The sequence below is a fragment of the Verrucomicrobiia bacterium genome (genome assembly GCA_035574275.1).
Taxonomy (GTDB): Bacteria; Zixibacteria; MSB-5A5; order DSPP01; family DSPP01; genus DSPP01.
In genome coordinates, this window is sequence record DATLYY010000064.1 from 1 (window position 1) to 115,343 (window position 115,343).

The window sequence follows — 115,343 nt, forward strand, 5'->3', positions numbered from 1 at the left end:
AGTCGTAAACACGCAACCCGTCCGCCAGAAGCGCGTCAATGCTTGGAGTCCCTTCACTGAACCCATATCCCCGATAGTCCACCGCCAGCACCTCGGCTTTGAACTGGGTTTGCAGCCAGGAAAGCCGCTCCTTGTTGTCGAAAACCGTCTCGTCGTTGCCGTAAAAATAGATAATAGATTGAGCGGACTGCGGCAAAGTGAAAAGCCACCCCCGCAGCAAAGTCGAATCGCCTGCTATGATTGTCACATTTTCACGGCCCTTAACCCCCCAATCCATCTTTTTTCGTTTCGGGTGAAAAAGGTTGCTCTCGTGAATCACGGCGGTGCAAGAGAGTAAGGCCGCAAAAATCATAACTGAGATTAACATTCCCAATCTTTTTTTTAGCACGGGTCTCCGGGGTTGCACTGAGATTCCGCACTCAAGCGGCCTGGAATTGACTTTTGGACTGTTTGCAGTGTTTTGGCGTTGCGAATGAGGCCGGCATGCTTGGTTCGTTTGACGGCGCTTTTGGAAAAGCGCCGCGAAAATTCGGTTTGAGTCATTTGGGCCACGGTTCCCAAATTTAATTCCGTTTCGGCAAAATAGGGGAGGAAATCTTCTTCGGAAGTGAAGACAGGGATTTTGTTGTAGGGACAGACCTCCTGACAGATGTCGCAGCCGAAGAGCCAGCCGTTCATGTTCTCCGCAATTTCGTCCGTGATTTTTGGGCCGCGATATTCGATGGTCCAGTAGGAAAGACAGCGGTTGGCGTCCAGCAAATACGGCTCCACTATGGCCTGCGTGGGGCAGGCCTCGATACAGCGGGTGCATTTGCCGCACATATCGCGGGCGGGAGCGTCTGGTTCCAATTCCAAATCGGTGAAGAGGGTGGCCAAAAAAAAGTAGGAGCCCAAGGGTTTGGTCAAAATGTTGGTATGTTTTCCCTGCCAGCCGATGCCGGATTTCGCCGCCCAGTATTTGTCCATCGTCGGGCCGGTATCCACCCAGCCCTTCCAAGCCGAACCGGGGAATTCGGATTGCAGTTTAGCAATCAGCTTTTTCAGTTTCTCTTCAATGACGAGATGGTAATCCCGGCCCCAGGCGTAGCGGGAGATTTTGCCTTTGGACTTCCCGTTTGAGTGTTTGTGCGGGGTGTTGTAAACCAGCGCGAGGGAGAGGATGGAACGGACGGCGGGCATCACCAGCTTCGGCTCCAGACGCTTTTCGGCGTTCTCCTCCAGCCAGCGCATATCGGCGTGGTAGTTTTTTGACAGCCATTCGGAAAAGCGGGCTTTGGTTTCGGTGTCAACTTCCGGCGCCGCGATGCCGGTTTTGGCGAAGCCGGATTCCAAGGCGAGCGTTTTCACCCGCGCGGAATTTGCCTTGACATCCGACAGGCCCGGCTCGATTTTCATTAATCCAAATATAACGAGGAAGAGAAAATGCAGATAGACCCGAAGGGGAAAGAGGTGGGGGAGATTTACCGGCTGATGATAAGCGCCATCGTGCCGCGGCCGATTGCGTTTATTTCCACCGTGAGCAAAAGCGGGGTTTTGAACCTGGCGCCGTTTTCCTACTTTATGGGGGTGTGCTCGCGGCCGCCGACGATTGCGGTTTCCATCATCGAGCGGCCTAGTGGGCCGAAGGACACAGCGAACAACATTCAGGATACGGCGCAGTTTACGGTGAACATCGTGACGGAGGAGATTGCGGAGAAGATGAACATCGCATCGGGAGATTATCCGCCGGAGGTGGATGAGTTCAAGATGGCCGGGCTGACGCCGATGCCTTCCACTTTGATAACGCCGCCGCGGGTGGCGGAGTCGCCGATTTCGATGGAGTGCCGGCTGGTGGAGATGTCCAAAGTGGGGGAATCGCCGTATGCTTCGTATCTGACTTTGGGGGAAGTTCTTTTGTTTCACATCCAAGACGAACTGTGGGCGGATGGAGAAGTGGACGTGCGGAAACTTTTGGCCATCGGGCGGATGTCCGGGCCGCGCTACACCAAGACGCGGGATATTTTTGAGATGCCGCGGCCGAGGATAAAACGGGAATGACGTGATTCCGAAGATTGATTACGAATTTGTGGCGCGAGTCCTCGCGGAGGATTTGGGGGAGGGGGATTTAACCGCCAAGGCGCTGGGGATTTCCGGCAAAAAGGCCAAAGCGATTCTCTGGGCGAAAGAACGCGGGGTTTTGGCGGGGCAGAAACTGTTTGAGGCATTTTTTGAGTACTTCGAAAGCGGGTGTAAGATTCGCTGGTATGTCAAAGAAGGGGGACGGGTGGAACGCGGAATGAAAGCGGCGGAGGTGAGCGGGCCGGCCACGGTACTTTTGGCGGCGGAGCGGGCGGCCTTGAATACGCTCTCCCATCTTTCAGGTATCGCCACGTTGACGGCGCAGTTTGTTTATGCGCTGCAGGGGACGGGAGTGAAGATTTTGGATACGCGCAAGACCTTGCCGGGGCTGCGGGAATGGGAGAAGTATTCCGTGCGCATCGGTGGAGGGAAAAATCACCGCTTGGGGCTGTTTGATCAAATTCTGGTGAAGGAAAATCATTTGACGCAAAGCGGTTCGGTTGCCAATGCGGTGAAGAAGGGCTTGGCGTATTTGAAAAAGAATTTTCCCGGCTGGGAGAATGATTTGAAGACCAAGCCGCTTTTTGAAATCGAGGTGAAAAACCAAAGGGAGATGCTGGCGGCGTTGAAGGCGGGAGCAAGGTTTTTGATGCTGGATAATTTTTCTCTTTTGGAAATAGCAGAGGCGGTGAAGAGAGCGCGGGGGTGGGAGAAAAAGCATAAGACAAAAGTTCGGCTGGAAGCGTCCGGCAATATTGAGATGGCCACCGTGAGGCGGGTTGCACATACCGGAGTTGATTACATTTCTGCCGGGGCGTTGACGCATTCGGCTCCCGCGCTCGATTTCAGTTTGAAAATCGTCAAGTGATAAGAAAAGACCAAATCGAGCTGGCCGACCGGTTTTTGTCACTTTTGGGAGACCAGATTGGGGGTGGGGTCGTGCTCGATGACGCTGAAAAACGGCTTGCGGTTTCCACTGCGCAACTTAGACAGCTAATTGAACTGTTGGGAGGGTGGGGATACAAAGTCAAAGAGGCCGATGGGCAACTGCAACTCGTCGAGGTGGGGGATTTTGTCAATGATTTTGCCATCCGGCATTACCTCTCCACCAAAATTTTGGGGCAGAAGATTCACAGTTACCAGTCCATCGGCTCAACCAACAACACAGCTTGGCAATTGGCGGAGCAGGGAGCGCCGGAGGGGACGCTCGTTGTAGCCGACCGGCAGACGGCGGGAAGGGGACGGCTGGGGCGGAGCTGGCATTCGCCGCCGCGGGTGGGGCTTTGGTTTTCGCTCGTTCTGCGGCCGGAGGTTGCCCCTTCGGAAGCGGCAGGGATTTCGCTTTTGACGGCTTTGGCGCTATCGCAGGCGATTCAGAGTCACTGCCGCATCGAGGCGAAAATCAAATGGCCGAACGACTGCCAGATAGCGGGGAAAAAGGTGGCGGGAATTTTGACCGAGCTTTCGTCCGAGCTGGATAGAGTAAATTTTGTCATCGTTGGCGTGGGGTTAAACGTGAACCAAGCCAAAAGCGACTTTCCGTCCGGTTTAAAAGCCAAAGCGACTTCGCTGGCGATTGAAACCAAAGAAAAATGGCTGCGGGCGGAGATTCTGGCCTTGTTTTTGAAGGAATTCGAGCATTTTTATCTGCAATTCAAAAAAGCGGGCATTGGGCCGTTCATCAAGGAGATTGAACGGCGGATGGCGCTTTTGGGGCAGAAGGTGAAGCTGGCGGCTGGCAAGGAGATCATCACCGGCAAGGTGGCCGGGCTGGCGGAGGATGGGGCTTTGCTTTTGGAGACGAAGTCCGGGAGTTACCGGGCGATTTCGGGGGAGGTTTCGGTATCATAGAATTGAATCATTGACGATTGAAAGACCCGCACCACACCGCCCAGATTCTTCGCTTTGCTCAGAATGACAAAAAGAAAAAATTAATCGCTAAGGGTTTTGCGCAGAAACTGGCCGGTGTAGGATTCGCGGACGGCGGCGACTTGTTCCGGCGTGCCGGAGGCCACCACTTTTCCTCCCGCATCCCCGCCTTCCGGGCCCAAGTCGATGATGTAATCGGCGGTTTTGATGACGTCGAGATTATGCTCGATGACCAACACCGTGTTGCCGCGCTCCACGAGGGCGTTCAAGACCCCCAAGAGCATCTTGATATCCTCGAAATGCAGGCCGGTAGTGGGTTCGTCCAGAATGTAAAAAGTATTTCCCGTCGCCGTCTTCGACAACTCCGTTGACAACTTCACCCGCTGGGCTTCGCCGCCGGACAAAGTCGTGGCCTGCTGGCCGAGATGAATGTAGCTTAGGCCGACGTCAGCCAGCGTCTGCAGTTTCTTGCGAATGCGGGGAATGTTTTCGAAAAATTCCAAGGCGTCGGCGACGGTCATATCGAGCACTTCCGCAATCGATTTCCCTTTGTATTTGACTTCGAGGGTCTCGCGGTTGTAGCGGGCGCCCTTGCAAACCTCGCAGGGGACGTACACATCCGGCAGGAAATGCATTTCGATTTTGATGATGCCGTCCCCCTCACAGGCCTCGCAGCGGCCGCCGGCGACGTTGAAGGAAAATCTTCCGGGGGCGTAGCCGCGCATCTTCGCTTCCGGCAATTGAGCGAAAAGGTCGCGGATGTAGGTGAAAACGCCGGTGTAGGTGGCGGGGTTCGAGCGGGGCGTGCGGCCTATGGGGGACTGGTCAATATCGATGACTTTATCGATGCGATTTAGCCCTTCGATTTTTTCGTAGCGCAAAGGAGGCGTTTTTGAGCCGTAGAATTCCTGCGACAAAATCCGGTACAGGGTTTCGTTCACCAGCGTGGATTTCCCGGAGCCGGAGACGCCTGTGACGGCGATGAAAACTCCGAGCGGAAATTTGACTTCGATATTTTTCAGATTGTTGCCGGAAGCGCCGAATAGATAGATGCACTGTCCGTTGCCGTTGCGTCTTCGAGGGGGAATGGGAATAAATCTTTTGCCGGAAAGATACTGCCCGGTTATGGAGCGGCTCGCTTTGGCAATTCCCTCCGGCGTTCCCTGGGCCACCACCTCGCCGCCGTCCTTGCCCGCGCCGGGGCCCAAGTCCACCACCCAGTCGGCCATTTCTATCGTTTCGCGGTCGTGCTCCACCACAATCACGGTGTTGCCGATGTCGCGCAAATCGGTCAGCGTGCGCAAAAGCTTTTTGTTATCCCGCTGGTGCAGACCGATGGAGGGCTCGTCCAGAATGTAGAGGACGCCCATCAGCCGCGAACCGATTTGGGTCGCCAGGCGGATGCGCTGGGCTTCGCCGCCGGAAAGGGAGGAGGCGCTCCGGTCGAGTGTGAGATAATCCAGCCCGACGTTGACCAAAAACGTTAAGCGTTCGCGGATTTCCTTGATGATTTGCCTGGCAATAATCTGTTCTTTTTTGGTCATGGAGAGGTTGTTGAAAAAGGCGGCGACGGCCTTGACGGAAAGGGCGGTTACATCCCGTATGGAGCAGCCCGCAATCTTGACCGAGAGGGCTTCTTTTTTCAAGCGGGTGCCTTCGCATTTGGGGCAGGGACGGACGGTCATAAACTGTTCTATCCAGTTGCGCACCCCTTCCGATTCGGTCTGGCGGTAGCGGCGCTCCAATTGGGGAATTATCCCCTCGAAGTTGGACAGGTATTCCCCCTTGCCGCGCCCTTCGGAATGCTCGTATTGAAACTTCATCTCCTTGGCGCCGGAGCCGTGGAGCAGGACTTTTTGCACTTCCTCCGGCAGTTTGTAAAACGGGGTGTTGGCGTTTAGCCCGTAGTGTTCCAGAACTCCTTTGACCATAAACTGGAACCAGCCCCCCAAATTGATGCCCCACGGGGCAATCGCGCCGGCGTTGATGGAGCGTTTGGGGTCGGGCACCACCAAATCCGGGTCGATTTCCATTTTCGACCCCAGCCCGTCGCATTCCGGGCAGGCGCCGAAGGGGGAGTTGAAGGAAAAGAGACGCGGCGTCGGCTCCTCGTACGAGATGCCGCAATAGACGCAGGCGTAGTTTTGGGAAAAGAGATGGTCTTCCTTGCCAATCTCGTTCACGATGACCACGCCGGAGCCCAATTTCAAGGCCGTTTCCAGCGAATCGGCCAGCCGCTTTTGAATCTTCGATTCCACCATTAGTCGGTCCACTACGATTTCGATGGAGTGCTTTTTCTTTTTGTCGAGCTTGATTTCGTCGGAAATCTCCGTCACTTTCCCATCCACACGGGCGCGGATGAACCCCTTCTTTTTGGCCTCCTCCAGCACTTCGCGATGCTCCCCTTTGCGGCCGGAAACGAGCGGGGCGAGCACCTGAATTTTGGCCCCTTTGGGAAATTCCAGAACCCTATCCACAATCTGGTCGGTGGTCTGCTTGGAGATTTTCCGGCCGCATTTGTAGCAGTGGGGGATGCCGATGCGGGAGAAAAGGAGCCGCAAATAATCGTAAATTTCGGTGACCGTGCCGACCGTGGAGCGGGGGTTTTTGGCCGAGCTTCGCTGCTCAATCGAGATGGCCGGGGAGAGGCCGTCGATTAAATCGACATCCGGCTTTTCCATCAGCCCCAAGAACTGGCGGGCGTAGGCGGAGAGGGATTCCACATAGCGGCGCTGGCCTTCGGCGTAGATGGTGTCGAACGCCAAGCTGGACTTGCCCGACCCGGATAACCCCGTGAACACTACCAGCTTATCGCGAGGGATTTCCAGCGAAATGTTCTTTAAGTTATGCTCTCTGGCGCCCTGAATTCGGATGGTCTCTATCACCGGTATGTGCTCCCCGACCCGTTAACGGGTCTTTAAGGCAAGCCCGTAAAATACCAAAAAGTTGAGGCGGGGGCAATGGGTAATTGGTGGGACGTGGTGGGTATGAAAGCTTGACTTCCAGAGCATCTTCCGCTACCTTTTACCCGAAAGGGCACGGAAAAGAACATCCCGATTATGAAAGTTTACAGCGAAAGGGTTGCAGCTGTTTGGGAGGTTACTCCAGCGACTGAAATCTTATTTTACCACGATTTCTACAAGGGTAAAGTATGGGCAAATATTAGAAAATTCTCGAAAAGCGATAGGTATACGGGCCCCACAAGAGCTGGCATAAAGTTTCCTCCAGAATTTCTTCCGAAGATTATTGAATCCTTAGAGAAAGCAGAAAAGAGAAAAGACTCTCTTGGTGATGAAGAGCTTCTCAGGTTAACTAAAAACAATTTTTCAGATTTAGTCATACAGGCTTCAATTTATAAAGGAACTTTTGGGATTGATATCAGAGAATGGCAAAAAAGTAAGCAGTACACAGGATGGACTAAGAAAGGGATTCGTCTTCCCATAGAGTACACGGCTAAATTTTTGGATTGCCTGAAAAAAATGATCAGAGCGTCAGAAGGGTTATCGGAAACCAGTTTCTCGGATAGCGCTGAACAGGCGGCAAAGGATGTAAACATTTCCGACACTACCGGCATTCCGAAAAAATTTGAAGGTCTATTTGCAACGGAGGAGCAGGATGAAAACGAGACTAATTGATATCACGCCCGACAAAAGTCTTTTACCAAAGATGGGGTTTGCTGGGTACTCCATTCCACAAGCCATAGCCGAATTAGTTGATAATTCAATTGACGCAATGCTCGAAGGGCAAAAATTGAAAATCGCTATACATATTGAAAAAGATTCAATAATCATAGCCGATAACGCATCTGGAATGGACGAAAAACATATTACAAAAGCTTTAGTTCTTGCACACTCCGAAAAGAAGGGAAAACTCGGTGAGTTTGGACTTGGGATGAAAGTTGCATGTCTGAACCTTGGCGATCAATTTTCGGTTACCACAAAGCCTTTTAACGAGGAGCGAGAATTTACGATCGATTATGATTCAACAGATTGGGCTAACAATCCAAAAGATTGGGAAATTCCTCTTAAGGAAACAGAAACAGGGAACGGCGATCATTATACAGTGGTTAAAATTTCAAAATTAAGAAAGTTTCATCCTAACCTTGCAAATTATATCAGATCTGACCTTCAGAGAAGGTTTGCGCCATATATCAATAATCACGATGTGGAGATAATTGTTAACAAGAAAAAGTGCATTCCAGAGAAGGTTGAATTAATTGATGACCAGAAAACTAATTTTGAAATTGAGTTAAAATCCGGGAATATCGTTAGAGGATGGTATGGCCTTTTAAAGCAAGGGTCACAAAAAGGTTGGTACGGGTTTAGTACCTTTCGTCGAGGCAGGATGATAACCGCTTTTGATAAGATTGGTATTGGAGAACATCCCACAATTGCAAGGATAGTAGGTGAAATACATATGGACCACGTTCCTGTTACAACAACAAAGAGAGAGTTTGAAAAAGAATCCCCAGAATACCGTGAGGTAGAGGAAGCTTTAAAGAAAGAATTTAGGGAGATTGTTAAGTTAGCTCGACAAAAAGCTGGAGAAGAGAAAGTTACGAAGGATATCATAGAAGAAATTAATATATGGAAGGAAAATATATCTGAAGCGGTGAATTCCAAGGAATTCCACACTTACACTTCCAAGTTTGAGGGATTAAAAATTCGCCGTGATGAAAAATCTCAAGACATTGAGCAGATTGATGTCGAGCAGCGTAATGAAAAAGAAGACACGTCAACAACGCCAGAGGAAAAACCAAAATCTGAGAAAGACAGAACTCCGACCGAGACTCACAAAAAGAAAAGGCATGTTGTTAGAATTAAAGGCAAGAACGTGGAATTTGAGCATCAGTTTGCCCATCTTGGAGAAGAGGAAAGTTGGAAAAAATGGAAGTATGATCCCGGTAAAGTAATTGAAATTTTCACTAATACAGATTTTCCAGCTTTTCACGCTACTAAGGATAGGGTATTCTATGCTGTTATCCATATTGCAGAGTCCATATCTGAATTGCTGGTACATCAAGCCGAAGAAGACCCATCCAATATAGATGAGATTAAAGAACTTATTTTGAGAATATCTTCAAAGATCAAATATGAATTGAACTGATTTGCCTTTTAGTCACTTAGGCAAACTTAGTAAGTGCCAAACTCCCCGGCCGTTCTTTGACCGGGACAGTTTACTTGGAAGTGTCGGCTTTGGCGGCGGGCCAGAATTCGAGTTTGCCTTCGATGCCCAAAAAGGCGAGCGCCTCGCTCATTGTGCGGAAGACGGCCACGTCCTTGGTGCTGCGGGGTTCCAGCCGCCGGTAGGCCTCGTACAGTTCCCCCAAGGCAAAGGCCAAATCCTGCGTGGCCACAATGGCAAAGCGCGTCCAGGTGGGAGGAGTATCCATAGAAGCGGAAAGCGCGGCCAGTTCCCGCATCCTGTCGGGTGAAGGAGAAACAATCCCCTTCGTTTGGGTCATATCCACGAGTTCGTTGTAACCAACGACATCCGAGCTTGACCAAACCTCCCGCTGGTAATCGAAGAGATCCTCGGCGGAGACCATTCCAACCCCCCGGGCGGCCACCAGCCGGAGGTGATGGAGGATGCGATGCTCAATCGGCATAGAGCATTACCCAGAGATTCATTGCAAAGCGGTTCCGTTAGAACGCAAGCATAACACCCACTTCCGGGGCGAAGTCGGTGGCGTTGGTGGTCAGTCCCCAGCCGTTGTTCAATTTGAGATAGTAGCGGGGGTGGAAGTGCCACTGGGCTTCGGTGATGAAGGTCACCTCGTCCAACTGGTTTCCTTCAATGGCCCCGACGACCCGCCAGCCCGGCGATAAACGCCGCAAGTATTCGAGGGCGTATTCCCCGGCCTCAAATTTCCGCTCGGCGCGGTTGTATTCCGCCGCGGCCCGGAAGGTGATTGTTCCCCAGCCAAATCCCCGGATGAACCCGGCCCCCAGCTTGAACTCCCAGTCGCTCGTGCCTATCAAGTTTCGACTTTTCTGCAAAGGAAAAACCGTTTCGAAGTAGGTGAAAAATTCCGGGCGGCTTTCATTTTCGCGCAAGAAACGCCAGCGGATTTGCCCTTCCACGTCCCCCAGGCCGGATTCCTCCACCTCGGAGGGCATGGCGGAAGTGTCGTTGGCGGATTTGGTGAGCTGGGCGCCGATGACGGCGGCTTCCAACTCCATCACGAGGTCGGGCGTGATGCCGTAGCCGACGAAAAGAAGCCCTTCGGAGGCGCGGTAGCGTCCGCGGTAGTCGGTTCCCAGCCCGTAGCCCAATTCGCTCGGCTTGTACTCGAGGTTTTCATCGGCATAAAACTCGTAGAACGGATAGACGAGCCATTCCCCTTTTTGCAAATAGGTGCCGAACATCGAGGTGGAAACACCGGGACCGCGGTCGCGCAGGTAGGAGGGAAGTTCCTGGGCTTTTAAATCTTGAACGATGAGGAAAAGAACGAAAGCGAGGAAAAGAGCGAAAGCGCTTGCGGTTTTTTTGCCGGTCTGAAGCATGTTAACCTCCTTCTGCACGGTTTATCGTGCGTTTTGGAAAGCTGCTTAAATTCGTTAACTATGCCTTCAGATACTCCTTTCGCTTTTGTTAAAATAACACCCCTTCAAGGCGAGTCAAGAATTTTTAATGCTTTAACCCAGGGCCAAGCTTGCCGGCAGTTGTTTCCAGACCCCCTGCACCAAGAGGAAATCCTTCAAGAACTCGGACAGCTCTTTGACCAGTTTGGGGGGGACTTCGAGTTGAGAAGATTTTTCGAAGTCGGAATGGGCAAGCGTTTGGGCTAAAATCTTCAGTTCAGCGGAGAGTTTTAAATAGCGTTCGCTTTCGCGGGCGTCTTCGGCGCAGACCAGGCCCCCTTTTTCGGGATGGAAGAGATAGGACTTCCTGTTCTCTTTCTTCCCACAACGGAAGCAGGCCTCCAGATTGGGGCGGAAACCGAGGATGGAAGCGCCGTAATAGACGAAAAGCCAGAATAAGAACGGCGATTGAGTTGACGTAGAAGTTTCCAAGCGGTTGAGAAAGCCGGTCAGAAGCTGAAAGTAGGCGGGGTTTTGCTCTTCGCCTTTAATCCATTCATCCGTTATTTCGCAAGCGGCGGCGGCGAAGGGGAAAATTTCGGCTTTGTCCGCCAAGCGCAGGTGGGATTTCAGGAGCGTGGCCTGGGAAAGCAGATGCAATTCGGTCGTCGTCTTGTGATAAAAGACCAGTTCGCTTTCGGAAAAAGTTTCCAAGGCGGAAAGGAATTTGCTTTTGGGGGCGAGGGCGCCTTTGGCCAGCAAATGCACTTTGCCGAACTCGCTGGTGTAGGCGGAGATGATTTTGGAGGAGTCGCCGAAGCGGCGGCCGCCCAGAATGACGGCGTTAGTTTTGCACAGGGGCATAAGCCCCGTCTTCAAACTTCGGGGGGGAGTCCTTGGGGGGGATTATCTTGTACAGAATCTCCCCTTTTTTGGCCAAGCCGAGCTTTTCGCGGGCCACTTTTTCCACCAGTGCCGGGTTTTTGGCGAGCTCCCGCTTGCGCCATTCCAAATCGGCCTGCACCACGGTCAGATAGCGGTTTTCGCGAATCAGATTCTCCCGTTTTTCGTAGAGGGAGAGAATGCGCAGAAAACCGAAGTTGCCGGTGGCGAAAAGGTAAAGGAGAACAATGGAGCCGGCCATCCAGAGAAATAAGCGGAAGGATTTTCTGGAACCCAAGGCGCGGTCGCGAATCCGGCTGACAAAGGAACTTTCCTTTTCGCGCGGCTTATACATTTTTGCTCCGGTAGTTTTCCAGAATCTTGGGCCCGGCCCAGCGGGCTTGTCCTCTCAATTCGTCCTCGATGGCCAAAAGGCGGTTGTACTTCGATACCCGCTCGCCACGGCAGGGGGCGCCGGTTTTGATTTGTCCGGTCTGCCAGGCGACGGCCAAATCGGCGATATAGTTATCGGCCGTTTCGCCGGAGCGGTGGGAAATCACGGAGGCGTAGCCGGCGTCCCGCGCGGCCTGCACGCATTGAAAGGTCTCCGAAAGCGTGCCAATCTGGTTCGGTTTGATTAAAACGGCGTTGGCGACTTTGCGTTGAATTCCCAGTGACAATCGCTTGGGGTTGGTGACGAACAAATCGTCGCCGACGAGCTGCACTTTTTTCCCCAGCCGCTCGGTCAACAAATTCCAGCCGTCCCAGTCATCTTCCGCCATGCCGTCCTCAATGGAGTAAATGGGATAGCTTTTGCACAGGTCCACATAATACGCCACCATCTCCTCCGGGGAAAGCTCTTTTTTCTCCCCTTTCAAAACGTAGCGATTTTTGCCGGCGTCGAAAAACTCGCTGGCGGCGGGGTCCAGAGCGAATAAAACGTCTTCGCCCAGATTGTAACCCGCTTTTTTGACCGCCCCGGAAATCAAGTCCAGTGCCTCGCGGTTGGAGCGCAAATTGGGGGCAAAGCCCCCTTCATCACCCACACCGGTGGAAAGGTTTTTTTCCTTCAGCACGGCCTTCAAGGCCCACAAAATTTCCGAACCCATTCGCAAGGCCTCGCGGAAATTCGGCGTTCCGACGGGGGCGACCATAAACTCCTGCAAGTCGACATTCGAATCGGCGTGGCGGCCGCCGTTCAAAATGTTCATCATCGGCACGGGGAGCAACGAGGCGTAAACGCCGCCCAGATACTGGTAGAGGGGCTGCATCAAACTGCGGGCGGCGAGGCGGGCGCAGGCGATGGAGACGCCCAGAATGGCGTTGGCCCCTAACTTGCCCTTGTTTTCGGTGCCGTCCAGCTCGCAAAGAAAGCCGTCGACGCTCCCCTGATTGAAAATGTCCGGCTGGCTTTTCAGAAAGGCGGGGGCAATCTGACGTTCCACGTTTTCGATGGCTTTTTTGACACCCATGCCGCGGAAGCGTTTGGGATCCTTGTCGCGAAGTTCCAATGCTTCGTGGGTGCCGGTTGAGGCTCCCGAAGGGACGGAGGCGGAGGAGATGACGCCATCAGCGGTGCCGGCAAGAACTTCCAAGGTCGGATTGCCGCGGGAGTCCAGAATTTCCCGCCCCTTCAAAAATGCCAGCTCCACGGGCGCAAAAGTATGCGAAAAAAATTTTTGGGCAAGGGGTTTTTGCATTGGCGACCGGAACAACTCCTGACGCAACACCTGCGGGTTTTTTGTATATTGAGGGCAAATGGCCGTCAAAGAAGACCGGTTTTTGAAAATCCGTGAACAAATGGTAGCCCGGCAAATTGAAGCAAGAGGGGTCAAGGACCAGCGGGTTTTGGCGGCGATGCGGAAAATTCCAAGGCATCTTTTCGTGCCGGAGGAATATGCCGAGGAATCGTACGGCGATGAGCCGCTGCCCATCGGCTTGGAGCAGACCATTTCGCAGCCCTACATCGTGGCGGTGATGACAGAGCTATTAAATCTTTCCCCCAAAGACCGCGTCCTTGAAGTCGGCACCGGCTCCGGATACCAGACGGCGATTCTGGCGGAACTGGCCGGGGAGGTTTATTCGCTCGAGATCGTGCCGGAGCTGGGGAAACGGGCCGCGGAACTGCTCATTTCGCTCGGCTACAAAAACGTCTGGATAAAAATTTCCGACGGATTCAACGGCTGGCCGGAGATGGCGCCGTTTGACGCCATCATTGCCACGGCCTGCGCGGAGGAGCTGCCGCCGCCGCTTTTGGCGCAGTTGAAAACGGGAGGGCGGCTGGTGGCCCCTTTGGGGACGGAACGGGAGCAGTACCTCTACTTGTTCATCCGGACGGAAGAGGGGGTCATTAAAAAACGGGGGGCGCCGGTGCGGTTTGTGCCGTTTACCCGCCACGAGGATTGATCCGTCCCAATTTTCGATTGACAGCCTAAAATTCCCCCCTTTCTTGATAGCAGGGGATGCCTTAAAAAGCGGAGGTTTTGGTTGCGTTTTGAGAGTTATTGGGTTTTTGTTTTTGCCGTCGGCCTGCTCTCTTTCGGAACGGTTTCGGCCCATCACCGGGAGGATACGGTCTGGACCTCCCGATTTGACGGCGGGGGGGATGATTTTCCCAAGGGGTGCGTTTTGGATGCGCAGGACAATCTTCTGGTCACCGGCTACAGCGCGGGTGCGGGCACGGGCACGGGATTCGACTTTCTAACCGTCAAGTACGGCTCGACCGGGAATATCATCTGGAGCCGGCGGTTCAACGGGCCGGGGAACGGGGATGATTTTGCTTCCGGCCTTGCCATCGACACGGCCGGCTATATCTACGTAGCCGGGCAAAGCTATACCGGCTCGGCAACGGGGCTTGACATCTCGCTTTTGAAATACTCGCCTGCCGGGCAGATTCTGTGGCAGCGGACTTACGGTGCTCCCGGGAACGGACCGGAAGAAGCCCGGGGGGTTGCCTTGGACTTAAGCGGCAACATTTACATCACCGGAACGAGCCAGAACGATTTCGTCACGCTTAAATTTTTGCCCAATGGGGACACGGCTTGGGTGCGACGTTTCGGCGACACTGGAATTGATGGATCTGTGGGGTTGGCCGTTGATGGTTCCGGAAACGTCTATGTCGGGGGTACTGTAAATTACGGCGGTTCCACGGCTGATTTTGCCGTCATAAAATATTCGCCTAACGGGGATCCGCTCTGGAATCAAAACTACGACGGGCCGGATGGTCTGGCGGATGAGGCCACGGCGCTGGTCGTCGACCGGCAGAATCGGGCGCTAATTTCCGGCTCAAGCATGGGGAACGGGTCGGGGATGGATTTTGCGCTGGCGGTTTTTGATTCTGCCGGCAATTTTTTGTGGGACTTTCGTTACAACGGGCCGGGGAATTCAACCGATTTGGTCCTTTCTTTGGCGGTGGACGATTCCGGCTTTGCCCAGTTGGCCGGGCAGAGCATGGGGGCGGGTTCGGGACCCGACTTCGCCGCGATGCGGCTGACTCCAAACGGAGACACTGTCTGGTGCCAAAGATACAACGGGCCGGCCAACTCCGCCGATGCCGCTTATGCCGCGGCCATTGACAAGGCCGGACGAATCTACGGGGGAGGGCCGAGCGTGCAGGATGGAACGGATTTTGATTTTATCGCGTTCAGGCACCACCCGGACGGGCGGGAGCTCTGGAACGAACATTACGGCGGATCGGCGGGGGGGAACGATATCATCCGCACCGTGGAGGCGGACGACTCTGGATACGTTTTTGCCGTGGGGGAAAGTTTTGGCACGGGCGGCAACTACGATTATATCGCGGTCAAATTCGCCCCCTGTCTTTCGATGCAGGGGGATATGAACGAGGACGGGGTTTATACGCCGTCCGATGTCGTTTTGCACCTGCAGCGGGTGTTTTTGGGGTTCGGCGGTTCGACCGTATGCATGGCGGATTTGAACTGCGACGGGAGCTTGACTCCGGCGGATGTTGTCGGGCTTTTGCGGACGGTTTTCCAAGGACTGCCCACCCCTTGTTTGAAGTAATCCGGAACATTCGGGAACCGGCGATTGTTAATGGGTACGGCTTGCGTTTTTCGGCCCGTTTGACTATTCTAACCATTCTGAAGGGAGTTATTACAATGAAAGAAAAGATACATCCGGCCTATTACGACACAACCATCACCTGCGCCTGCGGGAACGTCATCCAGACCCGCTCGACCGTGCGAAACATCCATGTTGAAATCTGCTCAAACTGCCACCCGTTTTTTACCGGCAAGCAAAAGCTGATTGACACGGCGGGGCGGGTGGAAAAATTCCGCCAGCGCTACGAGAAGAAAGTCGAAAATAAGCCGAAAGCGTCCGAGCGGGCCGCCTCTTAGATTCTGCACGCCTCCGCCGGTTTCGGTTTGAAGTTTCCCAATATGCCTCTCTGCTTTTGCGCCTCCTCCAACCCGGAAAAAAACGTGGGGGGACAGGCGGTCATCGAAGGAGTGATGATCCGCTCCTGGGCCAAGGTGGCCACCGCCGTACGGCGGCCGGACGGACAGATTGTTTCCACCGACCGGGAATTTCTGCCCATCGTCAAGCGAATCAAGTGGCTGAACATCCCCATCGTGCGGGGGGTCATCGGGCTTTTTGAGATGCTTTACATCGGCTCCAAAAGCTTGAATTTCTCCGCGGAAGTGGCGATTGCCGCAGAGGAGGAGCAAAAGAGAAAGGAAAAACCGGAGCAAGAACCAAAGCCGGCCAAGAAGCAGTCCGACTGGATGCTCGGTTTGACCACTGTAATGGCTTTGGGGTTGGGGGTTCTGCTTTTCTTTTTCGTTCCGATCTGGCTTTCCAACCTGTTTGGCATCCAGCGCAACGCGGTGGCTTTCAATTTTCTGGCGGGAGGCTTTCGCGTGGCCATCTTTCTGGCCTATCTATTCGTGCTTTCGCGTTTCAAGGATTTTCAGCGGATTTTCCAGTACCACGGCGCGGAGCATATGACCATTTACGCCTTTGAAGCAGGGGATCCTTTGGATGTTTCTGCCATCCGCAAATACCCGACCATGCACCCCCGCTGCGGGACTTCTTTTCTCATTCTGGTGGCGCTTTTGGCCATCTTCATCTACTCCGTTTCGGACGCAGTTTATCTTCTGGTCAGCGGAATCCCCCCCAATGTCTTGGAGCGGTTCGGCTATCATCTTTTGCTTTTGCCTTTGGTGGCCGGCGGAAGCTACGAAGTTTTGAAGTGGTCGGCCAAAATCCGGGAAAACTGGCTGGGGCGGGCGGTGGTGGCCCCCGGCATCTGGCTGCAGAAAATCACCACCCAGCCCCCCTCCGACGACCAGATTGAAGTGGCGATTGCCGCACTCAGGGGGGCTTTGCCGGAAGCCGTTCCGGCGGCCGCCTCTTAGCTTCTTTCACCCTTTCGGCGTTTTTGCTTAATGACTTTCTATTTTGTTGGCGAATTCATATTTTGAGGATATATGCTGGAGCTTTTGGAAAAAGTTGAAAATAAATATAAAGAGCTGACCGAGCTTTTGTCCGACCCGGCAGTTCTGGCCGAGCCCCCCCGGCTGCAGAAAATCGCCCGGGAGCGGGCCGGGCTGGAGGAGACCGTGCAGGCGGCCGCCCGATACCGACAGGTGTTGTCCCAAATCGAGGAGGATGAAAAGCTGAAGGGGGCCGCCGATCGGGAGCTGGCAGAGATGGCCAAGGCGGAGCTGGAGGAGCTGAAACCGGAAAAGGAGCGGCTGGAGGAGGAATTGAAGCTGCTTTTGGCCCCGCGCGACCCGAACGACACGAAAAACGTAATCGTGGAAATCCGGGCCGGCACCGGCGGGGAGGAAGCAGCCCTGTTTGCCTCCGAGCTGTATCGGATGTATCTGCGTTTTGCCGAGCGGCAAAAGTGGAAAGTGGAGCTTCTGTCCTCCCATCCGACCGGTCTGGGCGGCTTCAAGGAGGTGGTATTTCTCATCGAAGGAAACGGGGCGTTCGGTAAGTTAAAACATGAGTCCGGCGTGCACCGGGTCCAGCGCGTTCCGGCGACGGAGGCCTCCGGCCGGATTCACACTTCGGCCGCTTCCGTCGCGGTTTTGCCGGAGGCGGAGGATGTGGATATCCAAATCAATCCGGCCGATTTGCGCATCGATGTCTTCCGGGCGGGGGGGCCGGGGGGACAAGGAGTGAACACCACGGACTCGGCCGTGCGGATCACGCACATCCCGACCGGTTTGGTGGTAAGCTGCCAGGATGAGCGCTCGCAGATTAAGAACCGGGCCAAGGCGATGAAAGTGCTCCAGGCACGGCTATTGGACCGGGCCCAGAGCGAGCAAAAGGAAAAAATCGACACGGCCCGGCGCTCGATGGTCGGCTCCGGCGACCGCTCGGAAAAAATCCGCACCTACAACTTTCCCCAAAACCGGGTGACGGACCACCGCATCGGGTTGACGCTTCATTCCCTCGACCGGATTTTGGAGGGGGAGATCGGCGCCATCGTGGAGGCGCTGCGGAACAAGGAACAGGAAGAGCGGCTGAAGAATACGAATGTTTGACGGGAAAAGGTACGCCCGCGAGAAAACTTTTGCAATTACCTACGCGCAGCTTTTGAAGGAGACATCCGCCGAGCTGGAACGGTTCGGAGTTTCCAACTTTGAACAGGAGGCGTGGTGGATTCTGACCTCCTCCACCGGCCGGGAAAGCCCCCAATTGGCGGCGGAACTGGCCCAGCCGGTCCCCGCCGCGGTGGAAGAGAAAGTTGCGCAAGTCGTCCGTGAGCGCCGGTGCGGAAAGCCCTTGGTTTACGTCACCGGCGAGACGGAGTTTTACGGCTTACGTTTAAAAATAAACCCGGCGGTTTTGATTCCCCGGCCGGAAACGGAAGTTTTGGTAGCGGAAATCTTGAAAGCCCTTGACTCTACCGCCGGCCGCAATCATTCTTTTTCGATTCTTGACATCGGCACCGGTTCGGGCTGCATCCCCTTGGCTTTGCTTTCCCAATTGCCGAATTCCTTTGCCGTGGCGACCGATATATCCAAAAACGCCCTGTTTTTGGCGTCGAAGAATGCGCATCTGCTCGGCTTGTCAGGAAGAGTACAATTTATTTTGGGGAACGTTTTGGAGCCGATTAGAACGGAGGAAAAATTTGACGTGATTGTTTCCAATCCCCCGTACATCGACCCCTCCGAAATGGAGTCTTTGGATGACTCCGTCCGCCGTTTTGAACCGAACCTTGCCATCGAGAGCCATAAAGGAGGGACCTGGTTTCATCGTGAAATTGCCCGGCTTGGGGCGCCCCGGCTGCGGCCGGGGGGAATTCTGGCGTTTGAGGTGGGGAACCGCCAGGCCGAAATGGTGGCGCGTTTCATCAAAAAAACCGGTTTTTATGCAAAACCGCAGATTTTTTCCGACCTGTTCGGATACGAGCGGGTGGTTCTGGCGCGGAAGATTTGACTTTTGCTCTGTTTCGGTTTAAAAATTAAAAGGAAAGGGATGAAGTTTTTCGGGAACCCAATGGTTTGGCGGAAGCGTCTGGCCCTGCTTTGGGCCGGCGTTGCGGTTTTTCTTCTTTCCGGATGCGCTTCGCAAAAGGGAAAGGTAAGCGTGGAAAAACCCTCCAACGTCAAAATCGTCTTCAGCCAGGAGGCGTACGAGCATTACGTCAACGGGGATTTGTACCGCCATTCGGGGGATTTCCGCCGGGCTGCGGAAGAGTTTCGCCGGGCGCTGGAATTCGACCCGGAGTCGTACGAAATCCGGCTGGCTTTGGCGCAAAGCTACTATTCGCTCGGGGATTATGTTTCGGCCCGGCGGGAGGGGGAGAAGCTGACCATCAAGACTTTGGAGCGGGAGCAGCTTTTGGCGGACTGCGCGCGCAACGCCAACGACTGGGGGGAGGCCAAGAAGCGCTACTTGTCGGTTTTGAGCCTCGATTCCGGGAACACCTCGGCTTGGTGGTACGTGGCGCGCATTTCGGAACAGATGAAGGATTCCGCCACGGCGATTCGCGCCCAGCGGCGGCTGTCCCAGCTTTCCCCCTCCTATTCCAACTACTACCAGCTCGTGCAGATGCTCTGGGGGGCCGGGCGACACGCCGAGGCGGCGCGCGAGGCGGAGAGTTTTCTGGAGTCCGATTCCAGCGACCTGCGGGCCTATTTGCTTTTGGGGGAGAGTTTGGAGCGGGCTGGTGAGGCCATGCGGGCGGCGGAAGTTTATCATCGGCTTTTGGATCGGGACTCCACCGAGCGGGGGGTGGCGCTGCATTTGGGAGATTTGTATTTCGAAATGGAGGCGTATGCCTCGGCGGAGTCCGTTTTGGTGCGGCTGGCGAACGATTCGGCCGACTACGTGCCGCTTTTTTACCTGGCGCGCATCGCCTATCTGCAAAAAAATTATTCCCGGGCCGAGAGCCTGTACCAAAAGGTCATCCAGCGGGCGGATACGATACCGCAGGGGTTCACGGGGCTGGCTTTGACCTATCTTGCCTGGGAAAAACCGGAAAAGACCCTGGAGACCGCCCGGCGGGGGCTTGAAAAGTTCCCCAAAAGCCCGGATCTGCGCTTTTGGCGGGGGCAGGCGTTCGCGGCGCAAAAGGAAAACGATTCGGCCCGCGCAATTTTCGGCGGCCTGGTTGCCGAGGAACCGGGAAACGTCAATTTCCTTTTCGCCTACGCGGCGGCCCTGGAGCGTTCCAACCGGGTCGACTCCTCCGTTGCGGTTTTCCGGAAGGTGTTGACCTTGGAGCCGGAGCATGCCCAGGCGTTGAATTACCTGGGATACACCTGGGCCGACCGGAACGAAAATCTGGAGGAGGCCAAGAAAATGATTGAGCGCGCGCTCAAAGCCGAGCCGGAGAACGGGGCTTTTTTGGACAGCTATGGCTGGGTGCTTTTCCGGATGGGTAAACTGAAAGAGGCGGAGCAATACATCAAGAAAGCTCTGGATAAAAACGAAAAGGACGCGGTCATCTTCGAGCATCTCGGGGATATTTACTGGGCGCAGGGGAGAAAGGAGGCGGCCCGGGAGCAGTACCGCAGGGCCTCGGAGATGGACCCGAAAAACGAGGCTTTGAAGGAAAAGCTTTCCCGTTGAGAGGACTTCTCCTTTTTTTTCTTCTGTTTTTAAGCTGCGCCAAGTTCGGCGCCCCGCCCGGCGGGCCGGAGGATAAGGCGCCGCCGGAGGTGGTCTCCGCTTCCCCCCCGTCCGGCTCCATCCGGGTGGACAGCGGCGCTTTCCTGGAGTTCGTTTTTTCGGAAAAGGTGGCGCGGGCCACGCTCGCCGCCAACGTATTCATCTCGCCGGAGTTGCCCGACTCCTTCCGCGACGAGCTGAAGGGAAAAACCTACCGCGTCCATCCGAACCGGTATTTGAAGAAGGGGGTCACCTACGTGGTGACCTTGGGAACCGGCATCCGGGATTTGCGCGGCAATCCGCTGGCGCAGGCCCAAAGCTTCGCTTTTTCCACCGGAGAAACGATTGACTCCGGCGAAATTGGCGGCCAGGTTTTCGACCAGGGGGCGCCGGTTTTTCAAGCGTCCGTTAAAATCTACCGCCTCAGCGACACGGCCGCCGCCGCGGACTGGCAAAAGCCGGATTATCAGACCTCCAGCGGCAAGGAGGGGCTTTTCAAGTTTTCTTTTTTGCCGGCCGGACGCTACCGAATCCTGGCCTCTTTGGGGCAGAAAACCGGGTTGTATCACCGGGATGTTCGGACTTCCAAAGTGGGGGAGGGGGCTTTCCCGGTCCAAATTTCCCTTGCGCCGTTGGATACATCCGCTTTGGAACTCTTGGATGCCCGCTTCAACGCCGACCGGCTTCTGGCTTTGACTTTCAACCGCCCGCTTGATTTTTCAGATACGCCGGCGGCCGGATTTTCAGTCATCACTCGTTCGCCGGTTGAACGGATTCCGCTCCGTCCGGTCTTTTTGAACCCCAACCAGAAGGAGCGGCTGTTTGTTGCCGGGGATTTTCCATCCGCGGAACGGGAGGCGGTCGTCCGTTTTCCGGCACTGGCGGCCCGCTATGGAAGGGGAGGCGCCGACAGTGCGGTGTTTCTAATCGGCGCCAAGCAGGATGGGGTTCCGCCTAAACTTGTTTTTTCCGAACCGCCCAACCGGCGGGAGCGAATAGGTTTTTCAGACACGCTCAAATTTTATTTTTCCGAGCCGGTTCGGCACAATTTTGAGGTGAACGCGCCCGGATTGTTCGATTCTTCAGGAACCCCCGTGCCGATGGCGTGGTCCCAGCCGCAGGCAAACGCGTATTCCTTTGCACCCCAGCGGGAATTGCGCCCTGGAGAATGGTACCGCTTCAGCTTCCCCGCCGGAGCCGTGAAAGATGGTGCCGGGAATCTTTCCACCGATTCGGCCTCACTTTTCTTTCGCACCTATTTTCCGGATTCGCTTGGAACGGTGAGCGGAGGGATTATTGGAAAGGCGGCGGGACGGATTTATCTGGAATTTCGCGAAGTGCGCTCGGGTTGGAGCAGGACGGAGGCGGTCGAGGATTCCTCTTTTTCGATACCGATGTTGTCCGGGAAATACTTTCTTTCCGGCTTTGTGGATGAAAACGGCGACCGCAAACGGGAGAGTGGGTCGCTGGCCCCCTTCCGGTTCCCCGAACCGGCCTTCTTTTATCAGGACACGGTTTTCGTCCGGGCGCGGTTTGAAACCGAAGGGATTGAGATTAATATTCCTTGATTATTTGCAGGGGCGTATGGCCATACGACCCTGCGGGGGGTTATGCTTTCCCCTTCAACCGTTCCAGCCGCACTTTGGCGTCGGCGATTTCCGGCGAATTGAAGTCCGCATCCTTCCAGATTTCCAGAAACGTTTCGTATTCCTTGCGAGCCCGTTCCTTGTCCCCTTTTTGCTCGTAGGCCACCCCCAGCCAATAATGAGCTTTAACCGAAGTTACCGACCAATGTCCCGTAACTGGAAGAAAATTAAAGTTTAGGTTGTCTGTGGAAATAAACGTCCACCAAGTCATTCGTTCAAATTCGGCAATTGCTTCCCGGAGACGACCGGTTTTCAACAGACACACAGCATAAGGGTATTGGGGGGCTCCCATTGGGAAAAGGGGTTTTAGGGCTTTCTGGAACTGCTCCACCGCAAGTGCATATTTCCCTTCCTCAAACGCCAAAACCCCCGAAAGATAATCATAACTCGGCTGCCAACGCCGCTGGTTTTTGGGGAGGTCCTTTTTGAGATCTTCCATAATCTTGTAGGCCGCCTTGGAGTCACCATTTTTTACATAGGCCAAAGCCAAAACATCTCTCCAATGCATAAAGCCGGTCGGATTTTCCTCTTTCCGCTCCGCCGCACGCTTTTTGGCATATTTCAACATGGCCGCATAATCTCCCGTTTCAGCCGCCAAGGTGGCCAGGGCATAATGCGTCTCGTTGGCGGGCTCCGGAAGTTTCTGCGCCTGGAAGGAGGATAATAGTTCCAAAAGCTGCTTCTGCGCTTGTTTGAGCTGTCCGCGATGGACGGTGATAAGCACAAAGTCCCCCTCCGCCCAGGCCTTTTGGGCCTTGTCCGGTGTGGAGCTAAACTGCTGAAAATATTTTTCCGCCTCGGCATAGTTTCCCTGCCGAACGGCGTCAAACCCCAGCTTTTCGATCGTGACAAAATCGGTGCGGAAGGAAACGGCCTTCCGATACCAGTATAAGGCGGAGTCGATTTCGCCAAAAACAAAGTGAATTTCCCCTTTGCTGTCGTACGGGTTCGGTTCCCCCGGGGCTATTCGCAAATACCGGCCGACCGCCTCCATCGCTTCCGTTCGCTTGCCCAACCCGGCATATAGATAAGCCAAGGAGTTCCATAGAGCTTTATCCAGGGAATCGTTTTTCAATCCCGCCCGGTAAATTTGCTCGGCCTTTTCAAAGTCAAACAATCTTTGGTACATGCCGCCCGCTTCTTGATAAATATCCTGTTCGTGGGGATATTTTTGCAAAAGCTCTTCCAGTATTTTCGTCCTTTTGGCAAAGTTGTTCTCGACATCCGAGGCATAGGCCGCTTCGATTTGCAAACGCTCTTTTTCCGTGACGTTTTTTCTCAACTGCCAGGCTTTCTGCAGGGCCTTCCTTAGACCGACATTGTCACCAAAGCTGCCCCGGGATTGAGCCAGTCCAAAATAAGCCATAGCAAAATTGCTGTCTAACTCTATGGCCCGTTTGATAGCGGCATCGGCCTCGGAATAATAAAATTTCTTGGCAAGTTCTGTTGCTTCGAGATAGGAACGGTACGCTTCCGGCGAGCTGGTGGTCACTTCCGCTACTGATTTGGTTTCCGCCGCGGGCGCCGGAGAAACATTCAGCCCGCTTCGGACCAGCGCGGCTAAGCTGTCCACCATCGGGAACATCTGGGCCGTTGAAAATCCCGTTATTCTTTGGGAATTCAATATCTTACCCGATTTTACGTCAATCAGACGGGAAGTCACTGCCAATTGGGGCTCTTTTTGCAATATGCTCCCCAGCAACATCGTTTTGACTCCCGCCCGCTGGGCGATTTGGGTCGCCAGCGACGGGGTTATCCGTTCCTCCCTTGCGTTTCCCAGTTCCGTTTGAATGTCATACAGCCGCTCCCGGCTGATGACTTCCAGCCCGGGTACTTGCGAAAGCGACGTAATTAGTAAATTGACCAGCATCTCGCCGGTATGATCCTTATCCTCCGGGTCGGGGATGTTTTCAAAATACATCACGGCCAAGGAATTCTGCGAACCGCCAGCTTCCGTTTGCTGGCGGGAGACTTCGACCTTGAACGGATTAAAAATGAAAAACAGGAGAGCCAAAAGGGCTGCGGCCGAAGTGGGAACTAAAATCTTAAGAATGTTTTTCTTTGGTTTATGAATGGCCTCCGGATGGGGCACCACCGGTGCTTTGGCATATTCCAGGGCTTTCCGCTCCCGCCGCAAGTCGGCGGCCATGTCGTCGATATGCTGGTAACGCTCGCTTCTGTCTTTGGCCAGCGCTTTGGAGACGACGCGCTGCAGCTCGGGCGTCGCCTTGTCGTTAAAACGGGCCAGGGGCGGTGGTTCTTCGTTCAGAATCGAGTAGGCCAGGCCCCCCGCATGTTCCCCCCGGAAAGGGAGCTTGCCGGTCAAAAGTTCGTACAAAACCACACCAAAGGAAAAGATGTCCGAGCGGTGATCCACATCCTCACCGGCGGCTTGTTCCGGCGACATGTAGGCCGCCGTCCCAACCGTGGAGCCAGCTTGTGTCAGCTGTCCGGCTCCTTTGAATTTGGCCAGCCCGAAGTCCATTATTTTTATTTGGTTTTTAGGGGTCAAAAGTATGTTGTCCGATTTGATGTCCCGGTGGACAACCCCTTTTTCCGCCGCCGCCGTCAGCCCCTCGCACACCTGAACGGCAATGTCCAAAACTTTTTTAATGGGCAACGTCTCGGACTTGACCAGCTCCTTGAGCGATTTCCCTTCCACCAGCTCCATCGCCAAGAAAATCTGATCGTAGTATTCATCTATTTCAAAAACGGTGGCGATGTTGGGATGATTCAAAGCGGAGGCGGTCCGGGCTTCCCGCAGGAAGCGTTCCTTTTCCAGTGGGTCGGTGGCCAGATGGGGGGGCAAAAACTTCAGGGCCACGTCTCGATCCAGCTTGGTGTCGTGGGCGCGGTAAACGATGCCCATCCCGCCTTCGCCCAATTTTTCAACAATTTTATAGTGGGAAATGGTTTGTCCAATCATTTTCGCACCCAATTATGCTTTTTTTACGCCAAAAGTAAAGCCAGGATTCACTTTTTTTCGAGTTCAAAAAAAGCAGCCCCTACTTTTTCTTGCCTTCGGTGGCCCCCCGGCGTATCTTGGGCCGCGAGCGGGGAGGAGCAGCGTGAGCTAAATGCCGGTATGGTTTAGGGAAATACTCATCGGTCTTCTCATTCTCGGGTCCGCCTTTGTTGTGGGGGCGGCCGCGAACTTTTTTTTGCGTTTGCTCCGCACCCAAATTTTTCTGAAACGGGGCAAAACACTGGCGGACGAGCTGCTTTTCGCCGCCCGCTGGCCGGTTTTTCACCTGATTGTCGCCACCGGGCTGGTCGTGATTTTCAGCCGGCTGAAAGCCAATTATCCCAACCAGGTCGCGAGCTGGATTTTCAACGGTTTGGATGCCTTTGTATTCATCGCTGCCGTGGCCCTCTTCGTCTATTTGCTCTATCGTCTTTCGGCCGCCGGGCTCGTCTGGTATTCCCAACTTTTGGCCGACCGAAGCCAAACGCGCGTAGACACCCAGTTCATCGTTTTGATTAACCGGCTGTTGAAAGGGGTCATTTTCTTTCTGGCCGTGCTCGTAATTTTGGATCATTTCAAAATCGACATCAAAGGGCTTTTGGCGGTGGCCGGCATTTCGTCTCTGGCTTTCGCCCTGGCCGCGCAGGATACGCTTTCCAACATGATTTCCGGCTTCATTCTGATGGCCGACCGGCCCTTCCGGGTCGGGGACCGGGTGGCTTTGGCCACCGGAGAGGCGGGCGTGGCGGTGGAGATTGGGCTGCGTTCCAGCCGGTTTTTGACGGACGACGGCTCGATCCTGGTGGTGCCGAACGTGGAGCTGGTGCGCACGCGCCTCACCAACCACTCGTTTCCCGACGCCCGCGTGCGGGTGGCTTTGAAATTCGTTTTATCCCACGACTCGCCGGTGGAGCGGGCCAAGGGAATCTTTGAGCGGGCGCTTTCGGCCACGCCGGGGATTTTGAAGGAGCCGGAGCCGGCCCTCCTGCTTTCCGACTTGACCGAAACCGGTCTGGAATTTTCGCTTTTTTTCTGGGTTCCCAGTCTGGAGCAGAAAGGGAGGGCCGCCGAGGGAGTGCGGCTGCGTGCGTTTCAACTATTGAAGGAATCCAAGATTCGTTTTGCCCAACGGGAGGTTTGGCTTAAAGACAACGGGAGGCCATGAAAAAGGGGTTTTGGGGTTTTTGGTTTGTGCTCTTTGGCGGGTGGCTTCCGCTGGCCGCCGAGGTTGCCGTATTGCCTGCCAGCGGCGTTGTTGACCGCGCCGAGGTGCATCGGATTTTGGTTTCCAACACCCCTTTCCCGGCGGCGGGGAAAGTGGTTTTCGAATTTCCCGATGCGTTCACGCTGACGACGCTACGCTCGGTGAAAGCGCGGACACCCGACGGCTCCCCCGCTGCTTTTAAGCTTGAAGGATTAAAGGTCGCCGGAGGAAAAGTCGAAGCGGATTTCAAAAACAGCGTTTCTCTTTCGACTTCAAGTTTCGTATTCGAACTGAACAAACTGCAAAACCCCCGCCGGGCGAAGCGTTTTATCGCCACAGTTATTGTTCTAAATGAAAATGGTGATACCGTCATCAAAACGTCTGCTCCATTTTCCGTTGTGCCTGACAAGCTGGAAAAACTTTTGATCATCAGCCCGCCTGACAGTACCGTTCGTGCGGGTCAGTTGATGGAACTATACGCGCGAGCCGAAGACCGTTTCGGCAATGCGGTTGAAGGAGCGCCGGTAGAATGGAAAATTGCACGCGGCTCGGAAGGCGGCGGCACGTTCCTCGACAACCGTTTCTTCGCCGCGCGGGCCGGAGAGATTGTAGTTGCGGCATCCAGCGGCGGTCTGGCCAGCCAGCCCCTGCGGCTCAACATCGTTGCCGGTTCACTGGACACTTTTGAAATAATCGGAACCCCGGAATCCACGGTGGCCGGTGTACCCTTTCCGGGGTCGGCCGGGGATAGTATTGTGGTCACGGCCAAAGACCAGTTCGGCAACAGCGTGACCGATTTTTCCGGCACGGTTTCGTTCTCTTCCGACGACCCGCTGGCGGTTCTGCCCGCGCCATACACTTTCACCGTCGGCAGCGGGCAGGATAACGGGCGGCACGCTTTTCCCGGAAGCCAGTTTGTTTTGAAAAGAGCGGGGGAAATGAAAATTTCCGTTTCATCCGGCGGCAAAGCCGGAAGTTCGCTGCCGATTCAAGTGGCGGCGAACTATCTGGCGGATTTCTTTTTTTTCGCCCCGCCGGAGGCAATCGCCGGAAAGGCGTTTGATGTCACCGTGGCCGGGGGCATAGACCTTTACGGCAATCCGGCTTCCGGAACGGTCAACATGATTCCCGTTCTGGGGGGCGGCGCTTCCCCCAGCGGGGCGGTGCCGGCTTTCAGTTCGGTGACGGTGGTTTCAGGCACGGGCCGGTCGCAGCAGACGCTGGTTGCCACCACGCCCACCGTTTTGCGCGGATCGAACGGCATTTTCACCTCTTTCAGCGACACGATTCAGGTTCGGCCTGCGGTGTTGGGAGGTTTTTCGCTTTTGCTTTTGCCGGATACTTTGAGCGCCGGCGATTCGGTTGCCACTTTTTCGGTGGAAGCGAAAGACCGTTTCGGCAATTTGAAAACCGATTTTACCGGCGGCGGGTATTTTGCCAGTTCCGATGCGAGGGCCATCCTGCAATATTCCGCCGGCAATCCCTACTCGTTTACTTCCGCCGATGCCGGGCGGCATACCTTCCCCGGCTCTTTTGTGCGGTTTTTAAACAAGGGGACGCAGAGTTTGACTTTCGGCGACGATTCGCTCCGTTCCCCCGCTGTTTTCTTTTCGATTCTGCCCGGCGCCGCGGCCAGTTTTTCGGTTTCCGCTCCTTCAAATGTTACAGCGGGCGCGCCGTTTAACGTTTCGGTGCAAGACGCCGTGGACGGTTTTGGTAACAGCGTTTCTTTATCCGTGCAGGTCGGCTTAAAATCCGGCAGCGGGACTTCCCCCTCTGGTGACGGCCCCGTGCTTCCGACGATTGCCGTCGCCGATGGATTTGGGCAGGGGCAGGCGGTTTTGCCCAAGGCGGAGAAGGCGGTATTGGAAGGGGTTGCCGGGGCGCTGCGATTTTCCACCGATACTACAGCTGTTGCTGCGGCTGGCTTGGAGAAATTTGAATGGAACTTGGGTTCTCCACAGACCTCCGGCGTACCATTTTCCGCACCCGCCACGCTTTCCGCCAAAGACCGGTTCGGAAATCTGAAAGACAATTTTGACGCCTCGGCCGACAGCGTGGTGCTCGGTTCCCAGCCCTCGGGCAATTGGGAGAAAAACATTTTGAAAAGTCAGGCCGACTTTGTTTTGGGCGTCGCCAATCTTTCAGCGCTGGGCGTCCGTTTCTTCGGCCCGGCCAATACGTATGTTTTTTCGGCGACCAGCGGCAGCGGAAAGACGGGAAGTTCTTCGCCTGTCGAGGTTCGTTCGGTTTTCGTCGATTCCTTCTCGCTTGTTCCCTCCAACATCATTCGTGGCCAGAATTTTTCCGTGGGTTTTCGAATTACCAATCAATCCCCCGCCCCGTTTGTTTTGGAAGGGGTCACCCTGCGAGCGGGGGGAGAGATGTTGATACTTTCTCTGCCCGCCCTGCCGGACAGTTTGGCCCCCTCCGGAAAAAGCGGTTATTCCGCCACAAGCTTGATTCCGGGGGATTTTCCAGTGGGGAAATTCGGGGTGCAACTGGAACTGTCGGGGCGTTTCGGCGCCAATTTCACCACCATTCGGACGCCCGTTTTGGATTCGCTGGCAGTTGTCGATTCGCTTTTTTTGCGCCCGTCGGCCGAAGGGTTGAATTTTGAGCGGGTCTCCAAGAGCCGGTTGTATCCTTTCGCCGTAAAGCTGGTCAACCAGTCCAATTTTGACGTGGTTTTGGATCCGGCCACGCGGCTCGTTTTCAGCCGCGGCGCCACATCCCGATCGTTTTTCATTGCGAACACGACTCTTTTGCCGCGAAGCGGGGAGGGGATTGTAAACTTCCGGTCGGACAGTTTTCCTTTGGAAAGCGTTTCCGGCGCGTACGCCGGTTCACTTATTCTGTTTGGACGGCGGGACGGCATCAGCCACACCGATTCATTTACTCTCGGCGATTCCATCCTCCTAGAAGATCCTTCCCGGATTTACTATGTTGCCGGTTCCCTTTCACCCACCGCGGCGCTTCTCGAAACTCCTCTGAATTTCCATTTGCGACTGGGGAACGACGGCCAGGCGGTTTTAAAAGCGGATACCCTTTCGCAACTTGTTTTAGTTCACGGCAGTGACTCCATTTTCGGATACCTCCAGCCGACCGTGCCGATTGCCCCCGGGCCGCCGAGCGAACTCAACTTCCGGGTTACCCGGCTCCCCACTCCCCCGCCGAAGGGAATTTTCAACTGGAAACCATCTGTTAAACTTTCCGGGACTGAAAACGGACTGGCGGTCGACTCTCTTTTGGCCCTGCCGGATTCCGTCACCCTTTACCCGCAGCCCGCTTTGATACTGGATTCGCTTTGGGCCGTGACCTCCTCCCGCAACCGGGTCAACAGCGACCGGACTTTTCCCATCCGGGTACGGTTGTCCAACCCTTCGGCGGAAACGCTTTCGGCAACCTGGCTTTACCTAAAAGAGGGGAATACGCAGGTGGCTTCGCTCGTCGTTCCCGTTCTGGCGCCACAGGAGACGGCGGAGAGAAACCTTGTCGTCCCGGCCGATTCCAACAAACTGGGGACGTTTACCTACGAGATGGAGGTTCTTCCCGGATACGGCACCGTTTCTGCCGCCCCCGCCGAGTTGACGGTGAAAATGAATCAAGTCACCATTCAGCGTCAGCGGAAGGCGGTTCTGGAACTTTCACCGGAGGTTGCCGCCCCTCCCTCCGCCCGCGGGGGAATTCTGCCCGCCGGTCAGACGATGACTTTGGCCGTGGCGCTCGGCAATTTGGGAGAAGCGCCGGTCGGCACGGGGCAGGTACGAATCAAAGTTGCCCCACCCATTTTGACGTTCATTTCCGATTCGAGTGCTGCAATTTCTGCCACCCAGCCGGCTGTCTTCCAGCTTTTGGCGCAGGAGACCATCGATTCCGGCCGGATTGTGGCGTACTGGCATCAAATTCCGAACGATTCCAACACCGCCTCCCCAGCGGAAGTTTTTTCCGACTCGGTTGAACTTTTCTTCCGAATCATTCCCGCCCGGATTGCCCTTTTGATTTCGGCCGTGGAAAAACCCTCGCCGCTTTTGTACGCCGGTGAGCCGGCCACCCCCTTCGAGCTTGGCTTTTCCAATCCGGACGCATCCGGCAGCCATCATTTTCTGGTGAAAAAAGTTTCGATAAGGATAGGCGGGCTGCGCATGGCGGCGGAGCTTTCCGCCTTCCAGTCCGCCGTTCTTTCGGGCGGCGGCAGTTCCTCTCCCGCAACCATTGAAGATGGCCGCTTGTCGTTCGAATTTACTCCGCCGGTGCTGATCGGCCCGGAGGAGACCCGGACTCTTGCACTGACCGTCCGGCCGGAAATGCAGATTTCCCAGTCACTCCGGTTCTACTCCAGCGCAACGCTGATTGAAGCGTTAGATTCCGTTTCGGGGGCTCCTCCCGTGCCGGCTTTGCTTTTAAATCCAAACGGCCAGCCGTTCGACTACACCTCCTCGGTTTTCACCACGGCCTCCGGCGCGGGGCTGGCCGCTTCGCTTGTCACTTATCCCAACCCGTTTTCGCCGCCGGCCGAAAAAATTCAAATTTCCTACCGGCTTTCCGCCGCCTCCGAGGTGGATTTGAAAATTTACACGCTGGCAGGCGAACTGGTGATGCAAAAAGCGTACGCCAGCAGTGCAGGGGTCAACCAAATTGAATGGGACGGTTGCAACGGAAAAGGGGAGATGGTCAAAAACGGGGTGTACCTTGCCGTTATCCGCTCAACGGCCACGGGGGAAACGGTCAAACAGAAACTGGCGGTGGTGAAATGAAAAGAATCGGGCCGGTCTTCCTGCTTGCCGTTCTTTTGCTACGTTCAATCGCTTTTGGCCTGGAAGGGAGTTCCGGCACTTCTTCTCTTTTCCTGCTTGGAGCCGGGACGCGGGCGGTGGGGATGGGGGGGAGCTTTGTTTCCATCGCGGACGACGCTTCGGCCGTTTTCTGGAACCCGGCGGGTTTGGCGCGGCTGCCTTTCAGCGAACTCGATTTCTCCCACGTCACGCTGCCGGAAGGGAGCGAGTTTGACTTTGCCGGACTCGCTTATCCCACCGTTGGGCATGGTTCTTTTGCTCTGGGGTTTTTGCGGGTCGGGACGGACGGCATTTTCTCCCGCGATTCCCGGGCCGCCGAGTTGGGTTCCACCTCCTTTTCCGAAACGGAAATTCTGTTGGCATACGGCTATCCTTTGTTTAAGTTTCTATCCGTGGGAGGAACTTTTAAAGCGTACAACCAGTCGCTGGCCGGCTATTCGGCCAACGCGGCCGGCGCGGATTTCGGCCTTCTTATCGAGCCGTACGAAAATCTCTTTTTGGGCCTGAACGCCCAGGATGCCGTCTCCTCCGATTTGAAATTGAACAGCAGCAAGGAATCGATCCCCAGAAATTTCAAAGCGGGGGCGTCGTATCTTCTGCCGCTCGGCCAAAGTTTCTGGGGGGTGCGGACGGCGGTGGATGCCGAGAAATCGGAAAACGCGCCGGTGGCCTGGCATGCCGGCGCGGAGGTGTCGTATCGAAGCTCTGTTTTTGTCCGAGGCGGCTATGACCGAGAGAGGGTAACTTTTGGCTTCGGGCTGGCTTTCCAAAGACTCGGCTTGGATTACGCCTTCAAGCCGCAGCCGGAGGGGTTTTCCGCCAGCCACCGCTTCGGTTTTTCGTTCCGCTTCGGCCCGTCCGTCCAAGAGCGGAAACAAGGCGGTTTGGAAAGGCGGCAACGAGTGGAGCGGGAAAATTTCCTGCGGGCCAATCGCGACCGCCTGGAGGCCTACCGCTCGCAGGCGGAAAGTTTCGGCACTTCCGGTCAAAATGATTCAGCTTTGGCCTACGTGCGGTTGGCTTTGGGAATCGACCCGGAAAATGAGATTTTAATGAAGGAGGCCGTCCGGCTGGAAAATCTGGTGCGGACGGAAAAGGAGACAAAAGAAGAAGAGGCGTTGACTCTCCGGCTGCAGCAGGAAGGGCTGGAGTCCGCCCAGCGGGAGTATTCGGCCGGAAACTTCAAAAAAGCGCTGGGACATTTGGAAGAGCGGGCAGGGTTGGGGGACGGGGAGTTCGCAGCACTGGCGGGACGGATTCGGGCCAGTTTGGACTCGGCCAAAGGCAGTTTGGATTCCGCCGGCTGGCGGGCCTTCCGCGAGAAACGATTCGAGGCAGCGTTGGCCGCCTGGGAGAAGATGGCCGCTTTGGATCCGGCGGATACTTTGGCCTCCGGGCGGTTCCGTCTTGTGGCGGAAGAAATAAAAATTTCCGATTTGCTTAAAAAGGGGATCGCCGATTTTGAAGCAGGGCGGCTTTTTTCCGCCCAGCAAAACTTCGAAGAGATATTGAAACTGCGCCCGGGGGAGCCGACCGCCTCTGCGTACCTGCAAAAAATACGCTCTACGGCTGCGCGCCCCACGACGCTGGAGGATTTGCAAAAAGACCCGGAGGCCTGGCGGCTCTACAACGAAGGGCTTTCGGCCTATACGGCGCGCGATTATCAAAAAGCGCTCGAAATCTGGCAGGGGCTTCTTTTGCGCTATCCCAACAACGAGGCGCTTTTGCGCAACGTGGCGGATGCCCGGAAACGGCTGCAATGAGCCGGGCGTTAAAAGAGAGCACCGCTTTTTTCCAAGCCAAGCCGGAAGCGCTGGAGGAACTGCACCGGTTTTTGATTTCGGCCTTGTGGGAGCTTTCGCTTTCCACCAAGGACCAAAGCGCCTTTTGGCTGGCGGTGGAGGAGGCAGCCACCAACGTCATCCGCCACGCCTATTTGTACGCCGAAGGGCCCCTGCGACTCACCGTCCGCACGGCCAGGGATTACGTGGAGTTTTCCCTTTACGACCGTGGCCGGCGGCTGGAAATCAAGGAGGGGGAAAAATTGGATTTGTCCCGTTTGGTTGAGACCGGCCGCAAAGGGGGACTGGGGCTATATCTCATTGAAAAAATCATGGACGAGGTGGGGTATTTGTCGCGCGGGGAGGAGAACGAATTCCGGATGCGCAAGTACCTCAAAAATTCCCCCCTCCCCCAGCTCGTCCGCTTTTCCTTGCGCACCAAAGTGGCCCTCTTCGGAACCATTATTCTCGGCGGGCTGGTCGCAGGCAGTTTTTTTGCCGCCCAGCGAAAAATCACAGAAACCGTGACCGCCAATTTTGAGCAAAAACTTCTGGATCTGGCCGGCGGGCTGGCTTCCGCCGCTACAGACGGGCTTTTCAACCAGAACGACTTGATGCTTTCCAGTTTGGCTTCCAAAACCCGGGAGGACCATCCGGAACTCGCGTCGCTTGTGATCGTGGATAAAGAAAACAAGATATGGGCAGACGCCTTTGGTCCGTGGCAGCTGCTTTCGGTCTACCAACCCCCATCCGGCGTTTCGGCGGAGCCGGCCGGCATTCCCCAGCGCTTCGAGGTTGCGGAAAACAGGGGGGGGTCGAAAACCGGCCATCCGGCGGATGTTCGATATTACCTGGCGCAGGAAATTTATTCCGGTGCCAAACCGCTCGGGCGTGTGCATCTTTCCGTCTCCACGGCCGGTCTGGAGGCGGAACTGGCGCAGGCCCGCTCCTTTCTTGTCCAAATCTGCCTTTCCGTTTTTTTATTCGGCACCCTGGCAATCTGGCTGCTGTCCGCCTATCTTTCCCGCCCCTTCCGGCGGCTGGCAGAGGGGCTGCGCCGGGTTAAGGAGGGGGAAGCGGGTGTACCCGTCACCGGCCGGGATGAATTCGGCCAAATTGCCCGCAGCGTTAACGAAATCACGGCGCATTTCAAAAAATCGCAGAAAGAGCTTTTGGAACAGGAGAAAATGCGCCGGGAAATGGAGCTGGCCCAGGAAGTACAGCACGCACTTTTGCCGGCGGAGTTCCCGAAAATCGAAGGAATGGAAGTGGCTGCCTGGTACCAGTCGGCCCGGGAAGTCGGGGGGGATTTTTTCGACTTCTTTCCGGCCGGACGGGGGCTTTTGGGGATCGCCGTGGCGGACGTTTCCGGCAAGGGGGTGCCGGGGGCTTTGGGGATGGCGATGGTGCGAACGGCCTTGCGGTTGGAAGCCAAAGGGGCCTCCTCTCCGGCCGAGATTCTGTGCCGCGTCAACCGGCTGGCCGCCGAAGGGATTGCCCGGAACATGTTCGTAACCGTTTTCTTGGTGCTTTTGGATGTCAAAATGAGAAAGCTTTACTACTCGTCGGCCGGACACTTGCCGATGCTTTTGTACCGGGCGGCGGAAGGGAAGGTTTTGCGTTTCAATCCCGGCGGGCTGCCGGTGGGGTTGACTCTGCCGGAGGGAGCGAGTTTCGAAGAGCGAATCAAAGTGGAGGAACTGACCTTGGGCAAAGGGGATTTCTTTTTGCTTTATACCGACGGCATTGTTGAAGCGGCCAACGACCGCGGGGAACGATTTGGCACGGATCGTCTCGCCGGTTTGGTCGGGAACTGCGTCGAGCTTTCGGCCGAAGGACTCGTGGATAGATTGAAAACCGAACTGGCCGGCTTTGTCGGTCCGGCTGGTTGGGGGGACGACGTTACCGCATTGGTGGTGAAAGATAAGGCCCCGGCCGCCGAGAATAGTAAAGAAGGTTTGGCAAAAGGAGTCGACGGCGTGAAGGTCGCAAGCAAGAGACCCTGGGCGGAGGCCGCCGGGCTGGAATATACCATCGAAGGGCCGAAAGGGAATGCCGGAAATTAAAATCTCGCTCGAGGCGGCCAACGGCGGAGGGCTTTCCATCCTGCGAGTGGACGGGGTGGTGGATACGATGACCGCCTCCGAACTGGAAAAGGTGATGAACTCCCTTCTTTCACAAAAACAGTACCGCATCGTGGTGGATTTGGGGGGGGTGGATTACATCTCCTCGGCCGGCTGGGGGATTTTCGTCTCCAACATCCGGGAGGTGCGCGCCAACCGGGGGGACATCAAGCTGGCGCGGATGATGCCATCCGTATACGAGGTGTTCGAGCTTCTGGAATTTGATTCCATTCTGCGGGCTTTTGACTCCATCGACCGGGCGCGGGAGGATTTCGGCACGGAGTTGCCGGCCGGCAGCTTCAAGGCCGCGCCAGCACCCCCCCTCGTTTCCCCGGGGGGGATTGCGGTTCCCCCTCCGATTAAAGCGGAAGGTTTGGAGGAGACGCTTCTGCGGTTGGTGGCGGACGATCCGTTTTATTCCATCGGGGAGCTGAAATCGGAGCTGGTGCGGCGCGGCTATGCCATCGGTTTTTGGGGGCTGGTCCGGCTGCTTTGGAGAAAGAAGCTTTTTTCAACCAAAAGCCGCTACCGCTACGCCCGCTCGGCCGCCCGGCGGGGCTTGCGAATCCCATAGCTTCCCCTTTTTCCATTCTCAAGAAGCGCTCCGGGCGCGCCGATACCCTCTACGGGGGGAATTTTTACGGAGCGCGCCGAAACAACCGAGAAAATCGCCGGAAGGCCGGTTTTTTCCGACCTGGTTTTGCGGGATGATTTTTCCTTTGACGGGGCCACCTACCGGGTGGAGACCGCCTATGACGAGTTGGAGGGGGCCTGGGTGGTCAACTTTTTCCGCAACAACCGGCTGGTGTCGGCCCGGTTGTACCGTTCCGAGGGAGCCGAGAATGAGCGACTGGAGGCAGGCCGGGCCCACAGTTCGGAGGTCTCGGTACTGCTCTTGGCCCTGCAGCTGCGCACCAAGCTTTCCGGGGCCAAGGATCCCCAGGCGCGGATGAAGCTGGGATATTTTTTCTTCGTCTATCAGTTCTATACCGAGGCGGAACTGGAGCTCAAGGCGGCGTTGGCCGCCTTTCCCGACTTTGCCGAGGCGCTTTTTTACCTGGGAAGCGTTTGCCATCGGCAGGGGAAGTTCAACCAGGCGGCGGCCTGCTTCGAGAAGGCGGCCGCCCTCGACTCCCGCTACGCCGATTACTCCAACGCGCTGGGGCAGGTGTACCTCGAAGAGGGACGGATCGAAGAGGCGGAAAAAGCGCTTTTGGCGGCCCTTGAAACCAATCCCAAATATCTGGATGCCCGCCTGAACTTGGCTCAATTGTACTTGGACCGGGCCGGGCGGCAGGGGGAAAGTTATCTGGGACGGGCCGAAGAGCTTTTGAAAGAGGCGTTTACCCTCCTGGACCCGAAGTCCCCTTTTCCCCCCATCAATCCGACCATTCATTACGATTCCCTCTGCCGCATTTTTTTGGACTTGAAGGCGAAGTGCGGCTCGCAGGTGGACAAGTCCAACCTCAAGGCCTGGTGTTACCTCTACAATCTGGCCTTCCGCAGCGGGCCGGAGTTGCTTTCCCGCATCCAACTGGAGCGCTACATCGAGCGGCTATATCTGGAAAACCGGTTCGGTTTCTCGGATTTGTCCAATTTTTTGGGAATCGCCTACCTGTTTTACGCCCGGTTTTTCCTGGCCGCCGCGGAGGAGGACTGCGGGGAGGAGAAGGAAAGCCTGCAACTGGTGAAAAAAATATCCGGCAAGCAAACTGTACTTTTGGGGGGGCTGGAGTTTTGACGGACGGCAGGGAGTTTGTAGTCGAAAAAATCAACCGCTCGGAGGCGGCCGAAAAGCCCGAGGTGGCCGCGCTTCTGGGGCTTTGGAATTTCTGGAGAAAGCGGTATCCGGCGGCCTTTTTTAATTTCTCCATAGCCGTCCCAATCGATTACCGGTTCGGTTTTCTGGCCGTGGCCGCATGGCGGGCCGAATGGGGGGCCAAGCCGCTGCCGGATGACTTTGAAGCAAAGGCCCCTCTGGCTTCCAGCTGTTTTTGGGCTTGGGCCGGCAAAGGGGAGGAGGGGCTGGCAGCCTTGAAAAAAACGGGGGCGGCCGCCAGCCGCGAACAGTCGTTTTTGGAGGTTTATTTAAAACTCCTGACACTCCCCCCCGGGCCGTCCAACCGACCGGCCGAATTCCGGGTGCGGCTCGAAGAGGCGGTGCGGGCCGAGTACGGGGTCAGTTCCGACATGACCCGTCATCTTCTGGCGCTCTACGACTCCGGAGATCTGGCCGGCACGGCGACGGGGCTTCGGCCCGTTTTGGAGCAATTTTTAAACGTCCCCCCTTTCAGTTCCGTGGATTTTCTCTGGCTTTTGTTTTTGTCCGGCGTGGGGAACCTGGATTTCGGCTCCCTCTCCACCGCCCTTGCGGAAATAGAAGGGTATCCTTCCGGCGTCCCTTCCCATTGGAAGGAGCGGAAGCGGGCGGCTGGCCAACTTTTGCTTTATTTCTTTCTTGTGCGGGCCGGGCTGGAAAGTTTTGAAAAATCGTTGAGGATCAACCCCAACTTTGCCAAAGCGGCCAAAAACGCCCAGCTGGTGAAAAGGGAAAAACCGGAACTGGTGGAGCTGATCAAGCAGTTCCCCTTTTTTTAGATTAAAGTCCCCATTACCCAGCAGGTTCCGTTATAATGGTTTTAAAACCACCCGCCCCGTCCCCTGCATAACCGGCCGGTTTTGCCGAAATAAGATAAAGGGGGACCGGCGCCCGAGGGGTGCTGGGTTTCCTGAAAAACCATGTACACGCCGACCGGCAAGCTGGGAAAAGTGGTCTGGGAGGATAAGGAATTCCAGATTCAAACCGAATTTCTGCACACCCCCCGGCCGCACATCGTCACCACCGTTTTTATGGGGGGAGAGGTGGTCCACAAAGCGGACCAACCTTGGATTGGGGGGGTGGAAACCGACGAGGACAAGCGAGCCTTGGACCGGCAGCTCGTCCTCCAGCATCGGGAGACCACGGAATATCTCGAAGCCAAAATCCGCCGGAAGGCGGAGACCAAGAAAATTTTTGAACTTGAAGATTTGCAGAGGCTGGCCGCCCATCCCGCCGCGGTCGGTTACATCACGGCCAACCCGGAGGGGGTTTTGCAAATGGAGGCCGAGCTTTCCGAGGAGTTGAAGGAAAGCGCCTTCCTTTTTTCCGAACTGGTGGTTTTGCTCGCCTTTCTGGAAAAAAACACCAAGCTGGGGCGCTTTCGCAAAGGGGAGGGGATTTTGGGAGCGGGGGAACTTTTTCTGGGGCAGGTGCCGGAGCTTTTTGTCGGCCTGGCTGTGAAGGGGGAGGCGGCTTCCTTAAAAGATGAGTTTGAAAAACTTCTGCCGCTCGGAATGTAGGGATGAACAAGGTTCTGGAGGATTTGAAGGCGGTGCCGGGGGTTTCCGGCGTTTTGCTTTTGAACAAAACGGAGGAGACCACCTACCAGCTTCTGCCCGCCAGTTTTTCCATCGAGACCATCAAATCGATTGCCATCCGGCTTTTGCAGGTCAGCTACTACTTGAAGCCGGAGGCCCGCTTTAATTTTTCGTTTTCTTCCGGCACGGCTATTTTGCAGAATCTGGAAAAGGCGGCCCTTTTGGTTTTCACCAAGGGGCCCATCGACGAGGCGATTTTTGATTTGGTGATGAAGAACTCCATCCGTGCCCTGGAGCGCTGGATGGAACGGTACGAGACCGTGCGGGAAAAGCTCTCCGGGGAGGCCCTGCTTTCCGAGGAGGAGGCATTGAATCTGTTCTTGCACACGGCCAATTTGATTTCCGGCCACTTCAAGCAATCCCTGGGGGCCTACCAAGTGACCCAGAACTGGCGCAAATCCCGCGAGGAGCTGGCGGGGGATTTTCCGTTTCATCACCGTCTTTTTGTGGAGACGGGGGGGAATCTTTCCTTCAAGCCGGCGGAGGAAAAGATTTCCGTGCCGAGTTTGACCGAGTTTTTCGCACGGCTTGTCCACCAATTCATCAAGGGGGCGGTGGTGGACGGAAGCCGGGAGACGTCGGTTGAAAACCTGACGGCCGAGTTGCGACCCTCGCTGGAAAAAACCAGCTTTTATCGATCGCTGGCGCTTTTGGAAAGGCGTTAAACGCTCCGAAATCCATTAAAGCCGAGTTGCCCGGAGCGGGGGCTCCGGGCCACCCCCTGTAAGAAGCTTTCCTCTCTTGGAGGGAGGATTAAGGCGGGGTTGTTCCGATTTAAAGATCAAGGGTTAGCACCAAATAAAAACCCCGCCGTCTTTTGGACAGCGGGGTGAAAAGAGGAAAGATTCTATTGGAAAAAAACCTCTCCAAATAGAACGTTAAAGGCGTTTTAAAGCCGCCGTTGGTATTTTGCTGTCGCTACCCAATATCTTCTTGTAGAACAAGAACTTACTGGGGTCTCGGCGTACGCTCAACCGTCGGGAGCAGCCTTCATCAGTGAATTGTAAGAGGTTTTTCACTATTCTCTCCTCTCGCCATTAAGTATAGGGGGGTGGGGGAGCCAAAGCAAGGGAAATTATTGGCAAGTTTTTCGCCCGGGGCGGCTTTGACAGCACCACAGGCCGCCTCTATATTCGCCTGCGCCATGATTCAAAATTCCACCCCGAAAAAAATCATCCCCGCACCGTGCAAAAAATTGAGATTCATGCGACAGGGGACCCCGGAATCATCCAGGAGGACAAACCGATCTTTTACAAATCTCTCGAAAAGGAAGCCAGATGCCTGAATACCGAATAGAAAAGGATTCACTCGGAGAATTGAAAGTTCCCGCCAACGCCTACTACGGCATTTTTACCGAGCGGGCGCGAAAGAACTTCAAACTGACCGGAGAAACGACCCATCCGGTCCTTATCAAATCCTACGCCATCATCAAACAGGCGGCGGCGGAGGCGAATCTCAAATTAGGACTTCTCCAACCGAAGATAGCCAAGGCCATCATTCAAGCCGCCAAGGAAGTACAGAACGGAAAGTTCAACAACCAGTTTTTAATCGATATGATTCAAGCGGGGGCGGGCACCCCGCACCATATGAACACGAACGAGGTCATCGCCAACCGGGCTATCGAGATTTTGGGCGGAAAAAAGGGAGACTATTCGCTGGTCAATCCCAACGACCATGTCAATTTGGGGCAATCCTCCAACGACGTGACGCCGACCGCCGTGCGCATTGCCTGCCGGATTATGCTGGCCGATTTCATCAAGGAATTGAAACTGCTGGAAGATGCTTTTGACCTCAAGGCCAAACAGTTTGCCAACATCGTCAAGGTGGGACGCACCCACCTGCAGGATGCCGTTCCCATCCGGCTGGGACAGGAGTTCGGCGCGTTTGCCGAAACGGTGCACCGCGGGCGGATGCTCATCGAACTGGCGGCCGACGGGCTTTTGGAACTGGGGTTGGGGGGCACGGCCATCGGCACGGGCATCAACTCGGACAAACGCTATCCCGACTTGGCGGCGAAAAACATCGCCCGCATCACCGGTTTTAATTTTTACGCCTCGAAAAATCTGGTTTACATGTGCCAATCGGTGTCCGCCTTCGGAATTCTGGCGGCACGGATGAAGCTGCATGCTTTGGAGATGATAAAGGTTGCCAACGATTTGATGTACATGTCCGGCGGGCCAAAGGCGGGGCTGAAGGAAATCGACTTAATCGACGTGGAACCGGGGAGCTCCATTATGCCGGGGAAAATCAACCCTTCCATCGTAGAGCCGTACAAAATGGTCTGTTTGCAGCTTTCCGGCCTTTCGGACGTGGTTTTGTCCACCGTCTCGGAGGGAAATTTTCAACTCAACGTCTGGACCCCTTTGATTGCCTACGATTTCATCAAAGGGATCCCGCTTTTGACTAATGGCACCAAAATGTTCCGCACCTTATGCGTATCCGGCATCAAGGCGAACAAAAAGCGGATTGCCGAACTTTTGGATAACTCGCTGGTCACCGCCACGGCTCTGACCCCCTACATCGGCTACTTGAGCACGGCCCTCTTGGTCAAAGAGTCCTTGGCCACCGACAAGCCGCTCAAGGTTCTGGCGTTGGAGAAGGGGCTTTTGGAGAAATCGGAATTGGACAAAATCCTTCGCCCCGCCGCACTGACCGAGCCGGTGCCGGCTGACAAACAACTGCAGAAAAAAATTCAGGAGCGGCTGAAGAGGAAGAAGTAATATATTGGTTCCGTGAAGGTCGCGTATCCAAAAAAAGTTTCGCTCGTTGCCGGCCCTACGCCGATTGAGCCGTTCAAGCCGCCGCCCGGCTGGCCAGCGGGTTTGAAAATTCTCCTTAAACGGGATGATTTGACTTCTCTTCTCTTATCCGGCAACAAGGCGCGAAAGCTGGAATTCATCGCCACCGAGGTCATCAAAAAGAAAGCCGATACGCTCATCACCTGCGGCGGCATCCAGTCCAACCATGCCCGGGCCACGGCCGTTCTGGCCGCGCAGATGGGCCTGAAGTCCCATCTTATTCTGAGAGGGAAACCGGATACGGAGGCGCAGGGGAATCTTTTTCTGGATAAGTTAGTAGGTGCGGAAATCAAGCACATCACCCCGGCGGAATACGAATACGTGGACCGTTTAATGGAGGAGGAAGCGGAAAAACTTCGAGAAGCCGGCCGAAATCCGTACATCATTCCCGAAGGGGCTTCCAGCGAGCTGGGGGTTTGGGGTTACATCAAGGCCACCCTCGAAATTCTGTCCCAGTTGAAAAAATCGAAAATCAAGGTGGACCGGGTGGTTTGCGCCATCGGCTCCGGCGGGACGTACGCCGGGCTTTTTTTGGGCTCCAAGGCGTTCGGTTGGAAGGTGAAAATCACGGGCCTCAACGTCTGCTACACGGCAGACTATTTCAAAAACCGCATCGGGAACTTGATTTCCGCTTTTTTGCGGAAGTATCGCTGGAAGCTGAAGGTCAATCTGGACGAGTTGGACATCATCGACGGTTACGTCGGGGACGGCTATGCCCGTTCCCGCCCGGTAGAACGGGAGCTGATTTCCGCCGTGGCCAAAAGCTCCGGCATCGTTCTGGACCCGGTTTACACCGGCAAGGGAATGCTGGGACTTCTCGAGGAAACGCGGAAGGGGACCTTTGGCCCGAAAGAACGGATTTTGTTCCTGCATTCCGGAGGAATCTACGGCCTTTTTCCGATTGCCCATCTTTTTTATCCGCCGGTTGCGGAGAGGAAAACCAAACCGGAAAGGGAAGAACTCGAAAAACTGGATTTGTTTTCCGGCAAGCCGTAAGCCCGGATGGAAACACTTGTGAAAACCCTCTCCCCCGAACTGGTTTCACGCTTGAAATCAGCCAAGCGGGTGGTGGCGCTGACTGGCGCGGGGATTTCCGCCGGGTCCGGTCTGCCGACCTTTCGCGGCGACGGAGGATTGTGGAAAAAATACAAGGCGGAGGATTTGGCCTCCATTGACGGTTTTTTGCATCGGCCGCAGGTGGTGTGGGAGTGGTATGAATACCGCCGCTCGATTTACGCCAACGCCCAACCCAATCCCGGACACATGGCTTTGGTCGAGCTGGAAAAGTTTTATACAGAGTTTACGCTGATTACCCAGAACACAGATGGGCTACATTTTGCCGCCGGCAGCGAAAATATTCTTGAACTGCATGGCAACATTCGCCGTAACCGGTGCCATTCCTGCGGCAAGCTTTATCCCGAAAAAGTTGAGTCCAACGGTCAGGTTCCCCCGCGTTGCGGCTGCGGAGGAATGCTGCGGCCGGACGTGGTCTGGTTCGGCGAGGCGCTTTCATCCTCCGTCTTGGATTCCGCGCTGCAGGCGGCCTGCAAGGCCGAGCTGTTTTTTTCTATCGGAACGTCCGCCTTGGTCCAGCCGGCCGCCTCGCTCCCCTTGGCCGCCAGGCGAAACGGGGCAATTCTGGTTGAAATCAATCTTGAACCGACGCCGCTCACACCGGAGGCGGATTTCTTTCTTTCCGGAAAGGCCTCGGAGTGGCTTGTCATGATAAAGGAGGAATTGCTGTGAACAAACCGACGGTTTTGGAAGGGGTGCAGCTTCCCAACGTGGAGGCGGACGTTCCCGAAAAATTGGGGTGCTTCGTTGAAAAAGTGAGAGCCGCCTACGCCGAGCGGCTTCTCGGAATCATGGTTTACGGTTCGACGGCGCGGGGGGCCTATGTTCCCAAGCGTTCGAACGTAAATTTGCTGGTCGCTCTGGACGGAGTGGGGCCGGAGGAGCTTGCGGATTACCGTAAAATCCGCTCGGAGGTGGAGAAGCCGCCCTTGGCCACCCCTCTTTTTCTGGACCCGACCTACGTCCGCTTTTCCACCGACACCTTCCCCTTGGAATTCTTGGACATCCGCTCCTTCCACATCCTTTTGCACGGGCACAACATTCTCGAAGGAACAACCGTCGACCCCAAGCATTTGCGGCTGGAACTGGAGCGGGAAATCAAGGGAAAACTGCTTTTGGCCCGGCAGGCCTATCTGGAGTCGGACGGGGACGAGGCGCGGCTTTTGTCCATTCTCTCCCGATCGTTCAACTCGCTCCGGGTCATCTTTTTCGGTATCGTCTATCTGCGAGAAAAACGGGTCGTGCGGGACGTACGGGAACTGGTGGAACGGGTATGCGAGCATTTTGGTCTGGACCCCACCGTGCTTCTGGAAATCGGACGGGCGCGGGCCGGGGAAATAAAGGTGTCTAAGACCGACATGGAGAAGCTTTTCTTCGACTATCTGGAGGAACTGGCGCGAATGGCGGAAAAGGTGGACACGATATAAAAAGGGGTTGGAAAGCGTCTTTTCGGGTGTATATTACATAGAGACAAAGCCCGGTCGCGGGCGCATGACAATACTCTGAACGAAAGGAGAAAAACCGGGGAAAATTTGCGAATGAATGGTTGACCGTTTAAAAAAGAAATCGATACATAAAGGCCTTTTGGCAAAACTTGGTGTTTTTCTGTTTTTGGGCCTTTTTGTTTTCTCCGGCTGTGTCTATTTCAACACGTTCTACTTGGCCAAGAAAAGCTATTCCAAGGCAGAGAAAGCGCAAAAAAAATCGGGCCGCGAAACGGCAGACGGGGCCACCTCCGCCGACTATCAGGCCGCCATCAAGTGGGCCTCCAAGGTTTTGACCTTCCACCCCAAGTCCGGCTGGGTGGATGACGCGCTTTTTCTAATCGGCCGTTCCTACTACAACATGGGGGAGCATTTCAAAGCCCAGGGGAAGTTTGAGGAGCTTCTGGCCGGGTTTCCCAATTCCAAATTCACCCCGGAGGCAAAAGTGTATCTGGCCCGTTCGATTTTGAAGTCCGGCCGGCCGGAGGCGGCGCGGGATTTGGCCAACCGTTCCATCGACGAGGTCAAATCAAAAGACATAAAAGGGGAACTGGCACTGGTAGCCGCCGAAAGCTATTTTGCGCTTGGGGATTATCCCTCCGCCGCTTCCGCCTACGAAAAAGTTTTAGGTTTTCCCATCAAAAAGGAAAGCAAGGCCTACCTGTATTCCCGTCAGGGGGCCGCTTTTTTCCAGCAGGAAAAGTACGTGGAGGCCTACGGCGCCTATTCCAAAGTTCCGGAAAATTCCCCGTCCGCCGAACTTTCCTACAACGCTGCCCTGGCCGCCGCGGATTGCGCCTATAAAATCGGCCGCACGCGGGAGGCGATTTCGCTCCTTAACAAACTCTCCAAAGATCCCCGCTATCACAGCAATTTAGGGGAGTTGAAACTCAAGATGGCCCAGGGGTACGTGGTTTTGGATTCTGTTTCGGAGGCTTTGAACATATTGCGCTGGACGACTGACTTTTTCAAGGGGCAACGGGTCTCCGCCCAAGCGTATTTGGAGATGGGGAAAATTCATCAAGAAAAGCTGGGGGATTTATCCAAAGCCAAGGAAAATTACGAGCAAGTTTCCAAGGAAAGCCCCACGCCCAACATTCTTCAGGAGGCGTTGTCCCGTTCGCAGGAAATTGCCCGCTTTGAAAGCTTCCAGAAGGAACTGGCCTTGGTTCCGGACTCCTCTTTGGATTCAGCAAGGCCGGATACGGCCAAACAATACGCATCCTTATCCGATTCCACCAAACCGGTCCCTTCTCCGGCCGCCGCCGATTCCAACCGTCTGGCCAATTCCTGGTATCTGTTGGCGGAGGTGTACCGGCTTTCGCTAAAAAAACCGGATTCAGCCCTGTGGGCTTACCGGACCATTTTCGAAAAGTTTTCGCGGACGCCTACAGCACCCAAGGCACTATTGGCGTACGGCTTTTTGAGGCAGGATGGTTTCGGAGATACGGTTTCGGCCCATTCGGTCTATCGAAAACTTTTGAGCAATTATCCTTACTCCGATTATGCCAAAGAGGCGCTTTCGCGGTTGGGGCTTTTGGGCTCACCGGCCGATACGGGTTATCCGGAGGCGGTCTACCGCCGGGCGGAACGATTGTGGGAAAACGGCCAGATGGACAGCGCCAAGGATGTTTTCTCCTCCATTCCAAACCGGTTTCCCCAATCGGCGTACGCTCCCAAAGCGCTTTTGAGTCTGGCGTTACTTTCGGAAGCGAGCCGGTCCTCGGAAGCCGATTCGGGGGCGATTTTTGCGTACCAGGAAGTTCTTCAAAAATATCCGGATACGGAATATGCCCAACGGGCGAAGGAGAAAGTCGGGCTGGCTCGTCCGGAAGTCTTGCGGCCCGATACGGCAGCCGCCGTTCCCCCGCCCAGCCCGGCCCCGAGCGACACAACCCGCCGGTCCGATACAACGGAAGTGAATTTTTCGCCCGAAGATTCGCTGAAGATGGGGTTCCGCCAGCATCCCTTGGCGCCGCCGGTGAAAAAGGACGGCGGATTCGTATATCCAATATCGGAAATCGATGCCAACATCCGCACGCGCCTGGTATTCCGGGTGCTTTTAGACTTTGAAGGCAAGGTGCGCCGGGCGGAGCTGCAGAACCCGACCCGCCGGGATGCCATCGACCGGGAAGCGATTCGCGCCGTGGAGCAGACCGAGTTCGACATGGTGCGGATACCACCCAACCAGTATAACGCCTATTTTATTTACGAACTGCGCATTGCCCCCCGCATTTCCGATCCGAACGCCCCTCCGGCCTTCCGCTAGCTTGGGTACCTTCGAAAACCAATCTTTCTTGACCGCAGGACGGATTTTATTTAGTATGAAAAAATGGAGAAAGACGGTTCTTCCAGACCGGCTGACACCGTTCCGCTTCAAGGACAGAGACCATCGTTCGGGGAGGCGACCGAACATTGCCAGCGGAATTTCTGGCTGGGGGTGACCAACGGCGTCATCTTCAACGCCTCCAGCGCCTTTTTAAACGCCAACACCATCCTGCCGCTTTTTGTTTCGCGACTTACCGAATCCCGTTTTCTGGTCGGAACCGCCTCGGCTTTGCACGAGGTGGGCTGGTTCGTGCCGCAGCTTTTCGTGGCGGCGGCGACCGCCCACCGGGAGCGCCAGAAACCGTTCTACATCCGCGCCGCCTTTTTCCGCTTGGCGGTTTTCACGGCTCTTTTGGCCTCCTTCTTTTTCTCTTCCTATCAAAAACCGGAGCAGGTCTTGTTTTTTTTCTTTCTTTTTTACGGCCTCTATTCCATCGGCGGCGGTTTTGCCGGAGTGGCCTTTATGGAAATCGTTTCGAAAACGGTGCCACCGGAACGGCGCGGTAGCTTCTGGGGACTGCGGATGTCGGTCGGCGGCCTTTTGGCCGCCGCCTTCGGGCGACTGGTGGCCGAAATTCTGGACAACAATCCCTTTCCCCGCAATTACGAAATTCTCTTTTTGTTCGCTTTTTTTTTCATTTTTGCGGGGCTTTTTTCATTTGTCTGGGTCAAAGAGCCGGTTTTGCCAAACCTTCTTCCAAAAGTGCCCTACCGGCAGCGGCTGCAAGAGGCGTTTTCGCTTTTAAAAACGGATCCTCATTTTTTCCGGCTGTACTGCACGCGGCTGCTCATCGGCACCTATACGGTCGCGGCGCCGTTTTACGTTCTGTTCGGCCGCTTTGAGCTTGGATTCCCGGTGGGCTTTGCCGGGCTTTTTGTTTCGGCGGAGGTTTTGGGACTGGCGGTTTCCAACCTGTGGTGGAGCGCCTTTTCCAACCGCGGAAAAGACGGGCTGGTTTTGGTCGGTTCGGCGGGGTTGGCGGTTTTTGCGCCGGTTTGGGCGCTTGCTTCCGGCTGGTTCGGTTTCGGGCCGTATCTTTTTGCCCTCATTTTCTTTGCCCTCGGGGCCACCAATTCAGGGCTGGCGGTCGGATATTTGAATCACCTTTTAAAAATCGCCCCCGAAAGTTCCCGCACGCTCTACATTGGACTTTTGCACACGCTTTTGTTCCCCATTCTGTTTTTTCCGGGTTTGGGGGGGGTGATTTTGCAAAACCTTTCATATCTCGCCCTCTTTTCCTTCGCATTTGCAGTGGCCCTGGCCGGTGCCTTTTTGGCCTGGCGGATTTTTCAATTACAGCGGAAGGTGTCGGCTAAAACGTAAGGGGTTATGCTGCAGTTGGGCAAGAAAAGTAAAACGATTTACTCGCCGCGGATTAAGTCGGCGTAACTTTCGCGCCGGCGGATGACTCGAAAGGCCGTACCGTCTACCAGCACCTCGGGAGGCCGGGGGCGGGAATTGTAGTTGGAGGCCATGCACATTCCGTAGGCGCCGGCGCTCATTACGGCCAGCAAGTCGTCCCGTTCGGGTAACACCATCCGGCGGTTGTCGGCCAAAACGTCACTGGATTCGCAAAGCGGGCCGACTATTGAAACGAGCGTATTTTTTCCAAAGCGGCGGAGGACCGGAAGGACTTCGTGGTGCGCTTCGTACAGGGCCGGACGCAGGAGGTCGTTCGAGCCGGCATCGACGATAACCCAGGTTTTCCCGGCCGTTTTCTTCCGGTAGAGGACGCGGTTCAAAAGCAGGCCGGAATTTCCCATTAAAATCCGTCCCGGCTCCAGCAGGATCGTGGCGCCCGTTTTTTGGGCGGTTTCGCGAACCATCCGGGCGTAATCAGTTATAGAAGGCGGTTTTTCATTTCTATAAGTGATGCCCAGTCCACCACCGACGTCGATATAGCGCAGATCAAAACCCCGAGCACGGAGATTCTGATACAAATCCGCCATCTGGCGAAAAGCGGTTTTGATCGGCCCCGGTTCGGTTATTTGCGAGCCGATGTGGCAATCAATGCCGCAGGGAATGAGGCCGCTCATCCGGCGGCTTTTCTCAAAAAGAGCATCGGCTTCGTGAAACGGGACGCCGAACTTGTGCTTTTTCATTCCGGTGGCGATATGGCGGTGGGTTTTGGCGTCCACGTCCGGATTGACCCGCAAGGCGAAGGGTGCCTGTCTTCCCAACCGCTTTGCCACGCGGTCGAGCGCTTCCAGTTCTTCGCCGCTTTCGACGTTGAAAAGCAAGATGCCTGCTTTCAAGGCCTGGGCCATTTCTGCTTCGGTCTTTCCCACGCCGGAGAAGACAACTTTATTTACTTGTCCGCCTGCTTTTTGCACCCGGAACAGCTCGCCGCCGGAGACAATGTCAAAACCGGAGTTTAGGCGGGCCAGTGTTCGCAGCAACGCAAGGTTGGAATTGGCTTTTACCGAGTAGCAGATAAGATGCGGTACTTCGCGAAGCGAATGAGTCAGATTCCGGAAGTTTTCCATCAGGGCCGTGGCAGAATAGACGTAGCACGGCGTTCCGACTTTCCGCGCGAGCTTTTCGAGCGGGACTTTTTCGGCCTGCAGACGGCCGTTTTTGTACGCGAACGGATTCATAAGTGCACCCGCTTTTTTAGAGCAGGAACGGGGTCAAGTTATTAGTGAAATTTGCGAAGTCAAACGTTGGGGCGGGTGAATCCCTCCATTTCTTCCCGGAACGGAAGGGGAACAAATGTGGAAATTGACAGGATTATGAACGGTTCGATTTTGAGACAGCGGGGGTGTTGGAGAGCGGGATGCAATCACCCGCGCAGGACGGGCAGGATTTGCCTTTTTTGCGCAATTTTTTATGGAGCAGAAAGCCCGCCGCCGCGGCGAAGAGGGTAACAATAATTCCATCCTGTACGACTATGGGGACTTCGAGGGGGAACATCACGTGCTCCTAAAAGAAAGTTTGTCCGAGCCAGCGGGTCAGAAGCGCGCCACCGTAGGCCAGTATAGTCATGTAAGCGAAGGCGAAAGCGGGCCAGCGCCAACTGTTTGTTTCCCGTTTCATTACGGCAATCGTGGAAACACACTGCAAGGCGAAGGCGTAGAAAACCAAAAGAGTCAGCGCCACCAAGGGGGTCCAGACCGGAGCGCCGGTTTGGGGATTGACGTCTCCCTTCAGCTCTTCCGTCAAACTCTTGTCATCCGCCGATGAACCGACGCCGTACACCACGCCCATCGTGGAAACGAAAACCTCCCGGGCGGCAAAGGAGCCCAGAATGCCGACGCCGATTTTCCAGTCAAAACCCAACGGTTCCAGCACCGGCTCGAAGAGCCGTCCCATCATACCGGCAAAGGAGTGACGCAGCCGTTCGGCGGACACTTTCTGCTCCAGTTTCTCAAGAGCCGCAACCCGTTCAGGGCCATCCAGTTGACTGGTGACAGAAGCGCGTTCGGCGTTGAACTGGTTTTCGTTATTGCTCCAGCGCGGGTAGCTGGAAAGCCCCCAGAGGAGTATGGAAACGGCGAAAATAATCGTTCCGGCTGAAACCAGAAAAAGTTTGGCGCGTTCAATAAGAGTCAGCGCCAGGTTTTTCAATCGAGGCAGCCGGTAGGGGGGGAGTTCAAGCAGAAGCGGAGGCGTAGGTCCTCGTAAAATTGTTTTGCGGAAAAGAAAAGCCACGCCGGCGGCGGCGAAGATGCCAAGCAGATAGAGCCCCAAAAGAGAGGTGCCCTGCAGGTCAAAAGGTCCCCAAACTTTCACGTTTGGCACAAAAGAGGCAATCAAAAGCGTATAAACCACCAGCCGTGCGGAACAGGTCATCAGCGGCGCAACCAAAATAGTTGCGAGCCGGTCGCGGCGGTTGGGAATCGTGCGGGTGGCCATAATCCCCGGAATGGCGCAGGCAAAGGAGGAAAGCAGGGGAATAAAGCTGCGGCCGGAAAGGCCGACTTTGGACATCAGCCGGTCGAGTAGAAAGGCGGCACGGGCCATATAACCGGAGTCCTCCAGAAGCGTCAAGAAAAAGAAAAGCAGAAGAATCTGCGGCAGAAAGGTGACAACCGCACCGACACCGGCGAAGATGCCGTCGTTAATCAAACTCTGCAGGGGGCCAGGGGCGAGAATCTTGTTGGTCAAGGAAGGAAACAGCCAGCCGGTGACTGACTCGATGGCGTTCATTGCCGGCTCGGCCCATTTGAAGATGGATTGGAAAACCAAAGTCAAGGTCGCCAGAAGAATCAGGGGGCCCAAAACCGGATGAAGCAAGAATTTGTCGATTGTATGCGTCCATCCGGATTTCGAATTTGGGTTCTTCTCCACCACTTCGCGACTTATTTCCTGTTGCCATTTAAAGCGGGCTTCGGCAATGAAGCGGCGGACGGTTTCCTCGTTCACCCCGAGTTCGCCGCGAACGGTGGCGGCGACTTTTTCCAGCTTTTCCGTGCAAACCGGGGTATGCTGGCCGGCGACGCACAGCAGGGTCTGCAGCTCGGTGGCATCGGCCTCTGGTGCGTAGGCCTTCAGCCGGTTTTCAAGCGCAGGCGGAAGTTGGTATTTGCGGGATGGTACCGTCCAGCTTTTAGCCAGCGTCCTTTCCATCGCCTCGCCTAATTTTCTTAATCCGATACCCTTCGCCGCCACCACTTCCACGACCGGAACGCCGAGGTGGGCGGAGAGTTTTTGAACGTTAACCGAAAGTCCCAGCCGTTCGGCCTCGTCGGTCATCGTCAAGGCCACCACCACCGGACGGCCGAGTTCGATAATCTGCCCGACCAGATAAAGATGGCGGGAAAGATTGGTGACATCCACCACGCAGAGCGCCCCGTCAGGCGGGTTATCGCCGTTGCCGGAAAGTAGGTCACGCACCAAGGCCTCATCCGGGGAGCGGGAAATCAACGAATAGGAGCCGGGGAGATCGATGACTTCGAAAACCGCACTTCCGGTTTCCCAAAGGCCGGTTTTTTTTTCCACCGTGACGCCGGGGTAGTTGGCGACCTTCTGGTGCAGGCCGGTCAACGCATTAAAAAGGGTGGTTTTGCCGCTGTTCGGATTTCCGACCAGGGCAATACGGAAGGTTCTCTTTTGAGTTGGAAATTCAGTTGCCATTTGCTTAAGGGGCGTATCCCCAATACGCCCTTTACCGTCAGCTGCCGGTTTCCACCAAAACCGCTTCCGCCTCGCTTTTGCGGAGGGAAAGCAGAAAGCCGTCCACTTCAATTTGAATCGGGTCCCCCAGCGGGGCGGAACGGAGAAAACGCACGCGGGCACCCGTCACCAATCCGATTTCAAGGATGTGCAAGGCCAACGGTTCTCCAGCACACACCCCCACCACCCGGCCGGACTGACCCGGTTCCAAGTCGGCCAAAGTTTTAATTCCGATAGAAGCTTTCGAATTGGCCGCGGGAAAAAGAAAGGAAAACATATTAATGGATATCCGTTTTTTTGATTTTGGACGCCTCCAAAAGCGGGGAGGCGGCCTGCCAATTTTTGACCGTGCCGCTTACGATGAGGGTACTGCCGTCTTCGTAACCTTCAATGTCTCCGCCCGCGAGTTCGAAAAGCTGGCCGGTTTGGGCTATTTTCAAATAGGCGTGGTTGTTTTCGGTCACCTTGATGCCGGAGATGGAAAGCTGGATTTTTTCGACTGTGAAGCGGTGGGAGGCGGTGGCCTCCAGACTTTTGGCAATCCGTGCGATGGGGAGCGGGGCGGCCTCATCAAACGTGGCGTTCAAGGTCATTCCATTCAGTTTAATTCTCGAGGCGTTGATTTCTCCCTGCACCACCTGGCGCATCGCCGTGCGGCAACCCTCGCAGGAGGCGCAGCCCTCCAGTTTCAGCGACAACAAGGCAAAGGGGGCAACCGGTTTTTGGGTTTCGCCGATTGTCTGGGTGGCGAAAGCGGTGATTAAAAGGGTTGCGAACAAGGTCTTTTTCATCATTCTTCCGTAATTTAGAACATAAAGCCGGCGCCGAGATTCAGCCGCTCCACTGTGTCGTCCGTGCCATCCTTCCAGAATTCCCCGTCTGCTTTCAAGACAACGGAAGATAATGGATAAAAAGCCAGTCCGGTAGTCCAAATCCGGCGGAAGGCCCGCCGGACCGCGGCATATCCCGTCGGCACTTCATGGTTGGTGTTGAAGCGCTCAAAACGGGCAAAGAGGGCCAAATCGGCCGGACTGCCTTCCGGAAAGAGCAGTTTTTTTAAGCGGTAGGCCGTTTCAACGTACCCTCCCTGCATCGCACTGCCGACCGTCTGGCCAGCAGCCGCGCTTACCTGTTCGGCGCCGTTTATCTCCGTGCGCATCAACGTGCCGGAGAACTCGAGCTCTTCGTGGCGAAACTTGATGTCCCCTTCCCAGATTTTCACCAGCACGTAACCCAACGCCGGGTTCGATTGGTCCGCGCCGCCGATATAGCCGGAGGTGGCAATGGTGAGGTATTTATTGGGGGAAACTTCGACCCGCCCCACACCAGCCCAGTCCTCTATTTTTGATTTCACGCTTTTGCTCCGGCCACTGCGCAGCCCGTTTAGCGTATTGAACTTGGAGGCGTCCAGCCCGGCCGTGGCATAAGCCCGGAAGGCCACTTTCCCCTGCATCAAGCGCCCAATCAAGCCGGCGCCGTTTTCCTGCCAGGTGGTGGGAATCATGCTCGTTTCCGTATAGGGCCGCTCGACGGAGTAAAAGAGGGGGGGTTCGTGGAATTCATTCAACTGTCCCACCGGCATCAGAACCGAACCGACCCGGGCGGAGACAGTTTTGGTCAAATCAAATTCGAGAAAGCCATATTCAAATTCCGGTTCGTTGAAGGCATGCTCGAAATCCAGTTCCATATCCATGCGAATCCGGTCGGAAAACTCGTAGGCCAGGCCGATGACCCAGCGGTGAATGTCGATTTCATCCCCGGCGGATTGTGACATGGCGCCGGCTTTGGGATGGTTAAAGTGCAGTTCGCCATAGCCGTGCAGACGCCAAGGGGGCGTTTGAGCTTCCTCCTCCTGAGCATACGCAGGGAGGGCCAAAAAAGAACTGAAAACCAGCGCAACGGCGTATTTATATCGAAAAGAAACCATTCAAACTATTCTGGTGAAGTTTATAGTCCAGCCAGCCCCTTGATTGCCAAATAGGGAAGAATGATGTAAAGAATGGAGTCGCGCACGGCGTAGAAGGCGATAATCACCACCAGCCAGCGCCAGCCCTTTTTCTTGAAATGGGCGATTGTTTCTTTGCGCCCAAGCTTTCCTTCCGGCAACAGCCCCCAGCGAACCAGAAATCTCTTCAAGTCGCCAGAACCTCGAAAATTTCCACTTTGGAGGTCAGAATCGATTTCCCGTTTTCCGTAAACTCCTTGACCCGCTGGTGGCCCTCCCGGTATTCGGAACTCCCGACCCAGGCCTCAAAATCCTCTTTTTTTTCCCAGTGGGTCATCACCAAATAGGCATCCCCTTCCAGCGGTTTCAAAATTTCGGCCTTGATAAAGCCCGGTCGGCGGTCCACCGCTTTTTTGCGGGTTTTGAAAACCTCCTCAAAGCGTCCCCGCCATTTTTCGGGAACGGTCATTCGGTTTATCATTACAAACATTTCTTTATCTACCTCCCCTGCTGTATTGTTATTTGTTTCACAAGAAACAAGCCCAAGTCGCATACGGGTGGGAAATAAAGGATAAGCAAAATTCCTTGTCAAGATAAATGTTAAATTGCAAGCCATTGTTATTCAGTGGCTTACATTGATTATGACAAATAGCATATTATTTGGCGACTGAATTAGTCGGTAATTTAATAATGACTACGACTATTTTAGTCGGTATTTTTGGTATCGATTTTTCTGATCTTAACGAATCTTAATCAAGTTTTGGTACTTTTTCCAAATCGGCAACCAATCCTCCTTGAAAACTGCAATCAGGATTTCATCGTGATATTTTCCGTTGCGGAAAATCTGTTTTTTGCGGACGCCCTCGACTTTGTAGCCGCATTTCAGGTTGTATTGCAAACTACGTTTGTTGAAAGCGTACACGGACGAATTAATTTTCCGGAGGTTCAAGGTGTTAAAGGCGTAGTTCAACAAGGTCATTTTGGCGTCCGTGCCGTACCCTTTTCCCCAGTATTTCTTTTCTCCAATCAAAGCGCCGGTCGAAGCCGTCCGGTCTTTGGCATTGATGTGAACGAGCGCCATATTGCCAATCAGCTTTCCGTCCAGGGTTTCTATCCCCAGAATGATTTCGTTTGGATTGTTGGCCATCCGGTCAAACCATTCCTCCTCCTTTTTTTCAGTAACGGGAAAATAAACGAGCAGATACTGGTTCACCTCCGGGTCGTTTATCCAGCGCAGGCAAAGTTCGAAATCGGTTGCCTTCCGCAAGGGGCGGAGGATGGTCTTTTTCCCCTTCAAGAACACAAGTTTTGGTCTGTTGGTGGTTTTCCGCATTTGATTTCCAATTAGAGCCAAAGCATAAAAAGAAGCAAGAGGTCCGATTTCCCCTCTTTTCTTATTGCCAGCCAGAGTTGAAGCCGTTAATTTGACCGTTCGATGCCTTCCTTTGCCGTGGCCGCCAACGAGCGGCTGAAAAAGATGGTTTTTGAGGCGCAGGGGATAACCGCCTTCGCCGGAAAGGTTCTTTCCAAGCTGTTTACGCCCCCTTTTTACTGGCGGGATTTGTACGAACAGATTCATTTTCTGGGGATCGGGTCGGTCTATCTTTGCATTTTCACCGGTGTTTTTGCCGGGCAGGCAATGGCTCTGCAATTTTCCAAGGAGATGGCGGAATTCGGGGCCAAGGATTACATGGGACGGATCGTCACTTTGGCCAACGTGCGGGCCTTGGGGCCGGTTTTGACCGGGCTGATGGTGGCGGCAAGGGTTTCCTCCGGCATCGCCGCCGAAATCGGTGCGATGAAGGCCTCCAACCAGCTGGATGCTTTGGTCTCCTTCGGCACCGATCCCGTCAAGAAGCTGGCCGTGCCGCGGCTTTGGGCCCTTTTTTTGATGATGCCGATTCTGACTATTCTTACCGACACCATCGCCATAATCGGCGGCTGGATTGTTTCCCATTTCATCGTGCATGTTTCCGATGCTTTGTACTGGACGAACGTGAAGCAGAAGCTGACCTACGGCAATCTATTGGTGGGAATGACCAAGCCGTTCGTTTTCGGCATCATCATCGCCATCGTCGGCTGCTATAAAGGTTTTTCGTCCGAAGGGGGAACGCGGGGGGTCGGGCAGGCCACGCGCGAGGCCGTAGTGATTTCCTCGATTACGATTCTGGTGGCGGAGTTTATGATGACCAAAGGGCTTTTCGCCATTTTGGGTTGGTGATGAGGGCTGGCCGCAAAGCATAGGGTGCAACCGAGAGAAGTCGATATTTATAATGCAGGCCCGGTCTTCGTTCCGGACGGGCACAGGAGAAAATGATCACGCTGAAAAATATCAATTTGTCGTTGGGGGGGCGGCTCATCCTGAAGAACATCAATTTTTCCGTGGCGAAAGGGGAAACGAAGGTTATTTTAGGCCCTTCCGGCTCCGGAAAGTCCTCGATTCTAAAGATTATACTGGGGCTCTGGCGGCCGGATTCGGGACGGGTAGTCATCGACGGCAAGGAGATGTCCGGCGCGACAAACGAAGAATGGGACGAAGCGCGGTACCATATTGGAATGATTTTTCAGGAAGGGGCGCTTTTCGATTCGCTTACCGTGGGGGAAAACGTCGGCTATTGGCTTTTTGAGCACACCAAAATGTCGGAAGAGGAGATTGAAGTGCGGGTGCGGCGGGCCTTGAGCGAGGTCGGTCTCGACCCGGAAATCATCGACCGGATGCCGGACGAGCTTTCGGGCGGAATGCGTCGGCGGGTGGCCATCGCAAGAGCTTTGGCTTCGCTCGAACCGAAAATTATGCTTTACGATGAACCGACCACCGGGCTGGACCCTTTGGCTGTTGATACCATTTTGGACCAGATCAATTCCCTACAGCAGCGCAAGGAGGTCACCTCGCTGGTGGTTACGCATGACATCTCGGATGCTTTGAAGGTATCCGACCGTTTTATAATGATTGCCGACGGTGAGTTGATTTTTGAAGGAAACTCAAAGGAGTTACGGGATTCCGACCATCCCTTCGTTGCCGGCTTTCTGGCGCCATTCAAAAACACACTTTCGCGTGCTTTGGCCTCCTTTGGGGTGGAGAACGGATGAAGCGGACTGGAGATATTCGCTGGGGGAGTTTGAAGCTTGGAATCGTGGCGCTTGTCGCCATCGGGCTTCTGCTTTGGGCTTCGCTGATGGGCGGGGGAAGCTCGCTTCTGCGCCCCAAGAACACCGTCAAAACCTGGTTTCCCGCCCTGTCCGGTTTGGTTGTCGGCTCGCCGGTCTGGATAAACGGGGTGGAGGTGGGGCAGGTCTCCGATATCGGGCTGGATAAACTGGTTTCCGAGGGGAGAATCGAGGTCTCAATGGCGATAAACCGAAAATACTGGAATTTGCTGCGGCAGGACAGCAAGGCCCGGCTGGGAACGGTCGGTCTCCTGGGAGATAAGTACGTGGAAATTATCGCCGGCACAGCCGGTTCGCCGGAGCTGAAATCAGAGGATTTCATTTTGGGGGAGCGTCCCGTCGATTTGGCCTCCACCCTTTCCTCCACACCGGAGCTTTTGAAAAACGCCGACCGGCTTTTGGTTCGCTTGACCGCCATCGCGGATCAGATTGACGCCGGGCGGGGAAGCGTCGGAAAACTTTTCCGGGACGACCGGTTTTATGTGGAAAGCCGGGATGCGATGGCGCGAGTGAAGGAGCTTTCCGGCAGCTTGAACGAAACGCAGAAAAAAGTGGGAGACCGGCTGGTCTCCCTGGCGGCCAACTTGGACAGTCTGGCTTCAGCCATGAAGGGGACGGTGGAAAAGATGGATACTTTCTTTACCCGCGTGGAAGAAGGGGAGGGGAGCTTGGGGCTTTTGACGTCAGATGACAAGCTTTACCGCGAGGCGCAAGAGACCCTGACTGAAATGAAGCGGCTTTTGGCGGACATCCAAAAAAATCCGAAAAAGTACGTCAAACTAAGTATATTCTGACCGGTTATGCTGGGACTGGTTAAAACCAAACCGAACGGCTCCAAACCCTGGCCGAAGGGACTGCGGTTGGAGGAGCGTCCTTCCCCCAATTTGCTGGAACCAGACGAAGTCAAAATCGAGGTTCTGGCGGCGGGCATCTGCGGCACCGACGTCGGGATTTATAACAACAAGGACTCCATTCGCACGGAGATGCGCCGGGCTTTTGTAGATCCGGTCATCGTCGGCCATGAATTCGCCGGGCGAGTGGTGGACGCGGGATCCAAAGCCATCGAGTTTCTTTTGGCCTTCCCAGAGTTTAGGAATTTTACGTCAGACAAGATTCTTTCTAAACTGACTTCCGATTATTTTGCCTCGGCGGAGATGCACATCCCCTGCAACCGTTGCCGGACCTGCCGGATGGGGCAACAGCACGCTTGTCCGAATACAATCATCAAGGGGATTCACCAAAACGGGGCGTTCACCAACTTTTTAACCGTACCGGTGGCCAATTTGCAGCTTTTTTCCAAAAAGGAGATTCCGATTGAAATCATCGCCTTTATGGATGCTTTGGGGAACGCCGTGCATACGGCCCAGGAAGAACCGCTGATGGGGAAAAGTGTGGCCGTTTTGGGCTGCGGAGTACAAGGACTGATGGCCACGGCCGTGGCGCGGCACTCCGGCGCTTCCACCATTTTCGTTACGGACGTTTCCAACCCGGAGAAGGGGTTGACTCCGGAAAAAGTGGAGAAGCGGCGGTTTGCCATGGCGCGTAAGTTCGGCGCCAATTTTACGTTTGATTTGGGACTGAAAGACGGACGCAAGGAAATGCTGGGAACCGTAATGCAGGAAACGGGAAGGGACGGCGTCGATCTGGTTTTTGAAATGTCCGGCAGCTATAAGGCGTATGCGGATGCCTTCGATTTGGTGCGGGCTGGCGGCACCGTGCTCCTTTTGGGGATTCCGGAAGGGGAGGTCAATTTGAACTTTTCCGACCGGGTGATTTTCCGCGGCGTTGTGGTCAAGGGAATCATCGGACGTAGGATGTTTGAGTCCTGGGAGACGATGAAGGATTTGCTTAAAACCGGGCTGGCGGACTTGTTCGTGAAATCCGGTTTCGTTTCCCATCAATTGCCCCTCTCCCGTTTTGAAGAAGGGTTTGCGGCGATGCGCTCGGGGGAGGCGTTTAAAGTTTTACTCCTGCCAGAAAAATAAAACACCACCAGGCCGGGTTTGAAACCCTTCTCTATAAAAAACATAGAAGTGATATCCCAATTAGACAAAATCGAAAAAGCCCTGGCGGATCTGCAGGCGGCCAAGACCTTCAAGTACGAAACGATTTTGGAAAGCGCACAGGGAGCCAGGGTCAAAGTGAGGGGGCGGGACATCATTATGCTGGCTTCCAACAATTATCTTGGTTTGGCTTCTCATCCGAAGATCCGAGAGGCCGCCATCCGCGGCATTCAGGAATACGGGTTTGGGATGTCTTCGGTCCGCTTCATCTGCGGCACGCAGGTTCTGCATCGCAAGCTGGAGGAAAAAATTGCCGCCTTTTGCGGGACGGAAGATGCCATTCTTTATTTGTCCTGCTTTTCGGCCAACGAGGGATTTTTTGCCGGGCTTTTTTCCGATAAATTGGGCTACGACGCCTACAAAGACGTCATTTACTCCGACCGGTTGAACCACGCTTCCATCATTGACGGCAACCGGCTGACCAAGCCAGAGACCACCGACCGGAAGATTTACGCCCACGGAGACGCCGAAGATTTGGCGCGCCAGTTGGAAGCGGACAAAAACCAGCCGTACCGCTTTCGCGTGGTGGCCACGGACGGTGTTTTCAGCATGGAAGGGGATTTGGCCCCTCTCCCGCGGCTGGTGGAGCTTTGCAACAAGTATCAAGCCATCTTGATGGTGGATGATTCCCACGCCATGGGGGTCATCGGCAAAACGGGCAAAGGGACGGCGGAGGAATTGGGTGTCTGGGGAAAAGTAGACGTTTTAACCGGCACGTTGGGCAAGGCCTTGGGCGGCGCGGCGGGCGGCTTTATCGCCTCTAAAAAATCATTGATTGAGTTTTTGCGCCAGAGTTCCCGCCCCTACATTTTCTCCAATTCGCTGCCGCCGCCGATACTGGCGGCCTCGCTGGAGGCATTTAACATTTTAGAATCCGATTATTCCCTCGTGGAAAAACTGCACGCCAACACGGCTTATTTCCGCCGGGAAATCGTCAATCTGGGGTTCAAAATCATTCCCGGCACTCATCCCATCGTCCCCGTGATGTTAGGGGAAGCGGCCCTGGCGCAGGATGCCTCCGCCGAGCTATTGAAGGAAGGAGTGTACGTCAAGGGTCTTTGGTATCCGGTCGTGCCGAAAGGAGAAGCGCGTTTGCGGGTGCAAATCTCCGCCGCCCTCGACAAGCAGGATTTGGACGAGGCGTTGGCGGCGTTTAAAACGGTGGGGAAGCGGCTGAAAATTATCTGAACTTTACAAGTTAGAGCAACCGGATTTGAAAAGCCGCCTCCGGGCGGCTTTTTGCTGGCTTATGGTCACCCGGGACTTGATTTATATCATGTTTTTGCCCAGATTTTCCTGACCTTAATCATACCTACAAACAGCGTCAGTGGACATATTGAGTACGCTGATGGCGGCCCGACGGAAAGGGCCGACAGCACGGAAAACTTAGGGAAAGGTTGGATGGCCATGCGCGCACAGAACAAGATTTTGGGGACGGTTTTGTTTTTGCTTTTGAGCGTTTGCCCGGTTTGGGCCCAGGAAGAAGCGTCCGAACCGGCGCAGAAGGATACCCTCGGCGGTGACGGGCTGCCGGTTTATCAAATGGACGAGCTGATTGTCACCGCCAACCGCTATGAGCGGGCGGCGTTTGAAGTGCCGTATTCCGTTTCGGTTTTCTCGGAACAGAAAGTTTGGAGTTCCGGGGCTTTCACCTTGAGCGGCGCGATGAAGGGACTTTCGGGCGTGGATATCTCTGATGCGGGGCCGTTCCGTGCCCGCCCGGTCGTGCGGGGGCTGGCGGGGAGCCGGGTTTTGGTTTTGGTGGACGGTCAGCGGCTGAACGACACACGGGAAAACACCTTTTCCGGCGCGGAGCTGTCTTTGGTGTCACCCGCTACCGTGCAGCAAGTGGAGGTTCTGCGCGGATCGAACTCGGTTTTGTTCGGCTCCAACGCCATGGGGGGGGTGGTCAACATCCTGACCAAAAAGCCGGCAATTCCGGTCGGAACGTGGAAACTTTCCGGCGATTTCTCCAGCCGCTACAGCACGAACGACCAGCAGCGCGCAGGCCGGCTGGGTTTGAATTTGGCCAACCACCGCTGGCGCGTGAAGGCGGGGGCGGATTACCGCCGGGCCAACAACTACCACGGGCCGGGGAGCGGCGTTTTTGACTGGGGACGGGAGGTGGCGAATTCCAATTTAAAACGGGCGGTCGGGCTGGATTTGGCCGGCGATTATCAACTGGCGGAAAAACATACCCTCTCCCTTGCCGCGCAAAGCTCGCTCAACTCCGGCATTGGGTTCCCGGAAACCCCCAATCCGACGTTTCCGGTGGGAATCTTTTTCCCCTACCACGACCGTTCCAAAATCGCCTTGAGCTACGAGGGAAAACAATTGACCTCCAAGATTGCGAGCTTCAAGGCGAGCGTGTACGGCCAGAAAAACAAAAAGGATTTGCGGACGGTCTTTTCGGCCGCCTTTCCGAACACGCCGTTTCCCGGCTCGACTTTGCGCATCAACGATACCAGCCACACCTACACCACGGTTTTGACGGCCGGAACGAATTTGCAACAGGTATTAAGCTTATCGGGGAATCAGACCTTGACCTACGGGCTGGATTATTACCGGGAGATGATCGACGGGTTCACCCGCACCTTTTCCCATTCCTCCTCGCTGGTCTTCCAGAGCGATAAAATCACCCAGAGCGCGGCGGTGCCGGAAAATCATATGGATGCTTTGGGGCTTTTTGCCCAAAACGACATTCGTCCTTTCCGGCGGCTCTCCTTCCAATTGGGAACGCGCTTTGACTGGTACCGGCAGGCGGCGGAGAAAACGGAGGGGTACAACGACGTGCGCACCGGGCAGCCGTTGGAGCCGAAATCGGACATTTTGACCGCCCTTTCCGGCTCGGCGGGGTTTCAATATCAGTTGCTCGAGGGACTTCGCTTAGGCGGTAACGTCGGCAGCGGGTTTAGAGTTCCCAATCTGGTGGAGAAATTTTTCTCCGGCACGCAGGATCAGCAAATCATCACCCCCAATCTTGATTTGGCGGCGGAGAAAAACGTTTCGGTGGATGCCGGCGTGAAATTCCGCTTCGCCCGCTTTTCGGGCGGAGTCACCGCCTTTTTGAACCAGCTGCGGGACTACATCGAGCTGCGGGCCACCGGCGATTCGGTCACGGTTTCCGGCCGGCGGCAGGCGGTCTGGAACTACGAGAACACAAGCCGGGTGCGCTTTGCCGGCATCGAAGGGGAATTCGAAGCCCATCTGCCGCAGGGGTTCACCAGCTTTTTGAACAGCTCCTACCAGAGCGGCGACAATCTCTCCGCCCACCGCGCCATTTACGTGGCGCCGGCCAAAATCGTGATTGGCCTGGGGTGGAAAGAGGGGCGCGGGCGCTTTGATGCGGAACTTTCCAACCGTTACGTGTTCGAGCAGAACCGGATTGATCCGGATCCCTCGTCCACCTTGCAATTGCCGACGCCGGCCTTCAACGTGGTGAACTTCCGCGCCGGCTACCACTGGCGGGTCTGGACGCTTACGGCCAACATCAACAATTTGACCAACCAGACCTACCGGGAGCCGTTGAACGCCGCCTCGCCGTACAACCCGATTCTGGAGCCGGGGCGGAATTTCATCCTCGGGCTCTCGACCAAGTTTTAGTGCGGAACGAGTGGAGGAAGCGATGAACGTGGTGTTGTATTTACCGATTCTGACCACCCTTTTTGCGGCCTACTTTTCCCACCGGATTTTTAGGCATTACCGGGAGCGGAGAAGCGGGCCGCATCTTTTGTGGTGGACCTTCGGCGTGGCGGCCTACGGCCTGGGAACGCTTCTTGAAAGTTTGGTCACCCTTTTCGGCTGGCAGCCGGTTCTGTTTCGGATGTGGTACATCTCCGGCGCGCTTTTGGGAGGGGTGCCCCTGGCGCAGGGGACGGTGTATTTGCTCTTGAAGCGCAAGACCGCCAATATTCTTTCCTCCGTTCTGGTTCCTTATCTCGTTTTTGCGGCCGCCTGCGTGCTTTTGGCGCCTTTGAAGGAAGAACCATATGGCAGCCGGATTTTGACCGGCCGTATCATCGGTTCGCCAGATGGAAGCTGGACGTGGGTCCGGCTTTTGAGCCCTCTCATCAACACCTACGCCGTGATTTTTCTTGTCGGCGGTGCCTTTCTGTCCGCTTACCGTTACAGCAAAAGTCCCGAGACCCGCCACCGTTTTTATGGCAATCTCCTGATCGCCGTCGGTGCCATCCTGCCCGGCATCGGCGGAAGTTTTTCCCGGATGGGTTACACCGAGGTGCTCTATGTCACCGAGTTTATCGGCCTGCTTCTGATTTACCGCGGATACCGGCTGTGCGTGCGGGTGCCAGCGGAAGCACAAACCCGCTCTCTCCATCCGGCTGTCTCCGCCAGCCGTCCGGCTTCGTAAATTTGCGAGCTTTTTCCGGAGGGCGCCCTTTCTTTTCTTGACAAAAGTTTTGTTTTGGATAAGTTAGCCCATTCGCATCGTTTGCAGCGGTATTCCAAGCGAAGCCAAAAGCCATTATGCGCAAAGAAAACGGCAAGAATTTCTTTTTCACTTCCGAATCGGTCACAGAAGGACACCCGGACAAGGTGTGCGACCAGATTTCAGACGCCATTCTGGACGAAATTTTAAAGCGGGATAAACGGGCGCGGGTGGCCTGCGAGACCTTCATCACCGTGGGGCTGGTCATTGTCGGCGGAGAAATCACCACCCATACCTACATAGATATTCCCCGGCTGGTGCGGGATTTGATCCGGGATATCGGGTACATACACTCCAAGTACGGGTTTAACTACACCACCTGCGCCATTTTGAACGCAATCGGGCGACAGTCACCAGACATATCGCAGGGGGTGGACATCGGCGGCGCGGGGGATCAAGGGATGATGATCGGCTATGCCTGCCGCGATACCGAGGAATTGATGCCGTTGCCGATTCAGCTTTCCCACGAACTGACCCAAAGACTTTCGGCCGTCCGTAAGAAGAAGATTTTGCCCTATCTGGGGCCGGACGGGAAATCGCAGGTGACTATCGAGTACCGGGACGGCGCGCCGTACCGCGTGGACACGGTGGTCATCTCTTCACAGCATACCGAGGAGATTCTGGATAAAAGCGGGAGGAAAATCACTAACAAAGCCAAGGAAGAAATTATAGAAAAGGTCGTTCTTCCCGTTATTTCGAAAAGGTATTTGGACTCCAAAACCCGCTATCTGGTCAATCCCACCGGCAAGTTCGTGGTCGGCGGGCCGCAGTCAGACACCGGAATGACCGGGCGTAAAATCATCGTGGACACCTACGGCGGCTGGGCGGCGCATGGGGGGGGTGCTTTTTCCGGCAAGGATCCCACAAAAGTCGATCGGTCGGCCTGTTACCAGGCGCGGCACATCGCCAAAAACATCGTGGCCTCCGGCCTAGCGGACGAATGCACGGTGCAACTGGCGTATGCCATCGGGGTGGCGGAGCCGGTTTCCGTAATGATTGAAACCAACGGCACGGGACGGGTGCCAGATATCCGGTTGACCCAGCTCGTGCGCAAGCTTTTTCCGCTCAAACCGCGGGGAATTATCGATTATCTGAAGCTCTTGCGGCCGATTTATTTAAAAACGGCCGCCTATGGCCATTTCGGTCGGAACGAAGTGGAGTTCACTTGGGAGAAAACAAACCGCGCAAGCGAGCTTGCACGGCTGGCATAATCGCCACCTTATTTGGAGAATAAATGGCAAAAGAATATGATGTAAAAGATAAGAAGTTGGCCGCTTTGGGCCGGAAGCGAATCGAATGGGCGGCCCGCAACATGCCGGTTTTGGCAGACATTCAAAAACGCTTCGCCAAGGAAAAACCGTTGGCCGGGGTGCGTATTGCCGCCTGCTTGCACGTTACCACGGAGACGGCCAATTTGATGCTGGCTTTGAAAGCGGGGGGGGCGCAGGTGCGGCTGTGCGCCTCCAATCCCCTCTCCACGCAGGATGACGTGGCGGCTTCATTGGTTTTCGACTATCACGTTCCTACTTACGCCGTCAAAGGAGAGAATAAAAAACGATACTATGACCACATCGAGTCGGCTCTAAACATCAAACCGGTGGTGACGATGGATGACGGGGCGGATTTGGTTTCGCTTCTGCATTCTTCCCGTAAAAAGGATGCCGACCGGGTCATCGGCGGCACGGAGGAGACCACCACCGGCGTCATCCGTTTGCGGGCAATGGAAGAGAAGGGGAATTTGCTTTTCCCGGTCATTTCGGTCAACGACTCCAAAACCAAGCATTTGTTCGACAACCGATACGGTACTGGGCAATCCACCATCGACGGGATTCTGAGGGCCACCAATCATTTGATGGCCGGCTCGAAGGTGGTGGTCTTCGGTTACGGGTTCTGCGGCCGGGGGGTGGCGATGCGGGCCAAGGGAATGGGGGCGGTGGTGTTTGTTTGCGAGGTGGATCCGCTGCGGGCGATGGAGGCGGCGATGGATGGATTCGAGGTCGTATCCTCGTATGAAGCGGCCCGCAAGGGGGACGTTTTCATCACGGTCACTGGCAATTTGAACGTCTTGCGCCGGGAGCATTTTGCCGCGATGAAGGACGGCGCCGTTTTGGCCAACTCGGGACATTTCAACGCCGAAATCGACATTCCGGCTTTGGGGAAACTGGCCAAAAAGCGCCGGGAGGTGCGCCCGTTCGTCGAAGAGTTCACGTTGCCCGGCGGCAAACGGGTTTATCTATTGGGGGAGGGGCGACTTATCAATTTGGCCGCGGCCGAGGGGCACCCTGCAATGGTGATGGATATGTCCTTTGCCAATCAATCGCTGGGAGTGGAATACCTGGTCACCTCCGGCGGGGAATTGGAACGGCGGGTCTATCCAGTACCCGAACCGATTGACCGGGAAATCGCCCGACTGAAGCTGAAGTCGATGGGGGTTCGAATCGATACGCTTACCTCCGAGCAGAAAAAGTATCTCGCTTCCTGGGAGCTTGGGACTTAGTTTCAGATTTTGCCCGCTCTGCTCTTCGTTTTTTTCTGATGTCAAAAAGCTGACACTTTGTGTCAGAATTTAGACATTGACCGCTTGGAACTTTTTTCCTTCCATTGTCGTTTTCCTTGCTGAACGGGAAAAGTACAGTTGTGCAGCTTTCTCCCGATTTTTACTTCTAAGCTCTCCCGGCGGACCGTCGAAGGAGGCGTCGAGCCGGCCGCGAGGCCGGGCGCGCCAGTCCCCGGGGGAGCTTTTTTAGCTTGACAAGTTTAATTAATGCGGATTAATTCTTTCCATTAAGTGGAATTAATTGCAAGAAACAGAAGGATGGAAGGGTGTTCGGAAAACGCTTTGGGTTTTTGACCGGGCTTTTATACGGCTTTCTTTTGGCCTGCGGGGGGGCTTCCATTTTGGGCGGACTTTCCGGCTGTCAAAAACTTCTCACGGAAGCCCCCAAGCCGGAGGAGAGCCTGGACGCCCCCATCGACGGGCTCACCCCGGAGCAGGCCAAGATTTTCGCCCGGGGGGATGAGGCGTTTGGGGAGGTGTTCACCTTTGAGACCGGGCTGGGGCCGCTTTTCAACAACACCGCTTGCGAGCGCTGCCACGTCGGCGACGGCCGGGGGCACCCTTCCGTCAATCTGAAGCGCTTCGGCAAGAACTTGGGGGGCGGGCAGTTTGACGTTTTGGCCCAGTACGGCGGGCCGCAGCTTCAAGAAAGGAGCCTACCGGGGTATCCGGCGGAAAAAATTCCGCCCGAAGCGAACGCCGTTTCCGAACGAGGGGGGCCCTTGGTGGTGGGGCTGGGTTTGATTGAAGCGATACCGGACGCCACCATTCTGGCCAACGTCGATTCGCTGGATGCCGACGGGGACGGGATTTCCGGGCGGCCGCAATTTCTCGACCCGCCGGAGTTTTTGAACCTGCCACCGGGGCCGTACAACGGGAAATATCTGGGTCGTTTTGGGCGCAAGGCCGGGGCCATCAATTTGCTGCAGCAGACCGTCAACGCCTACCATCAGGACATCGGCATCACCTCCGATTTCCGCCCGGAGGAGAATTTCAACCCGCTGGCGGGCGGCACGGGGGGCGATCCAGTGCCAGACCCGGAACTTACGGCGGGCACCATCAACGACGTCGTGTTTTATTTGCAAACCCTGCGACCCCCTTTGCGACGCAATCCCGCCGACCCTCCGGTGAAACGGGGGGATTCCCTTTTTTCCGCCATCCTCTGCGGCCGTTGCCATACTCCGGCCCTCGTCACCGGGCCGCATCCAATTGCCGCTTTGAGCAACAAGACAGCCAATCTGTATTCCGATTTGCTTCTGCACGATATGGGGCCGGACTTGGCGGATAATTTTATCGAAGGGGAGGCCTCCGGCACCGAATGGCGCACCACGCCGCTCTGGGGGCTCGGCATCCTCGAGACGGTTTTAGGAGGGAAGCCGTTTTTTTTGCACGACGGGCGGACTTCCGATTTGCGGGATGTCATCAGCTTTCACAAAGGGGAGGCGGATTCGAGCCGAAAACTTTTTTTTCAGCTTTCGCCCGCCGACCAGGAGGCGCTTTTGAAATTCCTGAAATCGCTATGATGACCCGGAAAGAGTTTTTGCAGAGCGCCGCGACCGCTTTGGCTGCCGCCAGCATTTTTCCAATGTCCGCCTTGCTTGCGGGATGCGCCGTTAATTCACAAACCCTGCGGGTTTCCACAAAAGAAAATCGAGTCCGGTTGACACTTTCCGAACTGCCGAAACTTTCCGAGCCCGGGGGATACATCAAGCTATATCCCCTCGGCTTTGCCCATCCGATAGTTCTTTTTCAGGATGGAACGGGTGAGCTTTTTGCGGTTTCCACCACCTGCACGCATGCCGGATGCGAAGTGCGCAAAACCAAATCCAAATTCGAATGTCCCTGCCACGGCTCGCAGTACGATTTGAGCGGAAAAGTAATTCGCGGGCCGGCGCCGGCGGCCTTGACCCGTTTTCCGGTGAAAAAAGAGGGGGGGGTTATGGAAATCATTTTGAAGGAAGGATGATGAAAGTTTTGGCTGCGATTGGCATCCTTGGGCTTGCGTTCACTTTTCCCGTTTTCTCTCAAGATGTGCCGGATACGGCTCAAAAGCCGTTCGTCAAAGGGGGGATTTATGACAAACCATATCTGATACGCCCTTCTGGCCGGCTGGCGGTCGGCGGATATGCCGAAATGCTCGTCCGTTCCGATTATGAAGCGGGTATCCACGAAGGATACTCCTTCGAGGCGCGGCGTTTCAACATCTTTCTTTTCTCCTCAGTTTCCGATTTGATAAAGCTTACCTCTGAGCTGGAGTTCGAGCACGGCACGGAGGAAATCAAGCTGGAGATGGCGCTTGTAGATTTGCAGTTTCGGGAGGAGTTCAATCTTCGCGGAGGAATCTTGCTTTCTCCCGTGGGCAAGTTCAATCTGGCCCACGACAGCCCGAGAAACGAGTTTGTTGACCGGCCTTTAGTTTCCACCCGCGTTATTCCGGCCACCCTGTCGGAAGCAGGGCTGGGGTTCTACGGCTCTTTTTATCCCTCTGGTGAAAACCGGGTAACCTATGAAAGCTATCTGGTCAACGGGCTGACGGACGGTATTTTGTTGGCCGGAGATGGAACATCCCTTCCGGATGGCCGCCCGGAAGCGTTTGAAGAGGACAACAACGGCAGCCCGGCTTTTGTGGGACGGCTGGCCTTCAGTCCGCACTTCGGCGGCGAGTTGGGGTTTTCGATTCACTCCGGCCGCTATAACACCTACAAACTTGAGGGCGTGGAGGTGGACGAACCGCGCACAGCCACGCTTCTGGCCCTCGATGCCGAATACGAAATCGGCCGTTTATCCCTGCAGGGGGAACTGGCACGGGTTTCGATTGCAATACCGCCTTCCCTGGTCGGGCTTTTTGCCGAAAAGCAGTGGGGGTTTTATGGGCAGGCGCTATACAATCTTTTTGATGGTATTCTACCGATGTTCCCGCAATCGGTTCTGGCCGTCGGGAGCCGGTACGACTACATCGATTTCGATGCGGACATCGAAGGGGCGGATTTGCACCGGGTAACTTTGGGTGTCAATCTGCGCCCTGTGCCGGAAACAGTTTTACGATTTAATTACCTGCACAACTGGGAATTCGACCGCATCAACAACGAAACCCGTTCGGCGGCCCTGCAGTTCGGGATTGCCACTTATTTTTAATTACTCCCTTTGGAACCAGCTCCGCCATAGTTTCTGTGTCCTGGCAGGCTTGAGGTGTTTGATTTCGGTTCAGCATGGATTTCTGCATCCGCAGGTCGAGTTTTCCGTATAAGAGAGAAGGTGGGTGGTTCCCCGCCGGCATCACCGATTGGCGCTACCAAGCGCGGCCGGGCAGTTCCCCAAACTCGAGCGTCTGCCCGGTGGAGGGAGGATGCCGGCTTTTATTTTATCCGTTTTCTCGGAGCTGGGGCTCCGGGCTACCCATAAAAGTGGCACTGAAGTGCCGCCTACGATGAGCGCCGGTAAGTAAGGGCGTATGGCAATACGCCCTACAAATCCTTTATCAAGTCCTTCAAAATCGAGCGATGGCAAGTGGCTTCATCCCGGCAGGCGCAGAGGAGGGTGACTGTTTTTGTTTTGGCCAACATTCCGATTTCTGTCAAAAGCTCTTTTTGTCGGATCATCCCTTTTTTATACTCTTTTTTGAGGGCCGGCCATTCGATTTTGCCGGCTTTGTACTTCCGAATTAACTCAATCGGAGTGCCCAAAGATTTCTCCCAGCGGTCAAAACCTCCCTTTTTAAAACCGCGGGGCCAGAGCGTCATCACCAGAATCCGAACACCGTCCGATTTTTCAACCGGGTCGTAAATCGATTTGGTCAAAAGCGGCATCGCTACAATTCTCTTTCCAGACGCGAATATAAGCAAAAACCGGCATTCGAATCGGATGGAACAATTGGGCAATAATTGACAACCATCTGCCGATAAACTACCTTGAGGGGAAATGACAAGAGTTTTAATAGACGGAAAATACGAACTTATCCGCAAGCTTAAAGAAGGCGGCTTCGGCATCGTTTATTATGGCTGGGATTTGACTTTGGACAAACCGGTCGCCATCAAGGAAATCGCCCCATCTTTGGTCGGCGACCAGCAGTATATGGACATGTTCACCGACGAAGCGATGAACACCGCCAAACTGGCCCACTCCAACATTATCCAAGTCTTGGACTTGCGCAAAACGGACGAGGGGCGGGTCTTTTTGATCATGGAATACATCGAGGGAATCGATTTGCGTTCGGCTCTCGAACGCTGCGAACGGGACCAGGTCTTTTTCCCGCGGGATTTGGGGGTGCATATCATTGCCGAGGTGTGCAAGGCATTGGATTACGCCCACCAGGCCAAGGACCGCCGCACGGGGCATCCCTTGAACATCATCCACCGGGACATTTCCCCCTCCAACGTCATGATGTCGGTCTCCGGCGACGTTAAGCTCATCGACTTCGGCATCGCCAAGGCCCGCCAGCGGGTGGCCAAGGAGACCCGCACCGGAATCTTGAAAGGGAAAGTCAACTACATGTCCCCGGAGCAACTCGAAGGAAAGAAAATCGACGCCCGTTCGGACCTCTTCAGCCTGGGGATTGCACTCTATGAGGTTTTGACCACCCGCCAGCTCTTTTCAGGAGAATCCGACTATTCCGTGATGAAAAATATTGTCTCCGCCCGCGTGGATACCGAACCGCTGCTGGAAAAGAACGTCCCGGTCCCCTTGCAACGGGTGGTCATGAAGGCATTGAAAAAGGACCCCCTGGAGCGTTACCAGTCGGCCGGAGAGATGTACGTCGACTTGTACAACTACCAGCGCACCTCCCCGTTGGAATCGCCGCAGGCGGAGCTTGGCCGCTTCGTCAATTCCCTTTTGATGCTGCGCCCGGAGGAGCGGCCCCCCAAGGAAGACACCACGGATACGCTCAAGCGGATTGCCGACAAATCCAAGGAGATTATCGCCACTAAAGAAGTTCAATTCCACGGCGTGAAAGATGTAGAGGAGGTGTCGGTCAAGGACGTGGTGCAGGCGGCCGCAAGCGTTGATCCGGCTGCCTCGGCCATTGAAGTCAAGACCCAAGCCAAAAAACCTCCGGCGGAGGCGCCAACGATGCTCAAAGCCGCACCGGTTCCCCGTCCCATGAAGAAACCCCCGGAGGTGGCCGGGAAAAAGAAAAGCCCGATTCTTCCCATCGGCATCGCCGCCGGCGTCCTTCTGGCCGCGGCGGCGCTTTGGTTTATCCTGTTTGCCAAAGCGACCGTCACTTTGACCACAATCCCCCCCGAAGCGGCGGTACTTATCAACGGCGAAAAGCAGGAGGGGGTGACGCCCCTGGAGTTGAAAGATCTGCCGGAAGGGGAACACGACTTGGTTTTCCGCAAACCAGGCTTGCCGGATTTGATGGCCCATCTTTCCTATCCCAAGAAAGAGAAAAAGAGTCTTTCCTACGCGTTTGAAGCCCCCGTTCAGTTGGCTTCCGTGCCGTCGGGGGCGGCGGTGATGGTTAATGGCTCCGAATTGGGCAAAACCCCCATGACTGTTCGCTGGAAACTCTCCGAACCGTTCGATTTGAAACTGAAAGAACCAAACGGCGGGGAACTCTCCGGCTTCAAGCTGGACCCCCTGCGGGAGACGGCGGAGATGACGGATGCTCGGCTGTGGCGTTTTACTCCCGGGCGAACCCCCTCCTTAAATTTCAGCATCACGGGCTACTTCCGGAAAGAAATTGAATTTCGCAGCAACCCCTCCGGCGCCTCTGTCTTTTTGGGGAAAGATACTGCGCCGGTCGGCAACACGGCCCAGAACCCGAAAATTTTGCTGGACTACGGCAGGCAAAGGATACGATTTGCCCTTTCCGGGCATCAGTCGAAAGAAGTTACGTTGGACGTGGGGGCGGCCACGGAGGCGATTTATGCAGCGGAATTGATGCCGACCGGCACGACTCCCTTGGCGGAGAAGCCGCCGGATGCCAAGCCGGCCGGCAAGGGAGGTACGCGTTCAATTGCGCCGCCGGGCGAAAAGCCGGAGACCAAAGCGCTCGACTCCCGCACCCGCATTGTTGTCAAGGATGAGCGGGCCAACAGCCTCTCCGGCGTGCCCGTGACCATCCGCAGCCGTCGGACAAGGGAGATCGTGGCGCAGGGGAAAACGGACGGGAATGGAACTTTCGCTGCGGATCTATCCGGGGGGATGTATCGAGTCACGGTTTCACCCCCCGGCTTTGAGCCGTTTTCCGAGGAATTTGCCGTGGTTGCCGGACAGGGAAAAATGCTGCCCTGCACCCTGCGCCGAAACACCAGTTCCAGCCGGTAGGGGCGCATGCCCAAAATTGTCCTAAAAAAAGATTCCGAAATCATTCAGATTTTTCGTCTGGAGGCGAAAAACCTGCGGGTCGGCTCCGACCGGCTGGCGGACGTAAAAATCGACGACTGGACGGTGGGAAAAGAAGAAGCGGTCATCTGGCCGAAGGGACAGCAGTTTTTCATCAAACCGGTGGGGGCCTTTCCGCAGCTATTCGTCAACGGCGCGGAAGTTTCCGCCGAACAGGTCTTGAAAGACGGGGATGAAATAAAAATCGGCCCGTACGTTCTGGTGTTCAGTCGGTTGCCGGAGGAGATGGAAGGATTGGCACTGGAGCCGCCGCCGGTCGTTTCGACTCCTTTCGTGCCACCCCTGCCTGAAGCGGAGCCGTTGGTTTCCCCTCCAGTCCCTCCGCAGCGGGAGCCGGAACCGCCAACTCCCCACCCTATCCCGCCCGTGCGGGAGCCGGAACGGGAGGTCCCCACCAGCAAGATTCCGCAGGTCAAACATCCGGCGCCCCCTCCTCCCCTGGTAACCGCTTCCCACGATACAGCCTCCGAAAAAACAATGATAGCCGCAATGCCGGGCCGAACCAAAGCAAGCGACGCTTTTGAAATGTCCGGGCGGGTGGACGAATACTATCTTTTGGCGGTCTGGGGGCCATTGGCCGGCCGCCGCTTCCAATTGAAATCCGGGGAGACCAAAATCGGGCGGGATAAAGAGGCGAACGAAATCGTTGTCCGCGAAGATGAACAAGGGGAGCTGGATACTTCCATCTCCCGCCGCCATGCCTCTTTTTTCTGGTCGAACATTTTTGCCCCTGGCGGAGGGGGGATCAATTTTTCCATCATCGACGTCGGCTCCAAGTTGGGGGTGATGGTGAACGGAAAAAAAATCAAGCCGGAGAAGGGATTCCCGCTCCAAGTGGGGGATGAAATCGGCATTTTGAGCGAGAAAGCGCCGACCATCTTCCGGCTGGCTTCCGGCGACCGGCTCGATTTTGCCCCACCGCGGATGGGGAAAGAGCCGAAAAATCAGTTTTTCGAGCAAAAAATTATCTGGATTATTGGCGGAATTATAATTTTATTCTTGGTTTTGGGTTGGATCGTACTTAAGTAAAGATAGCGAGGAGCGCGTTTGAAATTGGATGTTTATGCCCTCTCCGACGTGGGGCGGAAAAGAGAGCAGAACGAAGACAGCTTTATGACCCTTCCGGAACGGGGAGTGGTGGCGGTCTGCGACGGGATGGGGGGGCACAAGGCGGGGGAGGTGGCCAGCCGGGCGGCCGTGGATGCTTTGGAAAAGATTATGGTCGTCGAGCCGCCGGGGGCGGATTACCTGCCGGACAATCTTGGAAAAGAGCTTTCCCCCACCGTCCGAAACCTGATACGGGGAGTCCGGCTGGCCAACCGGCGGATTTTCCGGGCCTCCGCGCAGGCGGTCAAGATGCGCGGGATGGGGACCACTGTCGTGGCGGGGGTCTTCACCCCCGGGCAGTTCGCCATCTGCCACGTGGGGGATTCCCGCTGCTATCTTTTGCGCGATTCAGTCATCCGCCGGCTGACCGTGGATCATTCCTGGATGGAGGAGCTCATCGCCTCCGGTGAGTTGAAAGCCGAGGAAGCGCAGAACTTTCCCGACCGCAACTTCATCACCCGCGCCTTGGGCATCCGTCCGGCGGTGAAGGTGGACGTCAGTTTGGAACCGGTCAAAACGGGGGATGTTTATTTATTCTGCTCGGACGGTCTTTCCGGCATGATTACGGACGACGAAATTTTGGAAATTTTGCTCGCCAATTCTTCCCTGGAAAAAGCGGCGGCTGCCCTGATTGAACGGGCCAACGCCAATGGCGGGGACGACAACGTAACCGTGGTTTTGGTGCGGGTGATTGAAGCCGACGGTGAAAACAACTCCAAGCCGCCGGTTTTTGTCACCGTCCCGGAGGAATCCGAGGCGGAGGCGGTAGCGACCGACCAGCTGCTTTTGAAAATGTTCGGCAAGGATGACTTGATTCTGGACGATAAAGAACCGACCCGCGAAATGAAGGACAAAAAGAAAAAGAAGTGGCTGATTTTTTAAGATTCTTTCATTAGGAATCGTAGGGGCTCAAGGTACTGAGTCCCTATTCTTTATCCGGCCACTTCTGCCTTTCCGGTTTTTTCGGGTACACCATCACCGATTTTGAGCGTATCAAGACCACCAACCCCGGTTTGGCCTTGCGGGGTTTTTGGACGTAGCGCACCTCGGCGAAGTCCACGTTGACCTTGGTCGAATGGCGGGCTTTGGAAAAGTAAGCCGCCGCCGCGGCGGCTTCCAAGATTGCCTCTTTTGAAAACGGCCGTTTTTCGGCCACCAGAATCACATGCGAGCCGGGGGATTGGGAGGCGTGCAGAAACAAATCGTTCTTACCTGCTTCGCGCAAGGTCAGCCGGTCGTTTTCCTCCGAATTGCGTCCGACCCGGAATTTAAAACCGTCTTTCGTCCAAAACGTCCAGCCGATTTGCGGTTTTTCCTTGGCTTTTTGTCTTTTGGCTACAGCCGGAGGTGGGTACAGAGTTTCCAGTTCCTGTGCCAAGAGCCACTTTTCTTCCGCCATTCCTTTCACGGCAATCCGCTTCAGCAGTTTGTCGACTTTTTCTAATTCCGCTTCGGTCTCTTTGATTCGCTCAGGTAAAAGTTTCAAGGCCCGCGCCGCCTTTTGAAATTTGGAGAAATAGACCGCGGCATTCTGCCTGGCCGTTTTGGCCGGGTCAAGCGGAATGCGGATTTCAACCGCCGGATTTTCGTACCAGTTTTCAGTAATCAGCTCGGATGCACGCGGGCGGATTCTATCCTTGGCCGATAGAATCAAGTCCCCCATCTGTCGCAGGCGTTCGGGATTCTCGTAGCTTTTCAATTCGGCTTCGATTTTCTCCTTGCGCTTTTCCAAATCCTCTTTTTCGGCTTCCAGTTTCTTTTCATATTTTTTCAATTTATTCCAGACGGCGGCATAGGAAAACGAATCAAGAAACGAGGCGAACTGCTTTTGGTTTTCCACTTTGACGGATGAAAGCGGAAACGGTGAAATGCCTTTCAGTTTTTCTTTTTCGAAATAGAGGGTTGGCGCAAAATTCTCTGCTTCAAACAGCAACCGGACGGCTGCCCGCAGAGCTGTCTTTAGTTCAGCGGACAGTGAACCAAAATTGGTTTGTCCATCGATTTGGGCGCGTTGCAGGAGCTCCAAAGCCAGAAAGGAAGGAATTCGAAGGGCTTTGCGCAACGCTTCGTCCAGCGATGTTTCCGGATTATCGTTCAGGAATTTTTCCGCACTGGAAAGCGATAGTTCAAACCCGTTTTCCTTTCTGGGAGAATGTTCAACGGAGATTGGCCAGCTTTTCGTTGGTTTTTCATCGGTGGCCGGTTGATAAAACTCCATACGAGTATCTTTGCCGAAAAGAATAAAGCGAAGCGAAAAATCATCGCTAGGCGACGTATCAGAACAGGTGAACAAGATTTCGACTATCGAGTTACTGCCTTGCTGGCGGACATTCTTGAGGTAGGCGCCGCCCAACTCGGTGTCAAAACTTTCCCATCCAAAACGGGTTTTCGCCTCCGCAGCCGGTGCAAAAAAGAAGAGCTGACAACCGGATTGAAAAGAGAAAAACAGGTGGAATTTTTTCTTTTCGAGGGCCTGACGGGCGTCAAAAAACGTCAGCCAAGCGGTTTTCCGGCTCTCCGAAGCGCGGACGGACTCCAGGCGCGCTTTTTTGATTTTTTGCTCCAATTCGCGCGCGGCCCAGCCGGTCAAGAGCGGATACAGCAGCATGCCGCAATTTATCCTCCATCCAATCCGGGGTCAAATTCCCCGTGTAAAAGCCCGACCGGAAAGTTTTTGTTTTGACAAAGCGGTTTGGATTTGTAACTTCTTTTTTCTTATGCAGAGCATGACCGGCTTCGGCCGGGCAGAAGTGGAGAGGGACGGACACCGCGTATCGGCGGAAATTTCCTCTTTAAACAGCCGTTTTCTGGAACTCACTTTTCGGCTGCCGCGATTCTTGTACGGGCTAGAGTTCACCCTGCGGGAGTATTTGACTTCCAAGCTAGAACGGGGGAAGGTGAACGTCAGTGTCCGTTGGGAAGAAAAAGACCGCCCGGCCTGGGCCTTCGATCCGTCCCAAGTTAAGGCCTTTCTGGACTGGCTAAAGACGGCCAAAAAGAGATTCAAGCTGAAGGGGGATCTCGAGGTGGAGGATTTGCTCTATTTGCCGTGGTGGGTGAAGGAGGATTTGGGGGAAGCGCCGGAAGGGGCTTTGGAACTCGTGCAAGAGGCCTTGACCAAGGCGATTGACGAATTGAATCGCGCTCGCAGGGAGGAAGGACGGCGCTTGGCGGAGGATTTCAAAAGCCGCTTGAATTTGATTAGCCGAGAAGTGGCGGAAATCGAAAAGGAAATTCCAGCCCACAAGGAGACCTACCGCCAGCGGCTGGAGACGCGCATCAAGGAACTTTTGGGGGAAGGAAAGTACGACCCCGTTCGGATGGAGCAGGAGGTGGCTATGATGGCGGAGCGTTCGGATGTTACCGAGGAAATTGTCCGCCTGAAAAGCCATATCGAGGGGTTTGACGCCGCGGTATCGGCCAACGGGCCGGTCGGCAAACGGCTGGGTTTTTTTCTGCAGGAAATGGGGCGGGAGGTGAACACGCTCGGTTCCAAGGCACTGGCGGCCACCGTCGCCCGGCGAGTAATCGCCGTCAAAGAGGAACTGGAAAAACTGCGCGAGCAGGTTCAAAACGTGGAGTAAGTTTGCCCAAACCGCTGTATATCGTCGTCTCGGCTCCGTCCGGTGCCGGAAAGACGACGTTGGTCAAAGAAATTCTAAAAAAGCACCCGCAGTTCGGATTTTCCACCTCCGTGACGACGCGACCGCCACGCTCGGGGGAAAAAAACGGTCGGGAATATCACTTCATTTCGGAAAAGGAATTTTTGCGGCTGCGAAAAACAGGAAAGCTTCTGGAATGGGCCAAAATCCATGGCTATTACTATGGCACGCCCGCGGCCCCCTTGAAATCGAAAAAAAACTGGAAGGTGGTTCTTCTCGACGTCAACCGGCAGGGGGCGCGGGCGATAAAAAAGGTTTTCCCGGAAGCGGTTTTGGTTTTTATATTCCCCCCCGGTTGGAAAGCGCTAAAAACCCGGCTGTCCGGCCGGGGGACCGAATCGAAAGCGGAACTGCGAAAACGGCTGATCGAGGCCAAACGGGAAATCGCGGCCGCCCGGCGGTACGATTATTGGATTGTGAACCAAACGGTCACGGAGAGCGTAAAACGGTTGGAAGCAATACTTACTGCGGAACTTTCCCGCCCGCTGCGGATGCCCGATGGGAACAAAAAGTAGAAATGCAGGGTTGCAACCAGAACTGGAGTTTACCCGGCTTCTGTCGATTAAAACAAAGGAGAGTAGATGAACTTCAACAACTTGGAGAAAGTGGTTCAAACATCCGGTACGCGATACGAAGCGGTCATCCGCGCGGCGAAAACAGCCCGCTGGCTGAATCGCACGCGCAAGAAATATGAAGAAGGGGTTGTACCGATGGAAGAGGAGCTTCCCTCCCATCGGGTGGCCGAAGCGGCTCTGGAAGAGCTCGTTTCCGGCAAGATAGAATTTGAGCGGCAGTAATATTTTTCGGGGGTTTACGTTTAATTTATGGCCAAAAACTTAGTCATCGTCGAGTCGCCCACCAAGACCAAGACCTTGAAAAAGATTTTGGGGCGTGACTTTTCCGTTTTGGCGACCAAAGGGCACATCATGGATTTGCCCAAAAGCCGGCTGGGAGTGGATGTGGAAAACGAATTCGAGCCGGAATACGAAGTTGTCGCCAAGCGGAAGGAAGTCATCAGTGAACTGAAAAAAGCGGCAAAAGAAGCAGACAAAATCTATCTCGCGCCGGACCCGGACCGGGAGGGGGAGGCGATCGCCCATCATGTGGCCCAACAACTGAAGCTCAAAAAGCCGTTGCGGGCCTCATTTAACGAAATCACCAAGGAAGCGGTCAAGCGGGGGATTGCCGAGGCGGGGAAAATCGACGTTCACAAGGTGGAGGCCCAGCAGGCCCGCCGGATTTTGGATCGTCTCGTCGGTTATCAAATCAGCCCCCTTTTGTGGAAGACCGTGCACCGCGGGCTTTCCGCCGGGCGGGTACAGTCGGTTGCCCTGCGGCTTGTTTGCGAGCGGGAAGAGGAAATTGAAAAGTTCGTCCCAAAGGAATACTGGTCCGTCAAAGCGTTTTTTGAAACCACCAAGAAGGATGTTTTCGCCGCCAAACTGGTCAAAATCAAAGGGGAAAACTTTGAGCTCGGCAGCAAGGCGGCAACCGATAAGATTTTATCCGACATTGAAAAGCAAAAATACGCCGTCTCCGACCAGAAAATTGAAGAGCGGCAGAAAAACCCGTACCCCCCCTATATCACCAGCACCCTGCAGCAGGATGCCAGCCGGCGGCTCGGCTTTTCCACCAGCAAGACGATGACTTTGGCCCAACGGTTGTATGAAGGGGCGGAAATCGGCGGCGAGACAATCGGTCTCATCACCTATATGCGCACCGACTCCGTGCGGGTGGCCAACGAGGCCCGGGAGGGGGCCGCTCAATTCATCCAAAGGCAGTACGGCAAGGAGTATTTGCCGGAGGAGCCGCGCTTTTACAAGTCCAAAAAAGGGGCGCAGGACGCCCACGAGGCGATTCGCCCGACCTACTTTGATTATCCGCCGTCCGCGGTGAAAAAGTACCTCGACAAAGATTTATTCCGCCTGTACGAGCTTATCTGGAACCGGTTTTTGGCTTCGCAGATGGCTTCCGCTGTTTACGATGCCCTCACAGTGGAAGTCGCCGGCGGCGACTATCTATTTCGGGCCACGTCACAGAATCTTAAGTTCCCCGGCTTTCTGGCGGTATACGAGGAGTTGAAGGACGAGAACGGTGAGGATGACGAGCAGTTTGAAATTCCGGTATTGAAAGTCGGCGCGCCGCTTTCCTTGAACAAACTGGAGCCGGCCCAGCATTTCACCAAACCGCCGGCCCGGTTTACGGAGGCGGCTTTGGTGCGGGAGTTGGAAACGCGCGGCATCGGCCGGCCTTCCACATACGCGTCCATTATCACCACCATCAAGACCCGGCATTACGTCGAAGTCAAAGAGCGGCGGCTTACCCCCACTGATTTGGGAAAAACCGTGAACCGGATTCTGGTGGCGGAGTTTCCCGACATTTTTGATTACGAATTCACCCGCGAAATGGAGGAGGAGCTGGATTCGGTGGAGGATGGAAAGGATGACTGGGTGAAGGTTTTGAAGGATTTCTACGAGCCGTTTGAAGAGGACCTGGCGGCGGCCAGGAAAAAGGAGAAGGAGATTCGCAAATCAACCCAGGAGAAGTCGGATGAGGTGTGCGAAAAATGTGGCCGGCCGATGGTCGTGCGTTGGGGACGGCACGGGAAGTTTTTGGCCTGCTCCGGTTATCCGGAGTGCAAATCGACGAAACCACTGGAGGGTTCGGAAGAGGCCCAAGAAGTCACCGAAAAGTGCGACAAGTGCGGCTCGCCGATGGTCGTCAAGCGGGGCCGCTACGGCACCTTTCTTGCTTGCTCGGCCTATCCCGACTGCAAAAACACCAAAGCACTGGTCAAGTCAACCGGGGTGAAATGTCCCGAAAAATGTGGCGGCGAGCTGGTGGAGCGCCGCAGCAAAAGCCGGCGGATTTTCTATTCCTGCTCCAAATATCCGAAATGCAAGTTTGCCACTTGGGATCGCCCCATGCCGACCGCCTGCCCGAAAGGGGACTCGAATTATATGCTGGCAAAGGTAACCAAGGCCAAAGGGGAATATTTGCTCTGCCCGGTTTGCAAGACCGAAGTTGCCCCGACTCCGGCGGCCGCGCCGGTGGCGTAGCATGCCCGCCGAATCGATTGGCTCGGTTCTGGGGGAATTTTTAACTCACTTAAAAAAGAGAAACGTTTCTTCCAATACGTTGAACGCCTATCAGAAGGATTTGACACTCTTTTTTGAATCGCTCGGTTACAAAAACTTTGGGGCGGAATTTGCGCCTGATAAAATTGGTCCGGACAGTTTTCGCATATACTTCGCCCGACTGGGGGCTGTAGCCGGGCAATCCAGCCGGACCCTTTCCCGACGGGCCTCCACCCTAAGGCAGTTTTTCAAGTTTCTCTATCGCACGGAACGGGGCGCGGAGGATTTGTCTCTTTGTATCTCCTCCCCCAAATTCCTCCGAAGGCCGCCCAAAAGCTTGAACGAGCGGCAGGTGGAAAAACTTTTTGACGACGCTCTTGTTCCCGGTGATACCGCCTTTGAAAAGGCCCGAAACCGGGCCATTCTGGAGCTTTTTTATTCCTCTGGGTTGAGGCTGGGGGAACTTTCGACCTTGAAACGGGAGGATGTTGATTTGGAACGGCGCTGGGTACAGGTTTTGGGCAAAGGAGGAAAAGTCCGCGGCGTGCCTTTGACGGACAAGGCGGCCAGTGCGGTGGGGGAATATCTTACTGTTTGCGAGAAGTTGAAAGTTAAATCAAAAGGTAATTTTGAATCTCTTTTCTGCAAAGAAGATGGGACGGTCTTCTCCCGCCGCAGCATTGCCCGGATGGCCAAAAAAGCGCTTCTGTCCGTGGACGGTCGACCGGATATTTCTCCTCACTCCCTCCGCCATACTTTCGCCACCCATTTATACCGAAGAGGAATCGATTTGCGTTCGCTACAGGAGCTTTTAGGGCATTCCAAAATCTCCACCACCCAGATTTACACGGCTGTTGACCCGGATTGGCTGAAGGAGCAGCATAAAAAGTTTTCCCGCCGGTAATATTTATAGTCGTTTCTCCAATTGATGGATGTAGAGGCGGTCGGCTGGTCGTCCTTACCGTTTACCTCAAAAGCATTATATTGCTCGACAGGAGGTTAAATGATGTTTCGCGCAACAACTATTGTGGGTGTCATAAAGGATGGCAAGGCGGCCTTAGGCGGGGATGGCCAGGTCACGTTCGATGACACCATTGTCAAGCACAACGCCAAAAAACTGCGGCGGCTGGCCGGAGGGGAAATTTTGGCCGGTTTTGCCGGCTCTTCGGCGGATGCCTTTACTTTGTTCGAACGCTTCGAGGCGAAAATCGAGGAATTTAAGGGAAACCTTTCCCGTGCGGCCGTCGAGTTGGCCAAAGATTGGCGCATCGACCGCTACCTGCGCCGGTTGGAGGCCCTTTTGGCTGTATTGGATTCCAAGCAGGCCCTAATCATCTCCGGCAACGGGGACGTCATCGAGCCGGACGACAAAATCGTATCCATCGGTTCCGGCGGGCCGTACGCCCTTTCGGCGGCGCGGGCTTTGGCCGCTCACTCCAAGCTTCCGGCCAAGGAAATCGTCCGCCGCTCGCTGGAAATCGCCTCCGAAATTTGCATTTACACCAACGACAAAATCACGGTTGAAGAATTATGAAAGAATTGACACCAAGAGAAATCGTCAAAGAACTGGATAAATACATCGTCGGACAGGAGAAAGCCAAACGGGCGGTCGCGATTGCGCTGCGCAACCGCTGGCGGCGACAGCAGCTTTCCGAGGAATTACGGGAAGAGGTGATGCCGAACAACATCATAATGATAGGTCCAACCGGCGTGGGGAAGACCGAAATTGCCCGGCGGCTGGCCTTTCTCGCCAACGCCCCCTTCATCAAAGTGGAGGCCTCCAAGTTCACCGAAGTCGGCTACGTGGGGCGGGACGTGGAGTCGATCGTGCGGGATTTGGCGGATTTGGCCGTGGCGCAGGTGCGCAAGGAGATGTCGCATCGTGTGCAGGAAAAGGCCGCTCGCCAGGCGGAAGAACGGATTTTGGACATACTATTGCCTGCCCGCCCGTCGGCCGTCCCCGGTACGCCGGAAGAGGGGGGCAACGGAGATTCGACCCGTGAAAAGCTGCGCGTGCAACTGCGGGAAGGGAGGCTGGCCAAGCGGCCGGTGGAGGTGGAACTTCCCGTGCAGGCGTTCCCGATGGTGGAGGTATTCACCCCGATGGGAATGGAGGAACTGGGGACCAATTTCCAGGAAATGCTTTCCGGGATGATGCCGAAGAAGACCAAAAAACGGAAGATGAACGTGGAGGAAGCCCAGCGGGTTTTAACGCAAGAAGAGGCCGGAAAATTAGTCGATATGGACGAGGTTATCGGAGAAGCCATCGACCGAGTTGAAAACTCCGGCATAGTTTTTCTGGACGAAATCGACAAAATCGCCGGGGAGAAGGCCAAGACCGGGCCGGACGTTTCGCGCGAGGGGGTGCAGCGGGATCTTTTGCCGATTGTGGAGGGCTCCAACGTGACGACCAAATACGGAATGGTGAAAACCGACCATATTCTCTTCATCGCCGCCGGGGCGTTTCACACCGCCAAGCCCTCCGATTTGATACCGGAACTGCAGGGGCGTTTTCCCATCCGCGTGGAGCTGGACAGTTTGACCACCGAGGATTTTGTTAGGATTTTGACCGAACCGAAAAACGCCTTGGTCAAGCAGTACACGGAGCTTTTGGCCACGGAGGGGATTGAAGTCAGTTTCAGCGACGACGCCGTCTCGGCCATCGCCCAAACGGCTTCCACGGTCAACGAACGGACCGAAAACATCGGCGCCCGGCGGCTGCATACGGTGATGACGGCACTTTTGGACGAATACCTGTTCCGGGCACCCGACCCCAAGCTGAAAAAGCTCAAAATCACCGCCGAAGTGGTGGAGAAAACGCTGAAGCATGTAGTGGAAGACGAGGATTTGAGCCGCTACATTCTATAACATAAAAAAAGAGGACATCCAATACTTATGAAAAAGGATTTTTTGCAGGTACACGATTTTTCGGCCAAAGAAATTCAGGCGGTCTTGCAAACCGCCTCTGCCTTCAAAAAAGGGAAGCTCAAAGCTAAACCGCTGGCTGGCAAAACAGCCGCCCTGATTTTTCACAAAACCTCCTTGCGCACGCGGGTCTCCTTTGAAGTCGGCATTTCCCGTCTTGGGGGGAATTCCATATACTTGCGGCAGGAGGAAATCGATTTGGGAAAGCGGGAATCGGTGGCTGATGTGGCACGGGTGCTCTCTCGCTATGTCGGTTTAATCGTCATCCGCACCTATTCGCAGGCCGACGTGGCGGAACTGGCCCGCTGGGCCTCCTGTCCGGTCATCAACGCCTTGACTGACTTGTCCCATCCCTGCCAGATTTTGGGGGATTTGCTGACCGTTTACGAAAAGCTGAAGAAAAAGGAGAAATTCTCCATCGCCTATCTGGGGGATGGCAACAACATCACCAATTCCTGGCTGGAGCTGGCCACCCAGATTCCAATCGATTTGCGCATCGGCACTTCGGAGGCTACCTGGCCGGATCGATCACTGATCGAACAGGCGAAGAAAGCCGGAAAAAGCAAAATCACCATCACCTCCAACCCGGATGAAGCAGTTTCCGGCGCCGAAGTGATATACACAGATGTTTGGGCTTCGATGGGGCAGAAACACTTGGCCGATGAAAAAAGGCGGCAACTGGCCGGTTTCCAGGTCAATTCCGCCCTTTTGAAAAAGGCCGCGCCGCGGGCCGTTGTTTTGCACTGCCTGCCTGCCAACCGCGGAGAGGAAATCACGGACGAAGTGATGGATGGGCCCCAGTCGGCGGTTTTTGACCAAGCCGAGAACCGGCTTTGGATTCAAATGGGAATCATCAATTTGCTTCTTAAATCCACAAAGAAGAGAAAATAATTTTTTTAAAGGAGTAGCATAGGTCTTCAGACCTCCAGGGGAGTTTCGCTTAAGTGAAACTCCCTTTATGTTTTGAGGTCAGAAACTTGTGGAAATCTGGGTGGCGACGATATCGTCGTTGAACTGCGGCTGGCCGGGAAAGCGGGTTAACTGCCCCACCAGTTTGATGGTGACGTTCCGGTCGAAGCGGTACCCTAGCCCGGTCTCGATCCGGTACAGCGGATAATCCCAAACGGACCGGCCGCCGGAAGGGTCGTTGATTTTTGAAAACTCCATCCAGTCGTAACGGGCCGCGAAGTAAAACTGGGTGGCGAACTTATACGTCCCTTCCACATACCACGTGTAGGCGTCCAACGGCTCCGGCAGGTAGGGGTGTGTCCAGCGGTTGATCATCCCCTCGCCAAAAGCAACCAGTTTTCCTCGTTCAAAGCTTAGGTCCCAACCAAGAAGCCTTTGACAGTATTTGTTTAAGTCGGCGCCTGCGGGAAGTTTGGATTGGTGATCGCGGGTGAGATAAGGCCCATAGGCGAAAGAGCTTCCCAAATTGAGCCCCAGAAAGGGGGAATAGCCGAAACGGCCGGAAAATTGCGGGAGGCCGCGGCGGCGCTCTATAGTGGGATAAGTGAGCGAGCCGGAGAGGGCGGAGGCCATGTATTCGATGGTGCCGTTCCCCCCAAAAAACAAAATTCCTGTGTTCCAGCAGGCGTCGTAGACAAACGGCAGCCCGAAGACAAACCCGCTGTTGTTGGGAACGTTCCCCAAACCACGGTTGGCGAGCAGTTGGCCCACGTCCGTTTGCAAAGGGGATTCGGTTACAGCCGTATGGTAATTGTACCCCAGCGGAACCCCGATCAACGAGTTTTTGTCCGAGTAGGTCCGCGGGCCCCAGGTGCCGAATGGATTGCGAATCATCCCCGCTTCCGCGTTCAGCCAGCGGTTTTGGGATTTGAAGCGGACGTAGGCACCGCTTATGCGGGGTGAGCGGGCGTTATCGGAAAGTAACTGGCTGAAGACCTCGAAGTTGTCGGAAACCTTCTTATCCAAAAAGAGCCGCATCCTGAGGGCATGGAAGTTGGAATTGCCGAACATGGTGGTGTTGACATGGTCCTTGGCGCTTGTATTACGGCCCACCAAGTCGACCAATAGATGCGCTTCGAGGGGATTTTCCGCTTTTACCCCGGCACTCCATGCAACGAGGAGGATGAGCAAAAGGCCTGTTTTTAACGACTGATTCATATAACACTTATATCACAATTTTGCTCGTTTCCGGGAAAACCATTGTTTCCAAGGCCACCCGTTCCCCCCCCGGCAGGCGGATGGTGAAAGTGGTACCCTTTCCCGGTTCGGAATCGCACTGAATGGTTCCCCCGTGTTCCTCGACGATTTTTTTGCTCAAAGCCAGTCCCAGCCCTGTGCCGCCGGGTTTGCCGAAGGTGGCAAAGGGCTGAAACAATCGATCGGCCAGTTCGGCGGGAACTCCGGGGCCGTTGTCGGACACTTGGATGACCCCCTCCACTCGGTCCAGATAGGCCCTTACTTTGATTTCCCCTCCCCCTGCCATGGCCTCCCTGGCGTTGCGGATCAGGTTCATGAAAACCCGCAAAATCTTTTCCTTGTCGGCCCAGAGCTGAAACGGTTTTTTCAGTTCCACGTCAATCCGCACCGGAGTGTTTTTACAAAGTTCTTCCGCCTGAAAGTTGATTTCGGTCAGCAAGTCTTCAATATCCAAAACCACGCGGCGGGTGCGGGTCTCTCCCTTGGCAAAGTCCAAAAGCTCCTGGGTCATATTGGCCATCCGGTCCACCTGCTGGATGATTATTCCGCTGTGGCGCTCCCTTTTTTCCGGGTTTTCGTCGGGCAGGGCCAACAGTTCGGCCGAACCCTGGATAACCTGCATCGGGCCGCGGAAGTCGTGGATGATGGTGGCAGCCATCCGTCCGAGAATCCCCAACCGCTCCTCCCGCATCGCCTGGGCATGGGCCTCCTTCAGCTCCGCGAGCCGGTTTTTCAGCGAGATGCGCATCTGGTTGAAGGCCTCCGAAAGCCGGCCGATTTCGTCACGGCTGAAAGGGGGAAGGGTAAAATCCAGATTGCCGGAGCTTATCTGGTGTGCGCCGGCCACCAGTTTTTCCAGCCGGCGGCTGATTTTTACTGAAAGAAGATACGATCCTAGGATGGTTACCAGGGTGCCAAGCAGCACGGGCAGAAAAAAGGAACGGAAAATCTGGTTCATCAAGGGGGCGATGACTTTATCCTCGGATTTAAGCAGGTAATACCAGATTGGTGTTTCGGAGGCAAAATCCTCTTCCAGGTTGCGGTGCAAAACGAGGTAACTTTCATCTCCGATAGAAAGCTCGTGCACCCCTTCAAAGTCGCTTACGGCACTCGTGTGGCGGGCCAGCTCCGCCGTGCGAGCGGCCGTCAAAGTTGTCGCTATCGGTTTTTGGTTTATAAAAAAGCAAACTTCCGAATGAGTAATTTCTTTAATCAGGAGCGCCAGGGCCGAATCGATGGCGTAACCGAGCAAGAGCTGTCCGATTTCGCCGTGGCCGGGAGCGCGCAGGGGGGTTCGTACCATTTGAAAGACCCCTCCGGTCAACGGCAAAAGGCCGTCTTTGTCTTCGTAATCAAATTTTCTTAAAATTTCCAAGTCCTTTTCTTTGGGTGTATGGGTGGAAGGGGTTACGACCGAGGCCAAAATCCTGGATTTTGAATCGGTGACCACCAGCAAGTCGGCGTTGACGATGGCTTGAAACCGCACCGCTTCGGCTTGGGCGGTGGGAGGATCCCCTTCCGCAATGGCGGCAAAAAAGCGGGGATCATTGGCGATCACCTGGGTCTCCGCCTCGAGGTAGCGCCGGCGCTGCTCCAGAAATTTTTTTGAAACCGGAAAGCTGGTGGTCAGTTCCTCTTCCAGATAACCGGTCAGCTCTTTTTTGGCTGATTTATAGATGGTCAAGAGGGAGAACAGAACCAAAATCAGAATGACGCCCAGAGCGGAGAGGAACAACTGCCGCTGCAGACGACTGGCCCAAAACCTCATTGGTCCTTTCGGAAGTCGACGGAAGCGGTGTCGTCTCTTGGGATGGTCACCGTACGGGAGCCCCACTCGCCGGTTTTGTGCCAGACCTTCAACAAGTACTCCCCTTCCGGCACGTTTTCAATACGGAAGCGTCCCTCCCCATCGGGATAGGTGAAATAGGGATTTTCCAGCACCAGGATTACGCAGTTCATATCGGAGTGGATTTCGCAAAAGACCCGCACCGGCCCCGGTTTATCGAAGGTGACAGCCCGGGATTTCCCCGTAGGATAACGGCCGAGATCGAACTTTTTGGTTTTGGAATAGGAGAAAGCATTGTGAAAGAACGGGTCAAAGTTGGGAAAATCGACCGTCGTTCCCACCACCACCGGCAGGACCTCCGGAATAAACCGACGGTTGATTTGAACCACTCTCGGGCGAACGGAGGGGGGAGGAGGTTTTTGGGGAGGTTGCGCGTCCGCCGGCACGAGATAAACGACCGTGGCCGGCGGTTTGTAAAAAGTGTCCGGCATTACGGGTTTGGAATTAGTGGGGTAGCGCTCCACGCTTTGGAGCGTCACCGGTGGGGGAAAAACCGGAAGCCACCCCTCGACCGTCCCGGCCAAAAGCAGGGAGTGCGGCAGCAAAGAAACAGCGAAAATCAAACCGAACAGACGCATACTTCCCCTCCTTATAAGGCAAACCCCTCCTTAATCTTATCGGCGTCCGGGCAAGGGGCTGAAGTCAGCAAAAAGGCCTCCGTTGCCGGAGGCCTTTTCTATTGAGGGCGGCGACTATCTTCTATTTTTGGGGCGTGGAAAGGGCGGAACTGGTTTGGTCAAAAGCGAGCTTGTCAAGATAGGTCATGGAAGCTTCAATTGCTTCGGCATCCTTCACTTCGATGATTTTGAATATCTCGTCGGTTTGCAGGACCTCGCCGAAACGTGTCCAAGGGATGCTGCCCGAGCCGACCGGCAGGTGATCAGTAATTCCATTGCGGTCGTGCAGGTGCACCACGCCCACGCGGGGGAGATGGGTGAAAAAAAAGTTCAAGGTCCCCTGCACTTTTTCCGGTGTTTCCGCAAAAGAGTGGCCGATGTCCCAAGTCAGATTCAAGTTGGTCTGTTCCAAAAGGGAGGCGATGATTTCCTCGAAAAACCCCTCGAAGTGGTTGGTGTTTTCAAACCCCAATTCAAGCTTTCCATCGGAAAATTCCAAAAGCCGCAGGGCTGAGTCGCGGAAATTTTCCGCCAGCGGCTTGAAGGTCGGGTGCTGCATAATTTTGATCCGTCCGGAGCCGGTCGCCACCAGACCGACTTTGCCGGTATGCAGGGTGAAATAAACGGCCCCCAGTTCCTCTCCGAAAGCCAGCATCTCCTTTATCCGCTCAACCCCCGCCAGGCGGATGTTCTTGTGACGGGAAAGCAGATTGATGTCGTCCGGGGCATGCAGGAGCAGTTGAATATTCGATTTTTCGGCCGCTTTTCGTATGGCCGTTCTTTTGCCGGCGTCAAAATGCTCTGGAAAGTATTCGGGCCGATTCAGATTGATTTCAACTGCTTCCAGCTTCCATTTCGCCGCTTTGGCAACCGCCTCCTCGATAGGCGTGTTTCGGCGATTGGCGGAAAAACCGAGCTTCCTCAAGTTTTCCGCTCTTTCTGCCGGGCGGCCGGGAAAAGGACATTGTTCAAAATCAGCCGGTAGCCGGGGGAGTTTTTGTGCAACGACAAATCGGTCGGCGGGTCGCCAATCTGGTGCTCGTAATCCTCCGGGTCGTGGCCGGCCAGAAAGGTCCAGGTTCCCTGCCCGAAGTTGCCGTGGATGTAGCGCACTTCGTCCACGCCCGGAATCTCCCCCAGAATGGTCACGTGCTTTTTCAAGAGGGAACGGCGAAGGGCGGTGGTGAGCCCCATAAAGCCGGCCACGGCGGCGTTGTGGTTCTGCACCAGCATCGTCGGCACGGGGTCCAGCTTGGCGGAAAACTCGAAGAGAGTGAAGAAGTCGGCTTTCGGGCTAGCCACCCAGCGGCTGCGGTCATAGGTGACGTCGATGTCCGAGCGGCGGTGCTCAAACGGCTCCGGAAAAACGGTGAAATTGGTGAAAGCCCAAGTTTTGTTGAAGTTTAATTCGCTGTTGTAACCGGCGTCCGGCGGGTCGCCGTCGAAGACGGCGTCGCAGATGTCCACCGAATCGGCGGCGAAGGCGATGTCTATGGTCTCTGTGGCAGAGCACATTGCAAAAAGCATCCCCCCGCCCGCTACGTAATCCTTGATTGCGCGGGCCACCCCTTTTTTCAATTCGGAGACCTTGGCAAATCCCAGCTGGTGGGCCATCGTCTGGTTGGCGGCGACTTCCTGCCGGTACCAGTCGGCGTTGCGGTACATCGCATAAAATTTGCCGTACTGGCCGGAAAAATCCTCGTGGTGGAGGTGAATCCAGTCGTATTTGGCCAGCTCCCCGGCCATCACTTCGGCGTCCCACAGGGTGCCGTACGGAATTTCGGCGTAGGTCAGAGCCAAAGTCACGGCGTCGTCCCAGGGTTCCTTGTTGGGGGGGGTGTAAATGGCGATTTTGGGAGTCTTTTCCAGAAGAATGACTTCCATGTTGTTGTCCTCAATCGTCTGGTAAATCTGGGCCGCGTCGCCGGTTGAGATAAGGTCGTAAGCCACCCCCTTCAAACGGCAGAGCTTTTCCAGCTCCGGCGCGGGGTCGGTCATAAAGGAGCCCCCGCGGTAATTCAACAACCACTCCACGTTCTGGCCGCGGCCCAAGACCCAATAAGCCACGCCGTAGGCCTTTAAATGGTCGGTTTGCTTGCCGTCCATATAAATCAGAAGTTTATCGGCTTGGGCTGTTGCCGTCGAGAAGCAGAGTATCAAAAAAATGATTAACTTTTTCACTCTATGAATTATACGCAAAAAACCGGCCTAAAACTCAATCCCGGTAGGCCTCGGCCAGAATGGAAAGGGTATGCCGCACCGGCAGGCGGGTTCCCTGGGCTATCTGGATGTTGCAGGTGCCGCAGGAAGTGGCGACAGCGGCCACTCCGGTGCGCTTGATTTCCTCGAACAATTTGTTGCCGATTTTCATCGACAAGTCAAAGTTTTCGGTTTTGAAGCCGAAGGTGCCAGCCATTCCGCAGCAGGAATCGGCAATTTCCTCGACTTTAACGCCCGGAATAAATCGCAGCAGTTCAATCGGTTCCCGTTCCACCCCCAGCGCCTTGGAATGGCAGGGGTTGTGCCAGACCAGGTGCAAATCGACCGGTTTGAAATTCCGGTTCAGTTCCTTGCGCTGATGCAAATCCCAAAGGTATTGATGAATTTCCTTGGCGGCCTGACTGACCAGATGGGCGTCCTCTGTATTCAAAAGCCGGGGGTAATCCTCACAAATCGCCAAGGCGCAGGAGGGGGCAGAAGCGACAATTTCGTATCCTTGTTTTACCAGCGGCGCCAGGACTTCCACGTTAAAGCGGGCATTTTTTTGGGCGTCCTTTTCGCTGCCGACCGTTATCATTGCAATACCGCAACATTTCTGCTCCGGCACGAAAACCTCGATGTCGTTTTTTTCCAGCACCTTGAGCGTGGCCTGCGCTTCACCGTTCACGTCGTTAAAGCGGGCAAAGCAGCCGGCAAAATAGGCAACCTTGCGCTGGGATGTATGGCCGGTTTTTTGTTTCACCGGGAATGGTTTGACCGCCGGGGCAAATTCCCGGTCGCGATGAATTCCCAAAATACGCTCCAAAAATACGCGGTTGAGACGGAGCGAAAGAGCCCAGTTGGTCACCTTCGGCAACAATGCAGCAAGCTGGGAACTGGTGTCGGAATGGGACAGCACCTTGTTGCGCAGGGTCTGGCCATGTTTTTCGGCGTAGGCTGTGCGGGCCAGAATCGCCAAATCGGGTACGTTCACAGCCGTCGGGCATTCGGAAAGGCAGAGCCGGCAGTTGAAGCACAAATCGGCCACGCTTTTGAGGCGCACGTCAAAAAGCAGTCCGGCCGGAAGTTCGCCGGTGATGATCCCCATCAACAAATTCGGTTTGGCGCGGGCCGTAGCGGGCTCGATTTCGGTCTCCGCCGCCACCGGGCAGTAATTGCGACAGGCACCGCAGCCGTGGCATTTTTCAATTTCTATTCTCCAGCGGGATTGGTCGAAAACCGTGCCGGTTTGGACAAATTTCTTAGGAAAACGAAGAATATTGACCGGGATGTGGTTGTGGTCGGTTACAATTTTGCCGGGATTCAGAATGTTTTCGGGGTCCCAGATTTTTTTCAACCGTTCGAACAGGGGATAGGTTTTCGGATACTGCCGTTTCAAATAGGGGGCGCGCATCACCCCATCGCCATGCTCGGCGGAGATGGTGCCGCCCAGTTTTAGTGTCAAATCGAACGCTTCATCCGAGATTTCCACCAGTCGATTTTCGAATCCTGACTCGTGTGGATCCATCAGGGGGGTGATATGCACGTTGCCGTTGCCGGCGTGGCCGAAGATGACCATCTCCATGCCGCGCTTGCCCATAATGTGCTTCAGTCCGTTGATGTAGCGCCCCAAGTTCTGCGGCGGAACGGCGGAATCGTCGATGAAGTTCATCGGCTTTTTGACCGGGCTGGCCTTGTACACAATCGGCAGGGCGGCCTTGCGGGTTTCCCAAAGGGCCTGCTGTTCCTTTGGAAGAAAGGCGGCTCGGGTGCCAAGGGCAAAGGGGGTCGCACTTTGCTCGCCGACGGAGATTTTCTCCTTCACCTCCTCCGGCGACTGGCCTTCAAATTCAAGCAAAATCACCGCCGCCGATTTTTCCGGCAGAAACGGACGCAACTCGCGCCGCCCTTTGCGCACGTAGGCCACAAAGGTTTCGTCCACCAGCTCTAAAGCGGATGGTTTCAGTTTCAGCAGTTCCACCACCGCCTGCGAGGCCTTTTCCCAGTCATCGAAATACAAAAGCGTTACAGCGCGGTGGGGCGGCTTGGGCAAAAGCCGGAAGGTGGCTTCGGTCACAATTCCGAGCGTCCCCTCCGAACCGACTAAAAGCTGGGTGAAATCGATGCCACCGCTTTTCAATGCTCCGTCCAGGTTGTATCCCGCTGAGTTCTTATTGACTTTAATGGTTGAATCGAGAATGGTTTGACGATTGGCGAGCAGCAAGCCCTCGGTTTGTTTCAGGATGCTTGCAAGCTCAAGAGAATGGGCCGAATTATTCTTCAGTTTGCCGGTCTCGACCAATGAACCGTCCGAAAAAACCGCCTCCAAAGAATCGACAAAGTCGCGGGTCGTGCCGTAAAGGACGGTATGCGCGCCGGCCGAGTTGTTGGCAATCATCCCCCCCACCGTGCAGTAGGCACCGCTGGAGGGGTCGGGCGGCAGGAAGAGGTTGTATTGGGCCGCGGCCTGATTCAGCTTGGTGTAAATCAGCCCCGGCTGGACGCGGATGGTTTTTTCTTCCGGATTGATGCTCACCACCTTGTTCATATGGCGGGAGAAATCGACCACGATGCCGCTCCCCAGCGCCTGGCCGGACAAGCTGGAGCCGCCGCCGCGCGGGGTCAGCGAAATCTGATGAGCGCGGGCATACTTGACCAGTGCCTCGATGTCCCGTTTGTTTTTCGGGCAGACCGCCCCGAGCGGGCGGACTTTGAAAATGCATGCGGCGGTGGCGTACTCCTGACGTGAAAGCTCGTCAAAGAGCACATCCCCTTCGATTATCTTGCCCAAATCCTTCGCTATTTTGCTGTCGCCGGTCACCCGTTCCATACCCGATAAGAAAGGAGTTGAAATGCCTTCCGACAAGGCATATTATCCGGCCAATCAAAGACAGGATGTCGCCTCATCTTTCTATTCTTAGTATCGGAGAAATCCGTCGGGGTAGTTACGGAAAAAGTTCCGCAATTATCCGATCTGAAACATAAAACCCCAATGGGGTAAGCCGCAGCTGGCCGTTTTCCTTGTGGGCGAAGCGTTGGGCCGCCAGCCGGTTCAGCAATGTTTGTTTTTCCTTTTCAAGGTCATATCCGAATTCATTTTTAAGATCGTTTAGGCGGATTCCACCCTTTTGCCGCAAACCCAAAAGCAGCACCTCGTCGACGGCCTTCTTTTGGTCGATGGTTTCCTCGAATTCAAGAGGCAATTCTCCCGCATCCAGCCGGCGCTGGTAGATAGGCAAACTGCGGACGTTAGCCCAGCGCTGGTTCTTAAAGAAAGAATGGGCGGAAGGGCCAAGGCCTAAATAGTTCTTCCTTCGCCAATAGTTTAGGTTGTGCCGGGATTGGAATCCGGGGCGGGCAAAATTGGAAATCTCATACTGTTCGTAACCGTTTTGTTCCAAGAATTCAATGCCCGTCAAATACATTTCCTGACAAAGCTCGTCCGGTGGCAGCACGAGCTTTCCCCCCTGCTGCAGTTTATAGAAGACGGTTCGTTCCTCGATGGTTAAACTGTAAGTCGAAACATGCGCGGGCTGCCATTTGGCCGCCTTTTCCAAGGTTTGCCGCCAGCCCTCAATCGTCTGGCCGGGAACGCCGAAAATCAAGTCGATATTAAAATTCTCAAAACCGGACTTTCTAACATTTTGAGCTGATTCTTCCGCTTGTTTGGGGAAGTGTTCTCTTCCGAGCAGTTTTAGCTCGGCATCGTTCAAGCTTTGCATGCCGATGGAAAGACGGTTTATGCCAAGCCGTCTAAACTCTTTGGGTTTATTTCCCAAAAGTTCGTTTGGATTGGCTTCGAGCGAGATTTCGGCGTCATCCGAAACGTCGAAGCGACTTTCTATCAGCTTTAAAAGCCCGGCCAACTGTTCCGTTTCCAGAAGGGAAGGGGTGCCGCCGCCAAAGTAAATCGTTCCCAGTTTTTGGCTGAAAAGTTCCGGTTTTTTCTCGGAAAGCAGCTTCAACTCTTTTTCGTAATAGGGCAGAAAAGCGGCCCGTTTTGCCTCCGACTCCCGCAGGACGTAGAAATCACAATACGGGCAGATTTTAGAGCAGAAAGGAAAATGAATGTAAAGACCCAATGGCATAAGGGAAAGTAAAGAAGAATTAAGCTAAAGGGAAAGCAGTTCCAAACCGAAATTCAATTCGATAACCTGCTTGGCTTTCAATTGCAGGGGATATCCAAACAAAAGCTTGGAACCCTGATAGGTCTTTTCCGCCCCCCCCTCCGAGAGCGAAACCGTGAAAATGGGGTGGCGCTCAAAACTGACCGGCTGCTCAAACTGGAACCGAGCCGCCAGTTTGCGCCATTCATCCACCATTTCAACAGTGGTTACATTGCCAAGTTGTTCTTCGGTCTCCAGCGTGGGTCGCGAGGGTTTTTGCCCATTAATTTTGAAATACCGGTCGGCGGCGCTGGGCGCCTCAAAATTAAAGTTGAACTCGCTTGCGAACTTTAACTCCCGCTTTTGCGCCCCCGTATTCTCCAAACGATATTCAAAGCGCAGCCGAGGCCGACTTGCTCCAAGGGATATTCGCTTTTCTATATAAAGACCGGCCGGTTCGGCTCCCTTGAGCAAAACAGCGGTGGAGGTTTCCCGCTTTTCAAGTTTGCGCTCGTACGAGAGATGAAACGGGTGACCATCGATATGCTCGCGAAAGCTCCAATTGGGGTAAATCGCTTCCCCCTCGCACGGGAGGTATTTTTCCAGATCCTTATCCTTCGTTTTTACGTGTGTGTGGATGGTGGCCAGTTCGGGCGAGGTGGAACCGGAAAGCCCCAACTTTTTATGGTACGCCTCTGGATAGGGGGTGAACGTGTTCTGCAGATTAAAACGCTTGGGTTTAAAGTCGAGTTCAATGATACAACCGTCTTGATGAGGGTCCACTACACAAAAAATCGCCGGTGTTTCAATAATAATTTCTTTCTGGCCGTCGGCATCGAAGTCAGCTTCTTCCACGGCAACCACTGGTTTTTTGTTCTCCAAATCGTACAGAATGTTTTGGGCCCCAATCAGGGCTTCGTAGTTCGCCGCCCGCAGATGGGTCAAATACGCCCCGCCGAAGACCCCGTGCCAATAAGGGCAGTTGCACTGGCCCTTGAATAACAGGTTTTCGGCCTCTTTAAATTCCTTCTTGGGAACTTTCGGTTTACTCCTTAATTTGTTCAACCCGCGGCTTACAAAAAGCATCTTCTTATGCATCTGGTTTGCTTCCGGATATTTTGCCAAGAAATTTCGCCAGAAGCCGCCCCGGAAAAAGGGGGCGGCCTTTTCCCAGTGGCCGGTCAGCTTGATTTGCTCCCTGACCGCTTCGTACTCCAGCTGCAGCCGGGGCGGTAGCGCCCATTCCAGCATCTCCTCGTATGCGGCAGTCGGCAGATAAATACGCTCGACGGTCTTTTGTGCTGTTAGTGCTTCGCTGAAAAATTTGATTTCCAGCGAATTGGTATGGGACGTGACTTCCGCCAGAAACCGCTCCAGCCAGCCATTCGTGTAGCAATGTTCAAACGTTTTCGGCCAGACGCCAAATTTTTCACCGTCGTCGGCATAGACCCAGTTTTTTGGGTTTTCCGGCTGGGTAAAAAGCCGATGGGTCACCTCCTCGACCGGGGCGAAGGGAATTTTGTAGCGCAGTTCCTTCAGAATCGGGAAAACGTAGATTGAACGACCTTCGTCTTCGGTCAAAAGCGGGCCGGCAGTTAAGGGGCCGTCGTACCCGGCATATTTAAAAAGGGTATCATCCAGCATTGTGTATTCAATGCCCGCCTCGGCCAATGTCTTGGGCTGATTCGGTTCCCAAACCCGCTCCGTTGTCCAAAGCCCCTTGGGCCGGACGCCAAAGCGCTTTTCGAGATAGTCCGACATCTTCAAAATCTGCCCGAGCCGGTCGGTTTCAGGAATGGAAGGGAGAATCGGTTCGTAAAAACCGCCCCCCAAAAGCTCCAGTTGTTTCTGGTGCAGCAGTTCCTCTATGAGGTTGAAGAATTCCGGCTTTCGCTTTTCGGCCCACTCGTACAAAATACCCGAGTTGTGCAAGGCAAACTTGAATGTCGGGAATTTTTTAACCAGCCGCAAAAAGGGGAGATAGGCCTTTTCAAACGCATCCTCAATGACCGGGTCGAAATTTCCAACCGGTTGGTGGTTGTGGACGGCGAAGTAAAACGAGTGGGGCATTAAAACACTTTAATCGTCAAATAACGCCGGGGGTTGCGCCGGACATCGAGAATCAGCGAATCCAAATCCCGGGTGGTTTTGCGCATCTGGTCGTACAGCGTGCGGTCGTACACCAGTTTGCCCAAGGTTCCTTCCTGCTTTTCTATCTGTTCGGAAATGCGCCGGAAGGAAAGCCGGAGCGAATCGAGCCCCTCCACCAGCGGGGTGATCTTCTGCGAGGCGGTGTGCAGGTTGTCAAGGGTGGAGTCGAACGACTCGGCATTTTTGGCTATTGTGGTTTTTAACTGGCTGGCGGCGCGGGAAAGGTCATCAAACGCGTTGTTAACCTTCCCTTCATTCTTGGCCAACATTCGATTCAGCCGTTTACTCGTTTCCTCCGCCTGTTCCACGATGGAGGTAAGTTTTCCCAAATATCCCGGCGAGGCGATGGAGCCGCGCAACGCCTCCACCAACTGTTTCACCTCGTCCATCATCCGTCCCATCATTCCCATCACTTCCGGAATGCCGGTGTCGTAAAAGCCGCGGGGGTAAGGGGTCAACGGCAGAAGGGTGTCCGATTTCCCCGTTTCCACCGCAACGAACCGCTCCCCCATCAGTCCGATGTTCATCACCGTAAAACGGGCATCTTTTTTCAGAATCACGTCGTTTTCCAAGGTGAAATGCACAAGTACATCCCCCCGGTAGAGCTCAATTTTCCGAACCTTTCCCTTCAGAACGCCGGAGACGGAGACCGGGTCCCCCGTAGAGAGGGAGCCGACGTTCGGAAACACCACGGCCATGAAATAGGTCTTCTGGCCGAAGCGGGTTCCCCGTATCCAGATGATTCCGTAAATCAACAAGGTGATGGCGGCCAGGATGACCAGCCCCACCTTCCATTCCGCTGTTTTTGGGCTCATATCCCCCTTATGGTATCGACACTAAAAGGGTTACTCGTAATCGCTTTCGAGGTAGCGTGTGGTCATTTTGCGGCGGTGGATTTCCTCCGACAGCCTTTGGGCGAACCCCTCCGCCGTATTCTCGCCATACACTTTCAGCATGTGGTTCATGGCGATCACTTCGGAAATCACGGTAATATTTTTTCCGGGGGAGAGGGGAATGGTGACCACCGGAATTTCCACCCCCAGAATGGTGGTGTGTTTTTCCTCCAGGCCTAGCCGTTCGTATTGCTCCTCCTCCGACCAGATGGTCAACCGGACCTCCACTTCAATCCGTTTCTGCAACCGGATGGAGCGGATGCCAAAGAGTTTTTCGATATCGATGATTCCAATACCCCGCACTTCCATGTGGTGGCCCAACAGCTCAAACCCCGTTCCGACAATGACTTCCGGTGCTTTTTTGATGATGCGCACCATATCGTCGGCCACCAAGCGGTGTCCCCGCTCCACCAAATCAAGCGCGGTTTCGCTTTTCCCCACGCCGGATTTTCCCGTGTACAAAAGTCCCACCCCATAGACGTCCACCAGCGATCCGTGCACAGTGGTGGTGGGGGCAAATGCGTGGTCCAGAAAGACGGAGAGCCGGCTTTCCAACTCGGTGGTGGTCAGCTTGGAACTCAAAAGCGCCGTGTCGGTCTTTTGGGCCGCCTCCAAAAGTTCCGGCGGAGGGGACAATCCCTTGGAAATGATGACCACCGGCAAGTTGAAGGAAAAAAGGCGCATGCAGGCCTCGCGCCTTTTATCCGGCGGCTGGCTGGTCAAAAAGGCGATTTCCGTTTCTCCCAGAATCTGCGTTCGTTTGGAGGCAAACCGTTCGGTAAAACCGGCCAAAGCCAGGCTGGGACGGTGAATCTCGTTGTTTAAAATCGGACGGGAAAGGCCGGAATTACCGGTCAAAACTGACAGTTCGAGATACTCCTTTTTTTCACTGTAAAGGGTCTCGACCGTCAAAGAGTTCATTCTTCCTCTTCCTCCGTGTCGGCCGCCCTGCCCGCCTCCGTTTTTAACTGGTTTAGTTTCTTCTGATCTTTGATTTTCAGCTTTTCCTTGTGCCGTTTCAGTTGTTTTTCCATCTTCTCGGCCACTTTTTCAATCGAGGCCTGCATGTCGTTGGTGGCCACTTTGGCGGTGATGAGCGTGCCGTACACCTTCAAGGTCCCCTCGGCCACTTGCTGGTAGCGATCCTTGGTCAAAATCAAGTGACAATCGACGATATTTTCAAAATAGCGCTCCAGCTTGGCAAAGTTTTTTTCGGCGAATTCCTTCAAATTCCCATTCAGGTCGAAATGGCGCGCGGTTATTCTAAGCTGCATGGTTTTTTCCTTTCATTCGTAGTCCGGCATCCGGTCGAACAGATGCCGGGTGGTGATAAATCGCAGGGTGCCGGTTTTGGAACGCATGACCAGGGAATGCGTTTCCGCCCCTCCGGGAAAGAAATGCACCCCTTTCAGCAAATCCCCGTCCGTCACCCCCGTGCAGGCGAACATGATATTGTCCCCCCGGGCCAGTTCCTCGCAGGTGTAAATTTTGTTCACGTTTTTTACCCCCATTTTTTTAGCCCGCTTGATTTCCTCCTCGTTTCTGAAAACCAATCGGCCCTGAAACCCCCCTCCCAAACAGCGCAAAGCCGCCGCCGCCAAAACCCCTTCCGGCGCCCCCCCGGTTCCCAGAAGCACGTCCACCCCGGAGTCCGGCAGGGCGGTGGCAATGGCGGCGGAAACGTCCCCATCCGGAATCAAATGAATCCGGCAGCCCAGTTTGCGCACCCGCCGCACCAGTTCCTCGTGGCGCTGGCGGTCCAGGACCACCACGGTCAGGTTTTCCACCGGCAGTTTTTTGGCGTCGGCAATGTTTTTTAAGTTTTCCTCCACCGATTTGGACAAATCGATCGCTTCCTCCGCTTCTTTGCCTACCGCAATTTTTTCCATATAGGTGTCCGGGGCGTGCAGGAAATGCCCGTGCTCGGCCGCCGCCACGACCGATAGGGCATTGGAACGGCCAAAGGCCACCGAATTGGTGCATTCCAAAGGATCCAAGGCGATATCCACTTTGGGCGGTTTTCCGTTCCCCAGTTTTTCCCCTATGTAAAGCATCGGGGCTTCATCCCGCTCCCCTTCACCGATAACCACAACCCCGGAGAACTGTATGGCGGAGAAGGCCTTACGCATCGCTTCCACGGCCGCATCATCGGCCTGATGGGCATCCCCTTTCCCCATCCACCCGGCGGAAGCCAAAGCCGCTGCCTCCGTCACCCGCACCAACTCCAGCCCTAAATTGCGGTCCATACGTCCCTATTCACCGATAACGACAAACGATTCGGTTTTACGGAAAAATTTCTGTGGCGACATCAGAACTAAAATACGGGATTTTAATCGGGAAGCAATAGACAAAAAGCTACTTAGTAGAGGGGCTTTTCACTGCCGCCAATAAACTGCCGAAGGCGGGATTCGAACCCGCACGCCTCACGGCGCCACCCCCTCAAGATGGTGTGTCTGCCAGTTCCACCACTTCGGCAAAATCCTTTCAGCGCCCCTCAAATGTAAACAAATTTTAAAGAAAAGAGCAACCCTTATGGAATTTCCCTCCCCTTGAGGGGAGGAATTAAAACCTCGCTTTAACCGGAGCCGAAGGGGAGGTCAACGACCGCCCTGCAGATGAATTACTTCGGAGTCGCGGACTTTTGCTCGGTCGGTTTCTGGCTGCCCGGGGCGTTCGGGTCGAAAACGTTCGGCTCGGCCGGCTGGCCCGCCGCCGGCTGGGCATCCGGTCCCTGCTGGACGTTCACCGGTGCTTGCTGTTGGGGCATCGGAATCGTTCCGGCCGCCTTCTGCACGGCGCTTTCGGCACTGGAACTGGGTTTGATCATGGTCAAACCAACGGAAGTCAAGGCAAAAACCAGAGCCAAAATGGCCGTGGCCCGGGCCAAAAAGGTGGCCGCCCCCCGCCCGCCGAATACGGTGGAGGAAAAAGTCCCGCCTCCAAAAGCCCCCGCCAGCCCCTCCCCTTTGGCGGACTGCATCAAAACCGAAATAATCAAACAAACCGCCACGATAATATGCAAGATAATCAACAGCGTGTACACAAAACCTCCTTAACTCACTTTGCCTTTTTAACTATCGTCACAAACTCGGCGGCCTTCAAACTCGCTCCGCCGACCAAAGCCCCGTCAATCTCCTCCTCGGCAAAAAGCCCGTCGGCAACCTCGGCCTTTACCGAGCCGCCATATAATATATGCAATTTTTGGGCTGTGGGAGTACCGACATGGGCGGAAAGTTTCTCGCGCAAAAAGCGGTGCGCCTCCGCGGCCTGCTGGGGGGTGGCATTCACCCCCGTGCCGATGGCCCAGACCGGCTCGTAGGCGATAATTAAATTTTTCTCCTTAAAATTGAGCCCATCCAGCCCTCCCGTTAATTGCCGTTGCAGAACCTCAAAAGTCCGGCCGCCTTCCCGTTCGGCCAGCGTTTCACCCAGGCAGAAAATTGGGATAAGCCCAAGTTCCAGGGCTTTTTTCAGCTTCCGATTTATGATTTGGTCCGTTTCGCTAAAATGTTGGCGCCGCTCGCTGTGGCCGATAATAACTACTGAACAACCTGAACCAAGAAGCATGGAGCCGGAAATCTCGCCGGTAAAAGGGCCTTCGCTTTCAAAATGCATATTTTGAGCTCCGAGACGAATCGTGGTCCCTTTAATCGCTTCCCAAACGGCCGCAAGGGAGGTGAAGGGGGGGCAGAGAACGACTTCGACCGGTGGAAATTCGGGCGCATAGCGTGCAATGGCAGAAGCAAGGTCGCGGGCCAAGCTTGGAGTCGTGTTCATTTTCCAATTGCCGGCGACAAGACGGGGACGAATCATTCTTTGCGAGAGTTGAAAATTTTAAACCCTAAGCGTCCGACAGGGCAGCCACGCCGGGCAGGATCTTCCCTTCAAGGAATTCGAGAGAAGCCCCGCCGCCGGTGGAGATGTGGGACATTTTGTCTGAAAGTCCAAATTTAACACAGGCGGCGGCGGAATCCCCTCCGCCGACCACCGTGATGGCACCCCGGGCGCTGATTTCGGCCAGTTTTTTGCCGATTTTTCTGGTTCCGGCGTCGAAGGGGGGGACCTCAAAAACCCCCATCGGGCCGTTCCAGAGCACCGTTTTGGCCTTGTCCAGCACCGCACAAAATTTTTCAGCCGCTTTGGGGCCGATGTCCAGCCCCTTCAAGCCGTCCGGGATTTCGTCGGAGGGATAGATTTGCACGGTGATGTCCGGTTTCACTTCCGGCGCCACCATCGAATCCTCCGGCAAAACGATTTTGTCCTTCCCCTTCTGCAAAAGCATCCGCGCAAGCTCAAAACGCTCCGGCTCCAAAATCGAATTGCCGACTTTCTTCCCCTCCGCGGCCATGAACGTGTAGGCCATTCCGCCGCCAATCAAGAGTTTATCGACTTTGGGAAGGAGGTTTTCGATTACGGCAATTTTGTCGGAAACCTTGGCGCCCCCGAGTATGGCGACAAACGGCCGCTCCGGTTCGGAAAGAAGTTGACCGAGGAATTTAAGCTCTTTCTGCATCAGGTATCCGGCCGCCCGTTTCTCGAAATAGCGGGTCACCCCTTCGGTGGAGGCATGGGCCCGGTGGGCGGTGCCGAAGGCGTCGTTGACGTAGATTTCCCCCAGCCGGGCCAGCTTTTTGGCGAATTCGGGGTCATTTTTTTCCTCTTCAGGATGAAAACGGAGATTTTCCAGAAGCAAAACTTCGCCTGCTTTCAGGCCGTTGGCCTTGGCTTCCGCTTCCGTCCCGATGCAGTCGGGGGCGAATTCCACCGGCCGGCCCAAAAAATCGGAAAGCTTTTTGCGCACAGGGGCCAGCGAAAACTCCGGCGCCGGCCCTTTTTTGGGGCGGCCCAAATGGGACATCAAAATCAATTTTGCGCCGTCGTGAATGAGTTTTTGAATGGTGGGGAGGGATTCCCTGATGCGGGTGGCGTCGGTCACCTCACCCTTGTCAACCGGCACGTTGAAGTCCACTCGGACCAAAACCCGCTTTCCATTGACCTGGAGCCGGTCAATAGTCAGCTTGTTTGTGACGGCGGTTTCAGTCGGCAAAGTTTTTTCCCATCAACTCAAGTGTTTCCACCATCCGGCAGGAGAAGCCCCATTCGTTGTCGTACCAGGCCAGTACTTTCACCAGATTTTTGCCGATAACCGCCGTGGACAGGGAATCGAATATGGCGGAATGCGGGTTACCAACCACGTCGGCGGAGACAATCGGGTCGGTCTGGTATTCGAGGATGTTTTTCAATTCCCCGTCGGCCGCTTTTTTCATCGCCGCATTCACCGCTTCGGCCGAGGTTTCCTTTTCCAAAACGCAGGTCAAATCCAGAAGCGATCCATCCGCCACCGGCACCCGCACGGCAATGCCGTCCAGCTTCCCCTTCAAGCCGGGCAAAACCTCCGAGATGGCTTTGGCCGCGCCGGTCGTGGTCGGAATGAGGGAGAGGGAGGCGGCCCGCGCCCGGCGCAAATCCTTGTGGGGCTGGTCCTGTGTTCTTTGGTCGTTGGTAAAGGCGTGCACCGTGTTCATGAACCCCTTCACGATGCCGAAGTTATCATCCAATACCTTGGCCACCGGGGCGAGACAATTCGTGGTGCAGGAGCCGATGGAGACGAGATTATGCCTGACCGGGTCGTAGTTTTTCTGATTCACCCCCAGAACCAAAGTCACGTCGGGCCCCTTGGCCGGGGCGGAGATTAAAACCTTTCTGGCCCCGGCCGTTAAATGTTGCGCGGCTCCCTCCCGGTCGGTGAATTTACCGGAGGCCTCCACGGTGATGTCGATTCCCAGTTTTTTCCAGGGAAGGTTTTTGGGATCCTTTTCGGAAAAAACCTCAATTTTTTTGCCGTTAATGATGATGGTGCTCCCTTCCGCTTTGACCGGCGATTCCAAGGGGCCGTGAATGGAGTCGTACTTCAACAGATGGGCCAGCGTCTTGGCGTCTGTGATGTCATTGACAGCGACAAAATCAAGATTACGGTTCTCCAATCCGGCCCGCAGGACCAGCCGGCCGATTCTTCCAAAACCGTTGATGGCGATTTTCATTCTTCCTCCAATATTATTTGTAATTGATGCTGACGCCGGCCAAAATCTTGTATCCAGAATGGTTGGAAATGCCGGCCACGGGACCGGAAAAGCGCAGCTGGTGATAGCCAAACTCAGCCAGCAAATTTACCTTCGAAACGATTCTCCGCTTCAGCCCGGCCGCCCCGAAGAACCCCGCCGTTACCCGGGTTTTGGAGTCCAGAATCGGATTCCCCGAAACGTCGATGCCGGTCACGTTGCCTGAATTGGAATTGCCGATGGCCACCGTTCCCCCTCCCCGCAGGTAGGGCTGGATGCCGGTCGGGACGGGGATGGGGTAAAAAGTCAGGCCCAAGCTTACCGGCAGCACGTTGGCACTGCCTGCAAAACGGCTGCCCGAGGCGGACTGGTAACGAATGGTTCCGCGGAAAAGCGTTCCCAGACTTATATCCAAAGAAAGAAAGCGGTTTAATTGGTTTTCCAAGGTCGCCTCGCTGTAAAAAAAGTTTTTTTGGCGGTTTTGGGTAAAACTGGGGTCAGTCGTAAAATCCGGCTTGGTCAAATGCCAGAGCCCCAGCCGGATGGCCAGATTGGAGGCCTTGACGGCGGCCGTTGCAATCAGCGTGAAAAAAAGAGCGAAAAAAAGGATTCGAACGCGTTTATCCAAAGAACACCTCGGCGGTTTTATAATACTCTTCCGGTACGGTTTTCAGCTGTTTGGCGGCCTCCTCCAGCGGCACGGCGACGATTTCGGTTCCTTTCAGGGCGGCCATATACCCGAATTTTTTCCACTTAATCATTTCTACCGCAAAAACGCCGAAACGGCTGGCCAAGATCCGGTCAAACGCAGAGGGGGACCCCCCCCGCTGGATGTATCCCAAAGTCACCGGCCGGGCCTCAAATTCGGTCAGCTCCTCGATTTTTCGGGCCAAAACCTCGCCAATCCCCCCCAGCCGGGGATGTCCGGCGGCGTCCGTTCCGGGCTGCCAAATATAGTCCCCCGGTTTGTCCTTTTCCAAGGAGATCTTGGCCCCCTCCGCCACCACCACAATCGAAAAATATTTTCCCCGGGCAAAGCGGGCTTCGATCACTTGGCAGATTTCCTTGACCCCCGTGGGGTGCTCCGGAATGATGATCAAATCGGCCCCGGAAGCGAGCCCCGCCGCCCAGGCAATCCAGCCGGTGTAGTGCCCCATCACCTCCACCACCAAAACCCGGTTGTGGCTTTCCGCCGTGGAGTGCAGCTTGTCAATGACCTCCATCGCCGTGTTGACCGCGGTGTCAAAGCCGAAGGTCATATCGGTGCCCCAGATGTCGTTGTCAATCGTTTTCGGAACCCCTACGAGGGGGATGCCCATATCAAAGAACTTTTTGGACAGCTTCATCGTCCCCTCGCCGCCAATGGCCACTAGGGCGTCAAGCCTGTTTTTTTTGACGTTGGCGAGTACTTCATCGGCGCCGTTGGGGATTTTAAAGGGGTTGTCGCGGGAGGTGCGCAAAACCGTCCCCCCCCGGCGCAGGATTCCGGAGACCGATTCCAGCCGCAAGGGTTCGAACCAGCCATCCCCCATCAACCCGCGCCATCCCTCGACGATGCCCCAAATGTCCCAGTTCTCCCGCAACCCCTTGCGGGTGACCGCGCGGATGACGGCGTTCAGGCCGGGGCAGTCCCCGCCTCCGGTCAGGACCCCGATGCGCATGGTTTGTCCAATCCTTCCTTCACCGCTCTGAAAATACACTTCGGCGGGCGATGTGCAAGTTAGCGAGGAAAAAAATCAAGTGGGCGGGCGAAAAACGGTTTCCTTCACCCAAATCGCTTTTCACTGGAGGGACCCGATAGCTGTCCGCAGGCGTTTCAGGTTTTTCGCCAACCTGTGCTTCGATTGAAGCCCACACAAACATTCCAGATAAACCCTTGTTATTTCGCGGATGCTTTTTTCGTTTGCCAGAAGGTAGGATTTTGCAATGGTCGCTCTTTGATGGCGGGTCAAGTGCCGGTAGGCCCATTTAGAGCCGTACACCTGTTCGCCTTTGAGGGTCGCAGCGGCAAAGAAGACCAGCTTTCGCATTTCCTCGAGCAGCGACTGCGCCTGGAAAACATCGCTCCTTTTGACCGCCTTTAGGGCATCGTGTAAATAGAAAGGATACCAATTCAGATGACGGCCGAGCTGCCGTTCGATGTCTCTGGATCGATTTCTCAGGCGGCTTTTTGCCAACACTCGTTTGAGCTTTCCGTTTCGATCGAAGAGAATCTTATAATCCGAGTCGGGCATCTGCTCCGAGACGAAGCGCAACTGGCTGAAGATGAAATCGATCTCAAGCCCAATGGGAGGAAACCGATTTTTGCTGTAAAGCGCAGCGGTCATTTTGCAATGTTCCCAGCCCCGGTCAAGAGAGGCAACGGGTGTCCCCACAGCGGCCATCAGACGGCGTCTTAAGCCATAGACGTTGAAAAATGCTTTGGCGCTGTTCTCTGTAGCGATGCCGAAGTCGATGTCGGAATAGCGATCCCGGTTCCGGTTCGCCAGCGACCCGCCGAGAAAGACACCTTCCACGTCCGGAACGGTTTTGAAGGCACAGACGAGCGCCTCTAAGACCTTTTGCCGCTGCACAGATTGTGGCGTCAAGGCCATCTGGTTTAATCTTGAAGCAGAACTTGCAATTGGGGCCAATTTTTGACTTGTCGGACATTTGGGTCGGAAGCGTACGCCCCGATGCGGCAGAACCAAAGGGGAGTCAAACCGGCTTTCTGTGCCCCGGTGACGTCCGCCTGCCAACTGTCCCCCAAATGAAAGCTCCGCTCGGGTGTTATACCCAGTGCCTCTAACGTCTTTTCGAATATGGCCAAATCCGGTTTGCGCCGGCCGAATTCGTCGGAGAATGAAAAGGTGTCGAAGAGCTCGAAAACGCCATGCTTTTGCAAAAGCCGCCGCAGGTAAACGCCGGAGGTGCGGCCGGTGTTGGAAATCAGGCCCAGCTTCCAGCCCCTTTGTTTCAGTTCTAACAACACGTCCCGAGTGCCGGGCATCGGAAAAGGGGAATGCACCAGAATTGGCTCTAAATAAGCGGTCAAAAGCTCGGGTTCGGGCAAATTGTTGGGAGTCTTGTCCTCAAACAGGAGATTCAGATACAGCCTCAACTGTTCGGATGGGACAATTTCCTGTCCGGTTTGCCAGGTTTGTTCCAGCCATTGCCAAGTGGTCTCATAAGCGGCGCGCATCCGCTCCCGTGATTTCTGATAATCGAAGCCGGCGGCCGCTTGCAGTATTTTTCCGATTTCAAGAAGGCGTAAATCCCGGCGGGCGTCGTCCACTTCCGGCACATCATAGATCAGTGTGTCCCATAGATCTACGGTTAGGGCCCGGTTCATACAGCTTTCAGTATCACCAGTGAGACGTCGTCCCCCAGTTCCCGTCCGTCGCAAAAACTCCGGAGGCCAGAGAGGATTCGCTCACCTAACTCCTTGGTGGGAAGCTGCCGGTTCGATTCCACAATCTCCGACAGCCGTTCGGTACCGAATTGTTCCTCCGAATGGTTCTCCGCTTCGGTGACCCCGTCCGTGTACAGAACCACCGGGGCGTTTTTTTGCAGGGAGAGTTCCCCCGCTTCATAGCGAACCTCCGGCATAATCCCCAAAAGAAGCCCTCCTTCCGTCAGCTCCTTCGGTTTGCCGCCGGGGGGAAAATAGAGCGGGGGATTGTGGCCGGCATTCACATAGGTCAAACACCGGTTGTTGGTGTCAAAAAACCCCAAAAAGAAGGTGACGAAATGCTGGGGTTCGGTGTTTTCCTGCACCAGCCGGTTCAGCCGCTGCATAATCTCGACCGGCGAGAACTTCTGCTCGACCAGGGTGGTCAGCGAAGATTGCACCGTGGCCATCAAAAGGGAAGCGGGCACCCCCTTGCCGGCCACGTCCCCCACGGCCAGAGCCACTTGCCCTCCCCGCGCCGGGAGTACGGTAAAAAGATCGCCGGAAACCTGTTTGGAAGGCAAATAGGTGGTGGCGACATCCACGCCGGAGATCTCCGGCAGCCGGCAGCAGGCCACCAGCCGCTCCTGAATCTGCCGCGCGACGTCCAGCTCCCGCTCCATCTCGTGCTTTTCCAGTTCCTCCTTGTACAGCCGGGCGTTCTCCACCACCACTGCCAGTGAGACCGAAAAAGCGGCAAAAAAATCGATATCCTCGGAGTTGAAATGATCCCCCGACTTTTTATTCCCCAGAAGCAGCATCCCCACTAATTTATCCTTCAACAAAAGCGGAACAGCCAAGGCGCTTTCCATTTTTTTCAAGGCGACCTTGTCCGCCACCGGCAGATGGGTGAAAAGGGGGTTGGTTTCCAAATCATACAACTCAAGGGGGCGGCTTTCCTTTATCAGCAAGGTGGCCAGCCCGAACTCCAAGCCGGAAAAGCGTACTTTTTCCAAGACTGGATCGGACAGTCCATACGGGGAGACCATTGCATAACTCTCGGTCTTTTGGTCCAAAATGAACGGAAGGCAGTTGGTCACGTGCAGGGTGTCCACGAACTGTTTGGAAATTTTGGCCAGAAGCGTATCGAGCCGTTCCAGCCTGGAAAGCTCCCTGGAAAATTCCAAGAGCGTTTTTTGATAGTTGTAACGGTCCTTGAAAAAATTCCGATCCAGATAATTTTGCACCCGCTCCCGGTACAGGTTGCCCACCACCGCCGTCAAGAGCGCGGCGGCGAAAATCGCCACTTGGGATTCCTGTCCGGTCAAAAAGACCACCAGTTGGCTGGCGGCCATCACCAAGACCACGAAGGACCCGATTAAAAGCGCGCTTAAAATGGCATATATCAGTGAGCGTTTTACAACCACGCCGACATCCATCATTCTGTCCTTGAGGATCAAATAAGTCAGTATGATCGGGGGCGGAATGAGACCCAGCAAGCTCCAGCGCAGAAGGGAGTTGTTGAAAAAAGCCGGAAGAATTATTCCAAAAATAACGAAAATCGACATGGGCAGTCCCATTCCCCACTGCAGCCAAGCTCCCTGCCGGGGGTTTAACACGAATTCCTTTTTCCGAATCCGCAGGGATATTTCGGTAATAAACCAAACGAGGTAAATCCCATACAGGGTGGGAATCACGTAAGGCTGAAAGTGGGGCCAAAGGCCGGATGCTGGCCATTCAAATTTTCCCTTGGCAAACGCGAAGGCCAGAGGAAGAAAGTAAAAAAGGGCGGCCGAAAGGGCTGGCAGGTAGGTCAAACGGGTAAGCACTTTGGCGGGGGTGTTTGGGGGGGCGAAAAACATCAGCCGACGCATAAAATCCAGGGCGAAGGCCCCCACAAAGCAAATGTTAAAGATTATCCACAGGTTGTAGGCAAACCGGATCCGATCGTCCATTCCAACAGTGTTCACCCAGCTCATCGCCAAAAGGGAGCCGGATACGCTGGCGAAGAAAAGAAAGACGCGGGCCGTGGGGAGTTCCGGCTTTTTGACGAAAACCAAAAGGCCTAAGAAAATGTACAGGAATCCCCCCAACTTAAGCGGCCAGTGCAAAATCAGTCCGGTCAGATCACGCTCCGGCTCGACCTCCAGCCGGATGAGCTGTTCGGCTCTCCGTACCGTGAAAATCACCCGCCCGCCGGTCGGAACGGCATCCAATACTTCCTGCAGGGTTCCATCGTTGGAGATGCTTACCCCGTTGGCGGCAAGCAGGGTATCCGTCAAGATCAGTCCGGCCCGGTCGGCCGGGCCGTCCGGGCGGATATTGGTCGGCACCAGCCCGCCGGAAGCGGTTTTCCAGTCAGCGCCGTCCCGCGCCTGTTGAAAATACTTGGGGGCGTAGATGGTGAAGTAGAAGCTGGCATCCCCCCAGAGGAGCACGACAAAAAGCAAAAGCAGAAGTGCCTTCGGTTTCAATTTCCAAGCCACGGCGGGAAATTACAAAACTTTCAACACAATCAAAGTAAAATCATCCTGGCGCCGCTGGTTCTGAAAACGGGTCACCTCCTCTTCCACCGCACGGTAGATCTCCCGTGCGGACCTCTCGTGATTTTCATCTACGAGCCGCTCCAGCCGCGGCAGGCCGAATTCCTCGTCCGCTTCATTGCGGGCTTCGGTCACGCCGTCCGTGTAAAACATGAGGAGGTCGCCGGCGTGGAGGGGGTACGGCTTTTCCTTGTACGCGGAGTCGGAAAAAATTCCCAGAGCCACCCCCCCTTTGGTCAAGTACTCCCGTCGGCCGTCGGCATGCCGCACTAGGGGGGGATTGTGGCCGGCGTTACAGAAGGTGAAGACTCTTTTCAGGGAGTCCAGAACACCGTAAAAAGCGGTCACGTAGTTACCGGCCTCGATGGACTCGTGCATCAAGGAGTTGACTTTGGCCATGATCGTGCGGATGGCGTAGTTGTTGCGGATCTCCGCCTTCAGGCTGGCGCGGAAGGCGGCCATGATCAAGGCTGCCGGAATCCCCTTGCCCGAAACGTCGGCGACGGCGATGCCGATTTGATTTTCGACGATCGGTATGAAGTCGTAGTAGTCGCCCCCCACTTCGGAGGAGGAAACGTTGGCCCCGTACAAGTCAAAACCGCGCACTTCCGGTATCCGCTGGGGGAAGAAGGACTGTTGGATTTGCCGGGCGATGACCAATTCCCCCTCCAAGCGGCGTTTGGCCACCCGCTCGGCGAAAAGCTGGGCCCGCTCGATGGAGAGCGCCGCTTGCGCGGCAAAGTCGGCCAGAAGCCGCAAATCCTCCTCGCGAAAGGCGTCCGGGAAATCGGACTCGAGGTTGAAAACGCCGATCACCCGGTCGCTAGAGACAATCGGCACTACCATTTCCGAACGGGTTTCCAACCGGGCGTTCACGTAGCGGCTGTCCTGGCGGACGTCCGGGACGATCACCGGTTGACCAGTCTTGGCCACCCAACCGATGAGCCCCTGTCCGATTTTCAGCTTCAAATCGCTTTCCATGGAGGGGTCGTACCCCCGCGTGGCGATTTCCTCCACTTCCTGCTTTTGCTTGTTGATCAGAAAAACGCCGGCGGCGCCGTAGGGAATCAAAACCTTCAGCGCATCCATGATCACTTCCAAAACCTCGGAAAGTTCGAGCGAGCCAGCCAACACTTTGCCGGTCTGGTACAGGAGTTCCCGCCCCAGTTGTTCCGATTTCAGCTGTTCCTCTTTCCGGTTCGCCTCCAGCTGCAGCCCGAACAGCGTCAAAAGCAGCCGTTCCAGAGGAGGGGTTTCCTCCGGAAGCAGGTCGGTGAGAGAGCCGATTAAAAAGCCGATGTTCCCGGAGGAGCCGGGGATTGGTATCAGCGGAACGCCCGCCTTCCGCACGGTTTCCGGACAACCCCAGCGGGTCAGCTCCTCGGCCAATTCAACCGGCGCCGCTTCCGGTTTCGCCGAAGTCTTCGAAAGAAGCGGTCGCAACAACTCCCGGCGCTCGGGACTCAAACTTTTCCAAAACAGTTCCTTCTTGTCAAAATCCCACGCTGCAAGAGCAAGCCCCCCCTTGGACTGGGGGACAATCCCCCCCCAGATCGCTTCCGGGGGATGGCTTTCCCAAAGAATTTCCAAAAAAATCCGTGCCGTTTCCCGGTAGTTGCGGGCCTGGTGCAAAACAGCCAGCCGCCGGTTCAGTTTTTCAACGGACAACGATCCGATGTCGGCGTCTATTTCTTCGTTCACTCGTTTTCCTTTTGGTTTTAGGTTTCCATCCCGAAGTATATAGTTACCATCGGCGGCAATCAACCAATAATTGAGATTTTTTCTGGGAAACGAAAGTTGCCGTCAGCAGCTGAACGGCAGCGAAAGGAAGACGAAATTCAAAAGCGAAACCACGTCAGCCGGCCCTGACAGGCCGTCGCAGTTCAAATCCCCGGCCTCCGGCCGGTTTTCGGGCGGCGGGATGGCCAAGAACACCCAGTTGGACAGGAAAACGACATCCTCCACGGTCACGGCCAGATCCTCGTTCAAATCACCCAGAATGTAGAAGGGGAAAGCCTTGTAGCTGTAATCGAAGTACTCGGAGACGGTAAGCTGGGCGGTTTTTATCTGGGCGCCAATCAGAACCACCCTCGGAAAGGAGTCAAGTCCGTAATAGATGGTGTCCCCTTGGTTGTTGGCGACCAGATTAAAAGGATAGGCCCGGATGGCGGCCGGATTGTGCAGGATCACATGCGCCCCCCACACGCCGGTGGAACGGCCGGCAAACGTCAGTTGCGCTTTCTCAATGGAATCGGCGGAGGGAAAACTTTCATACTGGGCGGCTAGGGCGAAAATCGCGCTGGAGCGGCCGGTAATCGGGGGGTCTCCGGAATTCTGGTGCAGGATCATTTCCGGGTAAAAGCTCCCTTCCTCGTAATGCTGGCCGTCATCCCGGCTACCCGTGTAAAAATTCCAAAGAGCAAAGCTGGAAAATTCCCGGCCCAGGCTCGTGGAGCGGGTCTGCAGCACCCGGTCCAGGGCGGCGGCGGCCTGAAAGGAACGGATTTCCTGCCAGGCCTGGCGGATTATGTCCGGACCGAAGTTTTGCGCCAGGTATTGGTTCCAGATGAAGCTCGAATACATGTGGATGCCCGTGTTGGTCAGGGGAGTCTGCGGTTCGGAAAAAAAAACGGGAAGATAATTGTAATTGTCATCCACCGGGTCAAAAACGACCTCCTCCATCCAAGTGGAGGTGGCTTCCATAAACCAGAGCCGCCCGCTGGTGCTGGCGTTGTACGCAAACTGAACGGCGTGATGAAATTCATGGGCGATAGTGGCTTTCATCGCCCCTTTCTGAGCCCCCTCCGGGTCGTTGTTTGGGGGGAAGCCGATAAAGGAATTATGAACCACGATGAAGCTGGTGTAATCGGTCCAAGGGGCTGGGCCGGGGGACTCCGGTTCGCAGAAGCCGTACAGGCCGGCGCCCAGGTTCAGCGTATAGATGTCGTACCTGCCGTCTCCGTCCGGCGGCGGGTGTAGATAACCCATCTGTAAAACCTGTGTTCGGTAGGAAGAGTCGGCGTAGCGGGCCAGATTATCGGCGTAATCCGGCGTGCCGGAGGCATCCCCATCCTCCGTTGGTACGGCGTGCGGGCCGGCCGTGTCGTAGTGTATCTCAAAATAACCGTCCGGACTAAAAATGGATTTATGCTGCACCGGCCGTGCCATTATTTCACGCAGCGCTTGCCGGGTTTCAATTGAATAGGAATCCCAGTTTTCGAGAATCTCGGAAGTGACCCGGGTGCCGCACCGCTCCGGCAGGGAATGGTCCGAACGGTATTCGCTTGGAAGGACTTCAGCGCTCTTGAGCACTTGGGCTTTCAAGAGAATGGCCCGCTCGGCGGAAAGCTTTCCTTGCGCCTGCGCCTGGTCAATTTTGTCCAGCGGCGTGGCGGCCTCGGCCGTCGGTACGGTCAAAAGCACGGCAAAAAACCAGCTTGAGAATCCCCTAACGTTCATATAAGCTATACGAAATATGCTATCAAAAAGCAACTTTACAAGCCCTATTTTATCCCCCATATACCGAATACCGAGCCTGTATCCAAATTCCATGCCGAAGGCGGGATTCGAACCCGCACGCTTTGTGGGCGCGGCGCCCTGAACACCGTGTGTCTGCCAGTTCCACCACTTCGGCTCAAGCAAAATATAATCCGGTTATGGCCCGGCGACAAGTGATTACCGGGCATCCCATGCAGGCATGGCGGGCTGTTTTGAGCATGGCGGCAAATTCGGTAATGGTTGTTTTCGGAATGAAAGTTTCATATTTTAAGACCGATACTTAGCATGAGGGAAAATGCGTAATACTTTCAGGTTTCCGGCAAACAAGATTTGGGCGGTTTTTGGGGGGGCTGCCTACCTGTTTGGTTCGTTTTTGCCCAACGGTTTGCACCTGCACGCCGACTGGCACAGCCCCCATGATGACGGTCAGCGGCATCATATTCATATTGTTCTGCATGGACACTCCGACTTAGCGGCGCAACCGCCGCACTGCGCGAAAATTACCCCGGAGGAAAAGGACCATCACCATCCGTTGGGGGAGTGCCAGGAATCAAAGTTTTTTCAGGTATTAAGCAAAAGGTCGAGACCGTCCGAATCAAAAAAGACCGGTTTCGAGCCGCTCTTCGCCGCTGTGCCTTTTCCGCAGTTGTTTCTCCCCGGATTGCGAACAACTCTTCTTGCTGGATGCAACCCGCCGCCGAGGGAGATTTTCCTTCCGGCTTCTTCCGGGCGTTCTCCACCTTTAGGGTAACCTCCTTTCTTTTCAAAATCGACCGATAGCGGTCCCGTCCAGGACGGGATTTTCTCTATTTTTTTACAAGGAGTGCGTGTGTGTAAAAGAAGTTTTTGGCTTTTAATTTTTCTCTTCACCGGATTGGTTGGAGGATGCGGAAAGAGTTCGGAAGTGACAGAGGCCGTCCCGGGTGGCGGTTCCGTTACTCTTTGGACCGGAAAAACCGAGTTATTTATGGAGTATCCCGGGCTGATTGTAGGGGAGGAACGTCAGTTTGCCATCCACCTTTCGCGGATGGACAACTTCAAGCCGATAACCCGGTGCTCGCTGGAACTTTTCTTTCAAGCCGCTTCGGGAGGAACGTTCACGGCCCAATCGCCAGCTCCCAGTTCGCCCGGCATTTACCGTCCCTCGGTAAAATTCGAACAACCGGGGACCTACCGGCTTACGATGATCTTGCGCGGGGAAGTCAAGGATACGCTGGAAGCGGAATCCATCCCGGTCTACTTTTCCGCCGATTCCATACCCGCCGAAGAGGAGGAGGCCTCCGGCGAACAGCTAATCTCCTTTCTGAAAGAACAGCAGTGGAAAATTGATTTCCGCACCGAGCCGGTTCGAAAACGGCGCATCAGTGGTTCGGTTGCCGCTTCCGGAGAAATTGTGCCGAAGTTGACAGCGCAGGCCGTCGTTTCGGCCCCATTCAGCGGGGTCTTGTTCGCCGAGCAGAACCGGCAGATTCCCTTAATCGGGGCCAACGTGCAAAAAGGGGATGTTTTGGCCGTGCTTTCCCCCTCCGCCCAAACTCCGGATGGAGGGGAAAACTTCGCCTTCCGTTACGCCGAGGCGGAGTCGGAAAGCAAATTGGCACAAGCGGAGTTTGACCGGGCCAAACGACTGTACGAAAAGGGGGCCATTCCCCTCAAGGAGTACCAAGAGGCTGAAGCCGCACACAAAAGGGCTTTGGCCAACTTCCGCGCCCTGCAAAAATACGTCCAGCGGGAAGCCGGAAAAACCTCCGCGGAGATAACCGTCCAGGATGACTACGGCTTTGTTTTAAAAGCTCCGCTGTCCGGAACGGTGGCCGAAGTGCACGTCGTTCCCGGCAAGCAGGTGAATGCCGGGGATCCCCTCTTTCGCATCGTGGACGTCTCCACCGTGTGGCTGCGCATCAACGTTCCGGTGACCGAAGTGGGAAAGCTAAAAAATCCCTCGCGGGCCTCCTTCCGCGTCGCCGGATTTGACCGGCCGTTCCGCGTGGATGAGAAAAACAGCCGGTTGGTATCGTTCGGAAACGTGGTAAGCGAGGAGACCCGCAGCATCCCGCTCATCTTTGAAATCGAAAACGACGACCGGAAGCTGAAAGTCGGAATGTTCGCCGACGTACAAATCGCCGCCGGAAGCGTGGAAGGGCTGGCCGTTCCGGAGACCGCCCTGATAGAAGAGGAGGGGCGCTACAGTGCCTTTGTTCATCTGGAAGGGGAAACCTTCGCCAAACGAGCCGTCGACATCGGTGCCAAAGATAACGGCTGGATGGAAATCAAACACGGCCTTTCGGCCGGAGAGCGGGTGGTAACCCGCGGCGCGTACGACATCCGGCTGGCCTCCCTTTCCACCCAACTGCCGGCCCACGGGCATGAACACTAAACCGGCCGGAAAGGAAAGAATATGCTGGACGCCATAATCAAATCGTCCCTTAAAAACCGACTTTTGGTTCTCTTTGCAGCCGCCGGTTTGCTTTTGGCCGGGTTTTTCATTGTGCTCGAAATGCCAGTGGACGTTTTCCCCGACCTCACCGCCCCCACCGTCACCATTCTCACCGAAGCGCACGGCATGGCCCCAGAGGAAGTGGAAGCGCTGGTTACGTTTCCCATTGAGGCCTCGGTAAACGGCGCCACCGGCGTCCGCCGGGTGCGCTCCTCCACCGCAATGGGCATCTCAATAGTGTGGGTGGAGTTTGATTGGGGTACCGATATTTTCACCGCCCGCCAGATTGTGAGCGAAAAGCTCCAACTGGTCGCCGCCCAATTGCCGAACGACATATCGCCGCCGGTTCTGGCGCCCATTTCCTCCATTATGGGAGAGATTATGCTCGTGAGCATCTCCAGCGAACAACATTCGGAATTGGAGGTGCGTTCAGCGGCCGACTGGATTATCCGAAAACGTCTTTTGGCCATTCCCGGTGTCTCACAGGTTGTACCAATTGGAGGGGGGCGCAAACAATATCAGGTTCTGGTTGACCCGGACAAACTTTTGGCCTACGGGGTCACCCTGCAGGAGGTCACCGCGGCCTTGGAAAAATCTAACCAGAACTTCTCCGGCGGCGTTTTTATGGAGAAGGGACAGGAGTACGTCATCCGAGGCATCGGGCGGGTTTTCTCGCCGGACGATATCGGCGGCGCGGTGATAGCCGTGAAAAACCGCGTGCCGATTCTGGTTCGAAACGTGGCGGAAGTCAAAGTCGGGCCGGCCGTCAAAATCGGCGATGCCTCGGTCAACGCCCGTCCGGCGGTGGTCATTTCCATTCAAAAACAGCCGGCCGCCAACACGCTGGAGCTTACCCGGAGAATCGAGAAAACGCTGGCGGAAATTCAGGCCACTTTACCGCACGGTATGGTCATTAATACCCACATTTTTCGGCAAAGCGACTTCATACAGGCCGCCGTAAAAAACGTTTCCGTTGCCCTCCGGGATGGAGCCATTCTGGT

At 55.1% G+C, this 115,343-nt stretch carries 95 protein-coding genes and 2 tRNA genes (1 of these 97 running past the window's edge); 53 read left to right on the forward strand and 44 right to left on the reverse strand.

Annotated elements, in window-relative coordinates; all coding sequences use genetic code 11:
• Both VNL73_08595 and queG read right to left on the reverse strand, forming a co-directional pair.
• Positions 1 to 247 (reverse strand): alpha/beta hydrolase (locus VNL73_08595; protein HXF49463.1); only part of this gene is annotated, 247 nt, incomplete at its 3' end.
• Between the two features lie 134 nt (positions 248 to 381).
• The gene (gene queG, locus VNL73_08600) at positions 382 to 1,395 is read right to left on the reverse strand and encodes a tRNA epoxyqueuosine(34) reductase QueG (GenBank protein HXF49464.1); all 1,014 of its coding nucleotides are present in this window, start codon (positions 1,393 to 1,395) and stop codon (positions 382 to 384) included.
• A 27-nt stretch (positions 1,396 to 1,422) separates the two neighbouring features.
• Between queG and VNL73_08605 the strand changes: the two genes are divergently transcribed.
• Genes VNL73_08605 through VNL73_08615 form a run of 3 tightly spaced genes read left to right on the forward strand, consistent with a single transcriptional unit; the run spans position 1,423 to position 3,909 of the window.
• The gene (locus VNL73_08605) at positions 1,423 to 2,037 is read left to right on the forward strand and encodes a flavin reductase family protein (GenBank protein HXF49465.1); all 615 of its coding nucleotides are present in this window, start codon (positions 1,423 to 1,425) and stop codon (positions 2,035 to 2,037) included.
• Between the two features lies 1 nt (position 2,038).
• Positions 2,039 to 2,926, forward strand: coding sequence for a carboxylating nicotinate-nucleotide diphosphorylase (gene nadC, locus VNL73_08610; protein HXF49466.1), 888 nt, complete (start codon positions 2,039 to 2,041; stop codon positions 2,924 to 2,926).
• Complete coding sequence (locus VNL73_08615) at positions 2,923 to 3,909, forward strand: biotin--[acetyl-CoA-carboxylase] ligase (protein ID HXF49467.1); 987 nt, start codon at positions 2,923 to 2,925, stop codon at positions 3,907 to 3,909. The genes nadC and VNL73_08615 overlap by 4 nt, the downstream gene beginning before the upstream one ends.
• Before the next feature lie 80 nt (positions 3,910 to 3,989).
• On the opposite strand, the gene uvrA is transcribed toward VNL73_08615, so the two are convergent.
• Positions 3,990 to 6,809 carry an excinuclease ABC subunit UvrA gene (uvrA, locus tag VNL73_08620; GenBank protein ID HXF49468.1) on the reverse strand — a complete coding sequence of 940 codons (2,820 nt, stop codon included), beginning with the start codon at positions 6,807 to 6,809 and terminating at the stop codon, positions 3,990 to 3,992.
• Between the two features lie 177 nt (positions 6,810 to 6,986).
• On the opposite strand from uvrA, the gene VNL73_08625 reads away from it, so the two are divergent.
• Together VNL73_08625 and VNL73_08630 are read left to right on the forward strand one after the other, a co-directional pair.
• Complete coding sequence (locus VNL73_08625; GenBank protein ID HXF49469.1) at positions 6,987 to 7,562, forward strand: hypothetical protein; 576 nt, start codon at positions 6,987 to 6,989, stop codon at positions 7,560 to 7,562.
• Positions 7,543 to 9,033 (forward strand): ATP-binding protein, encoded by a 1,491-nt coding sequence (locus VNL73_08630; GenBank protein HXF49470.1) that lies wholly within the window; start codon positions 7,543 to 7,545, stop codon positions 9,031 to 9,033. The genes VNL73_08625 and VNL73_08630 overlap by 20 nt, the downstream gene beginning before the upstream one ends.
• Before the next feature lie 70 nt (positions 9,034 to 9,103).
• On the opposite strand, the gene VNL73_08635 is transcribed toward VNL73_08630, so the two are convergent.
• From VNL73_08635 to eno, 5 genes are all read right to left on the reverse strand, one after another.
• On the reverse strand, positions 9,104 to 9,535 hold the full coding sequence (locus tag VNL73_08635; GenBank protein HXF49471.1) for a hypothetical protein: 432 nt from the start codon (positions 9,533 to 9,535) through the stop codon (positions 9,104 to 9,106).
• 37 nt (positions 9,536 to 9,572) lie between these two features.
• Positions 9,573 to 10,433, reverse strand: a complete 861-nt coding sequence (locus VNL73_08640; GenBank protein HXF49472.1) for a hypothetical protein — start codon at positions 10,431 to 10,433, stop codon at positions 9,573 to 9,575.
• Between the two features lie 132 nt (positions 10,434 to 10,565).
• A complete protein-coding gene (gene recO / locus VNL73_08645; protein HXF49473.1) occupies positions 10,566 to 11,315 on the reverse strand; it encodes a DNA repair protein RecO in 750 nt (249 codons plus the stop codon).
• Positions 11,296 to 11,688 carry a septum formation initiator family protein gene (locus tag VNL73_08650; GenBank protein HXF49474.1) on the reverse strand — a complete coding sequence of 131 codons (393 nt, stop codon included), beginning with the start codon at positions 11,686 to 11,688 and terminating at the stop codon, positions 11,296 to 11,298. The genes recO and VNL73_08650 overlap by 20 nt, the downstream gene beginning before the upstream one ends.
• Positions 11,681 to 13,033 (reverse strand): phosphopyruvate hydratase, encoded by a 1,353-nt coding sequence (gene eno, locus VNL73_08655; GenBank protein HXF49475.1) that lies wholly within the window; start codon positions 13,031 to 13,033, stop codon positions 11,681 to 11,683. The genes VNL73_08650 and eno overlap by 8 nt, the downstream gene beginning before the upstream one ends.
• 58 nt (positions 13,034 to 13,091) lie before the next feature.
• On the opposite strand from eno, the gene VNL73_08660 reads away from it, so the two are divergent.
• The 8 genes from VNL73_08660 (at position 13,092) to VNL73_08695 (ending at position 21,994) form a co-directional block, all read left to right on the forward strand.
• On the forward strand, positions 13,092 to 13,739 hold the full coding sequence (locus VNL73_08660) for a protein-L-isoaspartate(D-aspartate) O-methyltransferase (GenBank protein ID HXF49476.1): 648 nt from the start codon (positions 13,092 to 13,094) through the stop codon (positions 13,737 to 13,739).
• A gap of 81 nt (positions 13,740 to 13,820) precedes the next feature.
• Positions 13,821 to 15,356: an SBBP repeat-containing protein gene (locus VNL73_08665; protein HXF49477.1), complete on the forward strand. Its 1,536-nt coding sequence runs from the start codon at positions 13,821 to 13,823 to the stop codon at positions 15,354 to 15,356.
• 95 nt (positions 15,357 to 15,451) lie between these two features.
• On the forward strand, positions 15,452 to 15,691 hold the full coding sequence (gene rpmE / locus VNL73_08670) for a 50S ribosomal protein L31 (GenBank protein ID HXF49478.1): 240 nt from the start codon (positions 15,452 to 15,454) through the stop codon (positions 15,689 to 15,691).
• 42 nt (positions 15,692 to 15,733) lie between these two features.
• A complete protein-coding gene (locus VNL73_08675) occupies positions 15,734 to 16,711 on the forward strand; it encodes a DUF1385 domain-containing protein (protein ID HXF49479.1) in 978 nt (325 codons plus the stop codon).
• A gap of 72 nt (positions 16,712 to 16,783) precedes the next feature.
• On the forward strand, positions 16,784 to 17,851 hold the full coding sequence (prfA, locus tag VNL73_08680) for a peptide chain release factor 1 (protein HXF49480.1): 1,068 nt from the start codon (positions 16,784 to 16,786) through the stop codon (positions 17,849 to 17,851).
• Positions 17,844 to 18,749, forward strand: coding sequence for a peptide chain release factor N(5)-glutamine methyltransferase (gene prmC, locus VNL73_08685; protein HXF49481.1), 906 nt, complete (start codon positions 17,844 to 17,846; stop codon positions 18,747 to 18,749). Before prfA ends, prmC begins: the two co-directional genes overlap by 8 nt.
• 39 nt (positions 18,750 to 18,788) lie before the next feature.
• Entirely contained in the window at positions 18,789 to 20,387 is a 1,599-nt protein-coding gene (locus VNL73_08690) for a tetratricopeptide repeat protein (protein ID HXF49482.1), read from the forward strand.
• The gene (locus tag VNL73_08695) at positions 20,384 to 21,994 is read left to right on the forward strand and encodes an Ig-like domain-containing protein (GenBank protein ID HXF49483.1); all 1,611 of its coding nucleotides are present in this window, start codon (positions 20,384 to 20,386) and stop codon (positions 21,992 to 21,994) included. The genes VNL73_08690 and VNL73_08695 overlap by 4 nt, the downstream gene beginning before the upstream one ends.
• A gap of 40 nt (positions 21,995 to 22,034) precedes the next feature.
• Here the strand turns inward: VNL73_08695 and VNL73_08700 are convergent, their stop codons facing one another.
• A complete protein-coding gene (locus tag VNL73_08700) occupies positions 22,035 to 24,998 on the reverse strand; it encodes a protein kinase (protein HXF49484.1) in 2,964 nt (987 codons plus the stop codon).
• 151 nt (positions 24,999 to 25,149) lie between these two features.
• On the opposite strand from VNL73_08700, the gene VNL73_08705 reads away from it, so the two are divergent.
• The 15 genes from VNL73_08705 to VNL73_08775 all read left to right on the forward strand — a co-directional run bounded on the left by VNL73_08705 (position 25,150) and on the right by VNL73_08775 (position 47,366).
• Complete coding sequence (locus VNL73_08705; GenBank protein ID HXF49485.1) at positions 25,150 to 26,202, forward strand: mechanosensitive ion channel family protein; 1,053 nt, start codon at positions 25,150 to 25,152, stop codon at positions 26,200 to 26,202.
• Positions 26,199 to 30,998 (forward strand): FlgD immunoglobulin-like domain containing protein, encoded by a 4,800-nt coding sequence (locus VNL73_08710; GenBank protein ID HXF49486.1) that lies wholly within the window; start codon positions 26,199 to 26,201, stop codon positions 30,996 to 30,998. The genes VNL73_08705 and VNL73_08710 overlap by 4 nt, the downstream gene beginning before the upstream one ends.
• The gene (locus tag VNL73_08715) at positions 30,995 to 32,800 is read left to right on the forward strand and encodes a PorV/PorQ family protein (protein ID HXF49487.1); all 1,806 of its coding nucleotides are present in this window, start codon (positions 30,995 to 30,997) and stop codon (positions 32,798 to 32,800) included. Before VNL73_08710 ends, VNL73_08715 begins: the two co-directional genes overlap by 4 nt.
• Positions 32,797 to 34,884 (forward strand): SpoIIE family protein phosphatase, encoded by a 2,088-nt coding sequence (locus VNL73_08720; GenBank protein ID HXF49488.1) that lies wholly within the window; start codon positions 32,797 to 32,799, stop codon positions 34,882 to 34,884. The genes VNL73_08715 and VNL73_08720 overlap by 4 nt, the downstream gene beginning before the upstream one ends.
• Complete coding sequence (locus VNL73_08725; GenBank protein ID HXF49489.1) at positions 34,871 to 35,515, forward strand: STAS domain-containing protein; 645 nt, start codon at positions 34,871 to 34,873, stop codon at positions 35,513 to 35,515. Before VNL73_08720 ends, VNL73_08725 begins: the two co-directional genes overlap by 14 nt.
• 126 nt (positions 35,516 to 35,641) lie before the next feature.
• Positions 35,642 to 36,682, forward strand: coding sequence for a tetratricopeptide repeat protein (locus VNL73_08730; GenBank protein HXF49490.1), 1,041 nt, complete (start codon positions 35,642 to 35,644; stop codon positions 36,680 to 36,682).
• Positions 36,679 to 37,539, forward strand: a complete 861-nt coding sequence (locus VNL73_08735) for a hypothetical protein (protein ID HXF49491.1) — start codon at positions 36,679 to 36,681, stop codon at positions 37,537 to 37,539. Before VNL73_08730 ends, VNL73_08735 begins: the two co-directional genes overlap by 4 nt.
• Before the next feature lie 141 nt (positions 37,540 to 37,680).
• On the forward strand, positions 37,681 to 38,280 hold the full coding sequence (locus VNL73_08740; GenBank protein ID HXF49492.1) for a hypothetical protein: 600 nt from the start codon (positions 37,681 to 37,683) through the stop codon (positions 38,278 to 38,280).
• A 2-nt stretch (positions 38,281 to 38,282) separates the two neighbouring features.
• Positions 38,283 to 39,023, forward strand: a complete 741-nt coding sequence (locus tag VNL73_08745; protein HXF49493.1) for a hypothetical protein — start codon at positions 38,283 to 38,285, stop codon at positions 39,021 to 39,023.
• 612 nt (positions 39,024 to 39,635) lie between these two features.
• The gene (locus VNL73_08750; GenBank protein HXF49494.1) at positions 39,636 to 41,078 is read left to right on the forward strand and encodes an aspartate ammonia-lyase; all 1,443 of its coding nucleotides are present in this window, start codon (positions 39,636 to 39,638) and stop codon (positions 41,076 to 41,078) included.
• Between the two features lie 12 nt (positions 41,079 to 41,090).
• Positions 41,091 to 42,152 carry a D-cysteine desulfhydrase family protein gene (locus VNL73_08755; GenBank protein HXF49495.1) on the forward strand — a complete coding sequence of 354 codons (1,062 nt, stop codon included), beginning with the start codon at positions 41,091 to 41,093 and terminating at the stop codon, positions 42,150 to 42,152.
• A gap of 6 nt (positions 42,153 to 42,158) precedes the next feature.
• Positions 42,159 to 42,902 carry an NAD-dependent deacylase gene (locus VNL73_08760; GenBank protein ID HXF49496.1) on the forward strand — a complete coding sequence of 248 codons (744 nt, stop codon included), beginning with the start codon at positions 42,159 to 42,161 and terminating at the stop codon, positions 42,900 to 42,902.
• Positions 42,899 to 43,657 (forward strand): hypothetical protein, encoded by a 759-nt coding sequence (locus VNL73_08765; protein HXF49497.1) that lies wholly within the window; start codon positions 42,899 to 42,901, stop codon positions 43,655 to 43,657. The genes VNL73_08760 and VNL73_08765 overlap by 4 nt, the downstream gene beginning before the upstream one ends.
• 115 nt (positions 43,658 to 43,772) lie before the next feature.
• Entirely contained in the window at positions 43,773 to 45,983 is a 2,211-nt protein-coding gene (locus VNL73_08770) for a tetratricopeptide repeat protein (GenBank protein HXF49498.1), read from the forward strand.
• 63 nt (positions 45,984 to 46,046) lie between these two features.
• Entirely contained in the window at positions 46,047 to 47,366 is a 1,320-nt protein-coding gene (locus VNL73_08775) for an MFS transporter (protein ID HXF49499.1), read from the forward strand.
• A gap of 38 nt (positions 47,367 to 47,404) precedes the next feature.
• Here VNL73_08775 and lysA read toward each other — a convergent pair whose 3' ends face one another.
• The 8 genes from lysA to VNL73_08815 all read right to left on the reverse strand — a co-directional run bounded on the left by lysA (position 47,405) and on the right by VNL73_08815 (position 54,436).
• Complete coding sequence (gene lysA, locus VNL73_08780; GenBank protein HXF49500.1) at positions 47,405 to 48,640, reverse strand: diaminopimelate decarboxylase; 1,236 nt, start codon at positions 48,638 to 48,640, stop codon at positions 47,405 to 47,407.
• 325 nt (positions 48,641 to 48,965) lie between these two features.
• Positions 48,966 to 51,119 carry a ferrous iron transport protein B gene (gene feoB, locus VNL73_08785; GenBank protein ID HXF49501.1) on the reverse strand — a complete coding sequence of 718 codons (2,154 nt, stop codon included), beginning with the start codon at positions 51,117 to 51,119 and terminating at the stop codon, positions 48,966 to 48,968.
• A gap of 37 nt (positions 51,120 to 51,156) precedes the next feature.
• Positions 51,157 to 51,435, reverse strand: coding sequence for a FeoA family protein (locus VNL73_08790; protein HXF49502.1), 279 nt, complete (start codon positions 51,433 to 51,435; stop codon positions 51,157 to 51,159).
• Between the two features lies 1 nt (position 51,436).
• Entirely contained in the window at positions 51,437 to 51,952 is a 516-nt protein-coding gene (locus tag VNL73_08795) for a hypothetical protein (GenBank protein ID HXF49503.1), read from the reverse strand.
• 11 nt (positions 51,953 to 51,963) lie between these two features.
• A complete protein-coding gene (locus tag VNL73_08800) occupies positions 51,964 to 53,085 on the reverse strand; it encodes a hypothetical protein (protein ID HXF49504.1) in 1,122 nt (373 codons plus the stop codon).
• Positions 53,086 to 53,105: 20 nt separating this feature from the next.
• Entirely contained in the window at positions 53,106 to 53,294 is a 189-nt protein-coding gene (locus VNL73_08805) for a hypothetical protein (protein HXF49505.1), read from the reverse strand.
• Positions 53,291 to 53,593 (reverse strand): antibiotic biosynthesis monooxygenase, encoded by a 303-nt coding sequence (locus VNL73_08810; GenBank protein ID HXF49506.1) that lies wholly within the window; start codon positions 53,591 to 53,593, stop codon positions 53,291 to 53,293. The genes VNL73_08805 and VNL73_08810 overlap by 4 nt, the downstream gene beginning before the upstream one ends.
• A gap of 249 nt (positions 53,594 to 53,842) precedes the next feature.
• Positions 53,843 to 54,436: a GNAT family protein gene (locus VNL73_08815; GenBank protein HXF49507.1), complete on the reverse strand. Its 594-nt coding sequence runs from the start codon at positions 54,434 to 54,436 to the stop codon at positions 53,843 to 53,845.
• 102 nt (positions 54,437 to 54,538) lie between these two features.
• Between VNL73_08815 and VNL73_08820 the strand changes: the two genes are divergently transcribed.
• The 12 genes from VNL73_08820 (at position 54,539) to VNL73_08875 (ending at position 68,473) form a co-directional block, all read left to right on the forward strand.
• Entirely contained in the window at positions 54,539 to 55,324 is a 786-nt protein-coding gene (locus tag VNL73_08820) for an ABC transporter permease (protein HXF49508.1), read from the forward strand.
• A 92-nt stretch (positions 55,325 to 55,416) separates the two neighbouring features.
• Positions 55,417 to 56,193, forward strand: coding sequence for an ATP-binding cassette domain-containing protein (locus VNL73_08825; protein ID HXF49509.1), 777 nt, complete (start codon positions 55,417 to 55,419; stop codon positions 56,191 to 56,193).
• The gene (locus VNL73_08830) at positions 56,190 to 57,065 is read left to right on the forward strand and encodes an MlaD family protein (GenBank protein HXF49510.1); all 876 of its coding nucleotides are present in this window, start codon (positions 56,190 to 56,192) and stop codon (positions 57,063 to 57,065) included. Before VNL73_08825 ends, VNL73_08830 begins: the two co-directional genes overlap by 4 nt.
• 6 nt (positions 57,066 to 57,071) lie before the next feature.
• Positions 57,072 to 58,256: a zinc-binding dehydrogenase gene (locus tag VNL73_08835; GenBank protein HXF49511.1), complete on the forward strand. Its 1,185-nt coding sequence runs from the start codon at positions 57,072 to 57,074 to the stop codon at positions 58,254 to 58,256.
• A 48-nt stretch (positions 58,257 to 58,304) separates the two neighbouring features.
• Positions 58,305 to 59,522 (forward strand): glycine C-acetyltransferase, encoded by a 1,218-nt coding sequence (locus tag VNL73_08840; GenBank protein HXF49512.1) that lies wholly within the window; start codon positions 58,305 to 58,307, stop codon positions 59,520 to 59,522.
• A 213-nt stretch (positions 59,523 to 59,735) separates the two neighbouring features.
• Positions 59,736 to 61,937, forward strand: a complete 2,202-nt coding sequence (locus VNL73_08845) for a TonB-dependent receptor (protein HXF49513.1) — start codon at positions 59,736 to 59,738, stop codon at positions 61,935 to 61,937.
• Positions 61,938 to 61,959: 22 nt separating this feature from the next.
• Positions 61,960 to 62,703 (forward strand): hypothetical protein, encoded by a 744-nt coding sequence (locus VNL73_08850; protein ID HXF49514.1) that lies wholly within the window; start codon positions 61,960 to 61,962, stop codon positions 62,701 to 62,703.
• A gap of 116 nt (positions 62,704 to 62,819) precedes the next feature.
• The gene (gene metK, locus VNL73_08855; protein ID HXF49515.1) at positions 62,820 to 63,992 is read left to right on the forward strand and encodes a methionine adenosyltransferase; all 1,173 of its coding nucleotides are present in this window, start codon (positions 62,820 to 62,822) and stop codon (positions 63,990 to 63,992) included.
• 23 nt (positions 63,993 to 64,015) lie between these two features.
• Positions 64,016 to 65,278, forward strand: a complete 1,263-nt coding sequence (ahcY, locus tag VNL73_08860) for an adenosylhomocysteinase (protein HXF49516.1) — start codon at positions 64,016 to 64,018, stop codon at positions 65,276 to 65,278.
• Positions 65,279 to 65,604: 326 nt separating this feature from the next.
• A complete protein-coding gene (locus VNL73_08865) occupies positions 65,605 to 66,861 on the forward strand; it encodes a di-heme oxidoredictase family protein (GenBank protein HXF49517.1) in 1,257 nt (418 codons plus the stop codon).
• Complete coding sequence (locus VNL73_08870; GenBank protein ID HXF49518.1) at positions 66,858 to 67,304, forward strand: Rieske (2Fe-2S) protein; 447 nt, start codon at positions 66,858 to 66,860, stop codon at positions 67,302 to 67,304. Before VNL73_08865 ends, VNL73_08870 begins: the two co-directional genes overlap by 4 nt.
• On the forward strand, positions 67,301 to 68,473 hold the full coding sequence (locus VNL73_08875) for a hypothetical protein (protein ID HXF49519.1): 1,173 nt from the start codon (positions 67,301 to 67,303) through the stop codon (positions 68,471 to 68,473). The genes VNL73_08870 and VNL73_08875 overlap by 4 nt, the downstream gene beginning before the upstream one ends.
• 329 nt (positions 68,474 to 68,802) lie before the next feature.
• On the opposite strand, the gene VNL73_08880 is transcribed toward VNL73_08875, so the two are convergent.
• Positions 68,803 to 69,144 carry a DUF488 family protein gene (locus VNL73_08880; protein HXF49520.1) on the reverse strand — a complete coding sequence of 114 codons (342 nt, stop codon included), beginning with the start codon at positions 69,142 to 69,144 and terminating at the stop codon, positions 68,803 to 68,805.
• A gap of 112 nt (positions 69,145 to 69,256) precedes the next feature.
• On the opposite strand from VNL73_08880, the gene VNL73_08885 reads away from it, so the two are divergent.
• Genes VNL73_08885 through VNL73_08895 form a run of 3 tightly spaced genes read left to right on the forward strand, consistent with a single transcriptional unit; the run spans position 69,257 to position 73,675 of the window.
• Positions 69,257 to 71,608 carry a protein kinase gene (locus VNL73_08885; GenBank protein ID HXF49521.1) on the forward strand — a complete coding sequence of 784 codons (2,352 nt, stop codon included), beginning with the start codon at positions 69,257 to 69,259 and terminating at the stop codon, positions 71,606 to 71,608.
• 6 nt (positions 71,609 to 71,614) lie between these two features.
• Entirely contained in the window at positions 71,615 to 72,715 is a 1,101-nt protein-coding gene (locus VNL73_08890) for an FHA domain-containing protein (GenBank protein HXF49522.1), read from the forward strand.
• Positions 72,716 to 72,733: 18 nt separating this feature from the next.
• The gene (locus tag VNL73_08895) at positions 72,734 to 73,675 is read left to right on the forward strand and encodes a Stp1/IreP family PP2C-type Ser/Thr phosphatase (protein ID HXF49523.1); all 942 of its coding nucleotides are present in this window, start codon (positions 72,734 to 72,736) and stop codon (positions 73,673 to 73,675) included.
• 43 nt (positions 73,676 to 73,718) lie between these two features.
• Here VNL73_08895 and VNL73_08900 read toward each other — a convergent pair whose 3' ends face one another.
• Positions 73,719 to 75,401 (reverse strand): NFACT RNA binding domain-containing protein, encoded by a 1,683-nt coding sequence (locus VNL73_08900; protein ID HXF49524.1) that lies wholly within the window; start codon positions 75,399 to 75,401, stop codon positions 73,719 to 73,721.
• A gap of 118 nt (positions 75,402 to 75,519) precedes the next feature.
• Between VNL73_08900 and VNL73_08905 the strand changes: the two genes are divergently transcribed.
• From VNL73_08905 to argF, 8 genes are all read left to right on the forward strand, one after another.
• The gene (locus VNL73_08905; protein HXF49525.1) at positions 75,520 to 76,377 is read left to right on the forward strand and encodes a YicC/YloC family endoribonuclease; all 858 of its coding nucleotides are present in this window, start codon (positions 75,520 to 75,522) and stop codon (positions 76,375 to 76,377) included.
• A gap of 2 nt (positions 76,378 to 76,379) precedes the next feature.
• The gene (gene gmk, locus VNL73_08910; protein HXF49526.1) at positions 76,380 to 76,970 is read left to right on the forward strand and encodes a guanylate kinase; all 591 of its coding nucleotides are present in this window, start codon (positions 76,380 to 76,382) and stop codon (positions 76,968 to 76,970) included.
• A 66-nt stretch (positions 76,971 to 77,036) separates the two neighbouring features.
• Complete coding sequence (locus VNL73_08915) at positions 77,037 to 77,252, forward strand: hypothetical protein (protein ID HXF49527.1); 216 nt, start codon at positions 77,037 to 77,039, stop codon at positions 77,250 to 77,252.
• A 27-nt stretch (positions 77,253 to 77,279) separates the two neighbouring features.
• Positions 77,280 to 79,514 carry a type I DNA topoisomerase gene (topA, locus tag VNL73_08920; GenBank protein HXF49528.1) on the forward strand — a complete coding sequence of 745 codons (2,235 nt, stop codon included), beginning with the start codon at positions 77,280 to 77,282 and terminating at the stop codon, positions 79,512 to 79,514.
• 1 nt (position 79,515) lies between these two features.
• Positions 79,516 to 80,436, forward strand: coding sequence for a tyrosine-type recombinase/integrase (locus tag VNL73_08925; protein HXF49529.1), 921 nt, complete (start codon positions 79,516 to 79,518; stop codon positions 80,434 to 80,436).
• 102 nt (positions 80,437 to 80,538) lie between these two features.
• Complete coding sequence (hslV, locus tag VNL73_08930; GenBank protein ID HXF49530.1) at positions 80,539 to 81,066, forward strand: ATP-dependent protease subunit HslV; 528 nt, start codon at positions 80,539 to 80,541, stop codon at positions 81,064 to 81,066.
• Entirely contained in the window at positions 81,063 to 82,400 is a 1,338-nt protein-coding gene (gene hslU / locus VNL73_08935; GenBank protein ID HXF49531.1) for an ATP-dependent protease ATPase subunit HslU, read from the forward strand. The genes hslV and hslU overlap by 4 nt, the downstream gene beginning before the upstream one ends.
• 27 nt (positions 82,401 to 82,427) lie before the next feature.
• Complete coding sequence (gene argF / locus VNL73_08940; GenBank protein HXF49532.1) at positions 82,428 to 83,348, forward strand: ornithine carbamoyltransferase; 921 nt, start codon at positions 82,428 to 82,430, stop codon at positions 83,346 to 83,348.
• Positions 83,349 to 83,426: 78 nt separating this feature from the next.
• Here argF and VNL73_08945 read toward each other — a convergent pair whose 3' ends face one another.
• The 25 genes from VNL73_08945 to VNL73_09065 all read right to left on the reverse strand — a co-directional run bounded on the left by VNL73_08945 (position 83,427) and on the right by VNL73_09065 (position 112,041).
• Positions 83,427 to 84,584 (reverse strand): hypothetical protein, encoded by a 1,158-nt coding sequence (locus VNL73_08945; protein HXF49533.1) that lies wholly within the window; start codon positions 84,582 to 84,584, stop codon positions 83,427 to 83,429.
• Positions 84,585 to 84,591: 7 nt separating this feature from the next.
• Positions 84,592 to 86,391 carry an ATP-binding protein gene (locus VNL73_08950; GenBank protein HXF49534.1) on the reverse strand — a complete coding sequence of 600 codons (1,800 nt, stop codon included), beginning with the start codon at positions 86,389 to 86,391 and terminating at the stop codon, positions 84,592 to 84,594.
• A complete protein-coding gene (locus VNL73_08955; GenBank protein HXF49535.1) occupies positions 86,388 to 87,047 on the reverse strand; it encodes a hypothetical protein in 660 nt (219 codons plus the stop codon). The genes VNL73_08950 and VNL73_08955 overlap by 4 nt, the downstream gene beginning before the upstream one ends.
• A gap of 121 nt (positions 87,048 to 87,168) precedes the next feature.
• Entirely contained in the window at positions 87,169 to 88,011 is an 843-nt protein-coding gene (locus VNL73_08960) for a sugar phosphate isomerase/epimerase (protein ID HXF49536.1), read from the reverse strand.
• Positions 88,008 to 89,267: an asparagine synthetase B gene (locus tag VNL73_08965; protein HXF49537.1), complete on the reverse strand. Its 1,260-nt coding sequence runs from the start codon at positions 89,265 to 89,267 to the stop codon at positions 88,008 to 88,010. The genes VNL73_08960 and VNL73_08965 overlap by 4 nt, the downstream gene beginning before the upstream one ends.
• Positions 89,268 to 89,301: 34 nt before the next feature.
• The gene (locus tag VNL73_08970) at positions 89,302 to 92,115 is read right to left on the reverse strand and encodes an anaerobic glycerol-3-phosphate dehydrogenase subunit C (GenBank protein ID HXF49538.1); all 2,814 of its coding nucleotides are present in this window, start codon (positions 92,113 to 92,115) and stop codon (positions 89,302 to 89,304) included.
• Positions 92,116 to 92,230: 115 nt separating this feature from the next.
• Positions 92,231 to 93,373: a radical SAM family heme chaperone HemW gene (hemW, locus tag VNL73_08975; protein HXF49539.1), complete on the reverse strand. Its 1,143-nt coding sequence runs from the start codon at positions 93,371 to 93,373 to the stop codon at positions 92,231 to 92,233.
• Positions 93,374 to 93,397: 24 nt separating this feature from the next.
• Complete coding sequence (locus VNL73_08980) at positions 93,398 to 95,461, reverse strand: alpha-amylase/4-alpha-glucanotransferase domain-containing protein (GenBank protein ID HXF49540.1); 2,064 nt, start codon at positions 95,459 to 95,461, stop codon at positions 93,398 to 93,400.
• A complete protein-coding gene (locus VNL73_08985; GenBank protein HXF49541.1) occupies positions 95,461 to 96,357 on the reverse strand; it encodes an MlaD family protein in 897 nt (298 codons plus the stop codon). Before VNL73_08985 ends, VNL73_08980 begins: the two co-directional genes overlap by 1 nt.
• Before the next feature lie 30 nt (positions 96,358 to 96,387).
• Positions 96,388 to 97,356: an HPr(Ser) kinase/phosphatase gene (gene hprK / locus VNL73_08990; protein ID HXF49542.1), complete on the reverse strand. Its 969-nt coding sequence runs from the start codon at positions 97,354 to 97,356 to the stop codon at positions 96,388 to 96,390.
• Positions 97,353 to 97,709, reverse strand: coding sequence for a ribosome-associated translation inhibitor RaiA (gene raiA, locus VNL73_08995; protein HXF49543.1), 357 nt, complete (start codon positions 97,707 to 97,709; stop codon positions 97,353 to 97,355). The genes hprK and raiA overlap by 4 nt, the downstream gene beginning before the upstream one ends.
• A 12-nt stretch (positions 97,710 to 97,721) precedes the next feature.
• Complete coding sequence (gene glpX, locus VNL73_09000; protein HXF49544.1) at positions 97,722 to 98,681, reverse strand: class II fructose-bisphosphatase; 960 nt, start codon at positions 98,679 to 98,681, stop codon at positions 97,722 to 97,724.
• 147 nt (positions 98,682 to 98,828) lie between these two features.
• Positions 98,829 to 98,910, reverse strand: a tRNA-Leu gene (locus VNL73_09005).
• A 145-nt stretch (positions 98,911 to 99,055) separates the two neighbouring features.
• The gene (secG, locus tag VNL73_09010) at positions 99,056 to 99,478 is read right to left on the reverse strand and encodes a preprotein translocase subunit SecG (protein HXF49545.1); all 423 of its coding nucleotides are present in this window, start codon (positions 99,476 to 99,478) and stop codon (positions 99,056 to 99,058) included.
• Positions 99,479 to 99,492: 14 nt separating this feature from the next.
• A complete protein-coding gene (tpiA, locus tag VNL73_09015) occupies positions 99,493 to 100,248 on the reverse strand; it encodes a triose-phosphate isomerase (protein ID HXF49546.1) in 756 nt (251 codons plus the stop codon).
• 28 nt (positions 100,249 to 100,276) lie between these two features.
• Positions 100,277 to 101,482 carry a phosphoglycerate kinase gene (locus VNL73_09020; GenBank protein HXF49547.1) on the reverse strand — a complete coding sequence of 402 codons (1,206 nt, stop codon included), beginning with the start codon at positions 101,480 to 101,482 and terminating at the stop codon, positions 100,277 to 100,279.
• Positions 101,472 to 102,476 carry a type I glyceraldehyde-3-phosphate dehydrogenase gene (gap, locus tag VNL73_09025; GenBank protein ID HXF49548.1) on the reverse strand — a complete coding sequence of 335 codons (1,005 nt, stop codon included), beginning with the start codon at positions 102,474 to 102,476 and terminating at the stop codon, positions 101,472 to 101,474. The genes VNL73_09020 and gap overlap by 11 nt, the downstream gene beginning before the upstream one ends.
• Before the next feature lie 13 nt (positions 102,477 to 102,489).
• Positions 102,490 to 103,122, reverse strand: coding sequence for a hypothetical protein (locus VNL73_09030; protein ID HXF49549.1), 633 nt, complete (start codon positions 103,120 to 103,122; stop codon positions 102,490 to 102,492).
• Positions 103,115 to 104,155, reverse strand: a complete 1,041-nt coding sequence (locus VNL73_09035) for an ATP-dependent 6-phosphofructokinase (protein ID HXF49550.1) — start codon at positions 104,153 to 104,155, stop codon at positions 103,115 to 103,117. Before VNL73_09035 ends, VNL73_09030 begins: the two co-directional genes overlap by 8 nt.
• Positions 104,156 to 104,275: 120 nt before the next feature.
• The gene (locus VNL73_09040) at positions 104,276 to 105,088 is read right to left on the reverse strand and encodes a nucleotidyltransferase domain-containing protein (protein ID HXF49551.1); all 813 of its coding nucleotides are present in this window, start codon (positions 105,086 to 105,088) and stop codon (positions 104,276 to 104,278) included.
• A gap of 5 nt (positions 105,089 to 105,093) precedes the next feature.
• Positions 105,094 to 105,825: an HAD family hydrolase gene (locus VNL73_09045; protein ID HXF49552.1), complete on the reverse strand. Its 732-nt coding sequence runs from the start codon at positions 105,823 to 105,825 to the stop codon at positions 105,094 to 105,096.
• Positions 105,822 to 108,338, reverse strand: a complete 2,517-nt coding sequence (locus tag VNL73_09050) for a SpoIIE family protein phosphatase (protein ID HXF49553.1) — start codon at positions 108,336 to 108,338, stop codon at positions 105,822 to 105,824. Before VNL73_09050 ends, VNL73_09045 begins: the two co-directional genes overlap by 4 nt.
• Before the next feature lie 21 nt (positions 108,339 to 108,359).
• Complete coding sequence (locus VNL73_09055) at positions 108,360 to 110,108, reverse strand: GAF domain-containing SpoIIE family protein phosphatase (GenBank protein ID HXF49554.1); 1,749 nt, start codon at positions 110,106 to 110,108, stop codon at positions 108,360 to 108,362.
• Between the two features lie 102 nt (positions 110,109 to 110,210).
• Positions 110,211 to 111,866 (reverse strand): MXAN_6640 family putative metalloprotease, encoded by a 1,656-nt coding sequence (locus VNL73_09060; protein ID HXF49555.1) that lies wholly within the window; start codon positions 111,864 to 111,866, stop codon positions 110,211 to 110,213.
• Between the two features lie 92 nt (positions 111,867 to 111,958).
• A tRNA-Leu gene (locus tag VNL73_09065) sits at positions 111,959 to 112,041 on the reverse strand.
• Positions 112,042 to 112,809: 768 nt separating this feature from the next.
• Here VNL73_09065 and VNL73_09070 point away from each other — a divergent pair.
• Positions 112,810 to 114,282: an efflux RND transporter periplasmic adaptor subunit gene (locus VNL73_09070; protein ID HXF49556.1), complete on the forward strand. Its 1,473-nt coding sequence runs from the start codon at positions 112,810 to 112,812 to the stop codon at positions 114,280 to 114,282.
• 21 nt (positions 114,283 to 114,303) lie between these two features.
• Positions 114,304 to 115,343 carry the 5' end (the start) of an efflux RND transporter permease subunit gene (locus VNL73_09075; GenBank protein ID HXF49557.1) on the forward strand. It continues 2,056 nt past the right edge of the window, so only the first 1,040 of its 3,096 coding nucleotides appear in the window; it begins with the start codon at positions 114,304 to 114,306; its stop codon lies off the right edge, out of view.

Coding starts and splice junctions, on each gene's coding strand:
- hslV (HXF49530.1), top strand. CDS start 80,539: ATGTTTCGCGCAACAACTATTGTGGGTGTCATAAAGGATGGCAAGGCG.
- tpiA (HXF49546.1), bottom strand. CDS start 100,248: ATGATTCGTCCCCGTCTTGTCGCCGGCAATTGGAAAATGAACACGACT.
- VNL73_08915 (HXF49527.1), top strand. CDS start 77,037: ATGAACTTCAACAACTTGGAGAAAGTGGTTCAAACATCCGGTACGCGA.
- hslU (HXF49531.1), top strand. CDS start 81,063: ATGAAAGAATTGACACCAAGAGAAATCGTCAAAGAACTGGATAAATAC.
- VNL73_08945 (HXF49533.1), bottom strand. CDS start 84,584: ATGAATCAGTCGTTAAAAACAGGCCTTTTGCTCATCCTCCTCGTTGCA.
- VNL73_08715 (HXF49487.1), top strand. CDS start 30,995: ATGAAAAGAATCGGGCCGGTCTTCCTGCTTGCCGTTCTTTTGCTACGT.
- VNL73_08950 (HXF49534.1), bottom strand. CDS start 86,391: ATGAGGTTTTGGGCCAGTCGTCTGCAGCGGCAGTTGTTCCTCTCCGCT.
- VNL73_08650 (HXF49474.1), bottom strand. CDS start 11,688: ATGTATAAGCCGCGCGAAAAGGAAAGTTCCTTTGTCAGCCGGATTCGC.
- glpX (HXF49544.1), bottom strand. CDS start 98,681: ATGGACCGCAATTTAGGGCTGGAGTTGGTGCGGGTGACGGAGGCAGCG.
- recO (HXF49473.1), bottom strand. CDS start 11,315: ATGCCCCTGTGCAAAACTAACGCCGTCATTCTGGGCGGCCGCCGCTTC.
- VNL73_08985 (HXF49541.1), bottom strand. CDS start 96,357: ATGAGCCCAAAAACAGCGGAATGGAAGGTGGGGCTGGTCATCCTGGCC.
- VNL73_08925 (HXF49529.1), top strand. CDS start 79,516: ATGCCCGCCGAATCGATTGGCTCGGTTCTGGGGGAATTTTTAACTCAC.
- VNL73_08630 (HXF49470.1), top strand. CDS start 7,543: ATGAAAACGAGACTAATTGATATCACGCCCGACAAAAGTCTTTTACCA.
- VNL73_08775 (HXF49499.1), top strand. CDS start 46,047: ATGGAGAAAGACGGTTCTTCCAGACCGGCTGACACCGTTCCGCTTCAA.
- VNL73_08955 (HXF49535.1), bottom strand. CDS start 87,047: ATGCGTCTGTTCGGTTTGATTTTCGCTGTTTCTTTGCTGCCGCACTCC.
- VNL73_08850 (HXF49514.1), top strand. CDS start 61,960: ATGAACGTGGTGTTGTATTTACCGATTCTGACCACCCTTTTTGCGGCC.
- VNL73_08790 (HXF49502.1), bottom strand. CDS start 51,435: ATGTTTTCCTTTCTTTTTCCCGCGGCCAATTCGAAAGCTTCTATCGGA.
- VNL73_08710 (HXF49486.1), top strand. CDS start 26,199: ATGAAAAAGGGGTTTTGGGGTTTTTGGTTTGTGCTCTTTGGCGGGTGG.
- VNL73_08980 (HXF49540.1), bottom strand. CDS start 95,461: ATGCCCCACTCGTTTTACTTCGCCGTCCACAACCACCAACCGGTTGGA.
- rpmE (HXF49478.1), top strand. CDS start 15,452: ATGAAAGAAAAGATACATCCGGCCTATTACGACACAACCATCACCTGC.
- queG (HXF49464.1), bottom strand. CDS start 1,395: ATGAAAATCGAGCCGGGCCTGTCGGATGTCAAGGCAAATTCCGCGCGG.
- VNL73_08820 (HXF49508.1), top strand. CDS start 54,539: ATGCCTTCCTTTGCCGTGGCCGCCAACGAGCGGCTGAAAAAGATGGTT.
- VNL73_08700 (HXF49484.1), bottom strand. CDS start 24,998: ATGATTGGACAAACCATTTCCCACTATAAAATTGTTGAAAAATTGGGC.
- VNL73_08605 (HXF49465.1), top strand. CDS start 1,423: ATGCAGATAGACCCGAAGGGGAAAGAGGTGGGGGAGATTTACCGGCTG.
- VNL73_08640 (HXF49472.1), bottom strand. CDS start 10,433: ATGCTTCAGACCGGCAAAAAAACCGCAAGCGCTTTCGCTCTTTTCCTC.
- hemW (HXF49539.1), bottom strand. CDS start 93,373: ATGCCATTGGGTCTTTACATTCATTTTCCTTTCTGCTCTAAAATCTGC.
- VNL73_08745 (HXF49493.1), top strand. CDS start 38,283: ATGAACAAGGTTCTGGAGGATTTGAAGGCGGTGCCGGGGGTTTCCGGC.
- VNL73_08690 (HXF49482.1), top strand. CDS start 18,789: ATGAAGTTTTTCGGGAACCCAATGGTTTGGCGGAAGCGTCTGGCCCTG.
- feoB (HXF49501.1), bottom strand. CDS start 51,119: ATGGCAACTGAATTTCCAACTCAAAAGAGAACCTTCCGTATTGCCCTG.
- VNL73_08625 (HXF49469.1), top strand. CDS start 6,987: ATGAAAGTTTACAGCGAAAGGGTTGCAGCTGTTTGGGAGGTTACTCCA.
- VNL73_09060 (HXF49555.1), bottom strand. CDS start 111,866: ATGAACGTTAGGGGATTCTCAAGCTGGTTTTTTGCCGTGCTTTTGACC.
- VNL73_08900 (HXF49524.1), bottom strand. CDS start 75,401: ATGCTGCTGTATCCGCTCTTGACCGGCTGGGCCGCGCGCGAATTGGAG.
- VNL73_08905 (HXF49525.1), top strand. CDS start 75,520: ATGACCGGCTTCGGCCGGGCAGAAGTGGAGAGGGACGGACACCGCGTA.
- ahcY (HXF49516.1), top strand. CDS start 64,016: ATGGCAAAAGAATATGATGTAAAAGATAAGAAGTTGGCCGCTTTGGGC.
- argF (HXF49532.1), top strand. CDS start 82,428: ATGAAAAAGGATTTTTTGCAGGTACACGATTTTTCGGCCAAAGAAATT.
- VNL73_08705 (HXF49485.1), top strand. CDS start 25,150: ATGCCGGTATGGTTTAGGGAAATACTCATCGGTCTTCTCATTCTCGGG.
- hprK (HXF49542.1), bottom strand. CDS start 97,356: ATGAACTCTTTGACGGTCGAGACCCTTTACAGTGAAAAAAAGGAGTAT.
- VNL73_08815 (HXF49507.1), bottom strand. CDS start 54,436: ATGCGGAAAACCACCAACAGACCAAAACTTGTGTTCTTGAAGGGGAAA.
- VNL73_09045 (HXF49552.1), bottom strand. CDS start 105,825: ATGAACCGGGCCCTAACCGTAGATCTATGGGACACACTGATCTATGAT.
- VNL73_08890 (HXF49522.1), top strand. CDS start 71,615: ATGCCCAAAATTGTCCTAAAAAAAGATTCCGAAATCATTCAGATTTTT.
- raiA (HXF49543.1), bottom strand. CDS start 97,709: ATGCAGCTTAGAATAACCGCGCGCCATTTCGACCTGAATGGGAATTTG.
- VNL73_09040 (HXF49551.1), bottom strand. CDS start 105,088: ATGGCCTTGACGCCACAATCTGTGCAGCGGCAAAAGGTCTTAGAGGCG.
- VNL73_08725 (HXF49489.1), top strand. CDS start 34,871: ATGCCGGAAATTAAAATCTCGCTCGAGGCGGCCAACGGCGGAGGGCTT.
- VNL73_08885 (HXF49521.1), top strand. CDS start 69,257: ATGACAAGAGTTTTAATAGACGGAAAATACGAACTTATCCGCAAGCTT.
- VNL73_08750 (HXF49494.1), top strand. CDS start 39,636: ATGCCTGAATACCGAATAGAAAAGGATTCACTCGGAGAATTGAAAGTT.
- VNL73_08635 (HXF49471.1), bottom strand. CDS start 9,535: ATGCCGATTGAGCATCGCATCCTCCATCACCTCCGGCTGGTGGCCGCC.
- VNL73_08795 (HXF49503.1), bottom strand. CDS start 51,952: ATGATGAAAAAGACCTTGTTCGCAACCCTTTTAATCACCGCTTTCGCC.
- eno (HXF49475.1), bottom strand. CDS start 13,033: ATGCAAAAACCCCTTGCCCAAAAATTTTTTTCGCATACTTTTGCGCCC.
- topA (HXF49528.1), top strand. CDS start 77,280: ATGGCCAAAAACTTAGTCATCGTCGAGTCGCCCACCAAGACCAAGACC.
- VNL73_08970 (HXF49538.1), bottom strand. CDS start 92,115: ATGGAACGGGTGACCGGCGACAGCAAAATAGCGAAGGATTTGGGCAAG.
- VNL73_08660 (HXF49476.1), top strand. CDS start 13,092: ATGGCCGTCAAAGAAGACCGGTTTTTGAAAATCCGTGAACAAATGGTA.
- metK (HXF49515.1), top strand. CDS start 62,820: ATGCGCAAAGAAAACGGCAAGAATTTCTTTTTCACTTCCGAATCGGTC.
- VNL73_08870 (HXF49518.1), top strand. CDS start 66,858: ATGATGACCCGGAAAGAGTTTTTGCAGAGCGCCGCGACCGCTTTGGCT.
- VNL73_08830 (HXF49510.1), top strand. CDS start 56,190: ATGAAGCGGACTGGAGATATTCGCTGGGGGAGTTTGAAGCTTGGAATC.
- VNL73_08760 (HXF49496.1), top strand. CDS start 42,159: ATGGAAACACTTGTGAAAACCCTCTCCCCCGAACTGGTTTCACGCTTG.
- VNL73_08740 (HXF49492.1), top strand. CDS start 37,681: ATGTACACGCCGACCGGCAAGCTGGGAAAAGTGGTCTGGGAGGATAAG.
- VNL73_08800 (HXF49504.1), bottom strand. CDS start 53,085: ATGGTTTCTTTTCGATATAAATACGCCGTTGCGCTGGTTTTCAGTTCT.
- VNL73_08835 (HXF49511.1), top strand. CDS start 57,072: ATGCTGGGACTGGTTAAAACCAAACCGAACGGCTCCAAACCCTGGCCG.
- VNL73_08720 (HXF49488.1), top strand. CDS start 32,797: ATGAGCCGGGCGTTAAAAGAGAGCACCGCTTTTTTCCAAGCCAAGCCG.
- VNL73_08770 (HXF49498.1), top strand. CDS start 43,773: ATGGTTGACCGTTTAAAAAAGAAATCGATACATAAAGGCCTTTTGGCA.
- VNL73_09035 (HXF49550.1), bottom strand. CDS start 104,155: ATGCGCATCGGGGTCCTGACCGGAGGCGGGGACTGCCCCGGCCTGAAC.
- prmC (HXF49481.1), top strand. CDS start 17,844: ATGTTTGACGGGAAAAGGTACGCCCGCGAGAAAACTTTTGCAATTACC.
- prfA (HXF49480.1), top strand. CDS start 16,784: ATGCTGGAGCTTTTGGAAAAAGTTGAAAATAAATATAAAGAGCTGACC.
- VNL73_08880 (HXF49520.1), bottom strand. CDS start 69,144: ATGCCGCTTTTGACCAAATCGATTTACGACCCGGTTGAAAAATCGGAC.
- VNL73_08675 (HXF49479.1), top strand. CDS start 15,734: ATGCCTCTCTGCTTTTGCGCCTCCTCCAACCCGGAAAAAAACGTGGGG.
- VNL73_08825 (HXF49509.1), top strand. CDS start 55,417: ATGATCACGCTGAAAAATATCAATTTGTCGTTGGGGGGGCGGCTCATC.
- VNL73_08810 (HXF49506.1), bottom strand. CDS start 53,593: ATGTTTGTAATGATAAACCGAATGACCGTTCCCGAAAAATGGCGGGGA.
- gap (HXF49548.1), bottom strand. CDS start 102,476: ATGAAAATCGCCATCAACGGTTTTGGAAGAATCGGCCGGCTGGTCCTG.
- VNL73_08875 (HXF49519.1), top strand. CDS start 67,301: ATGATGAAAGTTTTGGCTGCGATTGGCATCCTTGGGCTTGCGTTCACT.
- VNL73_08845 (HXF49513.1), top strand. CDS start 59,736: ATGGCCATGCGCGCACAGAACAAGATTTTGGGGACGGTTTTGTTTTTG.
- lysA (HXF49500.1), bottom strand. CDS start 48,640: ATGAATCCGTTCGCGTACAAAAACGGCCGTCTGCAGGCCGAAAAAGTC.